At 60.6% G+C, this 113377-nt stretch carries 113 protein-coding genes, 3 tRNA genes and 1 pseudogene (2 of these 117 running past the window's edge); 67 read left to right on the forward strand and 50 right to left on the reverse strand.

Annotated elements, in window-relative coordinates; translation table 11 throughout:
• The 5 genes from I6E60_RS04620 to I6E60_RS04640 form a co-directional block, all read left to right on the forward strand.
• On the forward strand, positions 1 to 582 hold the final stretch of the coding sequence (locus I6E60_RS04620; RefSeq protein WP_197123366.1) for an NAD(P)H-dependent oxidoreductase. 744 nt of this gene lie to the left of the window's left edge; only the last 582 of its 1326 coding nucleotides appear in the window; its start codon lies beyond the left edge, outside the window; it ends in the stop codon at positions 580 to 582.
• A 14-nt stretch (positions 583 to 596) separates the two neighbouring features.
• Complete coding sequence (locus tag I6E60_RS04625; RefSeq protein ID WP_197106304.1) at positions 597 to 1571, forward strand: thiamine pyrophosphate-dependent dehydrogenase E1 component subunit alpha; 975 nt, start codon at positions 597 to 599, stop codon at positions 1569 to 1571.
• 5 nt (positions 1572 to 1576) lie between these two features.
• Positions 1577 to 2614 carry an alpha-ketoacid dehydrogenase subunit beta gene (locus tag I6E60_RS04630; RefSeq protein WP_231601123.1) on the forward strand — a complete coding sequence of 346 codons (1038 nt, stop codon included), beginning with the start codon at positions 1577 to 1579 and terminating at the stop codon, positions 2612 to 2614.
• Position 2615: 1 nt separating this feature from the next.
• The gene (locus I6E60_RS04635; protein ID WP_197179070.1) at positions 2616 to 3938 is read left to right on the forward strand and encodes a dihydrolipoamide acetyltransferase family protein; all 1323 of its coding nucleotides are present in this window, start codon (positions 2616 to 2618) and stop codon (positions 3936 to 3938) included.
• 76 nt (positions 3939 to 4014) lie between these two features.
• Complete coding sequence (locus tag I6E60_RS04640; RefSeq protein ID WP_197123370.1) at positions 4015 to 4272, forward strand: HPr family phosphocarrier protein; 258 nt, start codon at positions 4015 to 4017, stop codon at positions 4270 to 4272.
• A gap of 198 nt (positions 4273 to 4470) precedes the next feature.
• On the opposite strand, the gene I6E60_RS04645 is transcribed toward I6E60_RS04640, so the two are convergent.
• Positions 4471 to 5907 carry a PTS galactitol transporter subunit IIC gene (locus tag I6E60_RS04645; protein ID WP_197179071.1) on the reverse strand — a complete coding sequence of 479 codons (1437 nt, stop codon included), beginning with the start codon at positions 5905 to 5907 and terminating at the stop codon, positions 4471 to 4473.
• Positions 5908 to 6010: 103 nt separating this feature from the next.
• The gene (locus tag I6E60_RS04650) at positions 6011 to 6292 is read right to left on the reverse strand and encodes a PTS sugar transporter subunit IIB (protein WP_197179072.1); all 282 of its coding nucleotides are present in this window, start codon (positions 6290 to 6292) and stop codon (positions 6011 to 6013) included.
• 156 nt (positions 6293 to 6448) lie between these two features.
• Here I6E60_RS04650 and I6E60_RS04655 point away from each other — a divergent pair, with 156 nt between their 5' ends.
• The gene (locus I6E60_RS04655; RefSeq protein WP_231601124.1) at positions 6449 to 6970 is read left to right on the forward strand and encodes a PTS sugar transporter subunit IIA; all 522 of its coding nucleotides are present in this window, start codon (positions 6449 to 6451) and stop codon (positions 6968 to 6970) included.
• Between the two features lie 61 nt (positions 6971 to 7031).
• On the opposite strand, the gene I6E60_RS04660 is transcribed toward I6E60_RS04655, so the two are convergent.
• Positions 7032 to 7958, reverse strand: a complete 927-nt coding sequence (locus tag I6E60_RS04660; RefSeq protein ID WP_197123663.1) for a sugar-binding transcriptional regulator — start codon at positions 7956 to 7958, stop codon at positions 7032 to 7034.
• 288 nt (positions 7959 to 8246) lie between these two features.
• Between I6E60_RS04660 and I6E60_RS04665 the strand changes: the two genes are divergently transcribed.
• The 3 genes from I6E60_RS04665 to rlmB all read left to right on the forward strand — a co-directional run bounded on the left by I6E60_RS04665 (position 8247) and on the right by rlmB (position 11690).
• Positions 8247 to 9107 (forward strand): 3-hydroxyacyl-CoA dehydrogenase, encoded by an 861-nt coding sequence (locus tag I6E60_RS04665; RefSeq protein WP_197123376.1) that lies wholly within the window; start codon positions 8247 to 8249, stop codon positions 9105 to 9107.
• Positions 9108 to 9193: 86 nt separating this feature from the next.
• Positions 9194 to 10624 (forward strand): cysteine--tRNA ligase, encoded by a 1431-nt coding sequence (gene cysS, locus I6E60_RS04670; RefSeq protein WP_197179073.1) that lies wholly within the window; start codon positions 9194 to 9196, stop codon positions 10622 to 10624.
• Between the two features lie 31 nt (positions 10625 to 10655).
• Positions 10656 to 11690, forward strand: coding sequence for a 23S rRNA (guanosine(2251)-2'-O)-methyltransferase RlmB (gene rlmB, locus I6E60_RS04675; RefSeq protein WP_197123380.1), 1035 nt, complete (start codon positions 10656 to 10658; stop codon positions 11688 to 11690).
• Positions 11691 to 11777: 87 nt separating this feature from the next.
• Here the strand turns inward: rlmB and I6E60_RS04680 are convergent, their stop codons facing one another.
• Positions 11778 to 12962 carry a PLP-dependent aspartate aminotransferase family protein gene (locus tag I6E60_RS04680; RefSeq protein WP_197179074.1) on the reverse strand — a complete coding sequence of 395 codons (1185 nt, stop codon included), beginning with the start codon at positions 12960 to 12962 and terminating at the stop codon, positions 11778 to 11780.
• A gap of 99 nt (positions 12963 to 13061) precedes the next feature.
• On the opposite strand from I6E60_RS04680, the gene I6E60_RS04685 reads away from it, so the two are divergent.
• Positions 13062 to 13544 (forward strand): Lrp/AsnC family transcriptional regulator, encoded by a 483-nt coding sequence (locus I6E60_RS04685; protein WP_197123384.1) that lies wholly within the window; start codon positions 13062 to 13064, stop codon positions 13542 to 13544.
• Between the two features lie 15 nt (positions 13545 to 13559).
• Here the strand turns inward: I6E60_RS04685 and I6E60_RS04690 are convergent, their stop codons facing one another.
• Positions 13560 to 14870, reverse strand: a complete 1311-nt coding sequence (locus I6E60_RS04690) for a DUF4032 domain-containing protein (RefSeq protein ID WP_197123386.1) — start codon at positions 14868 to 14870, stop codon at positions 13560 to 13562.
• A gap of 82 nt (positions 14871 to 14952) precedes the next feature.
• Positions 14953 to 16053, reverse strand: a complete 1101-nt coding sequence (locus I6E60_RS04695; RefSeq protein WP_197123388.1) for an ABC transporter ATP-binding protein — start codon at positions 16051 to 16053, stop codon at positions 14953 to 14955.
• Between the two features lie 188 nt (positions 16054 to 16241).
• Here I6E60_RS04695 and I6E60_RS04700 point away from each other — a divergent pair, with 188 nt between their 5' ends.
• Positions 16242 to 17219, forward strand: coding sequence for a thioredoxin domain-containing protein (locus tag I6E60_RS04700; RefSeq protein WP_197179075.1), 978 nt, complete (start codon positions 16242 to 16244; stop codon positions 17217 to 17219).
• A 75-nt stretch (positions 17220 to 17294) separates the two neighbouring features.
• On the opposite strand, the gene I6E60_RS04705 is transcribed toward I6E60_RS04700, so the two are convergent.
• On the reverse strand, positions 17295 to 19106 hold the full coding sequence (locus tag I6E60_RS04705; protein ID WP_197179076.1) for a cytochrome c biogenesis protein DipZ: 1812 nt from the start codon (positions 19104 to 19106) through the stop codon (positions 17295 to 17297).
• Between the two features lie 99 nt (positions 19107 to 19205).
• Entirely contained in the window at positions 19206 to 19487 is a 282-nt protein-coding gene (locus I6E60_RS04710) for a hypothetical protein (RefSeq protein ID WP_197179077.1), read from the reverse strand.
• 205 nt (positions 19488 to 19692) lie between these two features.
• Between I6E60_RS04710 and I6E60_RS04715 the strand changes: the two genes are divergently transcribed.
• The 10 genes from I6E60_RS04715 (at position 19693) to I6E60_RS04760 (ending at position 29056) form a co-directional block, all read left to right on the forward strand.
• The gene (locus tag I6E60_RS04715; protein ID WP_197123396.1) at positions 19693 to 20340 is read left to right on the forward strand and encodes a fasciclin domain-containing protein; all 648 of its coding nucleotides are present in this window, start codon (positions 19693 to 19695) and stop codon (positions 20338 to 20340) included.
• A 185-nt stretch (positions 20341 to 20525) separates the two neighbouring features.
• Positions 20526 to 21695: an ROK family transcriptional regulator gene (locus tag I6E60_RS04720; protein WP_197123398.1), complete on the forward strand. Its 1170-nt coding sequence runs from the start codon at positions 20526 to 20528 to the stop codon at positions 21693 to 21695.
• A 59-nt stretch (positions 21696 to 21754) separates the two neighbouring features.
• A complete protein-coding gene (locus I6E60_RS04725) occupies positions 21755 to 22579 on the forward strand; it encodes an ABC transporter permease (RefSeq protein WP_231601125.1) in 825 nt (274 codons plus the stop codon).
• Positions 22579 to 23337, forward strand: a complete 759-nt coding sequence (locus I6E60_RS04730; protein ID WP_197123400.1) for an ABC transporter ATP-binding protein — start codon at positions 22579 to 22581, stop codon at positions 23335 to 23337. The genes I6E60_RS04725 and I6E60_RS04730 overlap by 1 nt, the downstream gene beginning before the upstream one ends.
• A 38-nt stretch (positions 23338 to 23375) precedes the next feature.
• A complete protein-coding gene (locus I6E60_RS04735) occupies positions 23376 to 24395 on the forward strand; it encodes an ABC transporter substrate-binding protein (protein WP_197123402.1) in 1020 nt (339 codons plus the stop codon).
• Between the two features lie 41 nt (positions 24396 to 24436).
• Positions 24437 to 25456: a Gfo/Idh/MocA family protein gene (locus I6E60_RS04740; protein WP_197179078.1), complete on the forward strand. Its 1020-nt coding sequence runs from the start codon at positions 24437 to 24439 to the stop codon at positions 25454 to 25456.
• Positions 25457 to 25486: 30 nt separating this feature from the next.
• A complete protein-coding gene (locus I6E60_RS04745) occupies positions 25487 to 26917 on the forward strand; it encodes a sulfatase (RefSeq protein ID WP_197179080.1) in 1431 nt (476 codons plus the stop codon).
• A gap of 98 nt (positions 26918 to 27015) precedes the next feature.
• Positions 27016 to 27438, forward strand: a complete 423-nt coding sequence (locus tag I6E60_RS04750; protein ID WP_197179082.1) for a DUF1761 domain-containing protein — start codon at positions 27016 to 27018, stop codon at positions 27436 to 27438.
• Between the two features lie 18 nt (positions 27439 to 27456).
• On the forward strand, positions 27457 to 27795 hold the full coding sequence (locus I6E60_RS04755; protein ID WP_231601126.1) for a YciI family protein: 339 nt from the start codon (positions 27457 to 27459) through the stop codon (positions 27793 to 27795).
• Position 27796: 1 nt separating this feature from the next.
• Positions 27797 to 29056 (forward strand): RNA polymerase sigma factor, encoded by a 1260-nt coding sequence (locus I6E60_RS04760; RefSeq protein ID WP_197179084.1) that lies wholly within the window; start codon positions 27797 to 27799, stop codon positions 29054 to 29056.
• A gap of 37 nt (positions 29057 to 29093) precedes the next feature.
• Here the strand turns inward: I6E60_RS04760 and I6E60_RS04765 are convergent, their stop codons facing one another.
• The 3 genes from I6E60_RS04765 to I6E60_RS04775 are packed head-to-tail and all read right to left on the reverse strand — an operon-like array spanning position 29094 to position 30884.
• Complete coding sequence (locus I6E60_RS04765) at positions 29094 to 29723, reverse strand: YdeI family protein (protein ID WP_231601128.1); 630 nt, start codon at positions 29721 to 29723, stop codon at positions 29094 to 29096.
• Positions 29724 to 29748: 25 nt separating this feature from the next.
• Positions 29749 to 30315 (reverse strand): hypothetical protein, encoded by a 567-nt coding sequence (locus I6E60_RS04770; protein WP_197179085.1) that lies wholly within the window; start codon positions 30313 to 30315, stop codon positions 29749 to 29751.
• Positions 30316 to 30317: 2 nt separating this feature from the next.
• Positions 30318 to 30884, reverse strand: a complete 567-nt coding sequence (locus I6E60_RS04775) for a helix-turn-helix domain-containing protein (protein WP_197179086.1) — start codon at positions 30882 to 30884, stop codon at positions 30318 to 30320.
• A gap of 141 nt (positions 30885 to 31025) precedes the next feature.
• On the opposite strand from I6E60_RS04775, the gene I6E60_RS04780 reads away from it, so the two are divergent.
• The 5 genes from I6E60_RS04780 (at position 31026) to I6E60_RS04800 (ending at position 35510) form a co-directional block, all read left to right on the forward strand.
• Positions 31026 to 32066 (forward strand): alcohol dehydrogenase catalytic domain-containing protein, encoded by a 1041-nt coding sequence (locus I6E60_RS04780; protein WP_197179087.1) that lies wholly within the window; start codon positions 31026 to 31028, stop codon positions 32064 to 32066.
• Positions 32067 to 32209: 143 nt separating this feature from the next.
• The gene (locus I6E60_RS04785) at positions 32210 to 32626 is read left to right on the forward strand and encodes a helix-turn-helix domain-containing protein (protein ID WP_307841780.1); all 417 of its coding nucleotides are present in this window, start codon (positions 32210 to 32212) and stop codon (positions 32624 to 32626) included.
• Positions 32623 to 33477 (forward strand): SDR family oxidoreductase, encoded by an 855-nt coding sequence (locus I6E60_RS04790; RefSeq protein WP_197179089.1) that lies wholly within the window; start codon positions 32623 to 32625, stop codon positions 33475 to 33477. Before I6E60_RS04785 ends, I6E60_RS04790 begins: the two co-directional genes overlap by 4 nt.
• Positions 33478 to 33482: 5 nt before the next feature.
• Complete coding sequence (locus I6E60_RS04795; protein WP_197179091.1) at positions 33483 to 34292, forward strand: SDR family NAD(P)-dependent oxidoreductase; 810 nt, start codon at positions 33483 to 33485, stop codon at positions 34290 to 34292.
• A gap of 177 nt (positions 34293 to 34469) precedes the next feature.
• Positions 34470 to 35510, forward strand: a complete 1041-nt coding sequence (locus I6E60_RS04800; RefSeq protein WP_197123428.1) for a zinc-binding dehydrogenase — start codon at positions 34470 to 34472, stop codon at positions 35508 to 35510.
• A gap of 46 nt (positions 35511 to 35556) precedes the next feature.
• Here the strand turns inward: I6E60_RS04800 and dapC are convergent, their stop codons facing one another.
• Together dapC and I6E60_RS04810 are read right to left on the reverse strand one after the other, a co-directional pair.
• On the reverse strand, positions 35557 to 36672 hold the full coding sequence (dapC, locus tag I6E60_RS04805) for a succinyldiaminopimelate transaminase (protein WP_307784379.1): 1116 nt from the start codon (positions 36670 to 36672) through the stop codon (positions 35557 to 35559).
• Positions 36673 to 36986: 314 nt separating this feature from the next.
• A tRNA-Thr gene (locus I6E60_RS04810) sits at positions 36987 to 37060 on the reverse strand.
• Between the two features lie 36 nt (positions 37061 to 37096).
• Between I6E60_RS04810 and I6E60_RS04815 the strand changes: the two genes are divergently transcribed.
• A complete protein-coding gene (locus I6E60_RS04815; RefSeq protein ID WP_197179093.1) occupies positions 37097 to 38068 on the forward strand; it encodes a DMT family transporter in 972 nt (323 codons plus the stop codon).
• On the opposite strand, the gene msrB is transcribed toward I6E60_RS04815, so the two are convergent.
• Entirely contained in the window at positions 38065 to 38463 is a 399-nt protein-coding gene (msrB, locus tag I6E60_RS04820; RefSeq protein WP_197123432.1) for a peptide-methionine (R)-S-oxide reductase MsrB, read from the reverse strand. The two genes, I6E60_RS04815 and msrB, sit on opposite strands and share 4 nt — an antisense overlap.
• A 53-nt stretch (positions 38464 to 38516) precedes the next feature.
• Between msrB and I6E60_RS04825 the strand changes: the two genes are divergently transcribed.
• Both I6E60_RS04825 and I6E60_RS04830 read left to right on the forward strand, forming a co-directional pair.
• Entirely contained in the window at positions 38517 to 38975 is a 459-nt protein-coding gene (locus tag I6E60_RS04825) for a GNAT family N-acetyltransferase (protein WP_307784380.1), read from the forward strand.
• Complete coding sequence (locus tag I6E60_RS04830; RefSeq protein WP_197179095.1) at positions 38975 to 39817, forward strand: HtaA domain-containing protein; 843 nt, start codon at positions 38975 to 38977, stop codon at positions 39815 to 39817. Before I6E60_RS04825 ends, I6E60_RS04830 begins: the two co-directional genes overlap by 1 nt.
• A gap of 9 nt (positions 39818 to 39826) precedes the next feature.
• On the opposite strand, the gene I6E60_RS04835 is transcribed toward I6E60_RS04830, so the two are convergent.
• On the reverse strand, positions 39827 to 40933 hold the full coding sequence (locus I6E60_RS04835; RefSeq protein WP_197179097.1) for a hemin ABC transporter substrate-binding protein: 1107 nt from the start codon (positions 40931 to 40933) through the stop codon (positions 39827 to 39829).
• A gap of 135 nt (positions 40934 to 41068) precedes the next feature.
• Here I6E60_RS04835 and I6E60_RS04840 point away from each other — a divergent pair, with 135 nt between their 5' ends.
• From I6E60_RS04840 to groL, 3 genes are all read left to right on the forward strand, one after another.
• The gene (locus I6E60_RS04840; RefSeq protein WP_197179099.1) at positions 41069 to 41365 is read left to right on the forward strand and encodes a DUF3263 domain-containing protein; all 297 of its coding nucleotides are present in this window, start codon (positions 41069 to 41071) and stop codon (positions 41363 to 41365) included.
• A 3-nt stretch (positions 41366 to 41368) separates the two neighbouring features.
• Positions 41369 to 41965, forward strand: a complete 597-nt coding sequence (locus I6E60_RS04845; protein ID WP_197123440.1) for a LytR C-terminal domain-containing protein — start codon at positions 41369 to 41371, stop codon at positions 41963 to 41965.
• A gap of 196 nt (positions 41966 to 42161) precedes the next feature.
• The gene (gene groL, locus I6E60_RS04850) at positions 42162 to 43790 is read left to right on the forward strand and encodes a chaperonin GroEL (protein ID WP_197123442.1); all 1629 of its coding nucleotides are present in this window, start codon (positions 42162 to 42164) and stop codon (positions 43788 to 43790) included.
• Between the two features lie 176 nt (positions 43791 to 43966).
• Here groL and I6E60_RS04855 read toward each other — a convergent pair whose 3' ends face one another.
• From I6E60_RS04855 to I6E60_RS04865, 3 genes are all read right to left on the reverse strand, one after another.
• Positions 43967 to 44257 (reverse strand): WXG100 family type VII secretion target, encoded by a 291-nt coding sequence (locus tag I6E60_RS04855; protein WP_197123444.1) that lies wholly within the window; start codon positions 44255 to 44257, stop codon positions 43967 to 43969.
• A gap of 39 nt (positions 44258 to 44296) precedes the next feature.
• Positions 44297 to 46018: a HAMP domain-containing sensor histidine kinase gene (locus I6E60_RS04860; protein WP_197179101.1), complete on the reverse strand. Its 1722-nt coding sequence runs from the start codon at positions 46016 to 46018 to the stop codon at positions 44297 to 44299.
• 94 nt (positions 46019 to 46112) lie between these two features.
• Positions 46113 to 46805 (reverse strand): response regulator transcription factor, encoded by a 693-nt coding sequence (locus I6E60_RS04865; protein WP_197109572.1) that lies wholly within the window; start codon positions 46803 to 46805, stop codon positions 46113 to 46115.
• Between the two features lie 143 nt (positions 46806 to 46948).
• On the opposite strand from I6E60_RS04865, the gene I6E60_RS04870 reads away from it, so the two are divergent.
• On the forward strand, positions 46949 to 47221 hold the full coding sequence (locus I6E60_RS04870) for a hypothetical protein (protein ID WP_197123448.1): 273 nt from the start codon (positions 46949 to 46951) through the stop codon (positions 47219 to 47221).
• A gap of 10 nt (positions 47222 to 47231) precedes the next feature.
• Here the strand turns inward: I6E60_RS04870 and I6E60_RS04875 are convergent, their stop codons facing one another.
• Positions 47232 to 47879, reverse strand: a complete 648-nt coding sequence (locus tag I6E60_RS04875; RefSeq protein WP_197179102.1) for a hypothetical protein — start codon at positions 47877 to 47879, stop codon at positions 47232 to 47234.
• Here I6E60_RS04875 and I6E60_RS04880 point away from each other — a divergent pair.
• On the forward strand, positions 47873 to 48169 hold the full coding sequence (locus I6E60_RS04880; protein WP_197123452.1) for a hypothetical protein: 297 nt from the start codon (positions 47873 to 47875) through the stop codon (positions 48167 to 48169). The two genes, I6E60_RS04875 and I6E60_RS04880, sit on opposite strands and share 7 nt — an antisense overlap.
• Here I6E60_RS04880 and I6E60_RS04885 read toward each other — a convergent pair.
• Genes I6E60_RS04885 through I6E60_RS04895 form a run of 3 tightly spaced genes read right to left on the reverse strand, consistent with a single transcriptional unit; the run spans position 48166 to position 51949 of the window.
• The gene (locus I6E60_RS04885) at positions 48166 to 49815 is read right to left on the reverse strand and encodes a DNA repair helicase XPB (RefSeq protein WP_197179103.1); all 1650 of its coding nucleotides are present in this window, start codon (positions 49813 to 49815) and stop codon (positions 48166 to 48168) included. The genes I6E60_RS04880 and I6E60_RS04885 overlap by 4 nt on opposite strands.
• Before the next feature lie 24 nt (positions 49816 to 49839).
• Positions 49840 to 51696: a helicase-associated domain-containing protein gene (locus tag I6E60_RS04890; protein ID WP_197179104.1), complete on the reverse strand. Its 1857-nt coding sequence runs from the start codon at positions 51694 to 51696 to the stop codon at positions 49840 to 49842.
• The gene (locus tag I6E60_RS04895) at positions 51683 to 51949 is read right to left on the reverse strand and encodes a hypothetical protein (RefSeq protein WP_307784382.1); all 267 of its coding nucleotides are present in this window, start codon (positions 51947 to 51949) and stop codon (positions 51683 to 51685) included. Before I6E60_RS04895 ends, I6E60_RS04890 begins: the two co-directional genes overlap by 14 nt.
• A 64-nt stretch (positions 51950 to 52013) precedes the next feature.
• On the opposite strand from I6E60_RS04895, the gene I6E60_RS04900 reads away from it, so the two are divergent.
• On the forward strand, positions 52014 to 52397 hold the full coding sequence (locus I6E60_RS04900; RefSeq protein ID WP_197123460.1) for a cold-shock protein: 384 nt from the start codon (positions 52014 to 52016) through the stop codon (positions 52395 to 52397).
• Complete coding sequence (locus tag I6E60_RS04905; protein ID WP_197179105.1) at positions 52390 to 53091, forward strand: DUF3027 domain-containing protein; 702 nt, start codon at positions 52390 to 52392, stop codon at positions 53089 to 53091. Before I6E60_RS04900 ends, I6E60_RS04905 begins: the two co-directional genes overlap by 8 nt.
• On the opposite strand, the gene I6E60_RS04910 is transcribed toward I6E60_RS04905, so the two are convergent.
• A complete protein-coding gene (locus I6E60_RS04910) occupies positions 53088 to 53333 on the reverse strand; it encodes a DUF2530 domain-containing protein (RefSeq protein ID WP_197123464.1) in 246 nt (81 codons plus the stop codon). The two genes, I6E60_RS04905 and I6E60_RS04910, sit on opposite strands and share 4 nt — an antisense overlap.
• A 9-nt stretch (positions 53334 to 53342) precedes the next feature.
• Positions 53343 to 54455: a phosphoserine transaminase gene (gene serC / locus I6E60_RS04915; RefSeq protein WP_197123466.1), complete on the reverse strand. Its 1113-nt coding sequence runs from the start codon at positions 54453 to 54455 to the stop codon at positions 53343 to 53345.
• A 40-nt stretch (positions 54456 to 54495) separates the two neighbouring features.
• On the opposite strand from serC, the gene I6E60_RS04920 reads away from it, so the two are divergent.
• From I6E60_RS04920 to I6E60_RS14545, 6 genes are all read left to right on the forward strand, one after another.
• Positions 54496 to 55197 (forward strand): metal-dependent transcriptional regulator, encoded by a 702-nt coding sequence (locus I6E60_RS04920; protein WP_197123468.1) that lies wholly within the window; start codon positions 54496 to 54498, stop codon positions 55195 to 55197.
• 348 nt (positions 55198 to 55545) lie between these two features.
• Positions 55546 to 56043 carry an HNH endonuclease gene (locus tag I6E60_RS04925; protein WP_197123471.1) on the forward strand — a complete coding sequence of 166 codons (498 nt, stop codon included), beginning with the start codon at positions 55546 to 55548 and terminating at the stop codon, positions 56041 to 56043.
• Positions 56044 to 56123: 80 nt separating this feature from the next.
• The gene (locus I6E60_RS04930) at positions 56124 to 57131 is read left to right on the forward strand and encodes a CHAP domain-containing protein (protein WP_197179106.1); all 1008 of its coding nucleotides are present in this window, start codon (positions 56124 to 56126) and stop codon (positions 57129 to 57131) included.
• A gap of 153 nt (positions 57132 to 57284) precedes the next feature.
• A complete protein-coding gene (locus I6E60_RS04935) occupies positions 57285 to 57563 on the forward strand; it encodes a hypothetical protein (RefSeq protein ID WP_197179107.1) in 279 nt (92 codons plus the stop codon).
• A 58-nt stretch (positions 57564 to 57621) separates the two neighbouring features.
• A tRNA-Arg gene (locus tag I6E60_RS04940) sits at positions 57622 to 57693 on the forward strand.
• Between the two features lie 435 nt (positions 57694 to 58128).
• Positions 58129 to 60786 carry an HAD-IC family P-type ATPase gene (locus I6E60_RS14545; RefSeq protein WP_197179109.1) on the forward strand — a complete coding sequence of 886 codons (2658 nt, stop codon included), beginning with the start codon at positions 58129 to 58131 and terminating at the stop codon, positions 60784 to 60786.
• 67 nt (positions 60787 to 60853) lie between these two features.
• Here I6E60_RS14545 and I6E60_RS04950 read toward each other — a convergent pair whose 3' ends face one another.
• Both I6E60_RS04950 and I6E60_RS04955 read right to left on the reverse strand, forming a co-directional pair.
• Positions 60854 to 62164 (reverse strand): ABC transporter permease, encoded by a 1311-nt coding sequence (locus I6E60_RS04950; RefSeq protein WP_197179111.1) that lies wholly within the window; start codon positions 62162 to 62164, stop codon positions 60854 to 60856.
• Positions 62161 to 62859 carry an ABC transporter ATP-binding protein gene (locus I6E60_RS04955; protein WP_197123481.1) on the reverse strand — a complete coding sequence of 233 codons (699 nt, stop codon included), beginning with the start codon at positions 62857 to 62859 and terminating at the stop codon, positions 62161 to 62163. Before I6E60_RS04955 ends, I6E60_RS04950 begins: the two co-directional genes overlap by 4 nt.
• Positions 62860 to 62991: 132 nt before the next feature.
• Between I6E60_RS04955 and I6E60_RS04960 the strand changes: the two genes are divergently transcribed.
• A complete protein-coding gene (locus I6E60_RS04960) occupies positions 62992 to 64230 on the forward strand; it encodes a histidine kinase (protein ID WP_197179113.1) in 1239 nt (412 codons plus the stop codon).
• Complete coding sequence (locus tag I6E60_RS04965) at positions 64227 to 64904, forward strand: response regulator transcription factor (RefSeq protein ID WP_197179114.1); 678 nt, start codon at positions 64227 to 64229, stop codon at positions 64902 to 64904. Before I6E60_RS04960 ends, I6E60_RS04965 begins: the two co-directional genes overlap by 4 nt.
• A 42-nt stretch (positions 64905 to 64946) precedes the next feature.
• Here I6E60_RS04965 and I6E60_RS04970 read toward each other — a convergent pair whose 3' ends face one another.
• Positions 64947 to 65246: a hypothetical protein gene (locus I6E60_RS04970; protein WP_197179115.1), complete on the reverse strand. Its 300-nt coding sequence runs from the start codon at positions 65244 to 65246 to the stop codon at positions 64947 to 64949.
• A gap of 327 nt (positions 65247 to 65573) precedes the next feature.
• Here I6E60_RS04970 and I6E60_RS04975 point away from each other — a divergent pair, with 327 nt between their 5' ends.
• Positions 65574 to 66791 (forward strand): ammonium transporter, encoded by a 1218-nt coding sequence (locus I6E60_RS04975; protein WP_197123490.1) that lies wholly within the window; start codon positions 65574 to 65576, stop codon positions 66789 to 66791.
• A gap of 203 nt (positions 66792 to 66994) precedes the next feature.
• Here I6E60_RS04975 and pdxH read toward each other — a convergent pair whose 3' ends face one another.
• Both pdxH and nhaA read right to left on the reverse strand, forming a co-directional pair.
• A complete protein-coding gene (gene pdxH / locus I6E60_RS04980) occupies positions 66995 to 67636 on the reverse strand; it encodes a pyridoxamine 5'-phosphate oxidase (RefSeq protein ID WP_197179116.1) in 642 nt (213 codons plus the stop codon).
• A 36-nt stretch (positions 67637 to 67672) separates the two neighbouring features.
• The gene (gene nhaA / locus I6E60_RS04985; RefSeq protein WP_307841781.1) at positions 67673 to 68980 is read right to left on the reverse strand and encodes a Na+/H+ antiporter NhaA; all 1308 of its coding nucleotides are present in this window, start codon (positions 68978 to 68980) and stop codon (positions 67673 to 67675) included.
• Between the two features lie 201 nt (positions 68981 to 69181).
• Here nhaA and I6E60_RS04990 point away from each other — a divergent pair, with 201 nt between their 5' ends.
• The gene (locus tag I6E60_RS04990) at positions 69182 to 69463 is read left to right on the forward strand and encodes an iron-sulfur cluster assembly accessory protein (protein ID WP_197106235.1); all 282 of its coding nucleotides are present in this window, start codon (positions 69182 to 69184) and stop codon (positions 69461 to 69463) included.
• 78 nt (positions 69464 to 69541) lie between these two features.
• On the opposite strand, the gene I6E60_RS04995 is transcribed toward I6E60_RS04990, so the two are convergent.
• On the reverse strand, positions 69542 to 70840 hold the full coding sequence (locus I6E60_RS04995; protein ID WP_197179117.1) for a hypothetical protein: 1299 nt from the start codon (positions 70838 to 70840) through the stop codon (positions 69542 to 69544).
• Positions 70841 to 70955: 115 nt separating this feature from the next.
• On the opposite strand from I6E60_RS04995, the gene I6E60_RS05000 reads away from it, so the two are divergent.
• Positions 70956 to 74753, forward strand: coding sequence for an AAA family ATPase (locus I6E60_RS05000; protein ID WP_197179118.1), 3798 nt, complete (start codon positions 70956 to 70958; stop codon positions 74751 to 74753).
• The gene (locus tag I6E60_RS05005; protein ID WP_197179119.1) at positions 74753 to 75001 is read left to right on the forward strand and encodes a hypothetical protein; all 249 of its coding nucleotides are present in this window, start codon (positions 74753 to 74755) and stop codon (positions 74999 to 75001) included. Before I6E60_RS05000 ends, I6E60_RS05005 begins: the two co-directional genes overlap by 1 nt.
• 75 nt (positions 75002 to 75076) lie before the next feature.
• Here I6E60_RS05005 and mscL read toward each other — a convergent pair whose 3' ends face one another.
• A complete protein-coding gene (gene mscL, locus I6E60_RS05010) occupies positions 75077 to 75478 on the reverse strand; it encodes a large conductance mechanosensitive channel protein MscL (RefSeq protein ID WP_197123501.1) in 402 nt (133 codons plus the stop codon).
• Here mscL and I6E60_RS14635 point away from each other — a divergent pair.
• On the forward strand, positions 75477 to 75692 hold the full coding sequence (locus I6E60_RS14635; protein ID WP_307784388.1) for a hypothetical protein: 216 nt from the start codon (positions 75477 to 75479) through the stop codon (positions 75690 to 75692). The two genes, mscL and I6E60_RS14635, sit on opposite strands and share 2 nt — an antisense overlap.
• 14 nt (positions 75693 to 75706) lie before the next feature.
• Here the strand turns inward: I6E60_RS14635 and I6E60_RS14640 are convergent.
• Together I6E60_RS14640 and I6E60_RS05020 are read right to left on the reverse strand one after the other, a co-directional pair.
• Positions 75707 to 75847 (reverse strand): annotated as a pseudogene (locus tag I6E60_RS14640) (FmdB family zinc ribbon protein); the annotation flags it as partial.
• A 7-nt stretch (positions 75848 to 75854) separates the two neighbouring features.
• Complete coding sequence (locus tag I6E60_RS05020) at positions 75855 to 76445, reverse strand: 5-formyltetrahydrofolate cyclo-ligase (protein WP_197123505.1); 591 nt, start codon at positions 76443 to 76445, stop codon at positions 75855 to 75857.
• 39 nt (positions 76446 to 76484) lie between these two features.
• Between I6E60_RS05020 and galU the strand changes: the two genes are divergently transcribed.
• From galU to I6E60_RS05035, 3 genes are all read left to right on the forward strand, one after another.
• Entirely contained in the window at positions 76485 to 77375 is an 891-nt protein-coding gene (gene galU, locus I6E60_RS05025) for a UTP--glucose-1-phosphate uridylyltransferase GalU (RefSeq protein WP_197123507.1), read from the forward strand.
• 3 nt (positions 77376 to 77378) lie between these two features.
• Positions 77379 to 78038: a GNAT family N-acetyltransferase gene (locus I6E60_RS05030; RefSeq protein WP_197179120.1), complete on the forward strand. Its 660-nt coding sequence runs from the start codon at positions 77379 to 77381 to the stop codon at positions 78036 to 78038.
• Between the two features lie 188 nt (positions 78039 to 78226).
• Complete coding sequence (locus I6E60_RS05035; RefSeq protein WP_197179121.1) at positions 78227 to 79165, forward strand: hypothetical protein; 939 nt, start codon at positions 78227 to 78229, stop codon at positions 79163 to 79165.
• Between the two features lie 79 nt (positions 79166 to 79244).
• On the opposite strand, the gene I6E60_RS05040 is transcribed toward I6E60_RS05035, so the two are convergent.
• The 3 genes from I6E60_RS05040 to I6E60_RS05050 all read right to left on the reverse strand — a co-directional run bounded on the left by I6E60_RS05040 (position 79245) and on the right by I6E60_RS05050 (position 83341).
• Positions 79245 to 80879, reverse strand: a complete 1635-nt coding sequence (locus I6E60_RS05040) for a cation acetate symporter (protein ID WP_197179123.1) — start codon at positions 80877 to 80879, stop codon at positions 79245 to 79247.
• Positions 80876 to 81268 carry a DUF485 domain-containing protein gene (locus tag I6E60_RS05045; RefSeq protein ID WP_197179124.1) on the reverse strand — a complete coding sequence of 131 codons (393 nt, stop codon included), beginning with the start codon at positions 81266 to 81268 and terminating at the stop codon, positions 80876 to 80878. Before I6E60_RS05045 ends, I6E60_RS05040 begins: the two co-directional genes overlap by 4 nt.
• Positions 81269 to 81334: 66 nt before the next feature.
• Positions 81335 to 83341: an AMP-binding protein gene (locus I6E60_RS05050; RefSeq protein WP_197179125.1), complete on the reverse strand. Its 2007-nt coding sequence runs from the start codon at positions 83339 to 83341 to the stop codon at positions 81335 to 81337.
• A 119-nt stretch (positions 83342 to 83460) separates the two neighbouring features.
• Here I6E60_RS05050 and I6E60_RS05055 point away from each other — a divergent pair, with 119 nt between their 5' ends.
• Positions 83461 to 84315, forward strand: coding sequence for a LuxR C-terminal-related transcriptional regulator (locus I6E60_RS05055; protein WP_197123519.1), 855 nt, complete (start codon positions 83461 to 83463; stop codon positions 84313 to 84315).
• Between the two features lie 77 nt (positions 84316 to 84392).
• A tRNA-Ala gene (locus tag I6E60_RS05060) sits at positions 84393 to 84468 on the forward strand.
• Between the two features lie 72 nt (positions 84469 to 84540).
• On the opposite strand, the gene I6E60_RS05065 is transcribed toward I6E60_RS05060, so the two are convergent.
• Both I6E60_RS05065 and I6E60_RS05070 read right to left on the reverse strand, forming a co-directional pair.
• Positions 84541 to 86295, reverse strand: coding sequence for a biotin carboxylase N-terminal domain-containing protein (locus I6E60_RS05065; RefSeq protein WP_197123521.1), 1755 nt, complete (start codon positions 86293 to 86295; stop codon positions 84541 to 84543).
• Positions 86296 to 86379: 84 nt separating this feature from the next.
• Complete coding sequence (locus tag I6E60_RS05070) at positions 86380 to 87036, reverse strand: nucleoside triphosphate pyrophosphatase (RefSeq protein ID WP_231601129.1); 657 nt, start codon at positions 87034 to 87036, stop codon at positions 86380 to 86382.
• Positions 87037 to 87039: 3 nt separating this feature from the next.
• Here I6E60_RS05070 and I6E60_RS05075 point away from each other — a divergent pair, with 3 nt between their 5' ends.
• The 4 genes from I6E60_RS05075 (at position 87040) to I6E60_RS05090 (ending at position 91389) form a co-directional block, all read left to right on the forward strand.
• Positions 87040 to 88272 (forward strand): class I SAM-dependent RNA methyltransferase, encoded by a 1233-nt coding sequence (locus I6E60_RS05075; RefSeq protein WP_197179126.1) that lies wholly within the window; start codon positions 87040 to 87042, stop codon positions 88270 to 88272.
• A gap of 81 nt (positions 88273 to 88353) precedes the next feature.
• Complete coding sequence (locus tag I6E60_RS05080; RefSeq protein ID WP_197123527.1) at positions 88354 to 89064, forward strand: response regulator; 711 nt, start codon at positions 88354 to 88356, stop codon at positions 89062 to 89064.
• A complete protein-coding gene (locus I6E60_RS05085; protein ID WP_197179127.1) occupies positions 89054 to 90343 on the forward strand; it encodes a sensor histidine kinase in 1290 nt (429 codons plus the stop codon). The genes I6E60_RS05080 and I6E60_RS05085 overlap by 11 nt, the downstream gene beginning before the upstream one ends.
• Entirely contained in the window at positions 90340 to 91389 is a 1050-nt protein-coding gene (locus I6E60_RS05090) for a hypothetical protein (protein ID WP_307784385.1), read from the forward strand. Before I6E60_RS05085 ends, I6E60_RS05090 begins: the two co-directional genes overlap by 4 nt.
• Before the next feature lie 562 nt (positions 91390 to 91951).
• Here I6E60_RS05090 and I6E60_RS14360 read toward each other — a convergent pair.
• Positions 91952 to 92188: an acyl-CoA carboxylase epsilon subunit gene (locus tag I6E60_RS14360; protein WP_197155263.1), complete on the reverse strand. Its 237-nt coding sequence runs from the start codon at positions 92186 to 92188 to the stop codon at positions 91952 to 91954.
• The gene (locus I6E60_RS05100; RefSeq protein ID WP_197180027.1) at positions 92185 to 93756 is read right to left on the reverse strand and encodes an acyl-CoA carboxylase subunit beta; all 1572 of its coding nucleotides are present in this window, start codon (positions 93754 to 93756) and stop codon (positions 92185 to 92187) included. Before I6E60_RS05100 ends, I6E60_RS14360 begins: the two co-directional genes overlap by 4 nt.
• A 153-nt stretch (positions 93757 to 93909) precedes the next feature.
• Between I6E60_RS05100 and I6E60_RS05105 the strand changes: the two genes are divergently transcribed.
• The 3 genes from I6E60_RS05105 (at position 93910) to I6E60_RS05115 (ending at position 96615) form a co-directional block, all read left to right on the forward strand.
• The gene (locus I6E60_RS05105; RefSeq protein WP_197179128.1) at positions 93910 to 94686 is read left to right on the forward strand and encodes a biotin--[acetyl-CoA-carboxylase] ligase; all 777 of its coding nucleotides are present in this window, start codon (positions 93910 to 93912) and stop codon (positions 94684 to 94686) included.
• A 3-nt stretch (positions 94687 to 94689) separates the two neighbouring features.
• Positions 94690 to 95229, forward strand: coding sequence for a PH domain-containing protein (locus I6E60_RS05110; RefSeq protein WP_197179129.1), 540 nt, complete (start codon positions 94690 to 94692; stop codon positions 95227 to 95229).
• A gap of 84 nt (positions 95230 to 95313) precedes the next feature.
• Complete coding sequence (locus I6E60_RS05115) at positions 95314 to 96615, forward strand: UDP-glucose/GDP-mannose dehydrogenase family protein (protein WP_197179131.1); 1302 nt, start codon at positions 95314 to 95316, stop codon at positions 96613 to 96615.
• Here I6E60_RS05115 and I6E60_RS05120 read toward each other — a convergent pair.
• Positions 96514 to 97119, reverse strand: coding sequence for a GtrA family protein (locus tag I6E60_RS05120; protein ID WP_197179133.1), 606 nt, complete (start codon positions 97117 to 97119; stop codon positions 96514 to 96516). The two genes, I6E60_RS05115 and I6E60_RS05120, sit on opposite strands and share 102 nt — an antisense overlap.
• A 103-nt stretch (positions 97120 to 97222) precedes the next feature.
• On the opposite strand from I6E60_RS05120, the gene I6E60_RS05125 reads away from it, so the two are divergent.
• From I6E60_RS05125 to I6E60_RS05135, 3 genes are all read left to right on the forward strand, one after another.
• Positions 97223 to 98335: a 5-(carboxyamino)imidazole ribonucleotide synthase gene (locus I6E60_RS05125; protein ID WP_197179135.1), complete on the forward strand. Its 1113-nt coding sequence runs from the start codon at positions 97223 to 97225 to the stop codon at positions 98333 to 98335.
• Positions 98336 to 98407: 72 nt separating this feature from the next.
• Positions 98408 to 98902, forward strand: coding sequence for a 5-(carboxyamino)imidazole ribonucleotide mutase (gene purE / locus I6E60_RS05130; protein WP_197123543.1), 495 nt, complete (start codon positions 98408 to 98410; stop codon positions 98900 to 98902).
• Positions 98903 to 98949: 47 nt separating this feature from the next.
• Positions 98950 to 100254, forward strand: coding sequence for an LCP family protein (locus I6E60_RS05135; RefSeq protein ID WP_197123545.1), 1305 nt, complete (start codon positions 98950 to 98952; stop codon positions 100252 to 100254).
• Between the two features lie 32 nt (positions 100255 to 100286).
• Here I6E60_RS05135 and I6E60_RS05140 read toward each other — a convergent pair whose 3' ends face one another.
• A complete protein-coding gene (locus I6E60_RS05140; protein ID WP_231601130.1) occupies positions 100287 to 101444 on the reverse strand; it encodes a glycosyltransferase family 1 protein in 1158 nt (385 codons plus the stop codon).
• Positions 101445 to 101460: 16 nt separating this feature from the next.
• Positions 101461 to 103431 (reverse strand): DUF6541 family protein, encoded by a 1971-nt coding sequence (locus I6E60_RS05145; RefSeq protein WP_197179137.1) that lies wholly within the window; start codon positions 103429 to 103431, stop codon positions 101461 to 101463.
• A 149-nt stretch (positions 103432 to 103580) separates the two neighbouring features.
• Between I6E60_RS05145 and I6E60_RS05150 the strand changes: the two genes are divergently transcribed.
• The 3 genes from I6E60_RS05150 to glf are packed head-to-tail and all read left to right on the forward strand — an operon-like array spanning position 103581 to position 106538.
• Positions 103581 to 104537 (forward strand): glycosyltransferase, encoded by a 957-nt coding sequence (locus I6E60_RS05150; protein ID WP_197179139.1) that lies wholly within the window; start codon positions 103581 to 103583, stop codon positions 104535 to 104537.
• Entirely contained in the window at positions 104534 to 105373 is an 840-nt protein-coding gene (locus I6E60_RS05155) for a glycosyltransferase (RefSeq protein ID WP_197179141.1), read from the forward strand. The genes I6E60_RS05150 and I6E60_RS05155 overlap by 4 nt, the downstream gene beginning before the upstream one ends.
• 10 nt (positions 105374 to 105383) lie before the next feature.
• Complete coding sequence (gene glf / locus I6E60_RS05160; protein ID WP_197179143.1) at positions 105384 to 106538, forward strand: UDP-galactopyranose mutase; 1155 nt, start codon at positions 105384 to 105386, stop codon at positions 106536 to 106538.
• A 110-nt stretch (positions 106539 to 106648) separates the two neighbouring features.
• Here the strand turns inward: glf and I6E60_RS05165 are convergent, their stop codons facing one another.
• The 7 genes from I6E60_RS05165 to I6E60_RS05195 form a co-directional block, all read right to left on the reverse strand.
• The gene (locus I6E60_RS05165) at positions 106649 to 106921 is read right to left on the reverse strand and encodes an HNH endonuclease signature motif containing protein (RefSeq protein ID WP_197180030.1); all 273 of its coding nucleotides are present in this window, start codon (positions 106919 to 106921) and stop codon (positions 106649 to 106651) included.
• Between the two features lie 38 nt (positions 106922 to 106959).
• Positions 106960 to 107676 carry a 2-C-methyl-D-erythritol 4-phosphate cytidylyltransferase gene (locus I6E60_RS05170; RefSeq protein ID WP_197179145.1) on the reverse strand — a complete coding sequence of 239 codons (717 nt, stop codon included), beginning with the start codon at positions 107674 to 107676 and terminating at the stop codon, positions 106960 to 106962.
• Positions 107673 to 109340, reverse strand: a complete 1668-nt coding sequence (locus I6E60_RS05175) for a CDP-glycerol glycerophosphotransferase family protein (RefSeq protein ID WP_197179147.1) — start codon at positions 109338 to 109340, stop codon at positions 107673 to 107675. The genes I6E60_RS05170 and I6E60_RS05175 overlap by 4 nt, the downstream gene beginning before the upstream one ends.
• Positions 109341 to 109432: 92 nt before the next feature.
• On the reverse strand, positions 109433 to 109591 hold the full coding sequence (locus I6E60_RS05180) for a hypothetical protein (RefSeq protein WP_197179149.1): 159 nt from the start codon (positions 109589 to 109591) through the stop codon (positions 109433 to 109435).
• A gap of 23 nt (positions 109592 to 109614) precedes the next feature.
• Positions 109615 to 110904 (reverse strand): CDP-glycerol glycerophosphotransferase family protein, encoded by a 1290-nt coding sequence (locus I6E60_RS05185; RefSeq protein ID WP_197179151.1) that lies wholly within the window; start codon positions 110902 to 110904, stop codon positions 109615 to 109617.
• Complete coding sequence (locus I6E60_RS05190; protein ID WP_197179152.1) at positions 110901 to 112106, reverse strand: polysaccharide pyruvyl transferase family protein; 1206 nt, start codon at positions 112104 to 112106, stop codon at positions 110901 to 110903. The genes I6E60_RS05185 and I6E60_RS05190 overlap by 4 nt, the downstream gene beginning before the upstream one ends.
• A gap of 507 nt (positions 112107 to 112613) precedes the next feature.
• Positions 112614 to 113377 carry the 3' portion of an acyltransferase family protein gene (locus tag I6E60_RS05195; RefSeq protein ID WP_197179153.1) on the reverse strand. Its footprint extends 1453 nt past the window's final position, so 764 of the gene's 2217 nt are visible here — the last part of the coding sequence; its start codon lies beyond the right edge, outside the window; it ends in the stop codon at positions 112614 to 112616.

Genomic DNA, 113377 nt, shown 5'->3' on the forward strand with positions numbered 1-113377 from the left:
ACCCTGCAGGACATCTTCAAGCCCATCGAAGACGGCGGCATCCTTGACCGCAGCGGTGTTGTTGACTACGCCACTGGCCCGGTTGCTCCCGGTGTGTTCGTTGTTGCGAAGGCAACTGACCCCGTGGTGCACGAGGAGCTCAGCTACCTCAAGCTCGGCGAAGGCCCCTACTTTGCGTTCTACCGTCCGTACCACCTCGCCAGCGTCGAGGCAGTGCTGTCGATTGGCGAGGTCATGATCGACCGCCAGCCGTCGCTCGCTCCGATCGCCTGGAACGCAGATGTTTCTGCCATGGCCAAGCGCGACCTCAAGGTTGGCGAGAAAATCGATGGCATCGGTGGCGAGCACGTCTACGGTGACGCTGTTCCGGCGGCCGAGGCCAAGGCCGGGCGCGAACTGCCCATCGGTCTGGCATCGGCGGGCACGCTCATCCGTGACGTTGCCAAGGGAACTGCGGTGACCTACGACGACGTACAGCTCGACGAAACCAAAACGATTGTGATCTTGCGCAAGCTGCAGGATGCCCTTCTCGCCGATGGCCAGCTGCAGGTTCCTGCACTCGCGTCGTTGCTCTCCGTTTAAGAAAGGTGACCACTATGAACACGCAGATCGTTGCGGACCGCGAACTCGCGGCAGCCAGCCTTGCCACCATGTGGAAAATCCGCCGCTTTGAAGAAGCAGTGGAAGATCTCTACGGCCGTGGACTCATGCACGGCACCATGCACCTGTCGATCGGTCAAGAGGCCGTGCCAACGGGAGCATGCCTCGCCCTCAATAAGGACGACTACATCACCTCGACGCACCGTGGCCACGGTCACTGCATCGCCAAGGGCGCCGATATGGAGCGCATGATGGCTGAACTTCTTGCGAAAGAAACCGGCTACTGCCGCGGCCGCGGTGGCTCCATGCACATCGCGGATACCGAAACCGGAAACCTCGGTGCGAACGGCATCGTTGCCGGTGGAATCCCTATCGCGACCGGCGCAGCGCTGTCGGCGAAGATGCGCGGCACCAAGCAGGTTGCTGTGAGCTTCCACGGTGACGGCGCGATGGGTGAAGGCGCCTGGCACGAGGGTGTTGTGCTCGCGGCCATGTGGCAGCTTCCCGTTGTGTTCCTCTGCGAAAACAACCTCTATGGCATGTCGATGTCGTCAGAGAAGGCCTTCAATCTCGACCAGCTTTCTGACCGCGCGAAGGGCTACGGCATCCCCGGAGTCACCGTTGACGGTAACGATGTTCAGGCTGTCTATGACGCCACGAAGGAAGCGGTTGACCGCGCTCGTGCTGGCGGCGGACCGACCTTCATCGAAGCAAAGACGTACCGCTGGCGCGGACACTCGAAGTCAGACAAGAACCTGTACCGCACGCGCGACGAGATCGATGAGTGGCGCGGTAAAGACCCCATTCCTCACTTCGAAGCTCTGGCTCTCGCCGCCGGTGGCCTCACGCAGGCTGACATCGACGCTGTGCGCGACAACGTGCGCACCGAGCTGCGCAGTGCCGTTCAGCGCGCCAACGCTGCGCCGGACGCCACCGCTGACGATCTACTTTCCGCCGTCTACGCAAGGTAACAACGATGACTATTGAGACGACCGCGGCCCAGCCCGCAGCGGCCCCCGCACCGGCCGAGACAGTGACAATGACCTACTCTGAGGCCATTCGCGACGCAATGCGCATCGCCATGGCTAAGGACCCCGCCGTCTTCATCATGGGTGAAGATGTCGGAACCTACGGTGGCGCCTTTGGAGTCACCGGCGAGCTGATCAACGAGATCGGCCCCGAGCGCATCCGCGACACCACCATCAGTGAGCTCGGCATCATGGGTGCCGGTGTCGGTGCTGCCATGACCGGAATGCGCCCGATCGTGGAGATCCAGTTCTCTGACTTCACGGCTCAGGCCATGGACCAGATCGCCAACCAGGCAGCGAAGATTCACTTCATGCTCGGTGGCGCCGTGAGCGTGCCGATGGTTATTCGCGCTCCCGGCGGCTCGGGAACGGGTGCTGCCGCGCAGCACTCGCAGAGCCTCGAAGCGTGGTTCGTGCACATCCCGGGTCTCAAGGTTGTCATGCCGGCAACGGCGGATGACGCCAAGGGCCTGCTGCTCTCGGCGATCGACGACCCCAACCCGGTCATGGTTATCGAGCACAAGCTGCTCTACAAGACCTCGGGAGAGGTGCGCACGGGAGACATCCGCACGCCGCTCGGTGTCGCCGCTGTTCCTCGCGAGGGCAAGGATCTCACCATTATTGCCACCGGTGTCGAGGTGAGCCGCGCACTCGAGGCTGCCGAGATTCTCGCCGCCGACGGTATCGAAGCAACCGTGGTTGACCCGCGCACGCTCAAGCCTCTCGACAGCGACACCATCCTGCGCACCGTCAAGGCCACCGGTCGTGTCCTGCTCGTGCAAGAGGCTGTGCGTACACTCGGCTTCATGTCCGAAGTGTCTGCGATCATCTCCGAGTCGGATGCCTTCGGCTACCTTCGTGCGCCGATCAAGCGTCTTGCTGGCCTCGACATCCCCATCCCGTACGCACCCAAGCTCGAACGCGCTTCGGTTCCTCAAGTTGAAGACATCGTCGCGGCAGCCACTGATCTCGTTCGGAAGTGGTGACATGGCTGAGCTGCCACTGACAATGCCCAAAATGTCCATGACCATGGAAGAGGGCACGATGGTCGCGTGGCTCAAGCAGGAAGGTGACTCGGTTCGTTCCGGGGAGCCGATCTGTGAGGTCGCGACCGACAAAGTCGACATGGAAGTGGAGTCGCCATTCGATGGTGTGCTCGCTCGCATCATTGCGCAGCCCGATGACGTCTACGCGGTAGGCGACACGATCGCGTTCATCACAACCGAAGCGGATGACCTGCTCGGCGGCCTCTTCGACGAGCCCGTTGTTGAAGCTCCGGCTGCGGTTGCGGCCGAAGCGGTTGCGCCCGTTGCTGCGCCTGCGCCGATCGCCACCGGTTGGATTCCTGCCGTTCCGGGCGCACGCAGTGCAGCAGAAGCCGCAGGCATCGACCTTGCGACCGTGACACCGACCGGCCCAGACAACACCGTGCGGGTCGCGGATGTCGAAGCGGCTACCGCAGCACCCGCAGCCCTCGTTGCGGCACCGGTTGCGTCAGCCGCTCCCGTTGCTCCTGCGGTCGTTCCGGCCGCTGCAGCCCCCGTCGCCGCTCCGGCTCCGGCCGCAGCACCAGCAGCTCCGGCTCCGGCTCCGGCTGTGGCCGCTGCGCCCGCCACAGCGCCCGCCACAGCGCCCGCTACAGCGGTTGACCCGGTAGAAGCTCGCCGCCTGCGCACCCGCAAGCAAGTTGCCAAGGTGATGGCGGCATCCGCTCTCGTTCCGCAGTTCACTGCCTACGTTGATCTCGATTTGTCAGCTTTGGCTGCCGTGCGCAAAACCACGCTCGGCGGCGCAAGCTGGACCGCGCTCTTTGTGCGGGCTCAAGCAATCGCTCTGGCCGAGAACGCTGCGCTCAATGGCACCTGGACTGATGGGGGAGTTGCTGCCAACGAGCACATCGGAATTGCGCTCGCGATTGACTCACCATCGGGGCTCATCGCGCCGGTGCTGACGAACTCGCACAAGGGAACGCTGGCCGACCTGGTCGCCGAAATTGCGACCGTCGTCGACGAGACGCGCAAGGGAACCTTGCCGCCCGCACGCCTCGGCGGCGGAACAAGCGTATTCTCGAATCTGGGTGGATTCGGCGTGGAATCGTTCAACGCACTACTGACCCCACCGCAGTCGACAGCTTTGTCGTCGGGAGCCGTCAAGCCGCGCATGCGCGTGTTTGACGACGAATCCTTCGGTGTTCGTCTGAGCTGCACGATCGGCCTCACCGTCGATCATCGTGTAGCTGACGGTGCGGATGCCGCACGAATGCTCGCGACCATCACCAACCTCGTCGCGACCCCGGAGCGTTTGCTCTAGAGCCGCAACCCGCTCGCGGGTTCCACCCCAGCGCTCCGTACGGGCGCTGTCCACCACGTTTCGAAACAGGTACACCATGTCAGAACGCACAGCCACAATCGTTTCACCGTCCGGACTTCACGCCCGCCCCGCTGCTCTGTTTACGCAGGCCGTCAGCAAGAGCGGTTTCAAGATCACGGTCGCTAAGGGTGAGAAGGCCGTCAACGCGGCCAGCATCCTCGCCGTTATCTCGCTCGGTGTCTCGCAGGGCGAAACCGTCACGATTGCCTCCGACGATGAGGGCGCTGACAGCGTTCTCGACCAGCTCGTAGAACTGCTCTCCACCGTCGAATAGCAACTAACACAGAAGGCCCGCACCGGCATGGTGCGGGCCTTCTGTGCGTTAAGCGCCGTTCACCGCTCGGCGATCCTCCTTCAGCGCCCTTCAGCGCCCTTCAGCGCCCTTCAGCGCCGTCCAGCGCCGTCCAGCGGACGCACAAAAGCCCCGCTCCTTCCTGGGGGAGCGGGGCTTTCGGCGGCGAAGCCAGGCCTGTTAGGCCTTGGCTACTTCTTCGTCGGATGCTGCTGCGGCATCCGCTTCGACCTGAGCACGAACGATGTCGCGCTTCTTCTCGAGGCGGCTCACCCAGTAGGCGAAGCCGAGGGAGAGCACGGCGAGGACCGCAATGGTCCAGCCGCCGAGGTTTGCTACTCCGAAGAACAGGCCGGTCAGAGGGTTGGCTCCGTCGACGAGCGACGAGATGAGCTGTGATCCCTGGTTGTCGCTGAAGCCGGAAGCTTCGGCGATGGCCGTGAACTGCGGTGCCGTTGCGGTGGCGATGAACAGGCCGATCGCAATAACGATTGCACCACCGATGACGGAGCGCACGATGTTGCCACGGAAGATCGGAACCATCATGGCCACGATGAACGGCAGAGTCGCAAGGTCAACGAGCGGCAGTACCTGGTTGCCGAGCGGAGCGAGCGCAATAGCGATCAACACGGTGACGGGAACCAACACGAGCGACGTCGCGAGCACCGCGGGTTGCCCCACGGCGATAGCGGTGTCAAGACCGATGTAGAACTTGCGGCCGGGGAAACGCTTCTGAACGAACTCGCGAGCGGAGTCGGAGACCGGGATGAGGCCTTCCATCAGGATCGACACCATGCGCGGCAGCAGCAGTAGAACGGCGGCGAGGCTGATCGCGAGAACGAGGATCGCAATCGAGTCTTCACGTGGGTCGTCGAAGCCGAAGCCAGCGAGCCCGATGATGATTCCGAGCACGAGACCCAGGATCATCGATTCGCCGAAGACACCGAAGCGCTTCTCGATGGTCTGCGGGTCAGCCTTCAGATTGCGGAAGCCGGGGATGCGGTCGAAGATCCAGTTGAAGGGGATCGCAAACAGGATGTACGGCGCGCTGGTTCCGTGGGGGAACGAGATGTCGGGGAAGTTGAAGTACTTCTGGATCATCGGTGCCGAGAGGTCGGCCAGGGCCAGAACGATCACCATGTGCACGGCGGCAGCGGCAATACCGATCCAGAAGTTGTCGGTGACGGCTCCGACAAGAGCGCCCACGAGGGCGAAGTGCCAGAAGTTCCACAGGTCGATGTTGAACGTGCGGGTAAGGCCCGACCACAGCAGCAACATGTTGACGAGGATGCCGACAGGAATAATCACCGCCCCGATAGTTGATCCGAACGCGATGGCGGCGCTCGCGGGCCAACCAACGTCAAGAACGGTGAGGTTCACGCCGAGGTTCACGGCGAGAGCCTGAGCGGCGGGACCAACCGTGCCGGCCATGAGGCCGATCACGAGGTTGATGCCGATGAAGCCGATACCGATGAGGACACCGGCGCGGAGGGCTTGGCTAAACTTTTGGCCAAGGATCATGCCGAAGATCGTGATGAGGATCGGCAGGGTTACGGAGGCTCCGAGAGCCGTGAGATAGCTGGTGATATTCGTCAGAATATCTTCAATGATGTTCAACGTTGAACGTCCAATTCTCTGTCTGAAGTGAGTGGTGTGGGTGCGCTAGAGCGCGCGGTAACGCACCGCAATGGTTAACTGCGGTGCACGGCGTCGGGGTGAATTAGCCGAACTGCTTCTCGATTTCGGCATACACCTTGTCGAGGCCCATTCCGGTAAGGAACGGGAGTCCGGCGATAACGGGGATTCCGACCGAGCCGGGCACTTGGGTAGTGGCGACGATGAAGTCTGCAGCGAGGTCGCCGCGCAGAGTGTCGGTTACTTTGCCTTGCGAGATTGTGGCGTCGAGGCCCTTAGACGCACAAAAGTCCTTGATCTTTGTTGCGACCACGGTGGATGTTGCGACGCCGGTGCCACAGATGACGAGGATGCGTTTTGAGGCCAATTTCGATACTCCAATGTATTCGCGAATGACTGGTGTGACACAATTATGCACGTTTGATGTACAAATGTGTACAAGTGGTTCTTGTTTTGACTAACACAGTCGCCAAGTGCCCGACAGACACGAAACTTAACCACCGCCAATGAAGGATGAGGGTTCATGAGCGACACGACCAACGCAGCCGCGGCAGATGCCAACCACGAGGGCGCAACCGCGACCGTAATGCCGCGCGCCGACCTCAGCTTTGTGGGCCTCCAAGCCAGCTCGAGTGCCGAAGTTCTCACGGCTTTCGCGGCCCAGGCGCTCGCCGTCGGAGCAGTACACCCCACCTATGAGCTGGCACTGCTTGAGCGCGAACGGGCATACCCCACCGGGCTGCCGACCGTCATCCCTGTTGCTATTCCTCATGCGGATGTCGAACACGCCATCGAGTCGGGCCTAGGAATTGCGATGCTTGCAGAACCGGTCGACTTCGGCGAAATGGGCGGAGCTGACTCCACCGTCGCAGCCCGGGTCGCGGTGCTTATTCTCGTCACCGAGCCGCACGCACAAACGGAGATGCTGTCGCAACTCATCGCCGTGTTCCAACTCGATGGCTGGCACGAAACGCTGAGCGCAGCCACGACTGCGGAAGAACTCGCCGCAACTTTCGCCGGCCTGCTGGCTTCAACCGCTCAGTAGTGGGCCGCCGGGAGCTGCTTCGCTGCTGACCTGAAGCGTGACTACCGCGGGGTGGTGCTCGTTAACGCTGGTTGAGGAGTGCGAGCGCGAGGTCCGAGTCGACGACGAGCACATCGAAGAGCCCGCCCGTGAGCGCCGCGTGGGTGCCCTCGAGCTTCTGTGCTCCGGCGGCAACGCCCACGACGGTCGGAATGTTGCCGAGCTCTTCCAGATCGATCGCGATGACGCGGTCATTAACTACTGACTCGACGATTTTTCCGTCACTGTCGAAGAAGCGTGTGCAGCAGTCACCAACGGCTCCGGATGCTGCGAACTCAGCGCGCTCAGTCTTGCTCAAGTTCATCGACTCGATGATCGCGCCAGAAGCTCCAACGCCGACGTTACCGACACCAACGATCGCGATCTTGGCCCGCTTCGATGCGCTCAATACGCCGGTGATGGACGGTTCGCGCAGGAATGCTTCTCGGGATGCGGGGGATTCGACGACCGCGGGCGCGTAAAGGCGGCGGTGTTGCGCTCCCAGTTTGGTGGCGAGCAGGCGGACGAGAACGTTGCCGTCGCGAGCGGAGTCCACGATGGAAAGCCCGCCGACGAGGGGAAGCACTTCGATGTTCTCGTGGGAGGAGTCATCCGGAATCTCATCAACGACGGCCTGCACGCTTGAGCCCCAGGAAAGGGCGATGCCGCCGTCGCGGGGCAGATTGTCGATGAGCCATTGGGCGCCGAGCGCGCCAACGCGAGTGAGTTGGTTGTCGGCGCCGGTGCTGGGCGCGACGCGGCACTCGCGGAGTCCGTAGCGGGCGACGAGTTGAGCTTCGAGGTCTTGAGCACGGCCGAAAGGATCGTTGATACGGATCTCGACGATGCCGTTCTTGCGGGCATCAGCGAGCACGCGAGAGACGTTCGATCGCGAGACCCCAATCTCTTGGGCGACTTCGGCTTGTGATTTGCCCTCGAGGTAGTAGAGAGTGGCGGCCTTCACAAGCATGGCTTGATTGCGTGGACTGGGTATCGGTCCATTCCTCTCTCATGCTTCGTTGCTGATTTGCACTGATTCTACTTCGGTCTTCACACTCGTGCGCGTGATTTGCAGGGTTCTGCTAGCTAAAAACCCCTGATTGATGCCAGTCCGTGACCCACATGCCCCCAGAAAACAAGCGCTTTATATCCCGCTGAAGCACATGCTGCACACTCGTGAGGTACAGCCAAGGCTCAGCCAATCAGGAGTAAATTTAGAGCATCGGATCAGGTTATAAACCGAAGAGAAGAGAGCACAATGACAAACATTCAGCGTGTAACGGTTCTGGGCACTGGCGTGCTCGGATCCCAGATTGCATACCAAACAGCATTCAGTGGCTTCGAGGTCGTGGCATACGACATCAACGATGAAGTTCTAGAGAAGGCTCGCACTCGGTTCGACGGGCTGGCGAGCACCTACGTTGCCGACAGCGTTGCTGGTGCGGCAGACGGCAAGGCGCAAGAAGCCCTCGGTCGCGTGCGGTTCTCCTCCGATCTTGCGGATGCAGTTAAGGACGCCGACCTCGTTATCGAGGCCATTCCCGAGATTCTTGACCTCAAGAAGACCACCTACGCGGAGCTCGGAAAGCTCGCTCCCGCCCACACGATTTTTGCGACAAACTCGTCCACTCTGTTGCCCAGCGACATCAAGGACTCCACCGGGCGTCCAGACAAGTTCCTCGCACTGCACTTTGCCAACCAAATCTGGAAGTTCAACACTGCAGAGATCATGGGTACGGCAGACACCGACCCCGCTGTCTTCGATTCGGTCGTGGAGTTCGCTTCTGCAATCGGTATGGTGCCGATTCCGATCCACAAGGAGAAGGCCGGCTACGTTCTCAACTCGTTGCTCGTTCCGTTCCTCAACGCTGCGGCAGAGCTCGCGGCCGATGGTTATGCAGAACCCGCCGACGTAGACAACACGTGGCGGATCGCTACTGGTGCTCCTATGGGGCCGTTCCAGATCTTCGACGTCATCGGGCTCACTACGCCGTACAACGTCATGTCCCACGGTGATGACAACGCGAAGCGGTTCGCCGAGTGGCTGAAGACTGAATACATCGACAAGGGCTACCTCGGTATCGCAACCGGTCGAGGTTTCTACACCTACACGAAGTAGCGCCTGAGAGGCACGGCGAAGCTCGCCTTCGCCGTGCCTCTGTGTGCGACCGTGTAATCCTCAGCGGCGGTCGCTAAACTTGCTTAGTGACTATTCGCCTGTACGACACCCGTAGCGCCAGCCTCCTCGACCTCGATCCCCGTGAGCCGGGCAAGGTGGGCATCTACGTCTGCGGTCCTACCGTGCAGTCGTCTCCGCACATCGGCCACTTGCGTTCGGCCCTCGTCTACGACATCTGGCGCCGCTGGCTCACCTACCGTGGGCTCGACGTCACGCTCGTGCGCAACGTCACCGACATTGACGACAAGATTTTGACCCGAGCAGCGGATGCCGCAGCCGAAGGCTCGACCGAACAGTGGTGGGCCTTGGCCTACCGTGTCGAACTCGAGTTCACCGCGGGCTACAACGAGCTCGGCATTCTGCCGCCGACCTACGAGCCCCGCGCCACCGGCAACATCGGTGAGATGCGCGAACTGATCGCGAAGCTCATCGAGCGCGGCCATGCTTATGCCGCGAGCGACGACTCCGGCGACGTCTACTTCGACACTCAGTCGTGGCCCTCCTACGGTGAACTCACCCGGCAGAAGCTCGACGACATGGTTGCCGCAGCCGATGCCGACCCGCGCTCCAAGCGCGACCCGAGAGACTTCGCCCTCTGGAAGGGGAGCAAGGCCACTGAACCCGAGTCAGCATCGTGGTCGTCGCCGTGGGGCAACGGTCGTCCAGGCTGGCACATCGAGTGCTCTGCCATGTCTCGCCGATATTTGGGCGGGGCATTCGACATCCACGGTGGTGGCCTTGATTTGCGGTTCCCTCATCACGAGAACGAACTTGCCCAGTCGACCGCTGCTGGTGATGAGTTCGCTCGTCACTGGGTGCACAACGGCATGGTCAACGTCAACGGCCAAAAAATGTCGAAATCACTCGGCAATTCGGTGTTCGCCCGCGACCTTTTGGATGCCGCCCGCCCGATTGTGGTGCGCTATTTGTTGGGAGCGGCCCATTACCGCTCCACAATCGACTACACTGACACGTCACTTGCTGAAGCAGAAGCAGCCTTTGAACGCCTTGAGGTGTTCATTGAGCGTGCCTCGCGTCGACTGCGAGATACTCGCTTCGACGTCGCGAACACCACAGAGGTGCCCGAGGCATTCGGCGAGGCCATGGATGACGACCTTGCAGTGCCTCAGGCGCTCGCGGTCGTGCACGAGACGATTCGTTCGGGCAACGCTGCCCTCGACGACGGAGATCTTGCGGCGGTTGCCACCGCGCGATCACACGTGATCGCTATGGCACAGGTTTTGGGTATCAACCCACTTGATCCACGATGGGGTTCTGAGCGTTCAGAGCCAGCCGTTGCTGCTTTGTCAGTACTGGTTGAACAGCTCATTGAGGATCGCAATACGGCCCGCGCAGCTAAGGATTTTGCTGCCGCAGACCGAATCCGTGATGAACTATCAGCGGCGGGCATCGCACTAGAAGATGACTCGACCGGATCGCATTGGAGCTTGCCGTGACTGATCGGCGCTTCCGACAGGAGCAACACTCGTGAAAAACCCAGGTAACACACCCCGCGCAGGAGCGGTACGCAAGGGCCGCAAGGGCCCCCAGGTCGGCTCGGGAGGCCAGGGACGTCAGGCTCTCGAAGGTCGCAAGCCCACCCCCAAGGCAGAAGACCGCCCGTACCACCCCGCAGGCAAGCGCAAGGCTGCGGCCGAGCGCTATGAAGCAGCCGGTGGAACTCGCCGAAACGGTGGCAAGCCCTCCGAGGGCGGCCAGCGTTCGAGCCAGCCCAGTCGGTCGCGGGTAGCGAAGTCTGCCGACGAGTCTGAGATGGTCACCGGCCGTAACTCGGTGCTCGAGGCTCTTCGCGCCAAGATCCCCGCCCACACTCTCTACATGGCTGCACGCATCGAATACGATGACCGCGTCAAGGAGATCCTCAAGCTCGCGACCTCGCGCGGCATTGCCGTGCTCGAAGTGATGCGTCCAGAACTCGACCGCCTTGCCGGTTTCGACTCTGTGCACCAGGGCTTTGCCCTCAAGGTGCCGCCGTACGAGTACGCGCACCCCATGGAATTGCTCGACAAGGTAGAAGCTCGCGGCCAGGTTCCGCTGCTTGTTGCTCTCGACGGCATCACTGACCCGCGCAACCTCGGCGCCATCGTGCGTTCGGTTGCCGCGTTTGGCGGCCAGGGTGTCATTGTTCCGCAGCGTCGCTCGGTGGGCATGACGGCATCCGCGTGGAAAACCTCGGCCGGTGCTGCCGCACGCACACCCGTTGCTATGGCCAATAACCTCACGCAGATGATTAAGGAATACAAGAAGCGTGGTGTCTTCGTGCTCGGACTCGATGGGGATGGCGACGTGTCGCTTCCCTCCTTGCCGCTGGCGAAAGAGCCCGTTCTGATCGTCGTCGGTAGCGAAGGTAAGGGCTTGTCGCGTCTCGTCACTGAAAACTGCGACGCCATCGTGTCGATCCCGATCAGTGCTTCGACCGAGTCGCTCAACGCCGGTATCGCCGCGAGTGTCACGCTCTATGAGATCTCGAAGCTGCGCTCGGCAGCTCGCAAAAAGAAGTAGCGTGCCGCAGGAGTGATCCTGTGCTGCAACGCAGAGAGCCGCTGCCCCCGAGGGGACAGCGGCTCTCTGCGTTTAAGGAAAGTGCGGCTAGCTTGCGCTGACCGCGTCAAGCGCAGCCGTGATGTCGTTCATGAGGTCATCGACGTGCTCGAGCCCGACCGAGACACGCACAATTCCCGCTCCCGGCTTCGCTTCGGAAGCAACCGGGCGGTGCGTGAGCGATGCCGGATGCTGCACGAGGGTGTCGATGCCGCCGAGCGATACCGCGTGGGTGATGAGCTTTACCGACTCGGTGAACTTCGCCGCGGCGTCATAGCCGCCGGCAAGGTCGAGAGCGATGAGCGAACCGGCGCCGGCCGATTGGGTTCCGATGAGTCCAGCCGGGTCCTGGCCGGGAAGACCGGGGTAGAGCACGCGAGCGAGCGCGGGATGACCGTCGAGGCGACGAGCAAGCTCGCCCGCGGTCTCCTGCTGGGCGCGTACGCGCAGGGGAAGCGTGCGAAGTCCACGGTGAAGCAGGTAGGCCGCAAAGGGGTGCAGAACGCCACCAGTGAGAGCGCGGACGTTGCGCAGGGCCTTGGCGTGCTCTTCGCTCGTGGCGATAACCCCGCCCATGACATCCCCGTGGCCACCCAAGTACTTGGTGGCACTGTGCAGCACCATCGCGGCGCCGAATTCGATGGGGCGTTGAAGAACGGGAGTCGCGAAGGTGTTGTCCACGAGAACGGGCACGGCACCGGCGGCCTCGACGACCTTCTTGATGTCGACGAGTTCGAGGGTGGGGTTCGCGGGGGACTCAATGATGATGAGGCCCGTGTTGGGCTGAATGGCGCTGACGATCGAGTCGGCATCCGCCCAGGTCACCGTCGTGCCGAGCAGTCCGTTGTCGAGAACGTGGTCGGTTCCACCGTAAAGCGGGCGAACGCCCACGACGTGCGGGCGGCCGGCCGAAGCGATGGAAATCAGCACCGCGGAGAGCGCTGCCATGCCGCTGGCATACGCGACGGCGGCTTCCGCTCCTTCGAGGGCGGCGAGGCTGTCTTCGAATCGAGCGACACCTGGCTGCCAGAGTCGTTGGTAGACCGCGGAGTGGCCATCGATGATGGGGTTTCCCGTGGCGAGGTTCTCGTAGGAGTCGCCACCCACTTCGACGCTCGGCAGCGGATTGGTGGTGGAGAGGTCGATCGAGGGAACGTGCTGACCAGATTCTTGCACGCCCTCCATTCCCGCGTGAACAGCAAGGGTTTCGAGATGGATGTCGTGAGGCAGCATGACTTGATAACAGCAGAAACTTCGACGCTAATCAACTCTCCTGCAGAATCTTCACGAAATGTGACGTTTTTCGCATAAGCTGCGACTCAGGAGGCCACCGTGCGAGAGAATAATAGTCTGCCCATCGACTCAATCGATCAAACCATTTTGGCGAGCCTAGCCAGCAACGCGCGGATGTCGGGGTCGGCCCTGTCAGCCGCAGCCGGAGTTGCCGAATCCACTGTCTCTCAGCGCCTTCGTCGCCTGCACGACGAAGGTTATCTTCGAGGTTTCCACGCTGACATCGATGTCGCCAAACTCGGCATGAGCGTGCAGGCCCTCATCTCCATCAAACTCGTCAAACACGTGCGCGAAGACGTGGATGCTTTCCGCAGTGCTGCCCCGAACTGGCCTGGCGTGCTGGCCTTCTTCCACACCGGCGGCGGCGACGACTACTTGCTTCACGTCGCGGCTCACAGCGCGGCAGAACTGAGAGACTTTGTGCTCACGTACTTGGCCAGTCATCCGGCTGTCGCGCATTCCGAAACCAATCTGGTCTTCGAACACGTGACCGGGCGGGGCCTCGAACAACTCTTGTCGTAGCGAAACGACGCCTGGTTAGACCTTGAGGCGCCAGTCCTCTTCGTCGTCGCCACCGTCATCCGCGGCGGCTAATTCGCCCTGAATCGTGATCGGCATCGTGAACGCGCCCGTTGGCGGGTTGATCATGGTGGCTTCGTCGCGACGGAACTGCAACACATTCTCGACATAACTGCCCACAGCTTCTGCCAGCGGGATGTCGTGGCCGGAATCCTGCGCGAGTTGGCGACGGTGATCGAGCAGCTGGTGGAAAGCCTCAGCCGGTTCGAGCTTGCCGCGCATCTCTTTCGGGATCGCGCGAATCACGGGTTCGAAGACGCGCGCGGCCCACTCGTGGGCAAGCATCTCTTCGTCCATGTCTTGCTTGTCGAACGCGGCGCGGTATGAGTCCATGTCGTTGAGCAGGCGGCGAGCTTGGTTTTCTTGAGCATCGAGACCGGTTAACCGCAGCAGGCGACGTGAGTGGTGTCCGGCATCCACGACCTTCGGCTGAATGCGCACCCGGGTGCCCGAATCTTCGGTCTTGATGGCGAGTTCTTCGATGTCGAAGCCGAGAGCATTGAGGCGCTCAACGCGCTGGTTGATGCGCCAGCGTTCGGACTGGTCGAAACGCTCCGAACCGGTGAGCTCTTGCCACAGCGTGCGGTACTGGGCAACGATGCCGTTGCTGATCTCAACGGGGTCAATGTCTTGTTCGAGTCGTCCGCCGGCCTGCAGGTCGAGCAGTTCGCCCGCAATGTTGACGCGACCGATTTCGAGGTCGTTCTCGCGTTGACCATTCGATAGCCGGTCATACAGCTGCCCGGTTTCGGCATCCACGAGGTAGGCCGCGAACGCGCCAGCGTCACGACGAAAAAGAGTGTTGGAGAGCGAAACATCGCCCCAGAAAAAGCCGACGATGTGCAGGCGAACGAGCAACACCGCCAGAGCATCGACGAGTCGCCGAGCGGTCTCGGGGCGCAAGCTTTGGGAATACACAGCGCGGTAGGGGAGGGAGAAGCGCAAGTGTCGGGTCACAAGAACCGACTTCAGTTCTTCGCCATCGGCCGCCGTGCGGTTCGTGATGATCGCGAGCGGGTCGACACAGGGAACGTCGAGCTTCTGCAGGGTGCGCAGCATCTCGTACTCACGCTTAGCGAGCTCGCTTGAGGTCTCTTTGATCGCCACGACGTAGCCGCTGAGATTGGCAAAGCGCACGAGGTGTCGCGAAATACCCTTCGGCAGGATCGCGATGGAATCATCGGGCCACAGCTCGAGCGGCAACTCCCACGGCAGATCTAGCAGGGCCGGATCGACGGTGGCGGCGGTGATGTTGACAGAACCAGTCATTCACGTGTCCTTGAAAATAGAACGAGCCCGCCAAACATCCGAACTGGGTTCGACGTCGACGGGCTCGATCGTAAAGCGGAAGTTAGCTTGCGACTACAGGCTTCTTGGTGAGGCGCAGGCCCGACTCGGTGTCGAACACGTGCACGTGGTGAGGCTCAGGGGTCAAGAAGACCTTCTCGCCAGCGTTCGGGTGCGACCGGCCATCAACGCGAGCAACGATGTCAACACGCTCGCCCTTGATCTCTGCGTGACCGTAGAGGTAACCGTCAGCACCGAGTTCTTCAACCAGGTCAACATCAACGGGAAGGCCGTTGCCCGACGTCGAAACGATGACGTCTTCGGGACGGATGCCGATGGTGACCGTCTTAGCGTCGGTTTCACCGAGCGTCTCAGCGTCAACCGCAACAACGGCGTCGCCGAACTGCAAGCCACCGTCGACGATGTCAACGCTGAAGAGGTTCATAGCGGGGCTGCCGATGAAGCCAGCAACGAAGATGTTCTGCGGTGCTTCGTACAGGTCGCGAGGAGTTCCAACCTGCTGCAGGATTCCATCCTTGAGCACAGCGATGCGGTCACCCATGGTGAGCGCTTCGGTCTGGTCGTGAGTCACGTAGACAGTGGTGACTCCAAGGCGACGCTGCAGGCTAGCGATCTGCGTACGAGTCTGAACGCGAAGCTTGGCGTCCAAGTTCGACAGCGGCTCATCCATGAGGAAGACCTGGGGCTGGCGAACGATAGCGCGACCCATGGCAACACGCTGACGCTGACCACCCGAGAGTGCCTTGGGCTTGCGGCTCAAGTAAGGCTCGAGGTCAAGAAGCTTCGCTGCTTCGAGTACGCGAGCTGCACGCTCTTCTTTGTTGACGCCGGCGATCTTGAGCGCGAAGCCCATGTTCTCGGCAACCGTCATGTGCGGGTAGAGAGCGTAGTTCTGGAAGACCATGGCGATGTCGCGGTCTTTCGGCGGAACATCGGTGACGTCGCGGTCACCAATGAGGATGCTGCCATCGTTGACCTCTTCAAGGCCGGCGAGCATGCGAAGGCTGGTGGACTTACCGCAACCCGAAGGGCCGACAAGTACGAGGAATTCGCCGTCTTCTACGTGAAGATTCAGCTTGTCTACAGCGGGGATCGTTGATCCCGGGTAGAGACGTGTTGCATTGTCAAAAGTTACAGACGCCATTGTTCTTTTATTTCTCCTTCACCGGCAGGTACGTGCCGGACGATCCGAGTGATGGACAGCGGTCGAAACCGCGTTGGGTCATTATTGCACTCTTTTGGGGGGTGAATGACAGAGTGGTCCACCCCGAAATGGTCGCCAACTTAGGGTTCGGTTGGGCAATTCCCAGCGATTCCTTCTAAAATCGACGGGTGCGTCGTAATTTTTGGGCGCCTTCCACAGCGATTTACACGGCAGATGAGGTTCGATTGAGCAACGGCAACTCCGGCGATGGCCGACTCAGCAAGAATGAGCGTCGCGAAGCGGCGCGTGAAAAAGCTCGCGTTCAGCGTGACGAGCAGAAGAAGAAAGATCGCCGCACCAAGTGGATTCTTCAAGGCAGCGTTGGCCTCGCGCTCGTCGCCATCGTCGCGGTCATTGCTCTCGTGCTCGTGAATTCGAACCAGCCTGCAGGCCCGGGCCCGCAGAACTTCGCTAGCGATGGTGTTCAACTCAGTCAGGGTTTCATCGCTACGCCGACGGCTGCGCTCGAAGCGGATGCTGATCCGATCCCGAGCGTCCACGATGAAGAGTCAGGCGTTCTTGACATCCAGATCTATGTTGACTACCTGTGCCCCATTTGTGGTGCTTTTGAGCAGACCAACGGTGCGTATATTGAGAGTCTCGTCGCCAACGGTGCAGCAACTCTCGAAGTGCACCCCATCACCATCCTCGACCGGCTCTCGCTCGGCTCGGAATATTCCTCGCGTGCGGTCAACGCCGTTGCCTGCGTCGCAGACACCTCGCCGAACGACTTCTATGCGTACCACTCGCTGCTTCTCTCAGACGGAATCCAGCCTGAAGAAAACACCTCAGGGCTCAGCGATGTCGACCTCGTTGAGCTCTTGGACATCGCCGGGGTAGAAAACACGGAGGTCATCGCTGAGTGCATCAACGATGAGAGCTTCAAGTCCTGGGTAAGCAACTCCACAGCGCGTGCTCTTTCGGACCCCATCCCCAACTCTGACGTCGGAGCGGTCACGGGAACCCCGACCGTTCTCGTCAACGGAATCAAGTACGAGGGCGCAGTGGACGACCTCGTCAGCTTCCAGGCCTTCGTTACTCAGGCTGCTGGTGATGACTTCATCGAAAGTTCAACACCGACACCGACTCCCACGCCTGCTCCGTAGGTCGCGCTAGTCAACGACACAGGCCCCCGATCCATCTGGATCGGGGGCCTGTGTCGTTGTGCAGAGGAGTTCGGGTTAGCCGAACGTGTACGAGTACGCCTCGACGCCCTCGCTCACCGTCACCTCCAGCGTGCCGGTCTCGATCGTGTCTCCCTTAGGGATGATCGAGTAGGAGTTCGGCGTTCCGGAAACGTTGATGGTCTCCGTCTTGCCATCGCGCTTCACCGTGATCGTGCCTTCGCCACCGAGCACCATACGAACTTCACTCGCGGTGTAGTTCAGCTTGATCGAGCCCTCGCCATTGCGGGGAGTCGCGTTCTGGAACGTGAGCTCCCAGTCGCCCTTGAGGGCGAAGCTGTTGTCGGCGAGCTTCGAGGGGAAGCTGTAGGTGTTCGTGCCTGACGAGTATTTCTCGTCGCCGCCGTAGTTCACTACCTTGCCCAGACTGAGGTACGTCTCGGGAGTAGTGGTTCCCGCTTCGGGAGTGTCATCGCTGACCTCGGTTGCTGGCGGCAACTGAACGTCGGGGTTGGCATCCACGAGTAGTTCACGAATCAGCTTCTCGGTGGTCTGGTAGCTACCTTCACCGAACTTGATGTGACGAACAACGCCCTCAGCGTCGATCAGGTAGTGCGCCGGCCAGAAACGGTTGCGGTAGTTGGTCCAGGTGCTGAGATTGTTATCGAGAGCGACCGGGTATTCGATCGCGTAGTTCTCAGCGCCAGCCTTGACGTTGGCCGGAACCTTCTCAAACGCGTACTCGGGGGAGTGGACGCCAATGACGTTCAGGCCGAGATCCTTGTAGGCGTCGTACCAGCTGTTGATGTGCGGAACCGCACGCTGGCAGTTGATGCAGGAGTATGCCCAGAAGTCGATCAAAACGACTTCGCCGCGCAGCTCATCCAGAGTGATTTCTTCGTTGTTCTCGGTGTTGAACCACTCTTGAATGCCCTGAATGTCAGGAGCGATACCGCAACTCTCAAGCTCGGTGCCACCGTTGGTGCACTGGTCGAGATCCTTGTTCTGCTCGTTGACGAGACCACCGAGGTTGAGCTGTTCTGCAATCTGCTCAGAGTTGCTGAACTGGTCTTGCAAAGCGCTCGTGTAGTCGGGAACGAGGCGCTGAAGTGCCTGAGGAAGGTTGAAAACGAGACCGATCGCGAGAGCGATCATGAGTACGCCGCCGGTGACGCGAATCTTCTGCTGGTGCTTGCGGAACGTCTTGACGCGCTCGGCAACACGACGGCCGGCGAGAGCGAAGATGAGCAGCGGGAGGGCTGCACCCACCGCGAAGGTGATCGTAAGCACGATGGTCTCGGGCCCGATGCGTCCGGTCGAGCCGGCAACCGTGATGGCGGCCAGAACTGGTCCAGCACACGGCACGTAGACGGCACCGAGAGCCAGGCCGAGCACGAAGCCGCCCTTGTCTGTTCCGACGTTCTTCTGCGGAATCCACGAGAAGGGCTTCTCCAGAAGGTGCTGGAAAGCGGGGATGATGAGGCCGAGGCCGATCAGAACGAGAACGACAATGCCGGCCCAGCGCAGGAAGTCCTGGGGGAGGTTGAGCAGTGCCAAGATGAGCGAACCGATGAGCGTGAACACGCTGAACGCGACAACGAGGCCGGCGATCACGAAGTAGGGGCGCCACGGCGAAACCTTGGGGGCGGCATTCTTCTCGGCTGTTGCTGTAGCGGCGTCGCTGATGGCCGCAGCGTCGGATGCCAGGGGCATTGTTCGGCGGGCAAAGCGACGCTTCTTGGTTTCCCCTTCGCCGCGGGCACTCATGGCGCCACCGGATAAGAAGATGACCGGAAGGACCGGCAAGATACACGGGGATATACCCGTGATGATGCCTCCTAGGAAGCCGATAAGGGCGAGACTGAGCATGAGGTTCCTCCACAGAACTGTGTGACGCCCGGAAGCCCGGACGGCTGCACTCAGTTCGGAACCGTTGCCCGAATTGGTTGGTCTGAGGTTGCGTCGCCTCTAGGGGTGCTGCTCGGGATCGGCATGCGGATGCCAGCGAAAGCGGCGAGCGAAGCGCCACGTCGCAATGCTTCCGCCGATCGCAATAGCAAGCGCGAGGACAGCAACGCCGAGGTAGCGCCACTCCGAGGCAGGGGAGTAGGGGAAGGTATCTGACCAGTCGAGCCCGAGCCGCACGGCGACGGCCCCCAGCATCCAACTCATGAGGACTCCGCCGAGAGTTACCAGAACAGAGGCGGGCGTTGCTCTACGCCGACTCTTCTTGGCGGAACGTCGGGTCATATCGCACTGCTTTCGGATTGCTGGAGTCGTTCTGAGCTTACGTGCGAACAATCCTTACCTCCCTATGCGCGAAAGCGGTTGGGAAAAACTTTGAAAAAGTTCCAAACCCTTTTCGGGGGTGCCCCGAATAGTCCTGTGTAAGCCGGCAGCGAGTCGGCAAACCGGGTCCATTCGGGGGCCACCAACTTTCACCAAGGAGATTCACATGCGATCCATTAAGCGCAACACCTTCGCCGCCCTCACGTTCGCTGCTGTAGCAATGGTCGGTCTCGCCGGTTGTTCCACTGGAGCAGCAGAAGACACTGCAGCACCCGCTCCTGAGGAGAGCATGTCATCGATGGAGATGGACTACACGACAGACCTCGTCGGCGCCGGCTGTGCCGCCTACGCCGAGACCGTTCCGGACGGAAGCGGCTCGATCGTCGGAATGGCGCAGGACCCCGTAGCAGTAGCAGCATCGAACAACCCGCTGCTCACCACGCTCACCGCAGCCGTTTCGGGTGGACTGAACGCAGACGTTGACCTGGTTGACACTCTCAACGGTTCAGAATTCACCGTCTTCGCTCCGGTTGATGACGCTTTCGCAGCACTTCCTGCTGAGACCGTAGAGGCGCTCATGCAGACCGAAAACGCTGACCTGCTCACGAGCATCCTCACGTACCACGTTGTTCCCGGCCAGATCCTTCCGGATGACATTGCTGGCGAGCTCACCACTGTCAACGGCGAGACCATCACCGTTGCTGGTAGCGGCGACAACATCACCGTCAACGGCGCCAACGTCATCTGTGGTGGCGTACACACCGCAAACGCAACCGTTTACCTCATCGATGGTGTCCTCACCCCCGGTGCATAATTTGTAGCAAAACTTTCGGGGATCCGCGCCTGGCGCGGGTCCCCGTTTGTGCGTTAAGGCCCGTAGTTGCAGGGGTTCTGGCGCACCGGCACAGGGTAGACACAGGGCTCTAGGGTCGTGAGGGTGATGCGCTTTCGTTACCTCAAGGCTTGACTTTCTTCCCTCGACAGAGTTATTTTCTCTAAGTGAGCAATGAAGCCGTAAGCCGATTCGATGAAGCGACCTCTGTGCGTGCGCAGGTCTTGACCATGCTGCGTGACAGCGGTCCGTTGCCCCGAATTGAACTCGCCCGCCGCGCTCACCTCAGCCCCACCACCATCACCCGTGCCGTCAGCCAACTCGTTGACGAAGGCGTGATCGTCGAGGGCAACTCGATCTCACCCACCAAACTCGGTCGGCCTGCCACCGAGATTTCGATCGTCCGCGACGCGTTCGTCGTCGTCGGCGTTCAAGTGGGTGTTGGCTTCGTTCAGCTCGGTCTTATCGACCTGCTGGGTGGCACCGTGGCATCCAGCTCGCTCAGCTATGACATTGAGACCCCAGCCACGGAGGTCATGGTGGAGGCCGCGACCGCGATTAGTGAACTTATAGCGGCATCGGAATATGACCAGTCGATGGTCATCGGAGTTGGCGTGGCCGTTCCTGGTCCCGTGGATGTCGCGGGCCGAAGCATCCTGCTCCCCATCAACCTCGACTGGCGAGATGTTCCCGTCGCCGACATCCTCGAACCGCTCACCGGACTCCCCGTCACCGTCGAGCACAACGTTCGCTCAATGGCGCTCGCCGAAGCCCGCTTCGGTGTCGCCAAAGACCTCGGCAGCGTTGCATTCATCTACTTGCGTACGGGCCTCGGCGCCGGCCTTGTCGTTGAGGGGCAGCCCTTCGCTGGCGGCGTGCGTGGGGCCATTGAACTCGGTCATCTGCACGTTATCGACAACGGCATCGACTGCGTCTGCGGCGGCAACGGATGCCTCGAAACCATCGTGAGCGAAGGTGCCTTGCAGCGCCAGCTCGCCGAAGCCGGGCTCTCGAGCAACGGCGGGGGAGCACTCACCGCGCTGTACGCCGCAGCGGACACGAACGAGACCGCGCGAGCATCCATCGACTCGATCATCACCCAGTTGGCTACCGCAACATCGGCCATCGTCAACCTGCTCAACCCCGACGTGATTCTGCTGGGTGGCGCGCTCGCCGAGGTGCCCGAGGCTTTCTTCGAGCGCCTTACCGAACAAACCCGCCAGCAAGTGTTTCCGCTCATCCGCCCCCTCGTTCGTATCGAGCCATCGTCGCTCGGCATGTACGCGGGAGTGCTCGGAGGCGGAACCGCCGCGCTTGAACGCTATTTCTACATCTAGACCACAACTTCTCCATCACACCAAGAGGACCGGACAATGACGTCGAACAGGAACGTGACATGACAGCTCGAAAGGCCGAACCAGAGGCCCTGACCATGGCAACACCGACAGCCGTCGCAGAGGACACCGAAAAGGGCGAGCGTTCTCTCAAAGGGCTGTACGTCATCACGTTCTTCCTCGGGATCGGGATTTGGACGCTGAGCGCGGTACTCTCGCGCAACGCACTCATCCCGACGCCGATTGACGTTGTTGCCAGCTTTGCTGAACTCATCGCCAATGGAACCCTCTGGGGCCACACCGTAACGAGCCTCAGCCGAGTTACGACTGGCTTCCTGCTCGGAGTGGCTTTGGCCATTCCGGCCGGCTTCCTCATGGGCTGGTACTGGCTCGCGCGTGGATTGCTCGAGCCGTGGATTCAGTTCTTCCGCACCATCCCGCCGCTCGCGCTCATCCCGCTGGTCATCGTGATCCTCGGAATCGGTGAGACCGCCAAGATCTTCGTGATCTTCCTCGCGGCCTTCCTCTCCTGCGTGCTCGCGACCTTCCAGGGCGTGCGTAACGTGGACATCACCCTCATCAACGCGGCGAGAGTGCTCGGTGCCAAAGACTTCACGATCTTCACCCGCGTTGTCATTCCGGCATCCACCCCGTTCATTTTCGTCGGAATGCGCGTCGCGCTCGGTGCCTCGTGGGCGACCCTCGTGGCCTCGGAGCTGATCGCAGCCCCGACGGGTCTTGGACGGATGATGCAGCAAGCCGCCCAATTCTTGCAAACCGACCGCATCGTCGTCGGCATCATCATGATCGGTGCGCTCGGCTTCATCATGGACCGTTTGCTTCTTCTCGCCGAACGGCGACTTACTCGCTGGCAGGAGACTCGCTAATGCCTCTCATCTCCATCAAAAACGTCACCAAGATCTACAACACGGAGCGTGGCCGCACAGTCAGCCTCGACAATGTCAGCCTGGATGTCGAGCAGGGTGAGTTCATCACTCTCGTCGGGCCAAGTGGCTGCGGCAAGTCCACGATGCTCAACCTCGTCGGCGGCTTGCTCATGCCGACCTCGGGTCAAGTGCTCGTGAACGACGAACCCGTCAAGGGCCCCGGCCCCGACCGCGGCGTGATCTTCCAGCAGTACGCACTGTTCCCGTGGCTTACCGCTCAAGAAAACGTTGAGTTCGGGCTTCGCCTGCAGAAGGTACCCAAGAAGGAGCGGGCCGAACGCGCCATGCACTACTTGAGCCTCGTCGGTCTCCAAGACTTTGCCAACGCGCTGCCCAAGGAGCTTTCGGGCGGCATGAAGCAGCGTGCGGCAATCGCACGGGCCTATGCCGTGCATCCATCAGTACTGCTCATGGATGAGCCATTTGGTGCCCTCGACGCCCTCACCCGGGTACAGATGCAAGACGACCTGCTCGAGACCTGGGAAAAAGAAAAGCGCACCGTCGTGTTCATCACCCACGACGTTGACGAGGCCGTGTACCTCGCCAGCCGCGTGGTTGTTATGAGCCCCCGCCCCGGTCGCATCAGCGAAATTATCGACGTTCCCCTCGCGTATCCCCGCGGGGAGGAGATTCGGCTCTCTCCCGAGTTTGCCGAGATCCGCGCCAGAGTCTGGCGCGGAGTGCACCACCACGAATGACTCCACCAATCATCTCCAATCACAGGCAAGGACGCCCCATGAAGAAGAAAATGCTCGGCGCGGCAGCAGTCGCCGCAACATTTGCTCTCGCATTGACCGGTTGCACGACAGATGCCGGTAGCAACGAGAGCGGCGAAGAACTCGTCGCCATCAACGTCGGCTACATCGACACCAGCATCAACGGTGTCGGCATTATTGCCGTCGCTAATGACCAGGACCTCTGGACCAAGGCTGGACTCGACGTCAACCTCGTTCCCTTCACCAATGGTCCAACCCAGATTCAGGCCATGGCCAGTGGATCGCTTGACGTTGGTTACATCGGTGGCGGCGCCATGTGGATGCCCGCCTCAGGCCAGGGCACCGTTATCACGCCCAACGAGAGCACCTTTGGTGACTTCCTCATCGCTTCGCCCGAGTCGGGTGCAACCGAGATGGCTGACCTCAAGGGACTCAAAATTGGTGTTCCGGATGGCGGATCGGGCGAAATGATTCTCGCGCTTGCCCTCGAAGAAGCTGGCCTCACCGAAGCTGACATCGAGCGCATCCCGCTGGACCCGCCGAGCGTCGTTTCGGCATTCGTTGCTGGCCAGATCGATGTCGCAGCAATCTTCTCGCCCTTGAGCGACCAGATCTTCGAGTCGGTTCCTGACGCTCAGGTCATTGCTAACAACGTCGACTTCCCCGAAACCGAGTTCCTCGGAGCCTGGGTTGCCTCGAACGATGCGATTGCCGACAAGAGTGAAGCGCTTACCCGCTTCCTCGAGGTATTCATCGAAGCGAACGACTACCGCATTTCGGACACCGAAGACACTGTCGCTCTGTCTGCTGCTCTCTCGGGTGCTCCCGCTGAACAGCTTCAGAGCCAGGCCGACGGCCTCGAATGGTGGACGTCTGACCAGATCTTGGCTGACAACGCCGACGGATCAACGTACGAGCGTTTCGGTTCCTTTACGCAGCTGTTCCTTGACGTCGGTCGCCTGACGGCGGACGAAGCTGCAGCACCAGAGGACTTCATCAACGTCGACCTCTTCGCCGCAGCCAAAGACAACCTCAAGTGACCGGTCGGCTAGGGACCGGTGCTCCGGTCCGCTTAGGGATCGTGGGCGCCGGCTTCGTAGCCGACTTCTACCTTCGAGCACTCGGCAGCATCCGCGGGCATGACGTAACAGTTGTTGCGGCACGCTCGGCGGAGTCGGGGTCAGCATTCGCGGAACGCTTTGGCATTCCGGTTGTTGTCTCCACTGTCGCTGAACTCGTGGAGCGCGACGATGTCGACGTCGTCATCGTCGCGCTCCCTCAAGACCAACACGTTGCGGTCGTTGCCGCTGCGGCGGCGGCAGGCAAGGGCATCATTTGCACCAAGCCGCTCGGCCGTAATTCAGCAGAAGCCGCCGAATGCCTGCGCCTCGTTCGCGAAGCCGGCGTCTGGCATGCCTACGCCGAAACCGAAGTGTTCGCTCCGGGCCTCGTGAAAGCGAAGGAACTCGTGGATGCTGGCGCCGTTGGCCGAGTGACCTCGGTTCGAGCGCGGGAATCTCACGGGCATCCCCACAAGCACGCTCGCGATGTTTCGCGATCGGGCGGCGGACCACTGCGCGCTCTCGGCTGCCACTGTGTAGCCATCGGGCGCTGGTTCATCGGCTACGACACCGCTCCCAAGGAAGTCTTTGCGTGGGGTGCACGGCTCTCGCGCGACGACGTCGACACCGAAGACACCGCTGTGGCGCTCATTCGCTTTGAGGATGACCGTATGGCTCAGGTCGAGGTGAGCTGGGGCCACATCGCCGGACTGGATGTGCGCAACGAGATTCACGGCACCGCCGGCTGGATCGGCACCGATGAAACCGGCGAGACGGGCATCCGTGCCTTCGCGGGAAACCCCGCCGACTATGTCGTCGAAAAAGCCGGAGCAGCCACCGGCTGGATCACCCCCGTGCCCGACGAGCCCTGGGTGTACGGCTACCACGCAGAACTCACCCACTTTGTGGAGTGCTATCGCACCGGCGTCGAGCCGCGCCAAACCTTTGTTGATGGCTACATCGACAACGCAATCATTGATGCCGCCTATCGCTCCATGGAGGTCGGAACTTGGGTTCCGATCGACATGTCCGCGATCTAACGCAGCACGCTGAACGACGAAAGAACACTAATGACTGAGAAAGCCACGCGCCGCCCCAACATCGTGATGATCCTCACCGATGATCACGCTTCGCACGCCATTGGTGCGTATGGGTCGGTCGTGAACCAGACACCCCGCATCGACGAGATCGCGCAGTTGGGATGGAAGCTCGACAACTGTTTCGCAACCAACTCGCTGTGTTCGCCGAGCCGGGCATCCATTCTCACGGGGACATATAGCCACATCAACGGTGTCAGCACGCTCGTGACTCCGATCGATGCGAGCCAGCCGACCTTCGTCTCTCAGCTGAAAGACGCGGGCTACCGCACAGCCATAGTCGGCAAGTGGCATATGGGCGATGGCGGAGAAGCTGACCCCCAGAACTTCGACTACTGGGATGTGCTCATTGAGCAGGGCGAATACTTCGACCCGAAATTCTTGAACCCGGATGGGCTGCGCACCGTTCCCGGCTACGCCACCGACGTGATTACCGACCTCTCGCTCAAATGGGTCGACGAGCTCGAGGGCGACGACCCCTGGTGCGTTCTGATTTACCACAAGGCACCGCACCGCCCGTGGGAGCCTGACGAGAAGCACGCCGGAATGTACTCCGACCCGATCCCGGTGCCTGCCACCTTCACCGACGACTACGAAACGCGCACGTCATCCGCTCGTCGGGCCGCGATGCGCATTGCCGAGAACCTCAATGAAGCCGACCTCAAGCAGACACCACCCGAGGGGCTCAGCTACGACGAGCTCGCCCTGTGGAAGTACCAGCGCTTCATGGAGGACTACCTTGCGTGCGTCGCTTCGGTCGACGACAACGTTGGGCGGGTGACCGACTGGCTCAAAGCGCGCGGCGACTTCGACGACACCCTGCTCATGTACAGCTCGGATCAAGGCTTCTTCTTGGGTGACCACGGTTGGTTCGACAAGCGCTTCATGTACGAAGAATCGCTGCGGATGCCGTTCGTGCTCAGCTATCCAGCTCAGCTGGCGGCGGGCAAGTCGTACGAGGGCATCGTGACCAATGTTGACCTTGCGCAGACGATTCTCGACGCCGCCGGCGTAGAGCACCACCCGCGCATGCAGGGTCGTAGCCTCTGGCCCGACCTCATTGAAACTCCGGATGTCGAACCCGCCGAGGGCATGTACTACCGCTACTGGGAGAACGACGATGTCTTCCATCGCGCGCCCGCCCACTACGGCTACCGCACCGACCGCTACAAGCTGATCTTCTTCTACAACGACGGATTGGGTGTGCCAGGAACCGGGCCATTCTCTTACCCTTCCGAGTGGGAAATGTACGACCTCGAAACCGACCCCGACGAGCTCAACAACGTTTACGGAACGGCTGAATACGCCGAGGTCGAAGCAGATATGAAGGTCAAAATGTGGAAGGCGCAGGCCTCGTTCAAAGACGAGCCGCACCCCAGCCAGCCGAAGCCGGTCGGTATCTAAAGAATTCTTTGAAAGTTTTTTCAGGGCACGTGTCGATTAGGCACGTGCCCTGCGTCATGTCAGTGAAGGGCAGGAAATTCCGGCCCCGAAAGGACAAGATGATGCTGAATCTGCTGGCGATCGCAATCGCCACCGTCGCGGGGATGCTCGTCGGGTGGGCCTGGTTTTCACCGGCGCTGCTCGGTAAGCCGTGGGCGGCGCGAGCCGGGATAGAGCTGGCGGCGAAGACTCCCGGGTGGGCTTATCTGTTGGCGCTTGTGGCCACGGCTATAACGGCAACAGTGCTGGCGCTTGCGGCAGCGATCGCGCACGACCAGCTTGGTGGCTCGTTTCTGACCGTGACGCTGGCGGTGGCATCCATTGGTTGGCTCGGTTTTACCGCGTCGCGTAACGCCGTCGAGTATCTTTTTGAGAAGAAGTCCCCGACGCTGTTTGCGATCGATATGGGTCATCAGCTCGCAGTTCTCATCGTCATGTCCGTTGTTATTGGCCTCTTCGGCCACACGTCACAGATCGGTTAGGGAAAAACCATGCAGTACATGATCCTGATTCACTCAGAGCCCATGGACGGACCGAACCCGGGAGAGCCCGGCTTCGACGAGATGATGGCGCCGTGGATGGCCTACAACCAGAAGCTCATCGATGGCGGCCACTATGTCGCCGCAGATCAGTTGCTGGGCGTCGAGACGGCGACCACGATTCGTCGCGCTTACGGTGCCGGCGACACGATCATCGACGGTCCTTTCGCTGAAACCAAAGAACACTTTGGCGGCTACTACATTGTGGAAGCCAAAGATCTGAATGAGGCGCTTGCGCTTGCTGCCGAGGTTCCGATTCCGGCTGGCTCGCTCGAGGTTCGCCCGGTGGTGCCCTCGTAGCGTGCCTGATAACTCAGAGGCGGTCACCCGCCTAGCGCGTGAGGAGAGTGGGCACGTGCTCGCTCTTCTCACGCACCGCTTCGGGCTCGATGTTGCTGATGAGGCAGTGCAGGACGCGCTTGTCGAGGCTCTGAACTGGGCCGTAGTGCCTGACAGGCCCGCAGCCTGGCTCTACACGGTGGCGCGTAATCGCGCGGTCGACCGTGTGCGGCGCGACGCTGCCGCCGCGCGACGTCTCTCGCGCTCAGCCCCTGATCTTCTGTCTGTCGCCGAGCACAACAGTGGTGGCTATGGCCCCGATGGTAACGGCGAGGAGGTGCCCGAATTGATTGACGACGCTCACTATTCGGGCGACGAACACCTGCGGTTGCTGCTGCTCTGTTGTCACCCGGCACTGAGTCGAGACACCCAAGTGGCGCTGACCCTCCGACTTGTCGGCGGCCTTACGACGGCGGAGATTGCCGCGGCATTCTTGCTGCCCGAGCAGACCCTTGCGCAACGGATCGTGCGGGCGAAGCGCAAGATCCGCGACGCGGGCATCCCGCTCGGCATCCCCGAAGACCTCACGTCGAGAGTCGATGCCCTGCTCACCGTGGTGTACCTCATTTTCAACGAGGGCTATCTCTCGCGGGGGAGTGCGGCAGGCACCCGCATCGACCTCGTGGAAGAGGCGATTCGTCTCACGATCATCGCGCGCGAACTGCTCCCCGGCAATCCCGAAGTGGAGGGCCTATTGGCACTGGAGCTCTACGCTCGAGCCCGCCACGACACTCGCTTTCGCGGCGACGAACTTGTTCTTCTCGAGCACCAGGATCGTACTCGCTGGGATGGCGAGCTCATCGAGCAAGCGAACGGGCTCCTGCGTAGTGCGCTCGCAGGCCTGCAGCCGGGGCCGTTTCAAACCCAAGCAGTCATCGCGCGCCACCATGCCACCGCGCGCACCGCCGCTGACACTGACTGGCCGGCCATCGCATCCGCCTACGCCGTGCTGCTGGCGATGACGAGCGGATCGCCCGTAGTGGCACTCAATCGTGCCGTCGCGGTGTCGATGGCCGACGGCCCTGACGCGGGTCTGCGCTTGCTCGCCGAGATCACCGGCCTTGAGAACTATCACCTGTATTGGGCCACTCACGCCGAGTTGTTGTTGCGTGTGGGCGATGCGGATGCCGCGGCGAAAGCCTTCGCCAAAGCGCGCGAACTGGCCACGAATGCCGCCGAGCAGCAGCACCTCGATCGGCGTATTGCGCAACTGCCCGGCTAGCTCCAGCGGAGTTCCGCTTGCTCGGCAGTGAGGGCAGCTAGGGCCGTTTGGCCGCGGGCGTCGGCTGCGCGTAGTGATGTTCGCCGTTCGCACCCTTCTCCACGACGTCCCGGATGCGGGCTGCGCGCACCGCCGGAGTCTTGATGCCGGTGAGGCGCGCATAGATCTGAAAGCGCACGCTCTTGGTCAGGCTGGCGTGAAACTCTGCCGAGGCCGGGTTTGCGTCGAGGGCGGCCTGCAAGTCTGGGGGAGTCGTCATATTCTTCTGGCTGTAGGCCGCATCCCAACGGCCGTCGGCTTTAGCTCGTTTAACTTCGGCGAGGCCGCCGGGCCGCATCTGGCCCTCCTCGATGAGGCGAGCAACATGGTCGCGATTTACTTGAGACCACGGGCTGTTCTTGCGGCGCGGGGTGAACGCTTGCAGCGTGTAGTCGTCGTCGAGGCGTGCCATCTGGCCGTCGATCCATCCGAAGCACAGAGCAACGTCGAGCGCTTCGCTCCAGGTGATGCCCGGTGCCTTCGACAGCTTTTTTCGGAGCTTGAGGCGCACGCCGTCGGGCGAGGGCTCGTTCTCGAGGTAGGTGGTCCACTCGGCGATGGTGACGTCGAGGATGGGTTTGTCGGCGAAACTGGCGATGTGATTACTGCCTTTCAGAGGGGTGACCATATGTGAACCGGTCGTGATCTTGGGCTCAGTTGAGGCGGGGCTTCTCCGGCCGTGGAGGAGCGGGCGGTAGACCGACACTGAAAATCCGGTCGAGTAGCGCAATTGTGCGGTCGGGGAGCGCATCACCGGGGTAAAAGTTCTCGTAAAGCTCCTCAGCGGCCGCAACGGTCCCTATGCCGTTGAGGGAGAGCAGCTTTGCGATATCGTCGGGATCTCGGCCGGGCCGCGCCGCTGCGAGCTTCATTGCGAGGAGTGCATCCACCGGGGCGATGGCGACCGAAATGCTGTCGTCGTCGAACACCGGTTCCCAGTGGATTTCATGGCCAAGGTTCGGGATGAAGATCGCAGCGCTGTTGTTGAGCCAGTCGTGCGGCCATCCTCGTGCGGTTGCGATCTCAGCGACGATCGGCAACAACGGCTCTATGGGGTGGATGCGTGCGTCGATGTCGGCGGTAGTATCTCGGTCGAAGTGAGCGAGTCTAAGCGCTGCTCCGCCAACGATTCGAATGGAAAAGTGCGATAGCTGCCGCTCCTGAACCGCACGAACGAGGTCGCGCAGACCTTCGATGAGATCGTCGCGTTCTAGCTGCATCCTTAGACACTCTCCAGCGTCGCGCGCTCAAGCAACACATTTCTCCGCAGAAACTCTTCGGGAACGTTTGCGATATCCGGCGCGAGATCGTAGTCGCCCAAGTGCGATGACAGCGGGGATGCGAGGGTGCGTAATGGTGAATTGATCCACGCCGGTTTGGGGGATGAGGCCACGCTTAGTCGGTGATCGACTAGCGCGGCTAGTGCGGCATCCCAGAAGCGGTCTGCGGTGGTGGGGGGCTCGCTTGCGGTGAGAAGAATGCGGTCGATGTCGGTTGCGCGCGCGAGACTGTCGGAGAAGTCAAGGAATGCGCGAAGTGCTGAGTCGCGGGATGTCGCTGTGGCGATGCGTTCGGCCGTTTCAGTTGCGTCTACGCCAGAAGCAGAGACGGCAATGAGGCGGTGTCCCGTCTGGCGGAGCAAACGTTCCAAGGTTTCAACAGTGGGGATCCGCTTGCCGCTCTCGATTGAGGAAACGTTGGGCTGGCTGATGTGTGAGCGTGCAGCGAGCGCGCCCTGCGTGACACCGCTTGCACGGCGGGACGAGCGGAGCAGAGTCGATGCGGTCATAAGAACCTCCAGCGCAATTATATCGAATTAGATATATCTGTCTACAGGGTGTCTTTGCCGCGTAGCGACCGCGGTGGTACTCCGGCTCGCTGAACAAACGCTGATTCGTTGCTGGGCGCGAATCAGGCGTTGAATAGACCCATGCGAGCTACTTATATTTACGGCGCCGGCGATGTCCGCGTCATCACTGCCCCTGGCCCTCAGCTCATCGAGAGCACTGACGCGGTCGTTCGCATCACCCGCGCGTGCGTGTGTGGCAGCGATTTGCACCCTTTCCATTCGATGCCAGCGGATGCGGATGCTCGCCCCATCGGCCACGAATTCATCGGCGTGGTCGAAGAGCTCGGCAAAGACGTTGCCACGCTCACGGTCGGCGACTTCGTCATCGCTCCCTTCGCCTACTCCGACGGAACCTGCGAGTTCTGCCTCGAAGGCCTCCAGACCTCGTGCATCCACGGCGGCTACTGGGGAAACGGCGGCATCACGGGTGGCCAGGCCGAAGCCGTGCGCGTGCCCTACGCCGACGGCACCCTCGTGAAGGTTCCCGGCACCGTCGACGAGTCGCAGTACGCCGGCCTCCTCACGCTCTCTGACGTCTACGCCACCGGGTGGCACGCCGCCTACAAAGCTCGTGTCGCTCCTGGCCAGACCGTTACCGTCATCGGCGATGGCGCTGTTGGCCTCCTCGCGGTGCTCTCGGCCAAGCAGATGGGCGCCGAGCGCATCATTCTGATGGGCCGTCACAAGGCGCGTACCGACCTCGGCATCCACTTCGGAGCCACGGATGTCGTCGCCGAGCGAGGCGAGGAAGGCATTGAAAAAGTTCGCGAACTTACTGGCGGTACGGGAAGCCACGCGGTTCTCGAAGCCGTTGGTTTCATGCCTGCTTACGAACAGGCGCTCGGCGTCGTTCGTGCCGGGGGAGTCATCAGTCGTGTCGGCGTTCCCCAGTACGAGAACGCCCCGGTCGGACGCGGGAGCCTCTTCGGCAAGAACGTCGGCCTCATCGGCGGTGTAGCCCCCGCGCGCGCCTACATCGAACAACTGCTGCCCGGAGTACTCGACGGGACCGTGAACCCTGGCCTCGTCTTCGATCAAACAGTGAAGCTCGAGCAGACCCCCGACGGCTACACCGCGATGGATGAGCGTACCGCTCTCAAGGTGATGGTCGACCCGACGTAGCCTCGCAGCCGTTAGAGATTCCCCATCGCTGCCCCGCATCTTTTCCGTGTCGGGTGGCGGTGGGGAAAAATTTTGCTTGCTTTTCTCTCCATCGGAGAGTTACTCTCTTTTAGAGAGTTAAGCCCTGTTGTGGAGTAAAAGAAGTGGATGCGGTGAAAAGTATGGCCAAGCCAGAGTTTGACCCCTTCAATCAGCAGTGCCCCTCGCGCAAGATGCTCGACCAGGTCGGTGGTCGCTGGACTGTCCTTGTGGTTGGTGCGCTCGCTGAGGGGCCCCTGCGTCATTCGAGGGTCGCTGAGCGCGTTGACGGCATCTCGCAGAAGATGCTGGCGCAAACCTTGCGGGGCCTCGAGCGTGACGGACTCGTCACGCGCACCGCGTATCCCGAAATGCCACCGCGCGTTGAGTACGAACTCACTGACGCGGGGCGCTCCCTGATAGCCCCCGTGAAAGCTCTCGAAGAGTGGGTCAAGGGGCACATGCATGGCGTCCTCGCCGCGCGTGAAACCTATGACCAGGCCCACCCTCCCGTTGACCGTCTCGAAAGGACATCCTCATGACTTCTCTGCCTACCATCGCCGTCACTGGCTCCACCGGAAACCTGGGTTCAATGGTTGCCCGCAACATTGCGGATGCCGGAACCGCCCAGCGACTTCTCGTACGCACTCCCTCCAAGGCACCGTCGTTGCCTGCCGCCGCAGTCTCGCCCTTCAGCTACACCGACCGGGAGGCGACCATCGCCGCGCTTGAGGGAGTCGAGACCGTCTTTATGGTGTCGGCGCCCGAAGGTGACGAGCGACTCGATCAGCACCGCACCTTCATCGACGCGGTTCGCGATGCGGGCGTTCGCCACATCGTCTACACGTCGTTCATTGACCCGAGCCCCGAATCCACCTTCACGCTGGGCCGGGATCACGGTGTCACCGAGCAGTACATCATCGATGCTGGTCTCAACTACACCTTCATTCGCGACAACTTCTACCTCGACTTCATGAAGTTCCTCGTGGGCGACGACGGAGTCATTCGTGGCCCCGGTGGCGACGGACGCATCTCCGCTGTAGCCCGCGAAGACATCGCCCGAGTGATTGCCACCGTGCTGCAGAACCCCGCCGATCACGTCAACGTGCACTACGACATGACCGGTCCGGCTGCGCTTTCGCTGACCGAGATTGCCGACATTATGAGCGCCCACCTCGGTAAGACCATTACGTACCACGACGAGACGATCGAGGAGGCGTATGCCTCTCGCGCGAGCTTCGGCGCGCCCGAGTGGGAAGTTGAATCGTGGGTGTCCACCTACACCGCCATCGCCTCCGGGGCCCTCTCAGGATTGAGCGATGCTGTCGAGAAGATCACGGGGCGTGCTCCGATGTCGCTCGCCCAGGTCCTGAAATCCGCCGAGAAGGAGTGACACCCATGTATGTCTTGATTACGGGAGGCCACACCGGTCTCGGACTCGGGGTCACCAAGAACGCACTCACCGCCGGCCACACCGTCGGGCTCATCATCCGCTCCGAGGCGCGCAAGCAAGAAACGATCGCGCAATTCTCCGAACTCGCACCAGAGCTCGTCGACGGCATCCAGTTCTTCTACGCCGACCTGAGCGATCAGAGCCACGTGCGAGTGGTGGCTGCAGAGATCACTGCGGCGTGGCCGCAGCTCGACCGGTTGTTCAACAACGCGGGCATCCTGACCGCATCGGGGCGCTCCTCCGGGCAGGGCAACGAGCTGCACTACGAAATCAATACTCTCGCGCCGGTCATCCTCACCGAAGCCCTCAAGCCGTTATTGCTGAAGTCGGGCGACGCGAAGGTGATCAACACGGGAACGGGCGGCATGCAGCGCAACAAGCTCAACGTTGCGCCTCTCGTGGGCACTACGACGCAGGCCGGGATGCTCACCTACATGCAGTCCAAGCAGGCCGCGATGCTCCTGCTCAACGACATTACTGAGTCCTGGCCCGGAGTGACCTTCGTGACGGTCGATCCCGGGTCACGACGAACTGACATGACGCGCAACGGGGATGCGCCCGCGATCATCACGAAGTTCTTGAGTCGTTTCTTTGGGGACCCCGCGGTCGGATCCCAGCGCATCTACGACGCCGGATTCGCCGAGCAGTTCACCGGTGCCAGCGCCGTCTACATCACGGGCAATAAGATCGCCGCGGTCAGGCACGGGATGAACGTTGAGCAGAAGCAGGCGTTGCTGGCAGGCATCAGCGGCTAGGTTCGGGCCTTCGCGCTCGTCGGCGAAAGACCGTGTGTCACGAGCCGGTGCCGAGGCGGATGCCCTCCCCGGTATCGACGATAGCGCCGTGTACTGTTGTGTCGTCAGCTGGTCGCGCGTTCACGAATCCCAGTGGAGAGCGGCCTCAGCCACAGGCTTATATTGCGAGGTAACTCTATGAAGGCAGCATTTCTCTACGGCGCGGGCGACGTGCGAGTGGAAACGGTAGCGGACCCGGTGATCCAGCTTCCGACAGACGCCGTCATCCGGGTTGTTCGTGCCTGTGTCTGCGGCTCAGACCTGCACCCCTATCACACGCGTAAGCCAGGCCCGATTGGTGCTCCGATGGGCCACGAGATGGTCGGCATCGTTGAGGAAATCGGCTCTGAGGTCTCCACGGTGAAACGAGGAGACCTCGTCGTCGCCACGTTCACGTACCAAGACAACACTTGCGTCTTTTGCCAAGAAGGTTTCCAGACCTCCTGCCGCCACGGCGGCTTTTACAACAAACCCGAAGTCGGCGGCTTCCAAGCGGAATACGCGCGGGTGCCGCAGGCAGACGGCAGTCTGGTGGCAGTGCCGGGCGTCGACGAGAAAAGTGAACTGATTCCGTCGCTTCTCGCTCTGTCCGATGTCTACCTCACCGGTTACCACGCCGCGCATATGGGGCGGGTTGGTGCGGGACAGACGGTGACGGTGATTGGCGACGGAGCGGTCGGCCTGTCGGCCGTGCTGGCATCAAAGAAGCTCGGGGCCGAGCGAGTCATCCTCATGGGGCGGCATCAGTCGCGCACTGATCTCGGTGTCGAGTTCGGGGCTGACGAGATTGTGGCCGAGCGCGGAGAAGAAGGAGTCGCCCGGGTGCGCGAACTCACCCGCGGCGAGGGTAGTCACGTCGTTATCGAGGCGGTTGGCCACTTCCCGGCATACCAGCAGGCGCTGGGGTCCGTCCGCGTGGGCGGCACGATCTCACGGGTCGGCGTTCCCCAGTATTCCGAGGCTCCCATCGGCTGGGGTTCTCTGTTCAGCCGCAACATTACGCTCACGGGTGGACCTGCCCCCGTGCGCGCCTACATCGAATCCGCGCTCCAAGACGTGCTCGACGGCTCGATCGTTCCGGGTCGTGTCTTCGATCGCGTCGTGGGTATCGACGACGTTGCGCTGGGATACGCCGCCATGGACTCCCGCGAGAGCCTCAAGGTGATGGTCGCCTTCTAGGCCCCGAGCTGGTTTCTCGCTAGCGGGGCCACGGAGCGTGGTCTCGTCAGCGGGACCACGACTGAAGGGCGATGATCGCCCGGTCGAGGTACTCATCTCGAACCGTCACGGCAAAGCGCACGAATTGCGTGCCGCTCGGACCGTAGAACTCGCCGGGCGAGACAAGCACGCCGATGTCGGCAAGCGCCATCGCGGTATCAATTCCGCTTTCGCCCCGCGTGGCCCAGAGGTATAGGCCGCTTTCCGAGCCATGAATCTCGAGTCCGGCTGCCTCGACGGCAGTGCGGAGTCGCTCAAGTCGTGCGGTGTAGAGATCGCGCTGCTCGACAACATGCTCGTCATCAGAGAGGACTGCGCTGAGTACCTGCTGCACGGGCGCAGGAACCATGAGGCCCAGGCTGCGGCGTTTCGATGCAATTTTGCCGATCAGCTCTTCGTCTCCGGCCACCATGCCGCCCCGGTATCCAGCCATGTTCGACTGCTTACTTACCGAATAGCAGGCGAGAACCTGGCTCATGTCGTCGCCGACCACTCTCGGGTCGAGGATGGACGGGATCCGCTCCCCGTTGCGCTCGTTCAACACGGCGTAGCACTCGTCCCCGACGATCACAGCACCGAGCTCGCGAGCTCGGGCGACAGCACGACGCAACTCCTCAACGGTCAGGGTCTGGCCGTCCGGGTTGCGAGGGGAGTTCAGCCAAATGAGCTTGGTCGCCTCAGGCCACTTGGCCGGATCGTCCTCAGCAACGACGCTGGCACCGACAGCGAGCGCCCCCGCTTCATAGGCGGGATAGGCAAGCGCGGGGCGTACCACTACGTCGTCCGCGCCAAGCCCGAGCAAGAATGGCAGTAAACCCAACAGCTCTTTTGAGCCGATCGTGGGCAGCACACCCTCTCGATTGAGAGTGACACCGCGGATGCGATCGAACCAGTTCACCATCGCGTCACGCAACTCGACGACCCCAATGGTCAAGGGATAGCCAGGTGCGCCGCCCGCTGAAGCCAGCGCATCGACAAAGACTTGCGGCGTCGGGTCGACAGGGGAAGCGGTCGCGAGGTCGGCAAACCCGCCCGGGTGGGCGACTGCGCGACGGCGAAGCTCAGCCGACACCTCCATCGGTGACGGAGTCACAGGAGCCGAAGACCCCACGGAGGCGCTCACGCGACAACTCCGGAGCGGCGAATCGAGAGATTCGACACTGCCCGGGAATGGGGCGATCGGGCTCCGGCGTAGTTGAAGTAAGCATCCATGTCACCTATCCAACCAGAGCTTCCTATGAAACACATAAGCGAAGACACGCTATCGGCGTTATTCGCACCGGCGGAGCGATAAGCCGCGTGGATATTCCTCAGCATGAGGAAGATCGATCCGACGTGGCCGACGCGCGGCATTCCCGCCGACGGCCGCTGGTTAAACAGCGATGTCGAGGACAGCTAGGGTTAAAATAACCCCGACTGCCCTCGACATCTTTGCTGGGCCTCCTGTCGGATTCGAACCGACGACCCCCGCTTTACAAGAGCGGTGCTCTAGCCAGCTGAGCTAAGGAGGCTTGGGCCAACGCCCTATTTTAGACATGACTTCACCTATGCTCCCAACCAACCCGCGCAGTCGCCGGCGCGCGCTCGCTGGAATCATTGCTGCAATCGTCGCTGGAGCCCTTGTTGCAGGCCAAAGTCGCATCAATGGGGAGCTTGCGGTAGAACTTCACGATTCGACTCTCGCGGCGCTCATTTCGTTCGGATCAGGGCTCGTTATTCTTACTCTGATCGTTCCTTTTGTGCCGAGCGCACGCGCTGGATTCCGTACTCTGGGCACCGAAGTCAGAAGCAAGCGCTTGCCCTGGTGGTATCTCACCGGCGGAACCTTTGGCGCGTTTTTCGTGCTCACTCAGGGGCTCGCAGCAACCGCCCTCGGCGTAGCGCTGTTCACGGTCGCCGTGGTGGCGAGTCAAACGATCAGTTCCGCGGTCATCGACCGGGTGGGAATCGGCAGTCTGCAGAAGCGCCCCGTTACTCCGCTGCGGGTGGCGGCATCCGCCCTCGCTGTGGGCGCGGTCATTTTCTCGGGGCTGTCCGATCTGCGCCTCGATGGGCCATTCCTGCTGGTCTTCTTGCCGCTCATTGCAGGCTTCGGGATCGGATGGCAGCAAGCCATCAACGGTCACGTGCGGCATGTGACGCGTTCGCCGCTCACCGCGACCTACGTCAACTTCATTGCGGGCACCTCGGTGCTGGCCATCGCGGCAATCGTGTTTGGCTTCATCGGCGGCTGGCAGCACGACTTCCCCACCGACCTGACGCTGTATCTCGGGGGAGCGATCGGCGTGATCTTCATCATCGTTGCCGCTGTGCTCGTGCCCATCACCGGAGTGCTGTTCTTCGCACTCGGTTCGATCGCGGGGCAGCTGCTCGGAGCGCTCGCCCTCGAACTTCTTTTGCCCACAGACAACGATGGGGTGGCACCAACCACCATAATCGGCGTGGCACTCACCCTCATCGCGGTGGTGATCGCCTCCCTCTCGGGCAAGCGACCACCTAAAACGCTGCTGTCGAACTAGTCCTGCTCGTCAAACTCCAGCGAGCTTGAGTTCAAGCAGAAACGGTCACCGGTCGGAGTCTGGTGGGCATCATCGAACAGATGCCCGAGGTGTGAGCCACAGGTTGCACAGACAACCTCGGTGCGCACCATTCCCAGTGAGCGATCTTCGCGAAGCTCAACGGCATCCGGGTTGATCGCTTCATAGAAGCTCGGCCATCCCGAACCCGAATCGAACTTGGTGTCGCTCGTGAAGAGCTCAGCGCTGCAGGCGCCACAGCGGTACGTGCCAGCACGCTTCTCATCGAGAAGGGCGCCAGACCACGGACGGTCGGTGCCGGCTTCACGCAGCACTGAGTACTTGATTCCGAGCTCGTCGCGCCATTGCTCGTCAGTCTTAGTCACCTTGTACGTCATGTGGTCTCCTCTATTCGTGAGCTTTCTCCGCTCAGTACATTAAACTCGGGGATGTGCCTATTGATTCCGTGATCGCCAAGTCTTGGGGCGAATTAACAACATCCGAGCTCTACTCGATCATGAAACTGCGCACTGACGTATTTTTTGTTGAGCAAAAAGTCGACGAAACCGAACTTGATGACCGTGATCAAGAGGATGCCACCCGTCACTACTGGCTCGCAGACGGTGACGATGTCGTGGCGTATATCCGCGTTTTGTTCAACGAGACCGCCGAATACCTTGACGGTCACCGCGTCATCGGCCGCGTTGTCGTGCGCGACGACCACCGCGGCGAGGGCCTCGCCCGAATCATCATGAAGCGCATCGTCGAAGATTTTGGTGGCGAAGGGATGATGTTGCACGCGCAGGACTACATCGTGCCGCTCTACGCCAAATTCGGATTCGAATCCTTTGGTGAACTGTATGAAGAAGCCACCATCATGCATCAGTCCATGTACCGCGCAGGGCGCTAATGCGCGGCCTCAACGTTTGCGTGCTCGGCCCCGCCGCGCTCATTGTCACCGCGGTTCTCATTGCGCTCACGCCGATGACGAGCGGAGCCGCAGAGCAACGGCAGCCGCTGTCTGTCACTGATGACCAGACGGCAGCCGCGACCGACTCGCCAGCCGCGACCAACACTTCAGAGACGATAATCGCCGCCGACGGCACTGTGTGTGACGTAACGGATGCCGCCATCACCTGGGGCCTCAAAGAGTCGCTGCGGTCGTACATCAGCGGCACCATCGCCAACGGCGAGTGGACGGTGAGCGACGGCGCCACCTACGAAACGCCCGACTTCGGTTGGACGGCAGGCTCCGGCCAGCTCGACGCGGGCAGTGGCACTCTCGCATTCGACGGAAGCCTGCGCCTTACCGGCCACGATGGCATCCTCGACACCACCCTCGCCGGCCTAGAAATTGTGTTCGACGGCAGCACCACAGCGAATCTCGTCTTCGATGTCTTCGGAACGACGCAAGAAGGTCTTCCCGTTGACGAAACCGATGTTGAGTTCGCCACGATCGACGTGTCAAGCATCACGGTAGCCGCTGGCACCGCGCTGCTCGAGAGTGCGCCCGTCGTTCTCACCGAAGCGGGTTCCGACGCCTTCGGCACCTATCCCGCCGGCGAAGAGTTCGACCCCATCACCGTCACCTTTAGCGCGACACCTGACTGCATGCCGCAACCGCAGGATGTCAATCAGGCACTTCTGAGCGCTCTGATCATCATCGGGGCCATCATCGCCATTCTCGTAGCGATTGCCATCGTGCTGGTTCTTGGACGTCGCCGCCGGCGCAATCGCGCCGAAGCAATGTAGCTGCCCGCTCTACGACCCTGACGTAGGCGCGTAAATTGCCCGAGCGAGGGCATCAAGCACCGTGACCGTGCGCGGGCCGAAACTCAAAATTTCGCCGTCATCCATCTCGACAAACCGCTGGTTTTTGCCAGCCTCCGTGAGGGCAACCGCGGGGCGAGCTTCGAGCAATCCACTCACGCCGCCAACACTGTCGAGACCCCCAGTCATCACCAGGATGAGATCAGGATTCGCCGCGACCATGGCCTCATCGGTCATCGGGCGCATACCTTCGAGCCCGATCTCGGCTGCGACATCCACACCACCAAGAGCATCGATCAGCACATCAGAGCCCGACTCTTGGCCGAACAAGTAATAAATACCCGAGGTGCCCCGCAGGTAGAGAAACATCATGCGCAGTCGGTCACCCGAGGGCACGATGTCAGCGATCTCAGCGATCTTCGCCTCAATTGTGGCGCTCAGCTCTGCAGCCAAGGCATCACCGGCGGCGGCAACCCCCAGCGCGGCCGCCGTCTGACGGGCCAACTCGGCAATGCCCTCAATAGAAGGATCCGTGTCCACAAACACCACCGGAATGCCCGCATCGCGCAACTGCAACACCACATCGATCGGACCAATAGAGCCATCCGTCAACACCAGATCAGGGCGCAACGCCAAAATGGCCTCACTGTTGACGGTGTGAGCGTTAGAGGTGATCACCGGCAAATCGGCTGCCTCATCAAACGTCGTCGAAATATCGCGCGCCACCAGCGAATCGAGCATTCCCAGACCAGCAACCGTCGCCGCGATCGACCCCGAAATGTCCATCGAAATCACCCGGTCCGTCGATGACACTGTGACGGGCACATCCCCGGCCAAATCGTGCGAAACGACCGTCACCGGCAACGACTGCACTGGTGCCTCCTCAGGAGCCAGAATTCCGGATGAGGGAAGAGCCGCCTGCACCAGCCCGCTGTAATCCTTCGCATCGTCCAACACCGTCAGCGCCGACAGCGGAGAAACCAAATCGGCTGTAACCGTCACAGCCGGCGTTTCGGCAATGGTGGCGGCCGAACATCCGCTCGCTGCGAGCACAACGCCAGACAACACCGCCGCAGCAGTGAACAGTCGAGTGCGCATGACAACCAATCAGAAATATCGGGTACTAAGGCAATCCTAACCTCGACTGTCTCCAATTGGTCCACGAAGCCGAGTCGTTCGGGGGAGCCACAGCCCGCACACCCTAGGCTTACCAGCACAGTGGAGGGAATTGCCGTGCCAGAAAACGAAGCCGCGTCGTGCCCCGCTACCGGCCTGTCCGAACGTGACAGCGCTATCCTCGACTTCGAGCGCGAATGGACCCGCCACGTCGGCGCCAAAGAAGAGGCCATCAGCTCCCAGTTTCATGTCTCAAGTGCGCGCTATTATCAAATGCTCAATGCGGTAATCGACTCACCGGCAGCCGTGCGCTATGACCCCATGTTGGTCTCGCGACTGCGCCGCAGCAGAGACAACCGGATGCGCACCCGATCAGTGCGCAGCCCCCACCACGACGAAGAATTGACAGACTAAGCAATGGCGAGCTACCCGAAAGACCGATTCGACGAACTACCCGAGGACGTAGACCGCATTGGAGCCCACCGCGGCCCCAAACGACGCGGCCGCGGCTGGATCGGCTTCGCCTGGGCGCTACTCGCCACCGGCGTGCTCGTCTTTGGCGGCCTCTTCGCCCTGAGCCAGTACCTGGATGACGACCTCGGCATCCCCTTCTTCGCTGCCCCCGAAGAACCCGCCGTCAACCCCGAACCCGCGGAAACCGTCGCGCCCGTCACCGACCCCGCCACAATCGACCCCGAACGCGCACTAACCATCGACGTGCTTAACGGCACCCCCGAAAGCGGACTCCAAACCACCGTCTTCGACGAACTCACTGCAGCAGGCTGGCCCACCGGCAGTGCGGCGCCCGCCTCCTCGCGTGACATCGAAGACACCTACGTGTACTACAGCAACCCCGACGACGAAGACGTAGCCTCGGGCCTCGTCGCTGCCATCGGCCGCGGCGAAATCCGCCTAGTGGAAGATGACATTTTCCCCGGCGTAGAACTCACCGTCGTCATCGGAACCGACTACCTCGCCCCCGCCGTGGAAGCAACAGAAGAGCCCACAGAATAAAGGGAAGCCCGCACGCTGCGCCGTCTTGCACTCGCCCCTGTCGAGTGCGCAGTGCTGTCTTGCACTCGCCCCCATCGAGTGCGCAGTGCCGTCTTGCACTCGCCCCTGTCGAGTGCTAATTTTGACCTTGGCACTCGCGTAGTTCGAGTGCCAACTTATTCGCTTGTACGACGTCCGGGAGGGACGAGAAACACACATGGCAAAGATCATTGCTTTCAACGAAGAGGCCCGTCGCGGCCTTGAGCGCGGCCTGAACATTCTCGCTGACGCCGTAAAGGTCACGCTCGGCCCACGTGGCCGCAACGTTGTTCTTGAGAAGAAGTGGGGCGCTCCCACCATCACGAACGACGGTGTATCCATCGCCAAAGAAATCGAGCTCGACGATCCTTTCGAAAAGATCGGTGCCGAACTCGTCAAAGAGGTAGCGAAGAAGACGGATGACGTAGCCGGAGACGGTACGACCACTTCTGTTGTTCTTGCTCAGGCTCTCGTTCGCGAAGGCCTCCGCAACGTTGCTGCGGGTGCAGACCCCATCAGCCTCAAGCGCGGTATCGAAAAGGCAACCAACTCGGTCATCGAGGCACTCATTGCGAGCGCCAAGGAGATCGAAACCAAGGAAGAGATCGCAGCTACTGCATCCATCTCTGCTGGAGACCCCGAGATCGGTGCACTTATCGCTGAGGCGATCGACAAGGTCGGCAAGGAAGGTGTTGTCACCGTTGAGGAGTCGAACACGTTCGGCACCGAGCTTGAGCTCACCGAGGGTATGCGCTTCGACAAGGGATTCCTGTCGGCATACTTCGTCACTGACCAAGAGCGCCAAGAAGCGGTCTTCGAAGACCCCTACGTTCTTATCGTCAACGGCAAGATCTCGAACATCAAGGATCTTCTCCCCATCGTCGACAAGGTAATCCAGAGTGGCAAGCAGCTGCTCATCATTGCTGAAGACGTTGACGGAGAAGCCCTCGCAACTCTCGTTGTGAACAAGATCCGTGGCATCTTCAAGTCGGTTGCTGTCAAGGCTCCTGGCTTCGGAGACCGTCGCAAGGCTCAGCTCGCTGACATCGCCATCCTCACCGGTGGTCAGGTCATCTCCGAAGAAGTTGGACTCAAGCTCGAGAACGCAACTCTCGAACTCCTCGGTCGCGCCCGTAAGGTCGTTATCACCAAGGACGAGACCACGATCATCGAAGGTGCTGGTGAAGAAGAGGCGATCGCAGGTCGCGTCAAGCAGATCCGCGCCGAGATCGACAACACTGACAGCGACTACGACCGTGAGAAGCTCCAAGAGCGTCTCGCCAAGCTCGCCGGTGGTGTTGCAGTCATCAAGGCTGGTGCCGCAACTGAGGTTGAACTCAAGGAGCGCAAGCACCGCATCGAGGACGCAGTCCGCAACGCCAAGGCAGCTGTTGAAGAAGGAATCGTCGCCGGTGGTGGCGTGGCCCTGATTCAGGCTGGCAAGATCGCTTTCGACAGCCAGGCAATGGCTGACTTGGTCGGCGACGAAGCAACCGGAGCGAACATCGTTCGTGTTGCTATCGACGCACCGCTCAAGCAGATCGCACTCAACGCAGGCATGGAGCCTGGTGTCGTTGCTGACAAGGTTCGTCACCTCCCGATTGGTCATGGCCTCAACGCAGCTACCGGCGAATACGTCGACATGCTCGCTGCAGGAATCAATGACCCGGTAAAGGTGACTCGCTCGGCTCTGCTCAACGCATCGTCGATCGCCGGTCTGTTCTTGACGACCGAAGCCGTCGTTGCTGACAAGCCTGAGAAGAACCCGGCACCCATGGGTGACCCGTCGGGTGGCATGGACTTCTAAGTCCCACCGCTCTACACCGCTTCACTGCACTACACAGAATGGGCGTCTCCTTCGGGAGGCGCCCATTCTGTCGTTAACGCGAGTTTCTGCGGGTGGGGGAGTCTCTAACGCCCGCAGTGTGCCGAGGTCTGCCCGGAGCGTGCCGGAGCGTGCTGTCAGCGTGCGAAGGCGTGCTGCTAGCGGGAGAAGAGGCGAGCATTTGCTGCTTCAATCTCCGCATACTGCTGCCCCGCTTGGCTGAGCGCGGTGTTGATGGCAGCGAGGTTCTCTTCTACTCGCTGCTGAGTGGCCTTCCAGTCGGTGACGACAGCGGAGAAGGCTGTCGCCGCCTGCCCTGTCCACGAACCCTGCAGGTTCGTGAGCTGACCGTGGAGGCCAGCAACTTCGGCTTGGATGCGGCTGATGGAATTCTGTACCGCTCCGGTGGCGCTGAGAACGGCTTCGCTATCTACTTGGTATCGAGTCATACCTCGACGGTAGATTCTGACATCCGGTCGCTGCGGCGACTATTCCTCTTCGGTGTCCTCTGAGGGGCTGGGAGTGCTGGGGAGGAGAGGAAGCTCAACGCGGAAGGTTGCGCCGCCTCCTGGCGTCTCGAGCGCCTGCACGGTGCCGTGGTGGGCTGCGACGATGGCCGCAACGATTGCTAGCCCCAGACCGCTGCCACCGGTGTCGCGGTTGCGTGAGCTGTCAGCACGCCAGAAGCGTTCGAAGACCTTGGCGCGAATCTGTTCGGGAATGCCCTCGCCGTGGTCGATGACCGAGAGTACAGCCAATTGACGCTCATGGTCGACGCCAACGCCAATCTCGACGGGAGTATCAGTCGTGAAGCGCAGCGCGTTCGTGACGAGGTTGGTGAGCACCTGGCGAATCTTGTTCTCTTCGGCCATGACGACGGCGTTGAGGTCTTTCGGCACGGGCGCAATGGCCTGAGTAAGGCGAGCGGTTGCTTTGGCAACGGCGGCCGACTTCTTGCGGGATGCCAGTCGTGAAAGCCGGGCACCGGCAGCGGCAATGGGGCCGGTGGCGAGCGCAGCAACACCGCGCGAGGGCGTGCTCGGATCGGGGTGGGAGCTCTCGGGAAGAGTGATCGCCTTGGTATCTGTGTCGGCATCAGCTGAAGTCTCAGTCGTGACGACGGCGTCGGATTCGATGCGGGGGTTGGTGTTGATCACGGTGACGACGCGGCCGGTAGAGGCACGGGCATCCATCGCTGCATCATTGGCCAACGGCAAAAGATCGACTTCGGTGAACTGCACCGGCTTGCTGCCATCAATGCGCGCCAACTCGAGCAGGTCTTCAACGAGACCACCCATACGGATAGCTTCCTTTTCGATGCGCTCCATGGCCTGAGCAACGTCATCCGGTTTGGTAATGGCGCCCATGCGATAAAGCTCGGCATAACCGCGCACGGTGACGAGCGGGGTGCGAAGTTCGTGGCTAGCGTCACCGACGAAGCGGCGCATCTGATCGATCGTGCGCGCACGGTCGGCGAAGGCGCGATCAATTCGACCAAGCATGGAGTTGAGGGAACGATTGAGGCGCCCCACTTCCGTGTTGGGGGTAGCAACAGACAGCCGCTGGTCGAAGTCTCCGTCGGCAAAGCGGGCTGCAGTGGCTTCCACTTCACGGAGCGGCGCAAACGTCGAGGTGACCAAAAGGCGGGTGAGCGCTCCACCGACAATGACAACAGTGAGACCAAAGAACAAGAAGATGGCGGCGTAACGAGCAACGATGGCGTTGGAATCACTCAGGTCGCGAGCGATAACGACCGTCACGAAGTCAGGGCCAATGGTGCTGATCGCTGGGTAGGCGATGACCCGCCATTGCCCTCCAATAGCGGTGCTCGGGAGAGTGAACGGCTCGGTCTGAGAATTGGCAACGGCGATGGTGAGGCCGTCGAGAACAGGCCGCGAGGCATCCTCTTCTCGGCTATTGCAGCGCATACTGCCGTCGTAGTTGAGGACCGCGAAATAGAGGTCATTGGGCAGGAGAGAAACACTGCACTGGGGGTCGCTAGTTGTTCCCGTGTATTGGATGCGGCCATCGAGCCCGTCGGCGGCCACGGTGATCTTGTCGTCAGTTTGCTCGATCAAGTAGTCGCGCAATACTGCGGCGGTGCCGACACCCGCAACGAGGAGGCCCATGGTGAGCAGAAGCACGGTGACTCCGGTGACCTTGGTGCGCAAAGAAATGCGGCTCCAAGCGTCTGGGATGTTCTCCTGCATGATAGTGAACGGTACCTTGCGTGGCTGGGAATCGGGAACGAGTATGGCCAGCCAAACATGAGAAATTACATGTCTGGCTGGCCATCGCGGGTGGTTACGGCTTTGCTGCCTTCAGCATGTAGCCGAATCCACGCTTGGTCTGAATGATCGGCTCTTCGGTGTGCTGATCGAGCTTGCGGCGCAGGTAGGAAATGTAGCTCTCCACGATGCCGGCGTCGCCGTTGAAGTCGTATTCCCAGACGTGATCGAGGATTTGAGCCTTCGAGAGCACGCGGTTGGGGTTGAGCATGAGGTAACGCAGCAGCTTGAACTCGGTCGGGCTGAGTTCGATCTGCTCGCTGCCGATAGATACCTCGTGGGTGTCCTGGTCCATCGTGAGGTCGCCGGCGCGGATGATCGTCTCTTCGTCATCCTGCATCGTGCGGCGAAGAATCGCCTTAATTCGGGCCACAATCTCATCGAGGCTAAAGGGCTTCGTGACGTAGTCGTCACCACCGACGGTGAGGCCGGTGATCTTGTCCTCAGTGTCATCTTTTGCCGTGAGGAACAAGATGGGGGAGGTGTAGCCGGATGCGCGGAGGCGCTTGGTCACTCCGAAACCGTTCATGTCGGGCAACATCACGTCGAGGATGATTAGGTCGGGTTCTTCTTCAAGAACAGCCGAGATGGTCTGGGCGCCGCTTCCTACCGCGCGCACCGCAAATCCCGCGAAGCGCAAGCTCGTCGTGAGCAGATCGCGAATGTTTGGTTCGTCGTCAACAATGAGAATTTTCGGTCCGTCAGCCATGCGCCCAGTATCTGCGTGTTTCCTGAACGTGACCTGATAGGTCAGGGCGTGTCGGCAAGTTGTTCACCAATTAGTTCATTGAGTATTTGTTAATTTTAAGCATAGGGTGGCCGTATCGGGATCAGGCGAAGGGGAATCAACTGATGAAGAGATTGATCGTAGGAACACTCATCGCGTTTGGCGTTGGAGCCCTCGTGCTCGCCGCCATCACGATTCTCTCGAGCCTCGCACGGTCGCACGATATTACGTGGTGGAGCGTCAATGGGGTCACCCCAATGTGGCCACTGAGCGTCGGATTCGGTGCTCTCTGGCTGATGGCCTTGAGCTTCGCCTTTCTTGTTCTCCTTTCGATAGTCGGCCTGGTGAAAGACTTCATGATCACGCGTCGTGCTCGCCTCGAGGGCGAACCGGTCTGAGACAACGCGCCTACCCCGTCAGCTGAAAGAGGTACGCGAACGCAGGCCTGGTGTACGCGATGCCTCGGCCGCTGGCACGAATGAGCTCGGCGGTGGCCTGCTCTGGTTTCTTGGGAATCAGATAGCGATCGAGATCGCTACTGTCGATTCTGTAGCGCCCGTCGCGGTGGTGGACCGCGCCCACCAGAGTCAGCCGTGGATCGAGCGCAGCAAGGCTCGCATCCCCGTGGCTGCTGTTGGCAAGGAAGAGTCCGCGCGGCGCTAGATACCGCGCGCAGGAATCCCACGCGGGGCCGGTGAACAGGGCGATGATCAGGTCGAAGGATGCGTCGGGCAGCGCAAGCGGCTTCAGAAAATCGGCCTTGAGGAAAGTGATCTCAGCTGCGGCTCCCGGCAACGTGGCGCCTTCCAATTCGCTCCGGACCCGCTCGGCGTCGGCGAAGAACGCGGCGGCCCGGCGGTCGGTGTCGACATAGGTGACGGCAGGAATGCTCGTAGACGGGGAGAGATCGAGATAGCTGCCCACGTTGAGGGCGGATGTCGGTGTCCAATGCTCGAGCAGCGCACGGTACAGGCCTGACCGATCACCGATCGACTCCCGATAGCTCAGCCACGATGGGCTCGACTGCGATGACGTGGACGATGGCGACTGTGGCATCGAAAGGACTCCCTAGGGTTCCGTGGCCGGGTTCCACCGTAGCCGGTGCGGTTGACGCTGTTGTGGCTCTCGGTGGTGAGCGCGGTGCCGCATCCGTTCATCTCGACTTCAGGGTTACCCGGGAGCACACTGGAGAGATGGATGACTCAGCCGACACCGTCGCGGGGGATGCCGCGTGCTGGCTGCCGCGCGTCTGCGAGCAATGCGGTGCTCTCGTTGAGGGTGAGCTCCCGGCGCCGTGCTGGCGCTGCGGTGTAATGATGGGCGGCGAGCAACCAGAGCTGCCCTAAGCGGTAAGGTCTGCGGCATCCAAAATCGTGTAGCTGTAGCCCTGTTCGGCCAAGAACCGTTGGCGGTTTTGTGCGAAGTCTTGGTCGACGGTGTCGCGTGCCACGAGCGTGTAGAAGTTGGCGGGCAGCCCGCTCCCCTTGGGGCGCAGCAGACGGCCAAGTCGCTGAGCTTCTTCTTGGCGTGAGCCAAACGAGCCACTGACTTGGATGGCGACGGTTGCCTCGGGCAGGTCGACTGAGAAGTTGGCAACCTTCGACACGATGAGCACCTTCGTGATGCCGTCGCGGAACTCTTGATACAGACGCTCGCGTTCCGGAACAGAGGTGGCACCCGTCAGCTTGGGAGCATTCAGCTGATCAGACAGATCATCGATCTGGTCGAGGTATTGCCCGATAACGAGAATGCGCTCGCCGGCGTGCTTTTTCACGAGCGCGCGCACCACGTCAGTTTTAGCGGGTGCTGTTGCGGCCAGTCTGTAACGTTCGTCGTCAGCGGATGCCGCATACTCAAGCCGCTCGCTCTCGGGGAGGTCAACGCGCACTTCGAAGCAACTGGCGGGGGAGATGAAGCCCTGCGCCTCAATCTCTTTCCACGGGGCATCGAAACGCTTGGGGCCGATGAGGGAGAACACATCGCCCTCGCGCCCATCTTCGCGAACAAGCGTCGCGGTGAGGCCGAGGCGACGGCGCGCTTGCAGATCAGCGGTGAGCTTGAACACGGGCGCAGGCAACAAGTGCACTTCGTCATAAATGACAAGGCCCCAGTCGAGAGCATCCAGCAATGCAAGATGGGCATACTCGCCCTTACGCTTCGCCGTCAGGATTTGGTACGTCGCGATCGTGACAGGCAAAATCTCTTTCACCTGGCCCGAATACTCACCCACTTCTTCTTCCGTGAGGGTGGTTCGTTTCAAGATTTCGGCTCGCCACTGACGGGCAGAAACCGTGTTGGTGACCAAAATGAGGGTTGTGGTGTTGCTTTGCGCCATCGCGCCGAGTCCCACGAGGGTCTTGCCGGCGCCACAGGGCAGCACGACGACGCCTGAACCGTGGTCGAAGAAGTTGTCGATGGCGTGCTGCTGGTACTCGCGCAAACCCCAGCCCGAGGCATCCAGAGCAATCTCGTGAGGTGTGCCTGGCGTGTAGCCGGCGTTGTCTTCTGCCGGCCAACCGAGCTTGAGCAGCTCTTGCTTGAGTTGCCCTCTGGCCCACGGCTGAACCACAAAAGTGTGGTCGCCGCGACGCTCGAACAGCAGGCTCGCGACCTTCTTGGCGCGCGTAATTTCGCGCAACACCGCGGGATCGGTGGCGGTGAGAGTGAGGGCGCCGTCATCATCGCGATCAATAACAAGACGGCCGTAGCGGCCAACTGTCTCCGCGATATCGACGCTGACGCTTTGAGGGATGGGAAACTTCGAATACTTTTCCAGTGTCTCCAGCATCGCTGCAGCATCATGGCCAGCGGCGCGCGCATTCCACAGCCCCAAGCGCGTGATGCGGTAGGTGTGAATGTGCTCAGGAGCCCGCTCCAGCTCCGCAAACACGGCCAAATCATGGCGCGCGTCTTCGGCCAAAGGGTGTGCGACCTCAAGCAGAACCGTGCGGTCAGACTGCACGATCAGAGGTCCGTCGGGTGCTGTGTTCATCCGACCTAGACTACGCCCGGATGCTTAGCGTTCGTTGGTGGCTTCCACCCCGACGATGCTCTTCAGCGGCAACGTTCGCTCAATATCTGCCGCACGGTCGAGGCCGCGCATGCGCCCAGCGGCGACGCTCGAAGGTTCGAGTGTGTACTGCACGAGATGCCCATCCGGCATTTTCACCGTGACAAAGAGCAACAGCTTGTTGCGAATCGCGACCTCAATCTGTCGCGACAACCACGCCTGATCTTCGTCGCCGGTAGCGCCGCCCTGACCGCTGCGAAGTTTCGCCAGCAGTTTCTCGGGGCCATCGTCGTGAGGTTCTTCGACGGGTGAAGCACTGATTTGGTCGCGTCGCAGCGACAAGATTGTGCCCTCCGAGTTCTCGGCGGCAACCGGGTAACGGGCATCGCTGAGCGCCCAAAAGAGCTGCTCAACGCCGAAACGCGAGACCAAACGGTCGCCTTCGAGGCGTAAACCGAATGCTCCAAAGTTGGGGTCAACCGCGATCGACTGCAAGAGAACGGGGTCGGGAGAAATCACATAGCTACCGGCCACGCCAACCTGGCCAACCCGCACGAGCCCATGACGAGCCGCAGCCTCAGCCAACAAGTATTCGACCGGTTGCGGCACGCCCGTCAAGGAAATTTCGGTCAGGAAGCTGCGAATGCCGTCGAGGGTCTCGCCGAGCGTCATGGCGTGGTGCAGGCTCGATCGAGAGATCCGATACGTGGATGCCAGGGCGCGAGTCTCAACGTCAGCGATCACGCGCAACCGGGCATCCAATTGCGGCGCCAACGGGCCGGGCGAAATCACGCTGAGGTCGGGCTGCACATACACCTGATGCACTTCGTTCGGAAAAACCGCAGCCATGGCGGCTGTTGCTTCCGTCGTGGTGCTGGTGAGCAGTGCAACGCCAGCGCTACTCGGCAGACGATTAGCGGTGACGCCAAGCAAGCTGGCATCCCGGGCATACCGGCGCACCTTTTCGAGCACCGAATCGATCCCCGCGGGGTACAACCAGCGCATGTAGTCTTCGACGCCGTTGCCCCAAAAGCTCTGCGTGCGGTCGGCCAAAATGGTGCGGATGTCATCAGGAATTCCCTGATGCCACGCCTCAGCCAGCTGCACCCAGCGTTCGGCCGCACCACGCGACATCCATTCGGTGGCGTCGGCGGTTGGCATCCATTGGGCGTTCGTTGTGGCAATGAGCCCGGCACGTTCGGCGATGTCGACCAGGCCGGCAATTTTGTCGAGCGGCACAGACATGGCTGCCGCCAGCCGCTTTGAGTCGGGGAGCGAGACTCCACCGCGAGCCAGATCGCGCACGGGGCTGGAGCGCAGCTGGTTGATGAGTTCGGTGACCTCGTTGGTGGTGGCGAACGCGTTCTCGGCGGCGATGCTATCGATGCTGTCGCGTTCCGAGGGTTCGACCGACGTGAGAGTGGATGGCGCTGGTGCGTCGAGCAATTCGCCGGTAGATGGCAAACCATCGAACGGCCAGCCGGCCAACTGGTCTGTGACGCCGTCTGGGGCGCTGTAGCGACCGCCGCGGTGGATGAGCAGCGCCAGACTCACGAGTCGATCGAGCCGCCGCTGAACGGCAACCTCGTCGTCACCGAAGGGCCCGACGGCAGAGGCGACTTCCTGCGCGGTGAGAGAAGCAGTGTCAGCGACCACAGCAAGAGTGGCGAGCGTGGGGCGGTCGAGATCTCGCAACACGCGTTCAACAGAAGTGGACTGTTGCAGAGCATCCGCCAAATCAAAGAAGTCGCTGACGGAGTTGCCGCGCACAATGCGTGAGCGCAACAACTCAAGAAGTTGATCGTCGTCTAGTGCCCGCAGTTGAGCGGCGAGCAAAAGAGCCGCATCGCTAATTGTGGCCATTCCTATATTCACGTTGGCGGCGGCGACCATTCAACACGACAAGGGTGATGATGAAAACGACGCCCAAAGGCAAAGCAAAGTAGGGCATAGTGATCACTGCGGGCCACACACCGTAATCGAATACGGTTTGGCCCACTGCGGTAGCAACGACTACGGCGACAAAGCTAAGCACAGCGAGTGCGATCGAGATGGCGACCAGGTAGGCGAGCACACGCTCGATGCGGAGGTCACGTTCAGTTGAGTGATTTGTCACGTTGACAAGGATACGCGCCCGTTTACGTTCTAAGCTTGAGTCACGAATACAAAGGAGCATGCCCATGCCTACCGGCAAGGTTAAGTTTTACGACGACGAGAAGGGTTTTGGCTTCATCATGAGTGATGAAGGCCAAGAGGTCTTCTTGCACGCCTCAGCGCTGCCAGCGGGCACGACTGGGATCAAAGCGGGTACACGCCTCGAGTTCGGCATCGCTGACGGCAAGAAGGGCGCTCAGGCACTCTCCGTGCGCGTCATGGATGCTCCTGCAAGCATGGCCAAGATTAACCGCAAGCCTGCCGATGACATGGCCGTGATCATTGAAGATCTCGTCAAGCTCATGGACGGCATTGGTTCTGGTCTCAAGCGCGGTCGTTACCCCGATAAAGCCCACGGCGCCAAGATCGCCTCCATGCTACGTAAAGTTGCGGACGAACTAGATGCCTAATAGCCAGTACGAAAAGCTTGCTCGAGGGGCACTCCTCGAGATCACCACTGATGCGTCGATTGGTGCGCTCGTCGGTGAGCAGATCGAAAGCGAAGGCACCGTTTCGGTTCTCTTCTCTTCGGCTCTGCCGGGCTATCCGGGCTGGAATTGGACCGTCAGCGTCGCACACGTTGAAGGCGAAGAACCCACGGTTCTCGAAGCAGAACTTATGCCGGCCGAGGGCGCACTGCTCTCGCCTGACTGGGTGCCGTGGTCGGAACGTCTCGCCGAGTACAAGGCCGCGCAGGCTGCATCTGAAGCTGCGGATGCCGAAAAGGCCGCTGCAGAAGAAGCCTCCGACGACGACGATCTCGACGACGATGACGATGAGGGCGACGACGAATTCGGCTCGTCCGTATTGCACGGAGGAGACCTCGACGGTGTCGATATCGACGCATCGGATGACGATGACGACGACGACGACGACGATGTCGATGATGATTTCGACACTGGCGCGTTTCGTGGCGGCGACCACGAGGGCGTAAGCATCGATGACCTCGACGACTCGGACGATGATGACGACGAGGACGAGGACGACGACGACGACGACGATTCAGACGACGCTGAACTCGATGACGACGATGATCTCGACGATTCAGATGACGATGATGACGATGATGACGATGATGACGACGATTCGGACGAAGAAGACTAGCGAGTGCGCTTTCCGCGCCGTACGTGCGTGTAGATCAGGCCGATAAGGCCAAGCACGAGCCCCGCAACGGCCGTCCAAAGCCACCACAGGTTTCCGGATGCGTTGAGCGGCTCGATAAAAAGCAGCAGCAGTGCGAGACCGATGATCCACAACACCATGCCCACGAGCATGGCTTTGCGGTCGTCGGTCTGCACCGGCTCAGGATCGGGCCGGCGTTCCGAGTCTTTCAGCCAGATACGCACGGTTTCAGATTAGTGGCTGTTGGTGATCACGTACTCGATCGATGACACCAATTTGCGGATGTCATCCGGCTCGATTGCAACGAAGGTGGCAACGCGCAGTTGGTTGCGGCCCAGTTTGCGGTACGGATCGGTGTCGACGATTCCGTTGGCACGGAGCGTCTTCGAGATCGCGGCGGCATCAATCGCGTCATCGAAGTCGATGGTGGCGATGACTTGCGAGCGGTGCTCCGGGTTGGTGACGAACGGGGTAGCGACATCGCTGGCGGCAGCCCAGTCGTAGAGCACCGACGAGGATTCGCGGGTGCGAGCATCCGCCCACGCAAGCCCACCGTTGCCATTGATCCAGTCGATCTGGTTCTCGAGCAGCAGCAGGGTGCTGAGTGCGGGAGTGTTGAGCGTTTGGTTGAGGCGCGAGTTGTCGATCGCGTTCTTGAGCGACAAGAACTCGGGGATGTAGCGGCCCGATGCTGCGATGCGCTCGACGCGCTCGATTGCTGCGGGGGAAAAGAGAGCGATCCACAGGCCGCCATCGGATGCAAAGTTCTTCTGCGGTGCAAAGTAGTAGACGTCAGCCTGGTTGGCGTCGAACTGCACGCCGCCTGCTGCGCTGGTGGCATCCACGACGGTGAGCACGTTCTCGTCATCGAAGCGACGCACCGGCGCCATTACACCGGTGGAGGTTTCGTTTTGCGGGTAAGCGAAGACGTCAGCGCCATCGATATCGTCGAGTTCAGCCAGCGACCCGCCGGGGGCGGTGACGACATGAGGCGATTCAAGATGAGGTGCTGCGGCTGCTTTAGCGAACTTGGAACCGAACTCTCCGAAGGAGAGGTGAGCGCTGCGACGTTCGATGAGGGCGAAGGCTGCGGCATCCCAGAATGCGGTGGAGCCTCCATTGCCGAGTACTACTTCGTAGCCCTCAGGAATCTGGAAAAGCTCTCCAAGGCCCGCACGTACACGGCCAACGAGGTCGCGAACCGGGGCTTGGCGGTGAGAAGTGCCGAGAATGTTTCGCGCGCCAGAAACGAGATGTTCGATCTGTTCGGCGCGCACTTTGGAAGGGCCAGCTCCGAATCGTCCGTCGGAGGGAAGGAGGTCAGTAGGGATCGTCAGGCTCGGCATGCGTCCAATTCTATTGGCCAGTTCGGGCTAGTCTGGTTTCATGACCGATCTCGTTGACACCACCGAGATGTACCTGCGCACGATTCTTGATCTCGAAGAAGAGAACATTGTCCCGTTGCGGGCCCGCATCTCTGAGCGGCTCGGCCACTCTGGCCCGACCGTTTCGCAAACCATCGGCCGCATGGAACGTGACGGCCTTGTCGTCGTCGAAGGCGACCGCCACCTCGAATTTACTGTGGAGGGTCGGCGCCGCGCCACGCATGTGATGCGCAAGCACCGCCTCGCTGAGCGACTCCTCGCCGATGTCATTGGTCTCGATTGGGCGCTCGTTCACGACGAAGCATGCCGGTGGGAGCACGTGATGAGCGAGCAAGTTGAGCGCAAGCTCATCGAGATCCTTGATCACCCCACTGAGTCGCCCTATGGCAACCCGATTCCTGGCTTGGAAGAGTTGGGTGGAGTTGCCGCGGCATCCTTCAGCGACGGGATGGTGAACATTGTTGACCTCGTCGCAGAAACAACGACCCCCGTGACCGGGCTCATCCGTCGACTGGGTGAACCCGTGCAATTCGAACCTGAACTGTTGCAGCAGCTGTTTAGCGCTGGCGTTATGCCTGGCAAGACTGCCACGTTCGCCGCTGCAGACTCGTATGTTGCGGTCACGGTGGAGGGTTTCGGCGAAGGTCTCGAGCTGCCCAACGAGGTCGCCGTGCATATCTTTGTGGAGAAGCCGAGGGCGTAGCGTTCTGATTCACTTTTCGAATCTGGCGTTCACCGAGGCGTAACCGTCTCGTCAATCAATTCGGCGCGCCCGCGTGCAAGGAGCCCGAAAAACTGGGTTAGCCTATAGCCCTTGGAGTTCACGAATGAACCGGAGAATCGTATGTTGAGTAGGTGCAGCATCCAAACCGTGGATGCGCGTGCCCACTTTTGCATACGACACAGCAGTACTGTGCGCAGCAGTTTTTGCGCGCTGAATCACTAGGCATCGTCTTTCGACGGTGCCTTTTTGTGTTTCTGCCTCCTTTTCGCTGAATTTCAGGGAAGTCGATTGCCTGCAAGCCGTGCAGGCTCTTTCGAGAGGATGACAATGCGCACTTTGGTACTGAACGCTGGCTATGAGCCGCTCGCGGTCGTGTCCTTCAAACGAGCCGTCGTGCTCGTGATGAATCAGAAAGCGACGGTTGTCGCTGCCGACCCGGATAATCCGGTATGGAGCGCGAGTGAATCGTGGGAGCGACCGTCGGTCATCATCCTGCGAAATTATGTGCGTATTCCATCGACGCGCAGGTTGCCGGTTTCTCGCCGTGGAGTGCTGCGACGTGACGGTCACCGTTGTGGCTATTGCGGGGCTTCAGCAAACACTATCGACCACATCATGCCTCGCTCGCGCGGTGGTGAAGATTCGTGGGAGAACCTGGTGGCGTGCTGCTTGCGGTGCAACAACAAGAAGAGTGATCGCACTCCCGCGGAGATGAATTGGCGACTGCTCATCAAGCCACGCCCGCCGCACACGAGCGCATGGCTTGTGCGGGGGATTGAAAGGGCACTCCCAGATTGGGAAGAATATTTGGCACCGGCCGCATAACTGTTATGCTGTTGTGATTATTCTTGTGTTCAAGGATTTCCCTAGTTTTCCTTGAATGCGCTCCACGTGAAGGTTTCCGATTGTCCCGTATCTCGACTGATGGCCCGGATGTTTCCGGCGTGCCCTCTGCGGAACCCTCGAGCGAGGCCCCTGTCTTTCTTTCGCGTCGTGAGGCGCGTGCCGCACGCGACGCTGCCCTTGCAGGCACGCCGGTAGTTGCTGCAGTTGCGCCGCATATTCCGGTGGCTCCGGCTGCCGTGGCTCTTGAGGAAGCGCCGGTTCTTTACACGGCTGCTTCCGCCGCGCCAATCAATCGTGCTGTTCCCATGGATGCCGAACCGCCTCGTACGGCGAAGGTTGCCAAGGTCAAGGCCAAGCGCGTCCGCAAGAGCCCACTTCGCGCAGTAGCGTCGATGGCTGTCATTGGTGGCCTTTTCGCTGTCGCCGGGTTGCCGGCCTATGGCCAAGGCGGTCTGATTTCAGAAGACGGCACGCTTGCGTCCGTCTCTGCCGTGGCAGATGTAGCGCAGGCAAACGTGCAGTCAGTTACCGTCAGCGCCGAGCTGGAATTGCCCGAGCTCACGCGCGATCAGTTTGAAGCGACGTCGCCCGAAGACTTGGTAGTGATTCAGCAGCAGGACGCGATTGCGTCTGCAAACGCGCTCTACGCTGCATCGGGCGCTCAAGCACTGGGTGACGACTACCCGTGGCCAACGGCGGGTTCCACTCTTTCGCCATTGAACTATTACTACCGCCAGTGCACTGACTTTGTGGCATGGCGTTTGAACCGCGATGTCGGCTCGTTCGCTGCACCCTTCCGTTGGGCGTGGGCTGACCTCACGCCAAACGGTGGCGATGCCTACCAGTGGGAGTCTGCATGGCAGGCCCACGGTTGGACCGTGAGTGCGACTCCCGTTGCCGGTTCTGTCGCGTGGTTCGGCTGGGACAACCACGTCGCCTACGTGAAGCAGGTCAATGCCGATGGCTCAGTTTTGCTTGAGGAATACAACTACGTGGCCCTCTCTTATGGCCAGCGCACGATCCCGGCCAGCGAGGTTGAGTCGTTCCTTTACCCGCCAGGCCAGTAGCTGTTTGGCTTGACTGTGTGCTGGTGAGGCTGAAACCAGCAAGAACGACTCCGTGGAGTAATCGATCATGACTGACGACGAACTCATGGCAACGTTCGAAAACAACACCATCGCGCCTGCTGCGTTTTCGCACGAACGTCACGTTCGCGTGGCGTGATTGCTGGCGCGTATGTATGGCGCTGTCGACGGCTTCGAACGTCTCGTGGTCGGCATCACGAGCATGGCCGGGCGGGCAAGCCGGATGCTTTTCATGTCACGCTCACTCGCGCCTGGTTCGGCCTCATTGTGCTGGTAGATGACGTGGACATCAAACGTTTCTACTCTCCTGAGCGCATCGCTGAGGGTCGCACGCACTGGCTAGCGCCCGACCTCCAGCCGCTGCAGTATCCGCTCCCAGCCGCGATCGATGGTGTGGCAGCGCCGGGTTCCTAGTGCCAGCGCCTCGTGCGGAGGGAACTCAGCGCGGGTCTCGGCTACACTCGAAACGCCAGCCTCTGTAGCTCAACGGAAGAGCAACTCCGTCCTAAGGAGCAGGTTGGGGGTTCGAATCCCTCCAGGGGCACACTCGATCAGTGCCAACGCCGCTCGGGGATCAGGGCGCGAGGGTTGCCTGAGGTTGTCTACAGGCGACTAGCCGATCACGGATGCTCGGGTCTCAGCCCTTCTCGCAACCCACGTGGAGACGATGAAAGCGGCGGCAATAGCCACAAAACGAGAGTCCATCCCGTGACGGTTGCCAAAGATGTGACCAGTTCTTCGGGCTCACCGCTTGGAGAGCAGAAGAGGCCAGGCGGGAACACGCTGCGACGGAACCCCACGTTCGGACCAACTATCTCGAACCCGAGCGCCTCGATGCATGCGCGGATGGCATCGTCTGGATAGAGCGCGAACAGCACGTCGCGGACGGAAGGGTCTTTGGGGCGGTGCCCATCAGCGCAGTGTCACGTTCGCACGCACACCTCTAGTCGTACCAACGCCACCGTTGTAGCGTGGGGCTATGACAACAGGCGTGTCGGAGGAACCGTGGCACGCGCTCGATTCTGCTGAGGCGTTTGTTCGTCTGAAGACGAGCGCGCAGGGACTGAGCGCCGCCGAGGCCACCGAACGGCAAGCCGAGTATGGGCCGAATCGGTTGGAAGTGCGCAAGCCAACGCCCGCCATCGTGGTGGCATTGCGACAGTTTCGTTCGCCGCTAATCGCGATCCTGTTGGTGGCCGCGACGATTACGCTGCTGCAGCAAGATTGGGTCGACTCGACCGCCATTCTCATTGTGCTCGTGCTGAATGCCTCGATTGGTTTTTGGGAAGAGACCCGGGCCGAGCGAGAAATGCGAGCCCTCGCCTCGCTCGCTGTTCCCCGGGCACGCGCTCTGCGGGACGGCCACGTCATCCGTCTTCGAGCGGTGGAGCTGGTTCCGGGTGATGTTGTCACGCTGGAGAGCGGTGAGCAGGTAACCGCCGACGTCAGAATTGTTGATGCTCACGCGCTTCAAGTTGATGAATCGATGCTCACGGGCGAGTCGGAGCAGGTTCACAAAACTCCTGAAGCGGTTCCCGTGCATGCGGCGACGGCCGACCGCCGCGGGATGCTTTACAGCGGTACGTTCGTCACGTCTGGCCGTGCTCGTGGTGTGGTCGTCGCGACGGGACGCGACACGGAACTGGGGCGGATAAACGAACTGATCCAAACCCGCCCGGAGAGAACGCCACTCCAGCGGAGTATCAACAGTCTCGAACGCCGCATTGGAATTTTTGTGGCAGTCGTTGCCGTCGCGGTCATCGCCACTGGTCTGTTGCTCGGCGAAGAACTCGAATCAGTATTGCTGTCGGCGATCGCCATGGCGGTAGCAACCATCCCTGAGGCCTTACCCGTCGTGATGACGGTCGCGCTGGCACTCGGCGTGCGCCGGATGGCAACCCAGGGCGCGATCGTCCGCACGCTGCCGGCCGCCGAAACACTCGGCTCGACGACGGTGATTGCGAGTGACAAGACGGGCACGCTCACGCAAAACCGCCTCGCCGTCGAGCGGGTGTGGGTGCCAGACCGCGGCGTCATTGAGGTTGAGGGCATGCGTTACGAGCCGAGTGGGGTGCTGCACGACCTCATCATGGCGGGTGCCCTCGTGAACGAGGCACACTCGCGCGATGACGACGAAGGCGGTTTCATCGGTGATGCCGTTGATGTCGCGCTTGCAGTGCTCGCTCGCTCGCTTGGTGTCACGAGTGACGATGACGAGCCCGATCAGGTAGCACGGCTGCCGTACGAACCACAGAACCGTTATTCACAGTCGCTGCGTCGCAACGACCAGCGGGAGACGGACGCGGCACTCATGCTTTACGTCAAGGGCGCGCCGGAGCTCGTGCTCTCGATGTGTAGCGAGGAGGCCGGGGGAGGCCTCCTCGATGCGACCGCACGCCAGGGGGTGTACGACGCCCAGGCTCAACTGGCCAGCGATGGTTACCGCGTGTTGGCAATCGCCTGTCGAAGTGTGCCGCACAACGAGCTCACGGGTCCGGAACTTCCGCACCCCAGCAAGCTGCAACTGCTCGGCCTTGTTGCTCTCACCGACCCTCCGCGAGCGGAGGCGCTCGAGTCGATCGCCCTCTGTGTTGGGGCGGGGATCCGCGTCATCATGGTGACGGGTGACCACCCGTTGACGGCAACTACGATCGCACGACGACTCGGAATCGCCGACTGTGACGATGTAATCACGGGGGCTCAACTCGACGACTTAGACGATGCTGCGCTAGCTGACCGGGTGGCTCACGCTGGCGTTATCGCGCGTGTTTCACCGTCAGACAAGCTTCGCGTTGTTCAGGCGTTACAAGCCATTGGGGAAACGGTTGCAGTAACGGGGGACGGCGTGAACGACGCACCCGCGCTGAAAGCGGCCGCTATCGGTGTCGCGATGGGCAAGGCGGGCACTGACGTTGCGCGAGAAGCTGCGGATGTCGTGCTCACTGATGACCGTTTTGCCACCGTTGTCGAGGCGGTTCGACAGGGCCGCATCGTGTTCTCGGCCATCCGCAAATCAACGTTCTTTCTGCTGTCGACTGGCTTCGGAATCATGCTGGCCGTCGCTATCAGCTTCTTTTTCGATCAGCCACTGCTGCTTATCCCGGTGCAGGTGCTGTGGATCAACGTTGTCACGAGTGGTCTGCAAGATGTTGCGCTCGCGTTTGAACCCGCCGAGGGGGACGAGCTACGGCGGAGGCCGCGGGCAGCGCGCGAGGGGATCCTGTCGCGGGAGTTGTGGATGCGCACCGTGATGTCGTCGAGCTGGATGGCGACCGTGCTGATCATCACGTTCCAACTGGCGCTCGCCGCAGGCTATGAACTGGATCGCGTGCGCACGATCACGATGACGGTCTTTGTTCTGATGAGCTTCTTCCAAGCAGGTAGTGCGCGTACCGAGCGGCGTTCGCTCTTCACCATCAGTCCGTTCAGCAACCCGTTCCTTGTTGCGACCGCCCTCGGCTCGCTTGGGCTGCAGTGGCTTGTGATGACGTGGCCGGTGAGCGCCGGCGTGCTGCAACTCGTGCCGCTCACGGTCGGGGAGTGGATGGGGTGTGCAGCCGCCGCGTCGACCGTGCTGATCTTCATCGAGGTCGAAAAGTTTGTGCGCCGAACGTTGGTGCGGCGGTCGAGGGTGTGAGTTCTACACAAAGGCGTAGCGAGAGAACGGATGCTGTTCTCTCGCTACGCCTGAAGCATTCTTAGTGCTATTCGTACCGCAGCGACTCCACCGGGTCGGCCTTGGCGGCGCGAGCGGCGGGCAGGGTGCCTGCCAAGAACGCGATAGCCATGACGACGAGGATGATGACGGTGATCGAGAGCGGGTCGAAGGCGATCAAGGTCAGTCCGGGGAGGTCCGCGAGCACCGCACCGGAGAGGACCGAGCTGATGGCGGTTCCGGCGAGCATCCCGATTCCGGCGCCGATGGCGCTACCGAGGAACCCGATGAAGACGGCTTCGAGGCTGAAGAGTCCGAAGATCTTTCCGCTGCCCATACCCATCGCCTTCATGAGACCGATTTCGCGGGTGCGCTCCTGCACCGACATGAACAGGGTGTTCACGATTCCGAAGCTGGCGGCGAGCAGAGCGATGATCGCGAAGGCGTTCAAGACGAGAACGATGGCGTCAATGACCGTCTTCACCGTGCCGAGTTGGTCGGCAACTGTCGTACCGGTGTAACCGGCATCCGCAAGGTTGTCCTTCAACGCGGTCACGTCAGCATCGGTGGCGGCGGGATCGAAGCGGATGCTCGCCTCGGCGTAGCGCTCCAGCTGGTCATCCGGTAGGCCGATGTTTTGGGTGTCGTAGAGGCTGTCGGTGAGGGCAGCGTTCACGACGAGACCGCCAGCGCCCGGAGCGGCGACGCTTTCTTCAGCGACGCCCACGATGGTGGCATCCACCAGGTGCTGGGTGCGCTCGGCATCGGTGATGGCGATCGTGAGGGTTTCGCCGACGGCCGCATCAGCATCCGCGAACCCCAAAGGCTCGACGAAGGAGATAGGGAGGTCGAGCTCGAACGCGTCGGAGGCAGCATCCGGTTCTGCACCGGCAGCAAGCTGCACGCTCTGGCCGGTAACGAGTCCACCGACGGAGGTGACGTACTGGGTGCCGTCGCCGTACTGGATCCAGTCGGGCGTGATCGACTTGGTCGCTTCGACGCTCAGTACGCCGTCGACTTCGGCGATCGTGTCGAGGTCGTCGGGGGTAAGCGCAACAACGGTTCCTCCCTCGTTAGGGCCGAATCCGCCGCTGGAGACCGCATCAGGGTCATATTCGGTGGGGCCTGAGGAAGCGCCGAAGCCGCTGTCGGCATCCGGCGTCACGGAGACAGTCATGACATCTTCGGCGCCGATCGAGGTCACGGTGTCATCGATGTATTGGTTGATGCCGGTGCCCAAACCGTTGGTGATGGTGAGCGTGAACGCTCCCACGAAGATCGCCAAGATGGTCAGGATCGTGCGGGTTTTAGCGCGGAAGGTATTTGCTACCGCCGTGGTGAAGAGGTCGAGAGTTTTCATGCGGCCACCTCCGTGGTGTCGGTGACGAGCAGGCCATCGCGAATGTAGAGGCGGCGGTCACAGCGAGCAGCCAAGTCTTCATCGTGGGTGACGACGATGAGAGTGATGCCGTGTTCGCGGTTCAAGTTGAAGAGGATATCTTCGACAACAGCGCCCGTGGCGGTGTCGAGGTTTCCCGTGGGCTCATCAGCGAAGATGATGCGCGGGTTGTTGACGAGAGCGCGCGCAATGACTGAGCGCTGCTTTTGCCCACCCGACAGGTTCACTGCCTTGTTGCCGGCTTTGTCGGCCATTTCCAATTGTTCAAGGGCGGCGAGGGCGCGCTGCTTGCGTTCGCTGCGCTTCACGCCAGAAATCTTCATCGGCAGCATCACATTCTCGAGCACCGAGGAGTTGGCGGTGAGGAAGAACTGCTGGAACACGAACCCGAACGTCTTATTGCGTGCCTGGTTGAGGCTCTTGCCGTGGAGGGTGCTCGTCTCGACGCCTTCAAGCTCAATGCTTCCGGATGTCGGAGCATCGAGCAGCGCGAGGACGTGCATGAGGGTCGACTTGCCAGAACCACTCTTGCCGATGATGGCAATGCTTTCGCCTTCGTTGATATCGAAGGAGACGCCCTTGAGGGCATCGAAACGGTTGGGGCCGCGGCCGTAGGACTTGTGGACATCCTTGACTCGGATGATGGGCGTTTTCATAACCACAAGCATCCTCGTCCGCGCTCTCCAGCGAATCAGCCTGCGGTAGACACCTGACTACCCCAATCGCAGTACGCGTGACTGCTGCGCGAGGAGGATGTTGCTGTCGGGCAGAACCGCGACAATAGGGGGATGACTTCCGTAACCGAACCACGCCCTGCGTCCACGCAGGCTCGGCCGCGCCTCCCGGCGTGGGTCATCAACAGCATTCTCGCGGTCCTCATCATCGCGGCGGCGTTCATGCCGTTCTCCGAAACAGGGTTTCGCTCGACGAACCTGTTCACGCTTGTCGTTACCCTGCTGCCTGCAGCGATCTTGCCCTTTCGCCACCGGTGGCCGATACCCGTGCTCGCCGGGTTCATCGTTTTCTACGGAGTCGGCGCGCTCGCCGGCACTCTCGCTCCAGGCCTCGTGCTCGCCATCGCAGTTGCCATGTTCGCTCTTGCAAACCAGACCACCAGACGCACCACCGTGATCGCCGGCGTCGCTGCGATGCTTGCCATGGGTTTTCTCAGTCTCTTGGCTGCACTGGGCGATGTCTTCGATCCGCGGGTCGTGCAGTTTCTCTTCACCATTGCTTTCGCGGCCGCGGCGGGCGACGGCGCTCGATCTCGGCGTGAGTTCATCGCCTCCATTACGGATCGTGCGGTGCGCGCCGAAGAGACCAAAGAGGCCGAAGCCAAGCGTCGCGTCACAGAAGAACGGCTCCGCATCGCCCGGGACCTTCACGATGTGGTCGCCCATCAGATTGCGGTGATCAGCTTGAATGCCGGAGTCGCGTCAGCATCCCTTGAGTCTCGCCCGGAGAAAGCGAAGGAGTCGCTCGGCACTATTCGCAGTGCCGCCCGTGTCGTGCTCGGCGAGATCGGCAATCTGCTCGACATGCTTCGTTCCGATTCGGATGACCCTAGCGACGCGTCGCTCCCACAGCCGGGTCTCGACGGGCTCGACGAGCTCGTCGAAACGTTCGAGGCCAGCGGACTCGACGTGCACGTGCGAATCGAAGGCGAGCCAACCGCCGTCTCGGGCGCTACGGCACTCGTCGCGTACCGTGTCATTCAAGAAGCTCTCACCAATGCTCACAAGTATGGAGCGGAAGGTCGTGCACACGTGCTGGTCGAAGTGGGTGATGCCGACGTGCGCGTTGTCGTCACGAATCCGAGTCGGGTCGCCGATCTCAGCGAGAGTGACGTGGCCGCAGCGACGGTCGGCGGTGCCGTTCGGGGCGGTGTCACTACCGGAACTGGTCTCGGACTTGTCGGTCTTCGCGAACGGGTCGCTTCGGTGCGCGGAACCGTGGAAACCGGATTTGTTGGTGGCAGCTATCGTGTCGCTGCAGTGTTGCCCATAGTCCAAGGGGAGTCCCGATGACCACCGTTCTTGTGGTTGATGACCAAGTGCTTATTCGCCAAGCGGTCTCCGATATTCTCGGTGGCGCGGAGGATGTCACTGTGATTGGCGATGCAGTGAACGGTCGGTCTGCGATCGAACAGTCGCTCGCGCTGAACCCCGACGTGGTCGTCATGGATATTCGGATGCCCGAACTTGATGGCATCGCGGCCACAGCGGCGATCTGTTCCCATCCGGCTCTGGCCTCGACGAAAGTGCTCATTCTCACGACGTTCGAAGAGGACGAGAACCTCGTTGCCGCGCTTCGCGCGGGAGCAAGCGGATTCATTGGTAAGGGCTCGGAGCCCGAGGAGATCATTCGTGCCGTGCGGGCAATTCACGACGGGGAGTCCTTGCTCTCTCCGGCGGCGACTCGCAGCCTTATCCAGAAATATGTGTTGCCGCCCACAGCGGTGGCGGGGGCAGCGGTGACTATCCCTCCCGAGCTGTTGCAGCTGACTGAACGCGAGCGTGAAGTGCTTCTTCTTGTCGCTCGTGGTCACTCGAACCAAGAAATTGCCGGCGAGCTCTTTATCTCCCCTCACACTGCCAAGACCCATGTAAATCGCATCATGACCAAGCTCAATGCCCACGATCGTGCGCAGCTAGTGATTCTGGCGTACGAGAGCGGCCTGCTCGCCCCGGGCGCCCGCTAGCGGATCTGTGGCGCGACTAGCGAGGAGTTCGGAGGTGGGCGCTTAGCCCAGCTTCTTGAGCGCGGCCTGACGCTTCTGTTCAGCAGCGCGTTCGAGGCGTTCGACGCGCAGCAAGTCGACCAGCAATAGGGCGATGGGAACGACCGAGGCGACCCCCAACCATTCCTGAGTGCCACCGCTGGTGACGTAAATCACGTTGAAAACAACAGCCCAGACCAGGCCGCCGATGAGCCACACGAGTCGCCACCACGGGGTGGTCAGTTGACGGATGCGCGCACGTACGAGGGACGTCTTTGCCGGAGCCGACTTGTCGGGTGCTGAAGCGGGGGAGGTGTCGTCCATGTGCCAACTCTATGTTCTCCGGATGCACGAGCTGCCGAATGACACTTCGCCCGACGGTTTGATTGCGAACGATCTCACAGAGCATCCGCAATTGCACGCGGGGAAACAGTCCGGGCCAGAATTTGAGGCATTCCCCGGCTTGTGGAAACTTAGCCGTAACACTCACAGGCCACGTTTAACGTCTACGAAACATAACTGAGGGGCTACCGAAACGCTGAGACGGGATGCTTTGTCGTGCGGGTCAGTGGGAGTGGAATAACCCGACACTCACTGACAATCCGCAAAAGCATCCGTGTGCACAGGGCGCACAAAGCGAAAGAGGTTGAGATGGATACAGTCGTATGGGTACTCATTAGCACTGCATTAGTGCTGCTCATGACCCCCGGTTTGGCATTCTTTTACGGTGGACTCGTAAAAGAGAAGTCAGTAGTCAGCATGATGATGATGAGCTTCGGATCGCTCGGCCTTGTTGCCGTTCTCTGGATCCTCATCGGCGCAAACATGAGCTCGATCGATGGTTCGATCTGGTCATTCGCGGGTAACCCGTTCAGCAACTTCGGTCAAGAAGGCGTCGCCGGCTCTGACCTCCTCGTTGTGGCATTCGGTGGAACCTTCGCCATCATCACCACCGCACTTATCTCTGGTGCCATCGCAGACCGTGCTCGCTTCGGACCCTGGATGATCTACACCGGTGTGTGGGCAACGCTCGTTTACTTCCCTGTCGCTGCATGGGTATGGGGCGGTGGCTGGATCCAGAACCTCGGAGATAGCCTCGGTGGCCTTCCTGCCGTTATCGACTACGCCGGTGGTACCGCCGTTCACATCAACGCTGGTGCAGCCGCTCTCGGACTCGCCCTGGTACTCGGCAAGCGTGTTGGCTTCAACAAGAACATCACGCAGCCTCACAACGTTCCTCTCGTCCTTATCGGTGCAGCACTGCTCTGGTTCGGTTGGTTCGGATTCAACGCCGGTGCGTCTAGCGACCCCGACGAGGCCGGCCTGATCGTGTTCAACACGCTCGCCGCTCCTGCCGCAGCAATCCTCGGTTGGATCGTTGTTGAGAAGCTCCGTACGGGTAAGGCCACCGCAGTCGGCGCCGTTTCAGGTGTTGTTGCTGGTCTCGTTGCCATCACCCCCGCTTGTGCAAACCTGACGCCCGGTTGGGCTTTGGTTCTCGGTGTTGTCGCCGGTGCCGTCTGTGCTCTCGCAATTGAGCTCAAGTACAACCTCGGCTTCGATGACTCGCTCGACGTAGTGGGACTCCACCTCGTCGCCGGCATCATCGGAACCATCTATCTTGGCTTCTTCGCCACCGACACCGGACTCTTCACTGGTGGAGATGCGGGACAGCTCGCCGTTCAGACGATCAGCGTGCTCGCCGTAGCAATCTTCTCCTTCGTAATGTCCTGGTTGATCGGAACCGCGATTCAGAAGACCATCGGATTCCGCGTTACTTCGGAAGAAGAAATTGCTGGTATCGACCTCGCCGTCCACGGCGAGTCGGGTTATGCACTGTCGACGCAGGAAACTGTATCGGCTAAGTAGAGCCCACAACCTCGGGAGGGGCACAGTTGTTATCGCAACTGTGTCCCTCTTTTGGCGTTAACAAACGATGTGGTGCTAACGAACAATCTGGCGCTAACGAACGAACCCCGCGCCCTCTGGTGTGTGCCAGGGGAAGCGGGGTTTCGTCGTGCGCGCACGTGCGCGTACACGGAGGTAGGCGTGCGCGTCGTCGAGGCTCGTTATTAGGGCTGCAACCGCATCCGCTCCCAGTTGCCAGAGGCGGCGCGCGTGAAGCGCACGCGGTCGTGGAGGCGTGAACTGCGACCCTGCCAGAACTCGATCGTGGTGGCGTGCACCATGAAACCGCCCCAGTCATCAGGGCGGGGCACATCGCGGCCCTCGAACTCGGCTTCAAGTTCGATCACACGTTCTTCGAGCAGTGCACGGGATGCGATGGGTTGCGATTGTTCGCTGGCGTGCGCCGCGATCTGGCTGCCTCGCGGTCGTGTGGCGAAGTAGGCGTCTGAAAGGGCTGTGGCGATGGGCCGAGCTATTCCTTGCACGAGCACTTGCCGGTGGATCGAATACCAGGGGAAAACAAGCGCTGCTGCCGGGTTCGCGAGCAGTGCGCGGCCCTTGATGGAGCTGTAGTTCGTAAAGAACTCGAATCCCGTGTCGTCGATGGCGCGCAGCAGCACGGTGCGGCTGCTGGGGGAGCCGTCGGCATCCACGGTCGATAGCACCATGGCGTTGGGCTCGTAGACGTTCGCGTCGCTGGCGTTTGCTAGCCAGAGCCGGAATTGTTCTATGGGGTCGGCGAGCACATCCGAATCATTGAGCGGCAGCTGGCCGTAGTCGGTGTGGGTGCTCAATGGGTCGGACACAGTGATCCTTTCGACAGCGTGCGTGAGGCGCGCTGCTTAGTCTTCGTCTTCGATGAGAGCCTTGTTGCGGTCGGGAATGCCGTCGTCGTTCATGTCGCGTCTGCGGGCGAGACGGGAGTCCCAGCGGAGGCTGATCGCGGCGAATATCGCGGCCAGGCCTGTTCCGATAAGGATCGCAAGCTTTGCTCCGGTGGTGTGCTCGCTGTCGGGGAACGAGAGCTCTGCGATGAGCAGAGAGACTGTGAAGCCGATTCCCGTGAGGAATCCGATGGGTAAGAGGTCTCGCAACCCGATCGAGTCGGCGAGACGGAACTTTGTCACCTTGGTGATGAGAGCGGTGGTGCCGAGCACACCAATAATCTTTCCGACCACCAGTCCAACGATGATGGCAGCAACAACGGGCTGCACAATCACCTCGCTGGCGGTTTCGCCATCTCCACCGAGGGAGACTCCAGCGGCAAAGAAGGCGAAGATCGGCAACGCGATGCCGGATGAGGTGGGGCGCACCGCATCGTCGAACGCGTGCGTTCGGGTGTCTTTCTCTCCGTGCACGAGCTTGGCGGGAACGGTGAAGCCGAGAACAACGCCGGCGATAGTCGCGTGAACTCCGGAGTCGTGCATGAACGCCCACGCCACAAGCGCCAAGGGGAGCAGCAGCCACCAGCGAGGTTTGCGCGATCGAACGACAACAGCAAAGAGCACAATCGCGATGAGTGAGAACAGCAGCGAAAGCAGGTCGATGCTTTCGGTGTAGAAGAGGGCAATGATGATGATCGCGAGCAGATCATCCACGACAGCCATCGTGAGCAGGAAGGTGCGTAGCGCGCGCGGGAGGCCGCGGCCGAAGATGGCGAGCACGGCGAGAGCGAACGCGATGTCGGTGGCGGTGGGGATTGCCCAGCCGCCGAGTGCGGTGGAGTCACCCGAGACAAGGATGATCAGCGTGAAGAGAAGCGCGGGAAAGAGCATTCCGCCGATCGCAGCGAAGACCGGAACAGCGGCTTCGCGAGGTTTGCGCAGGCTGCCAGCTACAAGCTCTTGCTTAAGTTCGACGCCAACCACGAAGAAGAAGATCGCGAGCAGGCCGTCAGCAGCCCAGGTGGCGAGGGTGAGGTTAAGGTGCAGCGACTCGGGGCCGACCGTGGTTTCGGCAAGGGCTGCGTAGCCTTCACGCCACGGCGAGTTCGCCCAGATGAGCGCGATCGCAGCGGCAACCATCAGCAGGATTCCACTGGTGGTTTCCATGGTGACCCACCGGCGTACTCGCTTGCGGGGGCTCAGTTTCTTGACGGATGTGGTCACAAAATTCCAGACGTTGAGGTTCGTCAGCGGGGTCGCCGACACAATCGCCGACCAGACTTCCCGGCACTCCGCTCGCAATTCTACCGGGTGTGCGCCTGAGGGAGTGCACGGAAAGGCCGCGGGCCTGACCATGCGCTCCACTGACCATGGGAGTTGTCTCAGAATCACGCCTCAGGCTTGCTGACGGCCACTCACTAAGGAAGCGTGGGGGTTTCATCTCGCTGAACCTGGAAGGACGAACATATGCTCACCCTCACCGAAACAGCCACCACGGTCGTCAAGACGATCGTCGAGCAGGACCCCAATACGGAAGCCTCGGGCCTCCGCATTAATGGGGAACCTGGTGCCCCTAACCTCACCGTTGCCGTCGTTGCGGCACCCGAGGCTGGCGACTCTGTCGTCGAAGCTGACGGCGCCCGCGTTTTTCTTGAAGAGAACGCCTCGGTCGCATTGAGCGACAAGACGCTCGATGCCAGCGTGGGCGAGAACGGCGCAGTGAACTTCGCCATTGTCGACAACGCTTGATTAGCCACTACTTCTGTAGCTAAACCAGATTGTAGCTAGACCAGAACTCGTCGGCGCGCGGTCGATTGAATTCTGTACCTAGTAGCGGGCGAGAGCGTCAGCATCGCGAGCATGAGTAACCGACCGGCGAATAGCATCCAATGCTTCAACCGGATCAGTCTCAGCTTCAGCGATCATTAGCTGGCGCTCCGCCTCTGCTAGTCGAGTGCGGGCGCGCGCACTTGCGCCACTGCGTCCCACAAGCTCGTGCACGACGGAGATCTGACTCCGCGCTGCCACCAGGGTCCCTTGGTAGGCCGCGCGTGCGTGTTCAAACCGCTGTTGCTGGTTACGCGCCGTCGCAAGAGCCGTATCTAACTCAGCAGCAGCATCCCCGAGCAGGGCCAACTGCTCAAACGGATCATGAAGAACTCCGGATGCCGGCGCCGTCTGCTCGAGCGCCCTTTCGTTGGCGGCGATTGCAGTCACAATGCGCGCTCCACTCTCGGGATCGGGAGCAGTCTCTCGTGCCACCCGCGCTTCGAGCAGGTCGCTCGCGCTGTCCGAGCGCATCCGAGTCACCGCAGCGTCGGCTTGGGGTAGTTCGTTGAGGGCGCTCTCGGCAGCAGACACGGCGCGATCAGCGCGATGCAGAGCAGTGGCTGCGGTGTGGAGGGTGTCGGTGACCGCGTTGACTCCGGTGGGGCTGATGCCGGGAGCTGCGGCATCCAGTGCTGTCTCGCTCTCATCGAGGGTGGTGCTCGCTGTATCGAGGTGGTGACGTGCAGCTTTCACCGCTGACTCAACGTAGGTGGTTGCGAGCTCCGCGACTGTGTCCTGCGCCGTGGTCTGCCGCAACCGCACAGCCGTCAATCGGGCTCGCAATTGCTGTTCTGTCTCCGCTGCGCCTACCTCGCCCCGACGCCGCTCAGTGAAGGCGGTATCGAAGCGATCGAGCTTCGCGAGTGCCTGTTCGCACAGGGCTGTCATCTGCAAGGTGATGCGGCGGCGCACATGGTCGGCCGTCGCGGAGACGTCGTCACGCTGCTGGCCGAGTCGAAAGGCTTCCGTGAGCTGGCCGCGCGCTTCGGCAAGAGCACTCGCAAAGTCGCGGGAGGTTGCGGCGCCGAACTGGGCCACCGCAAAACCGAGTTCGTAGTCGGCCTCGCGCACCCGATCATCCAGCGTCACCAACAGGCTGGCCGCGCGAGATTCCAAGGCCGACTGCGACGACGTTCCCCGGATGCCGCGGTCGCCTCCGCGACGAAACAAGACGATGAAAGCGATAACCCCGATCGCCAGCACGAGCACGACGACAGTGGCGACGGCGATCGTGGTGCCGCGCACGAGTTCGGCGGTGTCGGTGGCGACGAGGAGGGGCAGGGCATGAGGCACCATGCACCGTATTCTAGGGCGGTTTGTCGCGAGAACTGGGGGTGGGGCTACCGGGTGAGTCTGGCGAAACTCGTGGTTGTTGCACGCTTTCTGGAGGTAACTCGCTTAAGGTGGCGGTGTGTGGCGTGCAGATAGAGTTTCCGATGATTTCACGGTCGACCCAGATTCGGGCGACCATGACGTTGACGACGGCGAAAACGAGCACGCTCACGCCCACGTTCAAGTAACAGCGCCTCACACGCTGAGTTTTGGTGAGCCGAACATTATGGCCGGAAACGTTGCAGAGCCCACGTGGACGCTGTGGCGTTCACAATTGTCAGAACTGGGTGGGCGTTCGCCGCTCATCCACTTCGTTGATTCGCCTCGCACGCGAGTCGATCTTTCGACGACGCATCCCGGTGGTCTTGCCCAGTTCATCACCGGTAAGCGCACTCTGTTGTCGAGCCTCATCCGCGATGATGTCGCCCTGCGCTCGGCGAAGACAGCCGCTGGGGCTGTTGCCGCCAAGGGCCTCGAGCTGGCAACTGCCCGCGGCATTGACTCGGTGCACCTGGGAATCGGTATCGCTCGCTGGACCCACGATGACGTCGAATTCTGCGGCCCCGTCTTGCTGCGCCCGCTCGCGATTCGCCGTCATGGCCGCGACTTCGAGCTCAAGCTTCGGGGCAGCGCCTTCTTGAACCCTGCGCTTGCTCGCGCTCTTGACGAACAGTTCCATTTGCGGCTCGATGCTGAATCGTTTGTCGCGCTCGCCGATGCCGACGGCACCTTCAAGCCGAACCCGGTTATTGACCGGTTGCGTGGTCTTACCTCGCACCTCGACGCTTTCTCGGTCAGCCCACGCCTCGTGGTGTCGTCCTTTGCGGACGTCGCGCACGGTTTGGCCGATGACGCTGTAGATCTCAAGCACCCCATCCTTGACGCGCTCGCCGGCAACACCGCTGCCGCGTGGACCATCAAGGAAGGTTATGCGCCGGTTCCCGCTCTCTCCGCTGATGAGCGCTCGCCGCAGACCGACAACCTACTGCTGGATGCGGATGCCGAACAAGAGAATGTGATTGCCCAAATCGAGGCAGGCAACTCTCTCGTCGTTCGCACCCTGCCCGGCACCGGTGGCACCCAAACCATCGTGAACGCCGTGGGTGCCCTTGTTGCTCAGAACAAGCGTGTTCTCGTTGTCAGCCCGCGTCGTGCATCGCTGCAATCGATCGCTGACCGCTTCGCCGACATCGGCCTGCCGGGTCTCGCGGTCGCACCGCGCACGCTTCGCCGCGACATCATCCGTTCCATTTCTCGCAGCGAGAAGGCCAGCCGTCCACAGATCGAAGACGTGGATGACGCCCTGCTGCGTTTGCGCAAGATTATGCTCGACTACCGCGAGTCGATGTCGGTGTCCGACGGTGTGCTCGGTGTCTCGGTGCTCGATTGCGTTTCGGAACTAAGCCGCTTGGCGCTGCTGCCGACACCGCCATCCACGACCGCGCGCTTGTCGCGCGAAGCAGTGGAAAAGCTTGCCAAGGATCGCAGCGCTGCCACTGGCGTGATCATCGCGGCCGCCAAGCTCGGCGAGTTCAAATATGGCCCCGGAGATTCGCCCTGGTATGGCGCTCAGTTCGCCAATGGTGCGGAAGCTCTCAAGGCTCACGGCATCGCTCAGCGGGCGAACGAGCAGTTGTCGTCGCTGCTGGATGTTGCCAACCGTCTTGTCTCGAACACGCGCATGCGTCCGTTCCAGAGCATCGATGAACTCGGCGTCTACTTGCGCCTGCTCGTTGATCTTCGAGAAACGCTCGACCGTTTCGTGCCGACCGTGTTCGACCGTGCAATTACCGAGTTGATTGCCGCTACTGCTCCGCGTCGCGATTTCCCCGATATGACGAGCACGAACCGCCGCCGTCTCAAGAAACTCGCGCTCGAATACGTGCGCCCCGGTGTTCGCGTAACCGACATGCATGGTGCCCTCAAGCGCATCCAAAAGCAGCGGGTGCTGTGGCACCGTTTCGTGGCCGAAGGTGCGAGTCCTGCCGTTCCCGTGGGTATTGGTGAAGTGCAGCGGTCGTATCAGCAGGTCTCAGATGACCTCGCTGCTCTCGACATCCCGCTCGGCATCGCTGACTCGCACATGAACCTCTCGAGCCTCCCGATCCCGTTCTTGATTGAGAAGGTTGAGTCGCTCGCGGCTGAATCTGATGTGCTCAACAACCTGCAGGAACGCACCGCCCTCATGGGCAGCTTGCGCGACCTGAAGTTGAACCCGCTGATCGAAGACCTGGCTCAGCGTCATGTTCCCGAAGATCAAGTGGCGGCTGAACTCGAACTGTCGTGGTGGAAGTCGGCCCTCGATTCCATGCTCGAAGTCGACCGTGCGCTGCTGAACGCCAATACGAGCGTTGTCGATCGGCTCGAGGCAGACTTCCGCCTCGTCGATGAAGCGCACGCATCCGCCAATGCCAAGCAGCTCTCGTGGCAGATCGCCGAAAACTGGAAAATCGGTCTCGTTGACTGGCCAGATGAGGCGAGTGCGCTCAAGCGTGCCCTCGCCAAAGAGCGGCTCACGTCATTCGACGTGCAGACCTCGGCCCCGCACTTGTCGCGCACGATCGCGCCCGTCTGGCTTGCCTCTCCCTACGAAATTGACTCTGTTGTCGACACCATGCCGTTCGACACTGTCGTGCTGGTTGACGCCGGTGCTGTCACGGTGGCCGAAGCGGCGGGAGCAATCCGCCGCTCGAAGCAAGTCGTTGTCATTGGCGACCCTGTTATCCAGTCGCCGACACCGTTCGAAACGGCGGTGCGCGATGTGACCGGCGATGCTGCCCCACTCGTTGACGATGACACGCGCGAAGCACTCGTTGATGACTCCGCTTTCGCGAAGCTCAGCGGCTTGTTGCCGACCCTCACGCTCACGCGCAGCTACCGTCCCGGTGGTGAAGAGCTTGCCGAGCTCGTTAATCGTCGTTTCTACGACGGTCAGATTGAGTCGCTGCCCTGGGCTGGAAGTTTCCTCGGTCACGGCAGCCTCGCTGTCAGTTACGTCGCTGACGGAATCGGAATGCCCGACCCTGACTCTGGTGCTGTCGAAAGCCCTGATGCCGAAGTCTCTCGCGTTGTCGAACTCGTGCTCGACCACGCCACCAAGCGTCCGCAAGAGTCGCTCATGGTCATCACGGCAAGCCCCGTGCATTCCGTTCGCGTCATGCAGGCGGTGTTGGATGCCGTCAGCCGTCGTCGTCCGGAACTACTCGATGTCATCATCGGCGATCGTGCCGAACCGTTTACGGTCACCACGATTGATCAAGCTGTGGCCCAAAGCCGCGACCGCGTTATTTTCTCCATCGGATATGGCCGCACACCGCACGGTCGCGTGCTCTCCGATTTCGGATCACTGGGTGAGCCCGGGGGAGAGCGCCTGCTTGCTGTCGCGATGACGCGAGCACGTCGTTCGCTCGAAATCGTCACATCGTTCCGCTCAGAAGACCTCGACGACGGGCGCATGAAGCACGGCGCTGTTGCGCTGGCTGAAGTGCTCGACGAAGTGGATGCCCGCTTCGCCGAAGTTCCTGTGCCCGATGACAGCGACCCCATGCTCGTTGATCTCGCTCGCCGCCTCGAAGCCCGCGGACTGCGCGTCTCGCTCGGGCACCGCGGCAAGCTTGGCCTTGTTGCCTCGCGCGGTGGTCGCTGTGGCACGATCGAGACCGACGCTATGGTTCACGAATCAAGCCTGCGCGAGTCGCTTCGATTGCGCCCTGAACTGCTGCGTCGCCTCGGCTGGCACTACCTGCGGGTACACGCTTTCGAACTCTTCAGTGACCCCGATCAGGTTGCCGACAAGGTCGCCAGGATGCTCGGAGCAGAGCCTGCTCCCACGACCGAGCCCATCACGATCATCCCCGCCACCCGTCCGCAGCAGTAATGGCAGACGGCATCCGCCCCGAGCATTCGGGCGCACGGGCGAGCGATGGAGCGTCCGAGGGCGAGCTGTGCAGCGCGGCGGGAACAGAGCATGCCGGTGAGTCGAGCGTGAAGCCCACGAAGCGTCGCCGCGTGACGACGGCTCCGCCGGCGGGGTCAGATCCGCATCCGCCTGCAGAACCGGAGCGGCATCAGGTTAACGAAAATGACGAGCGGCTCAAGGGCGACAAACCTCCGCATTGGGGGTAAGTGCCTTGGCCGCTCGCCGGTAGTTCGTGAGCTACGGAGGGTAGCTGCGAGCTGCGAGCTGCGAGCTGCGAAGTGCTAGCTGCTTTGCTTGGCGAGCAGGTCGCGAATCTGCAGAAGCAGTTCTGCTTCGGTGGGGCCAGCCTCAGGCTCCACGACGGCCGGCTTGCGTGCAGCGGCAAGCTTGTTGGCGTAGTTCATCGGTGCAACGATGGCGAAGTACACGACGGCTGCGACGAGCACGAACTGGATGATCGCCGCGATGACCGCGCCGAAGTAGATCGTTGCCCCGCTGGTGCCAATTGCGACCGGGAGCGCTGTCGCCAGCGACTCTGCATTAAACAAGGCACCGATGAGCGGATTGAATACCGCTTCAACAATCGTGTTGACGACTGCCGTGAATGCAGCGCCAATGACGACTGCAACGGCCAAGTCGATGACGTTGCCACGCAAAATGAATTCTTTGAATCCGCTTAACATGATTACTCCTCTGTGTGGGGGAAGTAATAACTATGACGCTTTTGTGGCCGATGGTGAAGAGGCTGGCGGAGATGAGGCGCTTGTCGACGGCTTCGAATCCGACTTCGCGGAGTCAGATTTCTTTGAGTCAGACGACGAATTCGAAGTACTTGACGAGTTCGAGCCCGAGCTGGAGTCAGTCGAACTCGTGGTCGAGCGTGAGTCGTTGCGGTAGAAACCAGAGCCGTTGAACGTGACTCCGACGGCGGAGAAGATCTTGCGAAGTTTGCCTTGGCAGGCGGGGCACACCGTGAGCGAGTCATCGGTGAACGATTGCTGGATATCGAACGCGTTGTCACATTCGGTGCAGCGGTAGGAGTAGGTAGGCACGAGATCCTTAGTTGTGCTCGGTGATGGTCACAATTCCCGTGGGGGTAACTATGCCGTTTACTGGTTGGTCATGAATTTCTGTGGGCACTTCATCCACATATTCGTTGTCGAAGATCACCGCATAGACGGGCGGCTTGGTCTCCATGGAGCCGAGGGTCTTGTCGAAATAGCCGCGACCCCACCCCATGCGCATGCCGGAACGATCCACGGATGCCGCAGGCACGATGATGAGGTCGACGTCGTTGATGGCGATCGGGCCGAGCACGTCGCTCGTAGGCGCTGGCATCCCGATGAGGTCCTGGTCTTCATCTTCGCCGTCGTAGGGGGCCCAGTCGAGGAGGCCATCGGCGCGCGAGATGGGAAGCAGCACGGTGATGTCGTGCTCGCAGGCCCAGTGCAAAAATCCGCGGGTTTCGGGTTCGTCGGTGGTGGAAAGGTAGGCGGCGATCGAGGTAGATCCGAGTCTCTGAGCGAGCTCGATGAGGTGCTCTGTTACACCAGTGTTAAATTCTTCCCGCTCTTTGGCGGTGCAGATGCGTCGGCGTTCGCGTAATTCGGCCCGGAGTGCACGTTTATCGTGACTGACGTCGTCGGTCATACTAAGCATTCTACGAGACTGGCCGACTACGCTGTACCTATGGCTACGAAGATTACTAAAGCGGTTATTCCTGCTGCAGGTCTGGGCACACGATTTCTCCCGGCAACGAAAGCTATGCCGAAGGAGATGTTGCCGGTTGTAGATAAACCGGCTATCCAATATGTCGTAGAGGAAGCGGTTGCCGCTGGCCTTACCGATGTGTTGATGATCACGGGGCGCAATAAGAACGCCCTCGAAAACCATTTCGACCGCATGACGGAGCTCGAGGCCACTCTGGAGCAAAAGGGCGATACCGACCGTCTTTCGAAAGTTGAGTTCTCTAACGACCTCGCTGATATGCACTACGTGCGTCAAGGTGACCCGCGCGGTCTTGGCCACGCGGTTCTCCGCGCCAAAATGCATGTGGGTCATGAACCGTTCGCCGTGCTGCTCGGTGACGACCTCATCGATGACCGCGACGTTCTGCTCTCCCGCATGTTAGAAGAGCAAGAGGGGCGCAACGCCACCATCATCGCCCTCATGGAGGTCGACCCGGCCCAGAGCCACATGTATGGCATCGCAACGGTAGAGCCCACCGACGACCCCGATGTTGTGCACATCACGGGCCTCGTCGAGAAGCCGGCTCAGGGCACCGCGCTCTCCAACCTCGCCATCATCGGCCGCTATGTCTTGAGGCCAGAAATCTTCGAAGTTCTCGAGCGCACTGACCCCGGCAAGGGCGGCGAAATCCAGTTGACGGATGCCCTTCAGGAGATGGCAGAGAACGATATTGCGGGCGGCGTTTATGGCGTCGTATTCCGCGGTCGCCGTTACGACACCGGTGACCGTCTCGACTACATCAAGGCCATCGTGCAGCTTGCTGTTGAGCGCGATGACCTGGGCCCTGAATTGCGCCCGTGGCTTAAGCAGTTCAGCTCAACACTGGACTAGCGGATGGCGTTTGGCATTCCGACGCTTGGCGACGGAAACATCAGTATTCGGCCCATTCGGGTGCGAGACGCTCGTGCGTTAGAAAAAGAACTCCGTGACAACCGGGGGTGGCTTCGCAAGTGGGAAGCCACCAGCCCGGTTGGTCCGTCGTCGTTCGACGTGAAGTCGAGCATCCGGGGTCTGCTGCAGCTGTCTCGCGTGGGCACCGGCTTGCCGTTCGTGATCGAGTACGAGGGTGAAGTTGCGGGTCAGCTGAACGTGTCGTCCATTACCTATGGGTCGCTCGCCTCGGCATCCCTCGGCTATTGGGTCTCTGAGCGATTCGCGGGCAAAGGGCTCACGCCAACCGCGGTCGCGCTCGCCACCGACTACTGCTTCTTTCAACTTGGTCTCCACCGCATGGAGATCTGCATTCGGCCCGAGAACGAGCCGAGCCTTCGTGTGGTCGAGAAGCTGGGGTTCCGCTACGAACAACTGCGCCGCCGTTTCATCCACATCGATGGTGACTGGCGCGACCACTTCTGTTTTGCTCTCACAGTGGAAGAGCTCCCTCAGGGTGTCTTGCGGCGCTGGAAATCAGGTAACGCTCCCGAGCAGGATGCTCACATTCCGGCTGACGACCGTGTGCGGGCCGCGCACCCTCTGAGTCTTCCGCAGCGCTGAGTCTTCCGCAGCGCTAAGCCGACGGTTGTGAAGCACTGAGCCGGTGCCGAACACGCTGCCAGCGATCGTGTGGTCACGCGTGTGGTCACGCATATCTTGGCGTTGTTGCCGGGGGACTCTCAGCAACTTGTCACGTCACTACCGCGTGCCGACTGCCTGTCGTGCACGGATGCTCGTAGCGTATACCCATGGAACTCACCAGCATCGGCGGCGGCGTCATGATCGCGCTCGCCGCGGCGCTGTGGCTCGTGTACCTGGTTCCGAACTGGTTCAAGAATCGCGAGTACTTGGCTACCGAACGAAACGCCGTTCGACTTCAGCAGACGATCCGCGTCTTGGCGCAGACCTCAGAGATTCCTGACGAGGTGCGCGCGGAAGCTGTTGCGCGGCACGCGGCAGAGCTGGCCAAGGCAAGTGTGAACCAAGGGCCGGTCGCCGTCGGTCGCGCCGTCACCCCACCCACACGCGAAGAAGTGCTCGCGCTCTCCGCCCGACGCTTGCGTCGCACGCGCGCCTTCACCGCAGCCGTGCTCCTGGCCAGCATTGCAGTAATTGCTGTGCAGGTCGTCATGATCTTTACGGCCGGAGCCGCCATCATCTCCGGCACGTGGCTCGTTCTCGCTGCCGCCACCATGGCCGGCATGAGCGCGAGTGCCATGCTGTCGCGGCTAGCAGAACGTTCACGCAGTCGACGCGACAGCAGCGCCCCGCGGGCTCGCACTGCTGCACCTCGTCGCCGGGTTGTGCTCTCCTCGGAAGCCCCCATCGAAGACGTCACGTCGAAGGTCAGCTGGACTCCCGTTCCCGTGCCGAAGCCCATGTACCTCACCCGCAGCAACGCGCCAGAAGCCGCCGTCGCGGCAGCCCGCCACGCCGGGCAGATCGACAGCGAGCTGCGGGCTGCGGCGGAATCCGCCGAACAGGCTTTGCGCGCAAACACCGCCGCGATGGCGTCAGCTACTCGCGAAGCGGAACTTGCGCGGGATGCTCAGCGTGCAGCGACTGCGCCTGCCGAATCTCCGGCCGCGGCATCCGTGCCCAACAGGTTTGCTGGCATGGGGATCGTCGAAGAATCGGGCAACTCGCTCGACCTCGACGCCGCGCTTGCTCGTCGTCGCGCTAGCTAACACTTGCTGCCCCACTACCGGGCAGAACAATGGGGCGTGCAGTGCGAAGAATCTTCGCACCGCACGCCCCATCTTCGTTCTAGTGAGTTGTCGCCGCTTCAGCGCCGTGGCCACTGAGCGAACGCACATCCATCTCGGCAGCAAGCGCCGGGTCTTCTGTGCGAGACGACGTCACGGTTCCCAACCAGCCGAGAACGAACCCGAGCGGGATCGAAACGATGCCCGGATTCTGCAGGGGGAAGATCGCGAAGTTCACGCCTTCACCCAGCATCGACGTGGGGGTTCCGCTCATGACGGGAGAGAACACGATCAGCAGAACTGCTGCTGACAGACCGCCAACCATGCTCCAGACGGCACCGCGCGTATTGAACCGCTTCCAGTACAGGGAGTAGAGGATCGTCGGCAGGTTCGCGCTCGCGGCAACGGCGAAGGCGAGCGCCACGAGGAAGGCGATGTTCTGACCTTGAACGCCAATACCTCCCGCGACGGCGAGAACACCGATCACGACGACAGTGCGACGCGCGATCTTGACCTCGGCATCCGGGTCTCCCTTGCCCTTCTTGATCACGTTGGAGTAGATGTCGTGAGCGAAAGATGCCGCTGCCGTGATCGTTAGCCCTGCCACGACCGCAAGGATCGTAGCGAACGCGATCGCGGAGACAAACCCCAGCAGCAATGGCCCGCCGAGTTCGAGCGCGAGCAGCGGAGCTGCGGAGTTTACTCCGCCGGGAGCATCCAGAATCGTTGCAGAACCTACCAAGGCAGCTGCACCGTAACCCAACACGAGGGTGAGGATGTAGAAGCCGCCGATGAGCCAAATCGCCCACACGACTGAGCGCCGTGCCTCTTTGGCGGTTGGCACCGTGTAGAAGCGCATGAGCACGTGAGGCAGGCCTGCCGTGCCCAGCACGAGGGCGAGCGACAGCGAGATGAAGTCGAGCGGATTTGCGCCGTACTTGAGTCCCGGCGCCAAAATAGCGTCAGCGGGCGTAGCCACGGAGTTGTCGACTGCGCTCTGCAGCACGCGCGACAGGTCGAAGCCATTGATGACAAGCACCCAGATGGCCATCGCGATTGCGGCGCCCACGAGGAGGAACGCTTTCACGATTTGCACCCACGTGGTGCCCTTCATGCCGCCGATCAGCACGTACAGGATCATGAGACCGCCGACGATGGCGACCACGATGGACTGGCCGACCTTGTCGTCGATGCCGAGGAGAAGCGAGACGAGACCACCAGCTCCGGCCATTTGAGCGAGCAAGTAGAAGAAACAGACCGCGAGCGTTGTTAGTGCGGCTGCCATTCTCACCGGACGCTGCTTCAGGCGGAAGGAAAGAACATCCGCCATCGTGAATTTGCCGGTGTTGCGCATGAGCTCAGCCACCAACAGCAGGGCGACCAACCAGGCCACCAAGAAGCCGATGGAGTACAAGAACCCGTCATAGCCATTGATCGCAATGGCGCCAACAATGCCCAAGAAGGATGCTGCGGAGAGATAATCTCCGGTGATCGCGAACCCGTTTTGCGGACCGGTGAACGAACGGCCGCCCGCGTAGTAGTCGGCCGCCGTCGCGTTGTTGCGACTGGCGCGAATCACAATAAAGAGGGTGATTCCGACGAAGCCGATGAAGATCGAGATATTGAGAACCGGATTGCTCTGAGACTCAGCATCAACCGCAGCAGCGGCGGCCATGGTCAGGGTGTTGGCGATCATAGTGCTGACTCCTTCGCGGCGAGATCTGCTCTGATTTGGGCGGCGAGTGGATCCAGCCGCCGGTTAGCGAATGACACGTACATCATGGTGATCACGAACGTGCTGATGAACTGGCCAAAGCCCAACAAGAGTCCGACATTGATGACGCCGAAGACGGGCGTCGCCATGAAGTCATGGGCGTAGGCCGCCAAAATCACGTAGGCGAAATACCAGACCAAGAAGAACACCGTGAGGGGAAACACAAACGAGCGGTGTCGCCGTTTGAGTTCAATAAAGGCCGGCTCCTTCTCTTCATCTTGATAGATGAGCCCGGCACGCACACTCGGCACATCGGTGGGGTCGCCTGGCGGGAACACTTCGTTCTTGGTGGGGGAAATTTCATCAGACATTTGGGGCCTCCTTGCCACAAACAATTGAGAGGGGGATGGATGGTGGGGAATGGATGAAGGGGGGAACTATTGCGAGCGAGTGCGTCCGGCCGCGGTGTAGAGCGCATCGAGCACCGTGACATCTTCGATCGTGGGAGGGATGCGCACCTCTTCGCCGTCGAAGATCTGGCGAATGGTTTTGCGAAGGATCTTGCCCGACCGTGTCTTGGGCAGCCGCTCGACCACCATCACGTCCCGGAAAGCAGCGACCGGGCCAATCACCTCGCGCACGAGCGCCACAAGTTCGATGGCGAGATCGTGCTCAAGGCGATTGCGGCCGTGCTTCACCGTGATGAACCCGGCAGCGCGCTGGCCTTTGAGCTCATCGTGCAGCCCGAGAACAGCGCATTCGGCCACATCGGGATGCTGAGAAATCACTTCTTCGAGCGACCCTGTCGAGAGGCGGTGCCCGGCCACGTTGATCACGTCATCGGTGCGGCCCATGACGAAGAGGTAGCCCTCGTCATCGAAATAGCCGGCGTCACCGGTGGCGTAGTACCCGGGAAACTCTTCGAGGTAGGAACTAGCGAACCGCTCCGGGCTTCCCCAGAGTCCGATGAGGGCGCCGGGAGGGAGCGGCAACTGGATGGCGATGTTTCCCTCGGTGCCCGGCTTCGTCACATCGTTGCCGTCCGCATCGAGGATGCGGGGGAGGAAGCCCGGCATCGGAACGCCCGTTGAGCCAGCCTTGGAAGGCAGTTGCTGCACACCGCGCGGATTGGCACAGATTGGCCACCCGGTCTCGGTCTGCCACCAGTGGTCAATGATGGGAACGCGGATGCCGTCGTTGGCCCAGTGCCAGGTCTCGGTATCGAGGCGCTCGCCAGCCAAATACACCGCTTGCAGGCTGGACGTGTCGTATTTGCCCAGTTCAGCGAGCGCGGGGTCTTCTCGGCGGATCGCGCGCAGCGCCGTCGGCGCTGTGTACAGCACATCAACCGCGTAGTCCTGGATGATGCGCCAGAACGTTCCGGCGTCGGGGGTGCCAATGGGTTTTCCTTCGTACAGCACGGTGGCCGCGCCAGCCAGCAGCGGACCATAGACGATGAAGGAATGGCCGACGACCCAGCCGACATCCGACGCGGTGAAGATCGTGCTGTCGTTTCCCACGTCGTAGATATGAGTCATAGCCCACTGCAGGGCGACGGCGTAACCGCCGGTGTCCCGCACGACACCCTTGGGGCTGCCGGTGGTGCCCGAGGTGTAGAGAATGTACAGCGGGTCGTGGGCGTGCATCTCCACAGCGTCGGCAGGGAGCGCGGCCGCTTCGAGGTCATCCCAATCGAGCCAAGCGACGTCTAGCGAGCCACCGCTCGTGGCGCCGGTGGCGTACTCGGCGATATCGCCAGTGATCTGCGGACGGTCTTTGACCACGACGTAGCGCACGCTCCCCGTGCTCAAGGCAATGGCCTGATGCACGATCGGCAGGTATTCCACTTGGCGTGACGGCTCGAGGCCACCGGTCGCCGTTACGATCACGGATGGCGTGGCGTCGTTGATTCGTACGGCCAGTTCATTGGCGGCGAAACCTCCGAAGACGACGGAGTGGATGGCGCCGATGCGGGCACACGCGAGCATCGCCACTACGGCCTCGGAAATCATCGGAAGGTATATCAAGACGCGATCGCCAACACCGACTCCGAGTTCGTGAAGTGCGCCGGCAAATTTGCGAACGCGTTCGAGGAGCTCGGCATAGGTAAGAGTTTTCTGCTCACCCGTCATCGCGGAGTCAGTGATGAGGGCGGGGTTGTTTCCTCGGCCGGCGGCGACGTGCCGGTCAAGGGCGTTGACACTCATGTTGAGTGTTCCGTCGGTGAACCAGCAACCTTGCGCTGTTCCGGGCTCGTGGGCCGGCGAGGGGGAGGACAGCGTCGGTGGGGTGATCCAATCAACGCGCGCTGCTTGCTCAAGCCAGAAACCGTGGGGATCGTGGGTAGCCTGGTCCTGAATTTCGGCGAAAGAACCACTTTGCTGGCGCAAGCGGGCGGCCGTGTTCTGAGCAGAGACTCGCTCTAGCGAAGGGGCATCTGACATCAATTTCTCCTTTGAAATGCTTGATGTGGATTCTCAGTGGGGGCTGAAGAATCCCGTGCTAGCCTCAGATTACGGAGGGGCGTACCGAACGTAATACCCCCGAAAGTTGGGAATCCGCAATGACGCAGATGTCTGAACCAAGTGACTTCGAATTGATCCAGCAGGCCACTCGCGAGATCGCCGCGAGCACTGGTTTCAGCCTGTCGTTTGGCGGTCTCACCTCGGGCATAGAGCTCACCGTAAGTGCCTTCAGCGGTGCTCGCACTGGCAACCTCGATGGGCTCAAGGTGCGGCGAGAGCGTGGGCTTGGTGGGTTGGCTATGGCGCAACGCAGCCCGCGGTTTACGCGTGATTACGAGCATTCGGCTGACATCACACACGACTATGACGGCGCTGTGTTGGGCGAAGGAGTTGTCTCGCTTTTGGCGATTCCAATCATTGCCGGAGGAACACTGCGCGGGTTGATTTATGCCGGATCACACTCTCTCGTCGAGCCAGATACGGCTGCGGCTCGACCGGCGGTGGCGATCGCTACCGCACTCGGAAACGAGCTCGCCATTCGGGATGAGGTCACCCGTCGAATGGTGGCATTGCGGTCGAATCAGGGTGGGGGATTGTCTCCGGTCGCGGAGGAGCACCTGAGGGAGCAGTTTGCGCAGCTGCGCCAGCTTGCGGCGACGGTCTCGGACCGCGATGTGAGGCAGAAGCTGCACGAGATCGGGCGCGGACTTTCGCAAGCGGTGTGCGGCGGTGGCGATGACGCACTTGCCCGATCGACGGTACGACTTTCGCCCCGAGAGACGGATGTGCTTTCGTGCGTGGCGCTTGGCTACAGCAACGCTCGAACGGCGGCTCTTCTCTCGCTCACCGAACAAACAGTGAAGGGATACCTCGGTAGCGCCATGAAAAAGCTCGATGCGTCGTCACGATTTACGGCAGTTTCGACCGCGCGCAAGCTTGGACTGATGCCGTAGTCCTCGCGGTGCGCCGCAGCGCGTGAAGTCAGGTGCCGCATGATGTTTCCTGAGTGATATCGTTGGTTCTGCAGTACGGGCCCTTGGCGCAGTTGGTAGCGCGCCTCGTTCGCATCGAGGAGGTCAGGAGTTCAAATCTCCTAGGGTCCACCAACTGTAAAGGCCGCACAGCCTGTCGTCATGACGGGCGGTGCGGCCTTCTTTACGTTGGGGGCCTGCCGTGGTCTAGTCGGCGATGTTCAGGAGCAGATGACCCGAGGACACCGTGAGGCCAACAGCGGCGTTCATCGTCGCGATAACGCCATCTTTGTGAGCGACGAGCGGCTGCTCCATCTTCATGGCCTCAAGCACGAGGATGAGGTCGCCCTTGACGACCTTGTCTCCTTCGGCAACCGCAACCTTGACGATCGTCGCCTGCATCGGTGCCTTGACCGAGTCGCCGGTGATCGTATTGACGCTGGATGCTGCGCGACGTTTCGGAGCGGCCGAGAGCGTTGCGCCGGTTGAGGTGCTCGGCACTAGCTTCGAGGGCAGATTCACTTCGACGCGTTTGCCGTTGACCTCAACGACCACGTTGTGGCGGGCGACGACGGGCGTCTCGTCAGCGAGCGATCCGGTCCATGGCTCAATGTCGTTGTCGAAGTCGGTTTCGATCCAGCGTGTGTAGATGCTGAACGGTTCGCTTGTGAACGCCGGATCGCGAACGATCTTGCGGTGGAACGGAAGCACCGTGGGAAGACCAGCAACTTCGAACTCGTCAAGGGCGCGACGCGAACGCTCGAGGGCATCCTCGCGGCTGGAGCCAGTAACGATGAGCTTGGCGAGCAAAGAGTCGAACGCTCCACTGATCTCGTCACCGGTCGTGACACCGCTGTCGACACGGATGCCGGGGCCGCCAGGCACACGCAGAACGTGAACGGGGCCGGGGGAGGGCATGAAGTTCAGGCCCGCGTCTTCACCGTTGATGCGGAACTCGAAGGAGTGACCGCGCGGGATGGGGTCGTCGTAATCGAGAACTCCACCCTCAGCGATGCGGAACTGTTCGCGCACGAGGTCGATGCCGGTGACTTCTTCAGACACGGGGTGTTCGACCTGAAGGCGCGTGTTCACTTCGAGGAATGAGATCGTGCCGTCCTTGGCAACCAAGAACTCACAGGTGCCAGCACCGAGGTAGCCCACTTCGCGCAGGATGGCCTTGGAGGACTCGTACAGAGCCTTGTTCTGCTCATCAGAGAGGAACGGAGCCGGTGCTTCTTCCACAAGCTTCTGGTGGCGACGCTGCAGCGAGCAGTCGCGGGTGGAGATCACGACAACGTTGCCGTGGGCATCCGCCAGGCACTGGGTCTCGACGTGGCGGGGCTGGTCGAGGTACTTCTCTACGAAGCACTCGCCGCGACCGAACGCGGCAACAGCCTCGCGAGTAGCGGAGTCGAACAGCTCGGGAATTTCTTCGCGAGTGCGAGCGACCTTGAGGCCGCGACCGCCGCCGCCGAATGCAGCCTTGATGGCAACGGGAAGACCGTGGATGTCAACGAAGTCAAGAACCTCGTCTGCGCCCGAGACGGGGTTGAGGGTTCCCGGGGCGAGTGGTGCGCCCACCTTCTCAGCGATGTGGCGGGCAGAAACCTTGTCGCCCAGCTTCTCGATGGCTTCGGGGGACGGGCCGATCCAGATGATGCCAGCGTCGATGACAGCGCGAGCAAACTCGGCGTTCTCGGCCAAAAAGCCATAACCAGGGTGAATGGCGTCAGCGCCAGAACGGCGCGCGATCGACAGGATCTTGTCGATAACGAGGTACGTTTCAGCACTCGTCGAGCCGTCGAGGGCGTAAGCCTCGTCCGCGAGCTTCACGTGCCGGGCATCCCGATCTTGGTCGGCGTAGACCGCCACAGAACCGATGCCACTGTCTTTAGCCGCGCGGATAACGCGAACGGCGATCTCTCCGCGGTTGGCGATGAGTACCTTCGTAATACGAGCCATAGTGACCTAGCTTATGGGGATGTCGGCCGAAGCCTTGGGCGGAAGCGCACAAAAAAAGAGGGCAAGCACTGTGAATGCCTACAGTCACGGCCGATCGATGTTCCAGAGCTCAGTCCACTCGGCGTCGAATTCCCGCATGAGTTGACGCACCAACGACACCGAAAGCCCCACGACGGCGTGCGGATCGCCTTCGATGCTCTCGATAAAGGCCGCGCCGAGACTGTCAATCGTGAACGAGCCCGCGACTTTCAACGGCTCGCCCGTGGCGACATACGCATCGATTTCAGAATCGGTGATGTTGGACGCGAAACTCACGCTGGCGCTCGACACGGCACCCGTGGCTCCTCGCACCTCGCCGCCGCGGTGGTCAATGAGCCAGTGGCCGGAGTGCAACACTCCAGTGCGCCCCCGCTGGGCGAGCCAGCGCTGCCGCGCAATCTCGGGTTCGTGCGGCTTTCCAAATAATTCGCCATCCAATTCGAAAGCAGAATCACCGCCGAGAATGAAGCCGTCGATGGGGGCACCGTTAACCAAGGCGCCGACAACGGCTTCGGCCTTAGCGCGCGCCAACAACTCAACAAGTGCGGGGCCATCGAGGGGACCAGGAGCGGCGGCAGCCACCGCGTCTTCATCGACGCCAGAGGCCAAAAGTACGGGGTCGACGCCGGCCGCACGCAGCGTTGCCAGACGCGCGGGAGAAGTCGAAGCAAGATAAAGGCGCACAAAGGCTCCTATGCTCATGGGATGGGTGAATTGCTTGGCCGAATGATCGAAGTAGACGTTACCAACATTGCGCACGGGGGTGTCAGTGTGGCGCGGCATGATGGTCGTGTCGTTTTCGTCTCCGACGCGATCCCGGGTGAACGCGTGCAAGCGCGCATTGCCGACGACAACAAAAAGTCGTTCTGGCGCGCCGAAACGGTGAAGGTGATCACGCCGAGTGAGCACCGCCAAGAGCATGTGTGGTCAGCCGCGAGTGTTGACCGCGACCCCGATAATCGTGCCGGTGGCGCCGAGTTCGGCCACATCGAACTCGGTCATCAGCGTGTGCTTAAGGCACAGATCCTCAACGAATCGCTCGAGCGCATGGCAAAAGTCTCGCTCGCTCCTCTCGTCGAAGCAGTGCCGGGTGACGATGAACGCAAGGGACTCGGATGGCGCACCCGGGTGAGCCTGCACGTTGACGAACACGGCAATGTTGGCCCGTTTGCGGCTCGTTCCCACCGCGTTATTTCTGTCGCTGACCTACCGTTGGCAACGCCCGAACTTTCTGCTGGAGCACCGCTCGGCGAAAACTTCGACGGGTTTGAGCGCGTGGACATCCTGAACCCCAGCTCGGGCGGCGTTCGCCTGATTATGGGCAAGCAGAAGCCGCAAGTCATTACCGAGACGGTAGGGGAGCGCGAATTCACGCTGCTCGATTCCGGGTTCTGGCAAGTGCACCATGGCGCTGCCGCGATGCTGACGTCTGCCGTGCAAGACGCGATTGATCCCGCACTGTTTGACCCCGCGGCATCCAACCTCGATTTGTATGGAGGAGTGGGACTCTTCGCGGCGGCAGTGGGGGACAAGTTTGGTCCAGCAACCAAGATCACCACGGTGGAAGCGGAGTCGTCGGCCACCGACCACGCCGCCAATAACCTCTCGGAGTGGTTGGGCGCTCATGCCGAAACAGGCCGCGTTGACCGTTGGCTGCGCCAGCACCTGAAGGAAGCAACCGCCGTTGAGCGCGACCGTCTAGAGCGTTCAACGATCATTCTTGACCCGCCTCGTTCTGGCGCAGGCCGGGAAGTCGTCGACCTCGTTGCCAAGGCGCGCCCCGCGCAGATCGTTTATGTGGCATGCGACCCCGTTGCTTTTGCGCGGGATGTTGCCTTCTTCTCCGAGCGCGGCTACGAGCTCTCAGGAGTTCGAGCATTCGATCTCTTCCCGCACACTCACCATGTCGAGGCTGTGGGAACGTTCACACGTAAATAGCTCAGTGTGTTGGGGTGACAAAGCCGCATGTTCGCGCTCTCTCGCACTACTATGGGGGACAGAAACTCAGGAGGACGCCACATGGCCCAGACAGAATCATCCGGGACAGAAACGCCCAGTGAGAGTGCCCAGCGCAAAATCACCGTCGCTGTTGTCGATGACCACGAATCAGTCCGATTGGGACTAAAGGCTGCCTTTATTGACGAGGGATACGACTTCGTTCTCGCCGCAGCAACCGTGAAAGAACTTGTAGAGGGCCTCAACGGCCGTGAAGTTGATGTCGTTGTGCTCGACCTGTCGCTCGGTGATGGCTCGACCGTCACCGACAACGTGAAGAACGTGCAGGCCACTGGCTCTGCTGTGCTGGTGCACAGCATCGCGGACCGCGTCGCCAGCGTGCGAGAGGCACTTGCCGCCGGTGCTGCCGGAGTGATCCCTAAATCGTCAGCCACCAAGACCGTGCTCGCAGCAGCGGCTACCGTCGCCCGCGGCGAGGTGCTCAACAACCTTGAGTGGGCCACCGCTATCGATGCCGACCGTGACTTCTCCAAGGCACAGCTTGGTCGCCGTGAACGCGAAATCTTGCACCTCTACGCTTCGGGCCTCCCGCTCAAGCTTGCCGCTCAACAGCTGGGAATCGGCTACTCAACCGCACGCGAATACCTTGACCGTATTCGTGTGAAGTATGTCGAGGTCGGACGCCCAGCGCCCACCAAGGTCGACCTCTTGCGCCGCGCAGTCGAAGACGGCATCCTGCCGGGACTCGACTCTGAAGGCGGCGATGGCCACTAGCCTGGCTGGGGCGCGACCGGCGCCGACGGTAAAGCAGCCGCGAAACCCGATCAGCCGCAAACAGGTTGAGCGGGTTATTTCGCGCTCCGTAGCGGTCATCGGTCTGGTCTTTGGCGCCCAAACGCTCCCGTGGCTCTTGGGCCAAGCGGGCGAAGCGCAGCCATGGTGGCTACTGCTCTTCGTTCCGGCACTGTTCGGAATGCTTATCGTGGTTGTCGTCGCTTCGTTCGCTAACAAAGCAGTGCGATTCATGCACGGCACCTTCGCGGTTGTTTACTTTCTTGCGCTGCTGAGCTGGCCGTTCACGGTCATCCCTGGCGTCGAAGTTTATAGTGGAATTCACTGGCTGAACTACCTCATCACGGTAGCGACAGCGATGGCCGCGATTGCGTTCAACAGGGTGCTCGCAACCATCTACCTTTTTGCGGCGCCGCTGGTGTACCTCATCGTGCGCATCCTCCCGGTGGGCGGTGGTGCCCCGTGGCAGCTTGCTGTGCTCGAAACGTTCTATGCCCTCATTCTCGGCAGCGCGATCATGATCATCGTCACGATGCTTCGGCAGGCAGCATCCAACGTTGACAGCGCTCAAGCAACCGCACTGCTCCGGTACGGGAACGCGGTTCGCCAGCACGCGACTGAAGTTGAACGCGTGCAGGTTGACTCGATCGTGCACGACAGCGTGCTCACGACCCTGATTTCCGCCGCTCGCGCCTACACACCGGAAGCCGAAAGGCTGGCCGCGGTCATGGCGGGCAACGCTATCGGCCACTTGCGTGAAGCTGCCGCAACGTCGCCTGACGACATCTCTACTGTGCAAGCCACCGATCTTGCACAGCGGGTTATTACTTCTGCAGAGTTGCTCGCCTCGAACTTCACGTGTGCTGTGCGCAGCGTCGGAGCACGCTCGCTTCCTGTGGTCGCGGCAGAAGCGGTGCACTCGGCTGCCGTGCAGGCGATGATGAACAGCATTCAGCACGCGGGTGCTTCAGATACTCAACGCAGCGTCGAGGTTCGCGGTCTCGAAGGCAACGGCATCGAAATTCTTGTCACCGATACCGGAGCGGGATTCGATTTGGACTCCGTGCCGCAAGAACGCTTGGGCGTGCGAGTGTCGATTGTGGAGCGAGTCGCCAACGCTGGCGGTCGAACCGCAATCGCCTCAGTGCCTGGTGCGGGAACTCAAATCTGTATCCAGTGGCCGCACGGCAATCGCAGCGACGAGATAAACACTGAAAGTGTGCGCACTATCACGAACGACGTTGAGGGGGATGAGCTGTGAATATTGGAGTTCCTCGTTACCTGATCGTCGGCATGGCTGCGCTCTTCTCGGCGTACCACATTGTCTTGGCGAACTACACGATTGATATCCCTGACCGCCCCGGTCCGATCTATGTTGCGATGGTTCTTTACGGCATCGCAACGGTTGTCAGTCTGGTGCCGTGGGGCCCCGTGCGAATGCCGATCTGGATGGCGACCTTCAACTTCGCCACGGTCGTTGCGATCTCACTGCTCGTCGCAAATGAGCTCGACTTCACTCGTGAGGGCGGCACGGGCTATGCAACGTGGTACGTGGCCGCCAGCGGAACTCTGCTCACAATTACCTCGACCCGTGGGCGCCACACCTTCGCCTGGTTGGGTATCGGATTCCTTGTCGCGCATACCTTCAGCCTCGGTCCCGTAGGGCCAGCAGGCCTCTTTAGTTTGGGCATCGTCGGGAGTGCATCATGGGTGGCCGTCTCTCACGTTCTCTCTAGCGGGCTGGCAAAGGCATCCAAGGATGCTCAGCGGTTTGTTCTTGCTGAGCAGGAAGCGACCGATTGGCAAGCCGCGCAAGACGCTCACGTTCATGAGCGACAGTTTCGGCTTGAGCAGACGGGAATGATGGCGCTTGAGATGCTCGAACGCATCCAAGAGACCGACGGCGATTTATCGGATGCCGAACGCCGCGAGTGCCTGAACCTTGAAGGAGCTATCCGCGACGAGATTCGCGGGCGCAAGCTCCTCAACGATGCCGTGCGCGATCAGGTCATGATCGCTCGCCGTCGCGGTGCGACTGTCACTCTTCTCGACGAGGGCGGAATTGACGACCTCTCTGACGAAGATCTCGATCGGGTGCTCAACCGTCTCGCTCAGGCGATCCAATCAACCAGCGCCGACAAAGTGATTGCTCGCACTGTTCCTGAAGGGTCGGATGTCGCGATCACGGTCGTCGGGCTACACAGCGCCGGCGATGGCGAATCCAGCGCTCTCGGCCAAGACTCTCTCGAAGAGGATGTCGTCGACATCTGGCTCGAGATTCCTCGCGTCGACATCGTCAGCGTTTAACCGCCCTGCTTGCGCCCTGCAGGGCGCGCGGACTTTGTGCGTTGCTCGGGTGCGCCCAGGGGCGCCTGAGGCGCGAGAGCCCCGCTGATGGCTTCGCGGTGCGCTCTGAAGGGCGCTGGGTGATTCGCTGTTCGATCCGACAGGCGAACGCTATCTGAACCTGCACGGACGGGCCTCACACCGAACGCAGCTCATTAGCCGGTTAAAGGCGGAAGGACCGGAGTGGCTATAAGAAGCACTTCTCCGGTCCTTCGCTAGAACCCGGATCAGGACGATAACCCGAATATCGTCCTGATCCGCCCCCAAAGAATTGGCCCGCTTACCCTAGTCGGCCAACCTTTGGCGGTGTAACTCCTATGGAGATCCACCTAGCAGTTAATATTCTGCATCATGCAAACAACTAACAAAGTCGGTTTTTAGGGGGACTCTCGGGGGACAATTTGTGAATTCAGGTGACAAAGTAGCCCGAATATACAGTTTTCGACGAATTCCGCACCCCGCGAACGGGGTACGACTACGAAACCACATGTTTTCGTCGAAACACGGCGCAAAAGCACCGTTGCTAGCGGCGGGCGCTCGCATTCCAAGCCCCAGGACCGCGAGAGAGCGGTTGCCGAATCGGTCGTTGACTGCGGGCCCACGCCGTGATCGGGGCGGTTTCGTCGGCTCCCGCAAGTTCTGCTGATTCCAGCAGGGCAGCCCGCACGACCGCCGTAACCGCCGCGACCTCGTCAGCAGAGACATTGGCGGAAACGATGCGGATGTCTGCAGGCTCCTCCTGCCTGTGCTTGCCGTTCACAGCGGAATGTTTCCGTGCTTCTTGGGCGGCATGCTCGCGCGCTTGGTGCGCAGAGCCCGCAACGCCTTCACGACCTGCACACGAGTAGCAGCGGGCTCAATAACGCCGTCGAGCTCGCCGCGCTCTGCCGCGAGGAACGGGCTGGCAACGTTGTAGGTGTATTCGTTGGCGAGGCGAGTGCGCACGGCTGCGACATCCTCACCAGCGGCCTCGGCGGCCTTGATCTCACCGCGGTACAGGATGTTGACGGCGCCTTGGCCACCCATGACGGCGATCTCAGCAGTCGGCCACGCGTAGTTGAGGTCTGCGCCCAACTGCTTGGATCCCATGACGATGTAGGCCCCGCCGTACGCCTTGCGAGTAATGACGGTGACGAGAGGCACTGTTGCTTCGGCGTAGGCGTAGAGGAGCTTGGCGCCACGACGGATAACACCGGTCCACTCCTGGTCGGTGCCCGGCAGGTAGCCGGGAACATCAACGAGAGTGAGGATCGGGATGCTGAACGCGTCGCAGAAGCGCACGAAGCGTGACGCTTTTTCGCCGGCCTCGATATTGAGCGTTCCGGCCATCGCCTGCGGTTGGTTGGCGACGATGCCCACTGAGCGGCCCTCAACGCGACCGAAGCCGACAACGATGTTGGGGGCGAAGAGAGGCTGAGTCTCGAGGAAGTCGCCGTTGTCGACGATGTGCTCAATGATCGTCTTCACGTCATAGGGCTGGTTGGGGCTGTCGGGGATGATCGCGTTGAGTTTGCGATCCTCATCCGTGATCTCGAGCTCAACTTCGCTCTCATAGATGGGAGCATCCGACATGTTGTTGTCGGGCAGGAAGCCGACGAGCGTGCGGGCGTAGTCGAGAGCATCCGCTTCATCACTAGCAAGGTAGTGAGCGACACCCGACACCTTGTTGTGGGTGAGAGCGCCACCGAGCTCTTCCATGCCCACATCTTCGCCGGTGACAGTCTTGATCACATCGGGGCCGGTCACGAACATCTGGCTGGTCTTATCGACCATAATCACGAAATCGGTGAGGGCGGGGGAGTACACGGCGCCACCGGCAGCCGGACCCATGATGATCGAAATCTGAGGGATGACACCCGAAGCTTGGGTGTTGCGGCGGAAGATCTCGCCGTACTTGCCGAGAGCAACAACGCCCTCCTGAATGCGGGCTCCACCGGAGTCGAGCATGCCGATGATGGGAACACCCGTCTTCATCGCGTGGTCCATGACCTTGATGATCTTCTCGCCGGCGACCTCGCCCAACGAACCACCAAAGATGGTGAAGTCTTGAGCGTAAACCGCGACCTGGCGACCGTGGATCGTGCCAACGCCCGTCACAACAGCGTCACCATAGGGACGCTTCTTTTCCATGCCGAAGGCGTGGGTGCGGTGACGAACGAACTCATCGAGCTCGACGAACGATCCGTGATCAAGCAACTGCTCGATGCGCTCGCGGGCGGTCATCTTGCCCTTAGCGTGCTGCTTTTCAATAGCCGCGTCGCCACTGGCCGTCACGGCCTCGTGATAGCGGTTCTTAAGATCGGCGATCCGGCCGGCGGTCGTGAACATGTCTGGAGTCGAGTTGTCTTCGGTCACTGTGTCACTTTACCCACCCATCCACCGCTTGTGGGGTTGGCGGAACCCACAAGTTTCAGGCCGGTTTCATTGAGGAAACACTAGAGACGGCATCTCTGGGGTGCTGCAGCGCTCTACGCTGAAGCGATGCACTTGCCATTGAGTACCGCCGTTCTGCCGCTGCTTGAGCACGTCGATGAAATCGGCTCGACGAACAAAGAGCTCCTCACGCGCGCCGCTCGGGGGGATGCCGAACATCTGTCGGCGCTCGTGACCACCAATCAGACGGCGGGTCGCGGACGCTTGGGGCGGGAATGGGTGGCGCCTCCCGGTAAAACATTCGCCGTTTCCGTGCTCGTCGCACCCGAGGGTGCCCCCATTGAAGCTCTGTCGTGGATGCCGCTCATGGGCGGATTGGCGATGGCACGCGCCGTGCGCAGCCTCGTCACCGACCGCGAGGTCACCCTCAAGTGGCCCAATGACGTGCAGATCGAAGGCCTGAAGGTGTCGGGATTGCTTTCTGAACTCGTGGCGGGCGGCACAGGAGTGGTCGTGGGAGCGGGATTGAACCTCACGATCGAGCGCGACGAGCTCCCGACATCCGTTTCCACCTCTCTCGCTCTGGAAGGGGCCGAGCCCGGCCTTGATGAGGCGCTGAGCCGGTACCTCACCGAGCTCACGCAACTTATGACCCAGTTCAGCGCTGCTGGACTTGATGCAGTGCCCAGCGGAATTGCGGCTGCGGTGCGCGCTGAGTGCGGGACTATCGGTCGTCGCGTGCGGGTCGAGCTGCCCGGCGGCGCCCGAATCTTTGGAACCGCCGAAACCGTCGACGACCGGGGCCAACTCGTGGTTATCGACGATGCGAACGGGCTCCGGCAGCACGTCGCGGCAGGCGACGTCACTCACCTGCGGTATGAATGATCTATGCCGAATGAGATGAGCGTTCAGCGCGAGGCCATTGTTGCCCGCGTTCGCTCTCACGCGCGCGCACTGACTCTCCCAGGAATCGTCTTTGTGGCGACAGCGGGAGCGCTCGGCTACTTCTTTGGTAGTTTCCCGGAGAATTGGCAGAACCTTGCTCTTCTCACCGCCGGGCTGCTCGTCATCATTGTCGCGTGGTTCTTGCCCTTCTTCGGCTGGCTTGCCCGCAACTACACGATCACGACGCGTCGCGTGGTGCTCTCCAGCGGTGTCTTCGTGCGCATCCGCCAAGAGCTGCTGCACAGTCGCGGCTACGACGTCACCGTGCGTCAATCCTGGGTTCAGCGGATGTTCGGCAGCGGCGATCTGCTGATCAACGCCGGCCACGATCACCCCGTGGTGCTGCGCGATATTCCCTCGGTCGCCCTTACTCAAGCAGCACTGCACGATCTCATGGAGAACAACCAAAACGTGGTTTCGCTGCGTCGGCAGCGCGAAGAATCGCAGGCGTCAGACGAGACCGCCGTGTGGGGAACACGCTAAAACGCACCCTCGCAGACGACGCTCTCGCGGCATCCGCCTGGGCAATTTACTCGGCGTCAACTCTCATCAGATAGGGTGCGCAACGTGAAGATCTCAGTTATCGGATGCGGGTACCTCGGTGCCGTCCACGCCTCATCTCTCGCAAAGCTCGGCCATGAGGTCGTTGGTATTGACATTGATGCGGCGAAAGTCGCGCTATTGTCGTCGGCGCACGCGCCGTTTTATGAACCAGGGTTGCCCGAACTGCTCGCCGAAACGCTCGCCGCGGGCACGCTCAGCTTTACTACCGACATGAGTCTGGCCGAGGGGGCGACGGTGCATTTCATTGCGGTCGGTACTCCGCAACAAGCCGACTCGAACGCTGCCGACTTACGCTTTGTCGAAGCTGCATTCGACGCGATTATTCCGCATCTCTCCGTGGGCGACGTCGTTGTTGGCAAGTCCACGGTGCCTGTGGGCACAGCGGAGCGCCTTGCTCTTCGAATCGAGGCCGTTGGCGCTCATCTGGCGTGGAACCCTGAGTTCTTGCGCGAAGGCTACGCGGTGAAGGACACCATCAGTCCTGACCGTCTCGTTTATGGGGTCCGCCCCGAAGACACGCACTCTGTCTCTGCTCTTGACGAGGTTTACGCCAGCGTCTTGGCCCAGAACATCCCGCGGGTTGTCACCGACTACGCGACATCTGAACTTGTCAAGGTCGCAGCGAACGCGTTTCTCGCCACCAAAATTTCGTTCATCAATGCCATGGCAGAAGTGGCTGAAGTCACGGGTGCCGACGTTACGCAACTCGCGGATGCCATCGGCTACGACCAGCGCATCGGTCGTCGTTTCTTGAACGCCGGTCTCGGTTTCGGCGGCGGCTGTCTCCCCAAGGACATCCGCGCTTTCATGGCTCGTGCCTCAGAGCTCGGTGCTGGCGATGCCCTGAGCTTCTTGGGCGAGGTAGACGCGATTAATCTTCGCCGACGCGAACGCATGGTTGATCTGTGCCGTGAGGTGCTTGGCGGGACCATCGAGGGCGCGCGGGTGGCTGTGTTGGGTCTCGCTTTCAAACCTGACTCTGATGACGTTCGGGATTCTCCCGCGCTCGACGTGGCGGCGCGACTTGCAGAGCTTGGGGCTCACGTTCGCGCGACTGACCCGCAGGCAATCGAGACGTCGCGGCGGCTACGTCCTGGACTCGATTACGTCACTACGGTCGAAGAAGCGGCGAAGGATGCCGATGTCGTCCTCGTGCTCACCGAATGGCGCGAGTACCGTGCCATTGATCCGAGCACGCTGGACTCAATCGTTTCGGTGCGCGCGATCCTCGACGGGCGAAACTGCCTGGACCCGGTGCAGTGGCGAGAGGCCGGCTGGACCTATCGCGCGCTCGGTCGTCCCTAGCGCGGCACCGGTTGTGGCGGCGGGTGCCGCGACACCGGTGGTTGTGGCAGCGGGTGCTGCCGTGGACAGCTTGTCGTTGAGCGGCTCTTGCACAAAGACCCACGTGCGGTATCCCCAAAAACGGAAGACGGTGCCGAGAACAAGCCCGATCACGTTGCTGGAGATATTGTCGGCTAACAGCGAAGTGAAGCCGAGCACGTAATGCGACACGACGAGGCAGCTCAGACCAATCAGAATGCCGCCGAGGCTTACTAGCCCGAATTTGAGGCCTTCGCGAACAGGATGTTGAAGCTTGGTGCGTCGAAAAGTCCAGTAGCGATTGCCGAGCCAGTTGGCGACGATGGCGACCGCAGTGGATGCGACCTTGGCGAGTACTGGTCCCTCATGCAGAACTTCGGGCGCAAGGATTGTGGTGCGCAAAATGTTGAAGATGACGACGTCGATCACGAGTCCAACGCTGCCAACGAGCCCGAAGCGGCTCAACTGGGTAATGAGTAAACGCACGAATCCGCCCGGTCGATAAGCAAAGATAGAAGAAGCGGTGAAATTCTAGCTGCGAAATCTTGCGCAATCCTGAAAATCAGTCAGCGCTAACTCTGGAGAGATCATGTCAGTAAAAGTCGGTGTAATCGGTGGAGGCCAATTGGCCCGCATGATGATTCCTCCTGCTCTCAATTTAGGCATCGACATTCGAGTGCTTGCTGAAGCCGAAGGATCTCCGGCCAATCTGGCCGCGACGGCTGTCGGCGACTACCGTTCCATCGCGCAGGTGCTGGCTTTCGCGCGACAAGTTGATGTCGTGACATTCGACCATGAGCACGTTCCTCAGGATGTATTGAAGGCACTGGTTGCTGACGGCATAGCCGTGCATCCTGGCCCCCATGCGTTGCTTTTTGCCCAAGACAAACTGCAGATGCGCGAACGCCTCGCGGAATTGGGCTTGCCAATGCCGGCGTGGGCGCGGGTCGCCAGTGTGGGCGACGTCGACGACTTTCTTGCGGCGCACAATGGGGTGGGTGTTCTCAAGACTCCTCGCGGCGGCTATGACGGCAAGGGTGTTCTGATCGTGCGTGCAGGCGCGGACGCCGCACAGTGGCTGACTGATGGTGAGCTCTTGATCGAGGAGCTCGTCGACTTCCGCCGTGAATTGGCGCAGTCCGTTGCCCGCAACCCTTCGGGTGACGTTGCCTTGTGGCCCGTGGTCGAGAGCATCCAGCGCAATAGCGTGTGTGCCGAGGTAGTGGCGCCGGCTCCGGACCTGAGCACAGCGCTTGCGGAGCAGGCTGGGGCGATTGCCCGCACTATCGCTGAAGGTCTCGACGTCACCGGAGTGCTCGCCGTCGAACTGTTCGAAACCAGCGATGGTCGAATCCTCATTAATGAGCTTGCGATGCGTCCGCACAACACAGGCCATTGGAGCATCGATGGATGCCAGACAAGCCAGTTCGAACAGCACCTTCGTGCGGTGCTTGACCTTCCGCTCGGAGCCACTGCGGCACGCGACAAGTGGTCGGTAATGGTGAACATTTTGGGTGGTCCGGTCGGGCAAGAAATGCATGAGCGGATTGCCGCGGCGACCGTGGCTTCGCCGGCGATCAAAATTCACGACTATTCGAAGCAGTCGCGACCTGGCCGCAAGGTGGGGCACGTCACGGCGTCGGGCGCAGATCTTGATTCTGTGCGCAGCGCTGCTCGGGCTGCCGCTGCAGAGTTCGAGTAATTTCTCCCGTGCGCCATTAGTGCGCCGTGTGTTGAAGGCAACTCCTCGGGAGCAGGAAGATAGTATCCTCCTATGTCTTCACCGCTCGTTTCGATTGTCATGGGATCAGATTCCGATTGGTCAGTGATGAAGGGTGCAGCCGATATCGTGGCTGAGTTCGACGTCTCTTACGAGGTCGAAGTCGTGTCTGCCCACCGCACCCCTGAACGAATGATCGAATTTGGCAGGCAGGCGGCGTCGCGCGGCGTGCGAGTGATCATTGCGGGAGCCGGTGGCGCTGCCCATCTTCCTGGCATGGTGGCCTCGGTGACGACGTTGCCTGTAGTGGGTGTTCCTGTTCCGTTGGCGAAGCTCGACGGTCTTGATTCGTTGCTCTCTATCGTGCAGATGCCCGCTGGCATCCCCGTCGCGACGGTCTCGATCGGCGGCGCTACCAACGCTGGCCTCCTCGCGCTGCGCATTATTGGCGCAACTGATGCTGCTGTAGCGACGAAGCTCGAGGACTATGCACGCGGTCTCGAGGCGATGGTCGCCGACAAGAACGCTGCTTTACAGCTGCTGCTGTGAGCACAACATCCTCGTTGCGGGCGCCCGATTTAGGTTCCGCGCCAACGATGACCCGCCGTGCATGGTGGCTGGTCGCGCTGAACGTTTTCGTGCCCGGTTCGGCCCAAATGCTGGCGGGTAGTCGCAAGCTTGGTCGTTTTGCGGTTGTTGTTACAGCGCTGTTGTGGGTGCTGGCGATTCTTGCATTCGTTTTGTTTTTTTGGTTTCGCGAACTCTTCCTCGCTGCGGTCACCAACGTTTTTGTTCTCGCGGTCATCGAAGTGGTGCTGATTGCCTACGTGATTCTGTGGATTGTTCTCGCGGTGGATTCGCTGCGTCTTGCCCAAGTAAAGAGAGCTAGCGTCGGTGCGCGCCCCTTTGTGGTGGCGTTCTCACTCATCGCTTTAGTCGCCTATTCCGGTGTGGCGGTGGCCGCGGTCAACATTGTTGACTCAGCGCGGTCAACTATCACTGAGGTTTTCACGAGCGCGGATTACGCACCACCGACTGATGGCCGTTACAACATCCTGCTTCTTGGTGGGGATGCTGGGCCCGACCGGGTTGGGCTTCGTCCAGACAGCATTTCGATTGCCAGCGTCGATGCAGAGACGGGGGAAACCACCCTCATCGGTATCCCTCGCAACCTCGAGTTCATCCCGTTCGTTGAGGGTTCTCCGTTGTATCAGGATTTCCCCTCGGGCTATGACTGCGGCGATGAATGCTTGATCAGTTACCTCTACACCTACGGTGAAGAGCATCCTGAGTTGTACCCGGATGCTGAAGCGAATGATAGTTCGGCCGGCGTTGAGGCGATGCGCGACGCTGTTGAGGGAGTCACAGGGCTCGACCTGCAGTACTACGTGCTGATCGATATGCAGGGTTTTGATGATCTCATTGATGCGCTCGGCGGGGTGCTGATCAATGTGACGGAACGCCAACCAATCGGCGGCGATGAAGATCAATATGGTCAGCCCATTAACGTTGATGGCTGGGTTGAGGTTGGCGAACGAGTGCTTGGAGGGTATGAAGCGCTTTGGTACGCCCGCGCACGACACGGTTCAAATGACTATGACCGGATGCTCCGTCAACGTGAGGTGCAGGAAGCTATCCTTCGGCAGTTCGAACCAGCAAACATTTTGACAAAGTTCCGTACGGTCGCGGATGCGGGCAAACAGGTAGTGACAACAGATATCCCGTCAGTAATGCTCAGCCTGTTTACTGAACTTGCCAGCGGCGCGCAAGATTTCCCGATTGCGACGCTGGAGCTGTCGCCGCCGACGATTGACGTGGGTAACCCCGATTACGAACTCATCCGTGAACTCGTCGCGGAATCGGTCGTTGGCACTCCGGATGCCGAGAGCGAGTCCGAGTAGCCGCTTACTAGTGCAGGGCTGCGCGTGCCGACTTACAGGTCGGCATGCAGTTGCCACACTTTATCGGCGGCGGCTCGCCACGTGAATACGTGTGAGCGGTCGAGGCCGCGAAAACCGAGCTGGCGTTCGAGTTCGCTGTCGTTAGCAACCGAGGCCAGAGCTTGGGCAAGCCGTTCGGGGTAGGTGTCTGCGCTTTCGTGGGCAACCGCAATTCCTGCGTCTGCACTGAGCTCGACGACAGCGGCGGCATCAGAATGCACAACGGGGGTACCGAGCGAGAACGCTTCAAGAACAGGAAGGCTGAAGCCTTCTGAACTGTCGGGGTGGGCGAAGATGGTGGCGCTGTTGAGGGCAACGGCAAGATCGTTGTCGTCGAGCGCCCCAAGGTATCGAACGCGTTCTGAGCTGAGGCCAGCGGCGGCGATAGTGCTGGCAATGTCTCTCTCGCCCCAGGCGGGCGGTCCCGAGATGAGCAAGGGGATGTCCGGTGCATCAGGGTGTGCCATTGCTTGGATGAGTGCATCCAGCCGGGTGTGAGGAGCGAGTGTTCCTGTGGCCAAAATGTAGCGTTCGGGAAGTTCCAGAGCGAGTGCACGAGCGGGCGCATTGAAAGGTTGTTTCACCCGTTCGGTTGCTGCGCCTGGGATGACGCGCACTCGCTCGCCAAAGTTCATGATGTTTTTGAGCTCATCGGCAACGGAATGGCTCGTAACCACAATCGCATCCGCATATTTGAATGCTCGTTTGGCCATGGCCTTGTTCCAGGCCACCTGTCGCGTGCTCATGGATTCAGGGCTGGTCCAAGCGAGAACATCGTGGACAGTGACTACGGTTTGTGTACCAACGTCATTAACCCGGTCGTGGCGGGAGAGGGGCGCGAACAAGCTCGGAGAGTGGATAAGGCCTTTGCCAGACATGCGCGTTGCGGGGATGCTTGTCACGCCATGCTGCCACGCACGCGTGAGGGCGTCGTGTCCCAAGCGCAGGGTGGTCAGTTCCGCAAGGCCGGGGAAGGTCTCCTCGATCTTTGCGGAGCTAGTGCTGTTGTTAGAGACGATGCCGGCGACTTCACAGTTCGGGGGCGCGCTGACAATGAGCTGCTTGATCAGTTCTTCGGAGTAGCGACGCAGATTACGCGATGCGGGCGCGGCTATGTCATCGAGGACTACACGCAGGGTGGTCATCGCCATAAGGTTCCTTTGTCTGTTATTCGCACGCGGTAATTGTGTATAGTCCCACGTCACCGCTTGTATAGAGCGGCTCTACCGCGTCGGAGCTCGCAAGTCGAGTGAGTCCGCCAAAGTCGTGTGTGTCTCCGTGAATCTCGCGCGTACCGAAATCTAATGCATACCCCACTTCGAGGGTCGCAAGAGCATCACACACGCTAGTGTAACGATCGGCATCGCGAAGGTGTTCGCCGATGAGGCGGGATTCTGCCGTATCGAATCCGCTGACGTGCGGAAGCATAGCTTCGCGGTCGGAGATGGCGTAGACAAGCCCGGCTCCTGTCCAGGGGTTTCCGGCGACTATGGCTCCTTCGGGAACGTAATCAGCGACGTGGTTCAGCACGTCTAGTTCGTCCTCTGTCAATAGCGGAGCTTCTTTGGCAGGTTCTTCGGCGACGACATACTGGCTGCGGGCTTCAACGGTCGCGATGTGCAGCGAGTAGCCCTGTGTCGCGAGGAGCACAACCACGACGGTAATGATGGCGAGCCCGCGCTGGTGGCGGCCCTCCCTGTTTGTCGTGGCGGTGATGATGAGCTGCGGCGCGCGTGTACGAATTGTGTCGTAGACCACCACAAGGCCGAGTGTGGCCAGCGGGAGCGCGACGACCGGCATCACGGCAGCAAGGCGGTAGCTGTCGCCGTACCACGTGCCGACAAGTAGTGACTGCAGAAGCGAGTGAGGCATTGCTGCTGCGGCGATATAGAGCACTCCGACGAGTGCAAAATTGAAGAGGAGCCAATAGTTGTGGGGACGGCGGCGGAGTTGTAGCGCACCGATGACGACCAGGACCGTGGCAACGACGGCGATGGGAAGCCCGGTGGTGGCATTCGTGAGCACCTCGCCCAGAGCTTGAGCTGCGGTCTCGGTCGGTTCCCACACAACACTGACTCGAACGATGAGCCAAGCGGCGATGTAGGCGATCAGCACGGCGATGGTGGCGGCAATGAGCGCCCGCATCCTGGCCGGTGCGGCGTTGGCTGCCTTGAGTCTCTTATAGCTGCGGTGAGCGCCGACCACCACGATCACGCTGCTGAGGGCGACGAATACCATCGCGGCGCCGGGATGGGCGAGGGCGATTCCGGGAATGACGCCGAGTAGGGCAAACCACGCACGCGAGTTACGCATCTCGGGGTGGTTGCTCATGCCGACGGCGGTTACCGCGAAGGCGAGCGCTGCAGGCAGGAGGCTAATGCCGAGAAGGTAGGGGTAGAGAACGCCGAAGTCGATGAGCCTGTAGGGGAATGCTCCGAAAGCGGCTGACAGCACTCCAGCACCGACGATGGCGATCGCACGGGGTCCAAGAATGGTTCGTGCAAGAAAGACGCAGCCGAGCGGCCAATAGATGGCACCGATAAGAATGGAGACGAGGTTGATCGCGACAGGGATGCTGACACCAGTGGTGCTTGCGATGGCTGCGGTGATGGCATGCCAGCCCGCCGGGTAGAAGGTGCCGGATTGCGGGTTGTCGAGATTCAGGCCGCCGAGAGTGAGCGATGATGCGTTTCCGGTGTCGAGCACGTAGCGCAGGGCGTTGAGGTGAAAAATGTTGTCGTAGGTCTGCGAGATGTTTTCGGGCTCACCGAACGCAACGATGAATCGAATAGTAATGATGAGGGCGGCGACTCCGGTGCCGAGTGCGGCCCACGTGAGCAGTCGCACGGGGGGATGCTGAAACGCTGGTCGGGGGCGCAGTCGGTGCCACAGCATCCGGAATAAAACGACGACGATAGTGAGTACCGCAGTGGTCCCGCCGATCGGTATGAGACCCCAGGGGATACCGATCAATGGCGCGGCGATTGACGCAAGCGCCACGGTGGTGACGGAGAACGCTGGTGCGGAGCCCAGCAGCGCGACTCCGCGTAGCCCGAGCACCGATGACAGCAGTAGCCCTGGGCCGATTCCGATCGCTACTACAACGAAGAAAGCGGGGATGGTGTCCCACCAGCTCACTGGAGCCCTCCAATGGGTGATTTGTCGCTGTTCACTGGGCAATCCTATCTTCAGGATGCAGAGGCGGCCTGTAAAGTGTGCAGCGTGCGCACCTCGTCTACAGTGAGTGTTGCCCTTCCATTCGCGACAGTGAGATCGAGATACAAAAAATGCCGCAGATTTCCCGTGTAGTGGCGGTGGTAGTGGCGTTTAACCGGCGCGAACTTCTCATGGAAGCTCTCACTGCCCTGTCGACACAGTCTCGTGCCCTCGATGCCATCGTTGTTGTCGATAATGCGTCGGATGATGGCTCCGGCGACGCGGTTCGCGCCAACTTTCCCGACATCGATCTGGTCACATTGCAACGCAACACTGGCGGCGCTGGCGGCTTTGCTGCCGGTATGGCGCACGCGCTCAAGGTTCACGACCCGACGTGGTTGTGGCTGATGGATGACGACACCATTCCCACCGCGTCAGCGGCAGCCGAATTATTGTCGGCCGTCGAAGCGCAGCCGGGCGTATCGATCGCCGGTTCTCGGGTGATCTGGACTGATGGTCGTGACCATCCCATGAACACTCCGCGGGAAAAACCGTTCGTCTCACGGGCAGAACGTGCGGCAGCAGTGCAGGCCGGCACGCTAGCCGTGCGCAGCTCATCTTTCGTCTCAATGTTCGTTTCTGCGTCAGCAGTTCGACAAGCGGGATTGCCGGTAGCTGATTACTTCATCTGGAATGATGACTTCGAATTCTCTACACGAGTGTTGCGCGATAGCCTCGGAATCTTTGTGCCTGCCAGCGTTGTGGTGCACAAGACGAAGCTGCTTGGCTCCACAGATCTCGACCCGGGGGAGCGGTTCTTCTTTGAGGTGCGCAATAAGGTCTGGCTCATGCGCCATTCCCGCGGACTGAAGGCATGGGAGAAGGCGATGTACGGGGCGTCGAGCATCCGACGGTGGATTCGTACGATTCGGCGCTCGCAGCAGCGTCCCGTGCTGTGGAGCGGGCTGCGTCGCGGGCTGAGCGAGGGATCGCGCACTCGTCCGAAGTCGAATGAGTCTTATTTCGCTGACCTGACCGTGGTTGCCGATGCCGTTGCGCAGGTTGAAGCAGCGAGGGATCGCGCGTGACCGCCGCCGAGCACAACTTCTCTTTGCTCTTACCTGTGTATTCGGGTGATAAGCCAAGTTTTTTGGAGCGCGCGTTCCGCAGTTGTGTCGATGACCAGACGCTGCCTCCCACTGAGGTGGTGATAGTTCAGGATGGCCCGGTGTCTGCTGAACTCTCTGCGATGATGCAGCAGTTGATTGCAGCATCGACGGTCCCGACCACGCTCTTGGTGTTGAAACACAACCGTGGTTTGGCGCGCGCCCTTGAGGCAGGCTTGGCTCAGTGCAATTTCGACGTCGTGGCCCGAATGGATGCCGACGATGTGTCGTTGCCGACCCGCTTTGAAAAGCAGCGGGCAGCAATCGCGAGTGGGCTCGACCTAGTGGGCACAGCGATGTTCGAGTTCGCTGAAGATGATGGGTCGGTTATTGGCAAGCGGATTCCTCCGCAGGGTCAAGAGGCGATTGAGCGCTATTCGCGTTTTCATGATCCGTTCAATCATCCGACCGTCATGTATCGCCGTTCTGCGGTGAAAGCGGCGGGTGGCTATATCGATGTGGGCCTCATGGAGGACTACTGGTTGTTCGCGCGCATGATCGATTCCGGCGCCAGAGTAGAAAATTTGCAAGAGGCTCTCGTGATGTACCGCGTAAGCGCTGGCGCGTACACACGGCGTGGCGGGCTAGGCCAGCTATCGGCGGAGTTGCGTTTGCAAAGGGAATTTAGAAGGCTGGGCTTCACCACCCCGTTGCAAAATGTTCGTAATGTGATTGTGCGCGGGGGTTACCGTCTGGTGCCCGTCGCGATTCGTCGTATCGCTTACCGTCGGTTTATTGCCCGCGGCTTCCACTCATAAAGGTTGTACTGTGACTCCTGATTTGCTCGTTGTTGGTTCTGGCTTTTTTGGCCTCACGATCGCGGAGCGCGCCGCGAATGAGCTGGGCCTCAAGGTTTTGGTCATTGATCGCCGCTCCCACATTGGTGGCAATGCCTACAGCGAGGTCGAGCCGGAGACAGGCATTGAGGTGCACCGTTACGGGGCACACCTGTTCCACACTTCAAACAAGCACGTGTGGGATTACGTGACGAAGTTCACGCAGTTCACCGACTACCAGCACCGGGTATATACCAATCATGGTGGTGAGGTCTTTCCCCTTCCCATCAACTTGGGCACGATCAATCAGTTCTTCCGCGCCGCTTTCGGGCCGGATGCTGCTCGCGCGCTCGTGGCAGAGCAAGCGTCAGAGCTGGGCGATGCTGAGCCACAGAACTTGGAAGAGAAAGCGATCTCGCTCATCGGTCGCCCGCTTTACGAAGCATTTATTCGCGACTACACCGCGAAGCAGTGGCAGACGGCTCCGACCGAGTTGCCCGCCGAAGTAATTAGCCGACTTCCTGTTCGTTACAGCTACGACAACCACTACTTCAGCGACACCTACGAGGGTCTGCCCGTTGACGGTTACACGGCGTGGATCGAACGGATGGCGGATCACCCCAACATCGAGGTTCGTCTCGATACCGATTTTTTCGACGAGACTCAGCCCATCAACAAGAAGTCGATGGTCGGCCAGGTGCCGATTGTGTACACGGGCCCGATCGATCGTTACTTCGACTTTGCCGAGGGCGAGTTGTCGTGGCGCACGCTCGACTTTGAGCAAGAGGTGCTTGAGGTCGGAGACTTCCAGGGCACGCCCGTCATGAACTATGCGGATGCCGATGTGCCATTCACGCGCATCCACGAGTTCCGTCATTTTCACCCCGAGCGCAACTACCAGTCAGAGAAGACTGTCATCATGCGCGAGTTCTCGCGTTTCGCGGAGCGCGATGATGAGCCGTACTACCCGGTGAACACGGCAGAGGATCGCGATCGACTCTTGGGATACCGCAAGCATGCGGATGCCGAGGCTGGCGTCTTCTTCGGCGGCCGCTTGGGCACGTACCAGTACCTCGACATGCACATGGCGATTGCGTCAGCGCTGAGCATGTTCGAGAACAAGCTGAAACCGGTGCTCGCTCGTTGAACCCCTTTCCGTTCCCGTTCGCTTAGCTCGCGCGCTCGCTCGCTCGCTGAGCCGACTCTAGCCCGCGGAGTCCGACTCTAGTTTTCAGTGAAGGCGGGTCGGGTGCCTGGTTAGCCGGTGATGATTCGTCCGGCGGGGCTCGTCCATTCGAGTACTCCGGGCGATTTCTGGCGTACTTTCCAGCCGCCGAATTGTTTGAGCGTGTGATGCCTGCGACATAGACAAGCGAGGTTTCCGGGCTCTGTTTTGCCACCGTGATGCCCGTCGGTGGTGTGGTCGATGTCGCTTCGACTGGATGCCCGATTGCGGGAGCGGAACCTGCAGCGCTGATCTCGAGCGAGTGCTAATGAACTTCCCTGATCACAGTCTGAAGCGGATGTAATGCAGGCGGGGTAGTCGGTGGTGCGGACAGGTCAAGCGGCTATGCTCCGACTTGGTTGCGTTCCAAGAGATCAAAGAACGTGCGGCACACGTAGTAGTCTTCGGCGGTCGTGATCTTGATGTTCGAGCGAGGGCCATCGACTCGATATAGCGTGTGCGCGTAGCGGCGAAGGAGGCTGGCTGTGTCAATTGAGTCGTTTTCACCCTCACTGACCGCTCGGTCGTAGATATCGATTGCTGTCTCAAGCCGGAGACTTTGCGGTGCTTGGGCGAGGTAGAGAAAGTCTCGTGGCAGCACTTCGTCGATTGTTTCGTGTTCTGACGAGACGACCGTTTCAACGATCTTCGTGCTTGTGATCGCCGGGCCCAAGGAACGAACCGTGCGGATGTTGTCCGTGATGAGGTCCGCGTTTATGAGTGGTCGCACACCGTCGTGTAGCAGGACGACCGTGTCGCCGGTCGCGTCGTTGGCAACGGCGCGAAGCGCCTTGTGACGTGATTCCTGTCCCGTTGAGCCGCCGTCGACGATCCAGTTCACTTTTGTTAGCTCGTACTGTGATACCAAGCGCGCGAAGTGTTCGCGCCCCTCTGGCACTATCGACACGGCGATCCGATCGATCTCTGGGTGTTCCTGAAAATGCTGGATGGTGTGCACGATTATCGGCGTCCCGTGAATCTCAAGAAACTGTTTCGGTAGCGCAGTTTTCGAGGCCATCCGCGAACCTATGCCACCCGCAAAAATTACTGCAACATTCAAGTTCTTTCATCCTCCTGTGGCAAATCTACGGTCTTAGATTCGTGGGTATAACCGGCGAGTTCATCATCCTGTGCTGAGTTCTCGTGAAGGGCGTTACGCGGATCGCCGAGGATGAGCCAATCGATCACTCGGTCGGCTGCTCCAGTATCGATTCTGTCGAAGTTCTCTGCGCGGAAGCGTGAGACTTTCGACTGCTCGTACTCTCGGGAAGAGATCGCATCGATGAGGTCCTCGAACGTCGTACAGACACGCCCTGGCGCGGTCTCATCGTAGGGGCGGTGAAACCCATTCACCGCTGCGTAGTTAACTTCATCGGGCGCGAAGAACAGCATGGGTCGGTCAAGGAGCGAGTATTCGTAGATGATCGAGGAGTAGTCGGTGATCAAGAGGTCGGTAACGTGCAGAAGCCTTAGCCCGTCTTCAAAGTGTGTGAAGTCGAAGAAATGTTCCTGGTGTTGCTCCGGAATCGGTACTTCATTCTTAACAAAGTGATGCATACGGAACAGAACCACAGTATCGGGACCGCACGCTTCGTATAGCGCATCGAAATCGATGAGGCGGTAATCGTAGAATGCGGTCTTGATGTCAGACCCGCGGTAAGTGGGTGCAAAGAGGATAATGCGTTTGTCGCGCAGCTCGGGGTGCGCCGAGTAGAAACCACTGACAAACGTGCGGGTACGTTCTTCGTCGAGGAACAAATCCACGCGGGGCAATCCGGTGGGAATCACCGCGCTCTCTTCGATCCCGAACACCTCGGCGTAGACCGGAACAAGGTTCACTGATCCGGCGATCGCATAGGTGTAATAGCGGTGCGCATCCCAGAGATTGGGCGAGTCCTGCCTTCCGAACCTGCTGAATCCAACTGACTTGAACCCGCTGCCAGCGTGCCAGAGCTGGATTATCCGTTTCCTGCGGTCGACCTTGAGGCCTTCGAGCATGGGGAAGTAGTCGTCGAGGAGCACGATCTCGCTGGTGGCGATGAGGTAGAGAATGTGGATCGTTGTAGACCAACGCGTGGTGTGGGGAAGACGAAACGAAGTTCGGAGGTCAAACTTCTTGTCGAGCCCGCGCTCAACCATGCGCTCGTGGACTCGTTGGAGATTGCCTTCGGTATTCCCACGTCGGTCTGACGCGAAGAGTATCCGTCCGGGCGTCGGCCCGACTAAGCGTGTAAAAGCGTCAAAGATCCAGCGGGCGTAATGCTGCTTGGCTGCCATACCGAAACATTTTTCGTACAACCGCTTGGGAGATAGCGGATGCGCCGATGTTGCTGGACTGCGCGACAGCAGAAAACTGCGTAAAAGAAAGTCCAGCTGATTAGCGTTCTCTGCGATGTCGTAGGAGACGGTCAGAGCCGACTGGTTTGTATTGAACAAAAACACGCGTGATGCATCGTCGAGGCGTTCCAGCGCCCCACCGTCGTAGGAAGCTACCGGTCCGCTCTGGTTGTCAAGGAGCGCTTGAATTCGCCAGGTGCCATCGGGTATCGCGCTGCGCCCCGCAAAGGCTGTGACGTTGAGATGTAATGCATACACACCGGCACCCTCTGACGTCGCCGGTGCTGGCAGCGTGCGCAGGCCGTCGACGAGTTGGAAGGTGATGTTTTGTTCAGCGTTCCGCATCGGTACGTTGTCACATTGGGTCAGCAGCACCCGTATGGTCATTTGGACCCGAATCCACCCGATATCGGTGACGGCTAGAGAGTGCGTGGGTTCCGAAAGAGGCACCGCGTGGCCCGAGTTTGCTGGTTGGAGCACTACGCCACCCGTTCTTCGTGCCAGCTGATGGTGCGGTCAAGTCCGGACTCAAACCCTACGTGTGGAGCCCACCCGATGACGGGGCGCTCCGTCATCGTCACATGTTCGCCAGTGGGTGTGAGCAAACCACCGACATCATTGTTGTTTTGTGCAGACATTTTAATGATTCTACGTCACGCGCCTAATGCTCCATGAGTTCCTCAAGCTTGTCCACGATCCGTGGGGCGGCCCGACCGTCATCGACGGATCCGCAATGCTCGAGGAACTGCTCGATCTTGGACTCGTACTCGTGCTGATCAAATGCGGATATGTTCTGAACTAACTCGGCGTTAGAAGTCGCCATGCTGAAGGGCGTGTCCTCAACGTCGTGATGAGAGCCGCGAACCGCGTCGAAATTCTCGGTCTTTACTCCATACAAGAAGCTGGGCTTCCCCGTTAAGATGTAGTCGCAGACCCAGCTTGAATAGTCTGTCACGCCAACGTTCGCAACCATCAGGAGCTCTTGCATGTCCGGGTAGAACGAGACGTTGTGGCAGTAGATGGGCAGACCAGCGAACCGCTGTTTGGACGAATTCTTGTTGCTGTTGTGGGCCCGAATGAGGAACTCCCAAGTTCCACCGAACTTGCTCCCCAAGACCTCACGAAGCCTCTCAAAATCTAAATTACTGAAAGATTGCCCGAAGCTCTTTTCGTCGTGCGTCGGCGCGAACAGCAGGAAATTTTGCCCTGTATCGGTGACATTCAAGCGGGTGAGCACTTTGCGGCGAAGATGGCCAGCGGTCTCGGTCGAATGGTCAAAAAGGATGTCGTTACGCGCATGTCCCAGTTTCAAGACGGGAACACCGGGCCAGTAGGTGCTATCAAATACGTCATCTTCGAACTGGCTGTTGGAGATAAGAAAGTCGGTTTGCCGGGACTGGAGAGTTCTCATCTCATTGAAGAAACGATCATCGCTGCCCGCACCTTCGAGCCGCTTTAGACCCAGTGACCCGTGCCACGTTTGGATCCAATACTGGCCCGTGTTTTTCGCCACAGTTTGTAATTGAAGAGTATGGCCGTTTTGGACAATGACCTTTGCTTGTGCAGCGGTCTTGTAGAAGTCCTCCGATCCGATGCGAACGAAGCTCATCTCGCTCGGGTGGGGTCCTTGAGAGGACGGGCTCACTGCCCAGACGATGTTGTATGTAGAACCCCTTCGGATCATTTCTTCGCTGATGTATTTAGCGTTACAGGTGTACTCGCCCTGAAACGTAATGAAGAGAATAATGTTGGGATCTACGGGGGTCTTCTTCGCGAGCCGCTTCCTGGCCGTTCGCGATAGCGCAACATCGATTTTCGAAAATACGAAGTGGACCAGGACCTTATTAAGGACTCGGATAGACAGTAAGAGGACCTGAAGGGGCAACTTGATGACCCAGAAGAAACGGTTTACGAGGGTCGAAACATACTGACCGCTGATCAGCCGGCTCAACGTCCTCCACCGCCAGTTCCGTCGAGATCGTCTAAGAACGAGCCAATATAGCTAAAGGTTTTCTGCTTGAGAGCATCCTTCGTCGTCGTATCAATTTTCAAAGATTCGCTCTTGATCAGCAGTTTCACGATTTTCCTATAGTCGAGTTCTTCTTCGTTGAAGTACGCATCCCGTTCACCAAGAAGGCGAGCCAGGAAGTCGATTTTTTCGCTCCATATCAACCCAACTTTTGGAATGTCTAGTGCATAGGCAACAATGCCCGCGTGCATCCTCGCGGCGAGGATCACCTTGAAATCAGTCATCGTGGCTAAGAACTCGACTGAACTCTCTGGCCGCCTTAGCAACCGGTTCTGGGGCAGGCCCATGTCAGCGACCAGCTGTTCACCGAAGCGCTGATCCACTTCCATTCCATTGGAGAACAGGTAGAAGTCGACTCCTTGAATGTTCAGTTCTTCGATGAGATTCTTATAAAAGTTTGCGATTTTGAAGGAGTCGGCTTCACCGCCGTACTCCTTATAATTGTCCGGATTGATCAAATTGATGCCCACGTTCACCGCGTCGGACCGCTTTTCGATCGAGAAGGCCTCTTGAAGCCAGAACACCGGATCGCCGACGAGGTCGCTGATGATGCTCTTGTTCGTGATGTACGAAGTGCGCAGTGTTGTCAGGTCATCTCGAGTCGTGATGACCCGAACGACATCTGAGTTGAGCGCTCGCTTGAGCTGTCTACTGCGAATATCGTTAGGATCGTACCCCTCGACACCAACGGCATTAAACATCACTGGGATGTTGCGTTTCTCCGCGATCTTGATGATCTGTTCATCTAGGTAATTCAATCCCTGAGTTTTGAACTTGATGAATCCGCCGCCCGCAATCACGAGGCCATCGAGCGATTGCATGACCTCCTTGTAGTACCAGTTCACTTTCAGCCACCACATGAAGTACTCGTAGAAGTACTGAAACGTTCGCAGTCGGATGATGGAAAAGACTATTTTCCTAGACCGGAGTAGGAGTACATGCAGGTACAGGTTGATTCGGCGCCGCCCCTGAAAGATATGAGGATCTCGAGGATCGACATCTACATCCTGCAGAGAAATGTCAGGGGAGTGCTTTCTGAGCAAGAACTTGGCGCTTTCAACCAAGAGATAGTCGCCGATGTTCTCGTTACTGAACAGCCCGACCACGCCTACACGTTTACGCATCGTGTTGATAGTCGTACCTCCGAGGTATTGATATGTCGCTGTCGTTCGAACCCGTGGCGCGACGAAACGTAAAAAATCATTTTCACATAGCCGGGCGAAGCCTCTGGACAAACCGGGCATCCGGATCGATTCAGTCTGCGGCAACGCCAGCCATTACCGGGCAGTCGTTTCGCCGAAAGCGGCCGGTAACCGAACGTGCGCTGGCGGGAATGCCCGTCACGTGACCACGGCTGCGATCGCTGTTTCACATCGACTCTATGCCATGAAGCCTTGTGCAGTAGCGATACGAGCCGTCAGCCTGACGCCCTCTCTGTTCGCGCCCAGGCCGCTTGTCGGAGGGGACAGGGCCCTTCAGGTTGGCATCAGGCGGCTCGAAGATCACGTGACCGCGGTGGGTTTATGTGCAGTGACGGTACTCAGGGCGCTGGGCGTAAAGAACGCGTGGAACTGGCATTCCCCGGTCCTATCCGCATTCCGGCGAGTGCCGGTCCCGGTATAGCGGGCCACTCACCACAGCACGCCGCTCGCCAAGTCCGACTGACGCAACTTGGCTTCCAGCGGCTTGGCGAGGGTTCGGGCAAACGTTTCCGTGAAGTGAACGTGGTCTCGCCAGACTACGACATTTCCTATGACAACAGCGCACGCTTCGGGATCCGGGCAGACCCAGTTGCCCATATCGATGACGTCCGCATCCGAGAGACCCTCGACGGTCCGCTCCACGTACTCGCTGCCCGTGCCGAACGCGACCTCCCGCGGCGTCGCGCATGCGGTCAGGTTGTCCGGGTTCGCAGACATGCACTCGGGCGGGTCGCTGCTCATTCCCGGTGTCGAGGCCATCACCAGCGTCGGGATACCTTCGTCGTTCAGACGCTGAAGATTGTCGTGGAGACCATCGGCGTAAAGCAACCGGGCCTCCTCAGTCGAGAGCCCCTCTCCCCAAGCTGCTCGCGTAAACCTGTTCGCCGTGACGACGAGGTCAGGGTCCTCCGCGAGGATCTGATCGAAGCTCGTTGCGCTCCATTCGTTGCAGGTGGTGTACTCGCCACCATCGCCATCCGCCTGGCTCAAACCTGAGAACCCGCACGATGCTTTGCTGGTGATGCGCAGCTTCCAGCCGTTTTCTTCCGCGAGTGTGATGTAGGGCGATGACCAGTTGGCAGCGTGCGAATCACCTATCAGCACTACGCTCACAGCGCCATCCGGATCACCGAAAATGCAGCCTTCGATCTTCGGCGTCGCTTCGGGACTCCCCAGATGGCAGTCGAGCGCGT

The sequence above is a fragment of the Salinibacterium sp. SWN167 genome (assembly GCF_015864665.1).
Taxonomy (GTDB): Bacteria; Actinomycetota; Actinomycetes; order Actinomycetales; family Microbacteriaceae; genus Rhodoglobus.

Coding starts and splice junctions, on each gene's coding strand:
- mscL (WP_197123501.1), bottom strand. CDS start 75,478: ATGTTAAGCGGATTCAAAGAATTCATTTTGCGTGGCAACGTCATCGAC.
- I6E60_RS04705 (WP_197179076.1), bottom strand. CDS start 19,106: ATGCTCAGTCTCGCCCTTATCGGCTTCCTAGGAGGCATCATCACGGGT.
- I6E60_RS04925 (WP_197123471.1), top strand. CDS start 55,546: ATGCGCACTTTGGTACTGAACGCTGGCTATGAGCCGCTCGCGGTCGTG.
- I6E60_RS04890 (WP_197179104.1), bottom strand. CDS start 51,696: ATGGCCACAATTAGCGATGCGGCTCTTTTGCTCGCCGCTCAACTGCGG.
- I6E60_RS04765 (WP_231601128.1), bottom strand. CDS start 29,723: ATGGTCACCCCTCTGAAAGGCAGTAATCACATCGCCAGTTTCGCCGAC.
- I6E60_RS04660 (WP_197123663.1), bottom strand. CDS start 7,958: ATGCTTGTGAAGGCCGCCACTCTCTACTACCTCGAGGGCAAATCACAA.
- I6E60_RS04990 (WP_197106235.1), top strand. CDS start 69,182: ATGCTCACCCTCACCGAAACAGCCACCACGGTCGTCAAGACGATCGTC.
- I6E60_RS05020 (WP_197123505.1), bottom strand. CDS start 76,445: ATGACCGACGACGTCAGTCACGATAAACGTGCACTCCGGGCCGAATTA.
- I6E60_RS05105 (WP_197179128.1), top strand. CDS start 93,910: ATGCACTTGCCATTGAGTACCGCCGTTCTGCCGCTGCTTGAGCACGTC.
- I6E60_RS04640 (WP_197123370.1), top strand. CDS start 4,015: ATGTCAGAACGCACAGCCACAATCGTTTCACCGTCCGGACTTCACGCC.
- I6E60_RS04905 (WP_197179105.1), top strand. CDS start 52,390: ATGCCTAATAGCCAGTACGAAAAGCTTGCTCGAGGGGCACTCCTCGAG.
- I6E60_RS05075 (WP_197179126.1), top strand. CDS start 87,040: ATGGGTGAATTGCTTGGCCGAATGATCGAAGTAGACGTTACCAACATT.
- I6E60_RS04775 (WP_197179086.1), bottom strand. CDS start 30,884: ATGACCGCATCGACTCTGCTCCGCTCGTCCCGCCGTGCAAGCGGTGTC.
- purE (WP_197123543.1), top strand. CDS start 98,408: ATGTCTTCACCGCTCGTTTCGATTGTCATGGGATCAGATTCCGATTGG.
- I6E60_RS04690 (WP_197123386.1), bottom strand. CDS start 14,870: ATGACTGGTTCTGTCAACATCACCGCCGCCACCGTCGATCCGGCCCTG.
- I6E60_RS04865 (WP_197109572.1), bottom strand. CDS start 46,805: ATGGCTGACGGACCGAAAATTCTCATTGTTGACGACGAACCAAACATT.
- I6E60_RS14635 (WP_307784388.1), top strand. CDS start 75,477: ATGATTACTCCTCTGTGTGGGGGAAGTAATAACTATGACGCTTTTGTG.
- I6E60_RS05050 (WP_197179125.1), bottom strand. CDS start 83,341: ATGTCAGATGCCCCTTCGCTAGAGCGAGTCTCTGCTCAGAACACGGCC.
- I6E60_RS05085 (WP_197179127.1), top strand. CDS start 89,054: ATGGCCACTAGCCTGGCTGGGGCGCGACCGGCGCCGACGGTAAAGCAG.
- I6E60_RS05100 (WP_197180027.1), bottom strand. CDS start 93,756: ATGTTCACGACCGCCGGCCGGATCGCCGATCTTAAGAACCGCTATCAC.
- I6E60_RS04625 (WP_197106304.1), top strand. CDS start 597: ATGAACACGCAGATCGTTGCGGACCGCGAACTCGCGGCAGCCAGCCTT.
- I6E60_RS04630 (WP_231601123.1), top strand. CDS start 1,577: ATGACTATTGAGACGACCGCGGCCCAGCCCGCAGCGGCCCCCGCACCG.
- I6E60_RS04795 (WP_197179091.1), top strand. CDS start 33,483: ATGTATGTCTTGATTACGGGAGGCCACACCGGTCTCGGACTCGGGGTC.
- I6E60_RS04845 (WP_197123440.1), top strand. CDS start 41,369: ATGGCGAGCTACCCGAAAGACCGATTCGACGAACTACCCGAGGACGTA.
- I6E60_RS04965 (WP_197179114.1), top strand. CDS start 64,227: ATGACCACCGTTCTTGTGGTTGATGACCAAGTGCTTATTCGCCAAGCG.
- I6E60_RS14545 (WP_197179109.1), top strand. CDS start 58,129: ATGACAACAGGCGTGTCGGAGGAACCGTGGCACGCGCTCGATTCTGCT.
- I6E60_RS05040 (WP_197179123.1), bottom strand. CDS start 80,879: ATGATCGCCAACACCCTGACCATGGCCGCCGCTGCTGCGGTTGATGCT.
- I6E60_RS05055 (WP_197123519.1), top strand. CDS start 83,461: ATGACGCAGATGTCTGAACCAAGTGACTTCGAATTGATCCAGCAGGCC.
- I6E60_RS04855 (WP_197123444.1), bottom strand. CDS start 44,257: ATGACTCGATACCAAGTAGATAGCGAAGCCGTTCTCAGCGCCACCGGA.
- I6E60_RS05005 (WP_197179119.1), top strand. CDS start 74,753: ATGGCAGACGGCATCCGCCCCGAGCATTCGGGCGCACGGGCGAGCGAT.
- I6E60_RS04745 (WP_197179080.1), top strand. CDS start 25,487: ATGACTGAGAAAGCCACGCGCCGCCCCAACATCGTGATGATCCTCACC.
- I6E60_RS04860 (WP_197179101.1), bottom strand. CDS start 46,018: ATGCAGGAGAACATCCCAGACGCTTGGAGCCGCATTTCTTTGCGCACC.
- I6E60_RS05125 (WP_197179135.1), top strand. CDS start 97,223: ATGTCAGTAAAAGTCGGTGTAATCGGTGGAGGCCAATTGGCCCGCATG.
- I6E60_RS05190 (WP_197179152.1), bottom strand. CDS start 112,106: ATGCGTAAACGTGTAGGCGTGGTCGGGCTGTTCAGTAACGAGAACATC.
- I6E60_RS04960 (WP_197179113.1), top strand. CDS start 62,992: ATGACTTCCGTAACCGAACCACGCCCTGCGTCCACGCAGGCTCGGCCG.
- I6E60_RS04715 (WP_197123396.1), top strand. CDS start 19,693: ATGCGATCCATTAAGCGCAACACCTTCGCCGCCCTCACGTTCGCTGCT.
- I6E60_RS05035 (WP_197179121.1), top strand. CDS start 78,227: ATGGAACTCACCAGCATCGGCGGCGGCGTCATGATCGCGCTCGCCGCG.
- I6E60_RS04680 (WP_197179074.1), bottom strand. CDS start 12,962: ATGCTGCCTCACGACATCCATCTCGAAACCCTTGCTGTTCACGCGGGA.
- I6E60_RS04830 (WP_197179095.1), top strand. CDS start 38,975: ATGCGCGGCCTCAACGTTTGCGTGCTCGGCCCCGCCGCGCTCATTGTC.
- msrB (WP_197123432.1), bottom strand. CDS start 38,463: ATGACGTACAAGGTGACTAAGACTGACGAGCAATGGCGCGACGAGCTC.
- I6E60_RS05065 (WP_197123521.1), bottom strand. CDS start 86,295: ATGGCTCGTATTACGAAGGTACTCATCGCCAACCGCGGAGAGATCGCC.
- I6E60_RS04730 (WP_197123400.1), top strand. CDS start 22,579: ATGCCTCTCATCTCCATCAAAAACGTCACCAAGATCTACAACACGGAG.
- I6E60_RS04780 (WP_197179087.1), top strand. CDS start 31,026: ATGCGAGCTACTTATATTTACGGCGCCGGCGATGTCCGCGTCATCACT.
- I6E60_RS05180 (WP_197179149.1), bottom strand. CDS start 109,591: ATGTCTGCACAAAACAACAATGATGTCGGTGGTTTGCTCACACCCACT.
- I6E60_RS04970 (WP_197179115.1), bottom strand. CDS start 65,246: ATGGACGACACCTCCCCCGCTTCAGCACCCGACAAGTCGGCTCCGGCA.
- groL (WP_197123442.1), top strand. CDS start 42,162: ATGGCAAAGATCATTGCTTTCAACGAAGAGGCCCGTCGCGGCCTTGAG.
- I6E60_RS05150 (WP_197179139.1), top strand. CDS start 103,581: ATGCCGCAGATTTCCCGTGTAGTGGCGGTGGTAGTGGCGTTTAACCGG.
- I6E60_RS04790 (WP_197179089.1), top strand. CDS start 32,623: ATGACTTCTCTGCCTACCATCGCCGTCACTGGCTCCACCGGAAACCTG.
- I6E60_RS05030 (WP_197179120.1), top strand. CDS start 77,379: ATGGCGTTTGGCATTCCGACGCTTGGCGACGGAAACATCAGTATTCGG.
- galU (WP_197123507.1), top strand. CDS start 76,485: ATGGCTACGAAGATTACTAAAGCGGTTATTCCTGCTGCAGGTCTGGGC.
- I6E60_RS04875 (WP_197179102.1), bottom strand. CDS start 47,879: ATGCCACAGTCGCCATCGTCCACGTCATCGCAGTCGAGCCCATCGTGG.
- I6E60_RS04955 (WP_197123481.1), bottom strand. CDS start 62,859: ATGAAAACGCCCATCATCCGAGTCAAGGATGTCCACAAGTCCTACGGC.
- I6E60_RS04710 (WP_197179077.1), bottom strand. CDS start 19,487: ATGACCCGACGTTCCGCCAAGAAGAGTCGGCGTAGAGCAACGCCCGCC.
- I6E60_RS04885 (WP_197179103.1), bottom strand. CDS start 49,815: ATGAACACAGCACCCGACGGACCTCTGATCGTGCAGTCTGACCGCACG.
- I6E60_RS04735 (WP_197123402.1), top strand. CDS start 23,376: ATGAAGAAGAAAATGCTCGGCGCGGCAGCAGTCGCCGCAACATTTGCT.
- I6E60_RS04815 (WP_197179093.1), top strand. CDS start 37,097: ATGCTCCCAACCAACCCGCGCAGTCGCCGGCGCGCGCTCGCTGGAATC.
- I6E60_RS04655 (WP_231601124.1), top strand. CDS start 6,449: ATGAGCGACACGACCAACGCAGCCGCGGCAGATGCCAACCACGAGGGC.
- I6E60_RS04635 (WP_197179070.1), top strand. CDS start 2,616: ATGGCTGAGCTGCCACTGACAATGCCCAAAATGTCCATGACCATGGAA.
- I6E60_RS04950 (WP_197179111.1), bottom strand. CDS start 62,164: ATGAAAACTCTCGACCTCTTCACCACGGCGGTAGCAAATACCTTCCGC.
- I6E60_RS05110 (WP_197179129.1), top strand. CDS start 94,690: ATGCCGAATGAGATGAGCGTTCAGCGCGAGGCCATTGTTGCCCGCGTT.
- I6E60_RS05080 (WP_197123527.1), top strand. CDS start 88,354: ATGGCCCAGACAGAATCATCCGGGACAGAAACGCCCAGTGAGAGTGCC.
- serC (WP_197123466.1), bottom strand. CDS start 54,455: ATGCCGAGCCTGACGATCCCTACTGACCTCCTTCCCTCCGACGGACGA.
- I6E60_RS04975 (WP_197123490.1), top strand. CDS start 65,574: ATGGATACAGTCGTATGGGTACTCATTAGCACTGCATTAGTGCTGCTC.
- I6E60_RS05175 (WP_197179147.1), bottom strand. CDS start 109,340: ATGACCATACGGGTGCTGCTGACCCAATGTGACAACGTACCGATGCGG.
- I6E60_RS04995 (WP_197179117.1), bottom strand. CDS start 70,840: ATGGTGCCTCATGCCCTGCCCCTCCTCGTCGCCACCGACACCGCCGAA.
- I6E60_RS04770 (WP_197179085.1), bottom strand. CDS start 30,315: ATGCAGCTAGAACGCGACGATCTCATCGAAGGTCTGCGCGACCTCGTT.
- I6E60_RS05135 (WP_197123545.1), top strand. CDS start 98,950: ATGACCCGCCGTGCATGGTGGCTGGTCGCGCTGAACGTTTTCGTGCCC.
- I6E60_RS04755 (WP_231601126.1), top strand. CDS start 27,457: ATGATCCTGATTCACTCAGAGCCCATGGACGGACCGAACCCGGGAGAG.
- I6E60_RS04920 (WP_197123468.1), top strand. CDS start 54,496: ATGACCGATCTCGTTGACACCACCGAGATGTACCTGCGCACGATTCTT.
- I6E60_RS04800 (WP_197123428.1), top strand. CDS start 34,470: ATGAAGGCAGCATTTCTCTACGGCGCGGGCGACGTGCGAGTGGAAACG.
- I6E60_RS05045 (WP_197179124.1), bottom strand. CDS start 81,268: ATGTCTGATGAAATTTCCCCCACCAAGAACGAAGTGTTCCCGCCAGGC.
- I6E60_RS04750 (WP_197179082.1), top strand. CDS start 27,016: ATGATGCTGAATCTGCTGGCGATCGCAATCGCCACCGTCGCGGGGATG.
- I6E60_RS04900 (WP_197123460.1), top strand. CDS start 52,014: ATGCCTACCGGCAAGGTTAAGTTTTACGACGACGAGAAGGGTTTTGGC.
- I6E60_RS04665 (WP_197123376.1), top strand. CDS start 8,247: ATGACAAACATTCAGCGTGTAACGGTTCTGGGCACTGGCGTGCTCGGA.
- I6E60_RS04725 (WP_231601125.1), top strand. CDS start 21,755: ATGACAGCTCGAAAGGCCGAACCAGAGGCCCTGACCATGGCAACACCG.
- I6E60_RS04695 (WP_197123388.1), bottom strand. CDS start 16,053: ATGGCGTCTGTAACTTTTGACAATGCAACACGTCTCTACCCGGGATCA.
- I6E60_RS04870 (WP_197123448.1), top strand. CDS start 46,949: ATGAAGAGATTGATCGTAGGAACACTCATCGCGTTTGGCGTTGGAGCC.
- I6E60_RS05070 (WP_231601129.1), bottom strand. CDS start 87,036: ATGAGCATAGGAGCCTTTGTGCGCCTTTATCTTGCTTCGACTTCTCCC.
- I6E60_RS05140 (WP_231601130.1), bottom strand. CDS start 101,444: ATGGCGATGACCACCCTGCGTGTAGTCCTCGATGACATAGCCGCGCCC.
- I6E60_RS04835 (WP_197179097.1), bottom strand. CDS start 40,933: ATGCGCACTCGACTGTTCACTGCTGCGGCGGTGTTGTCTGGCGTTGTG.